We start from the raw sequence: 112,392 nt of genomic DNA, 5'->3' as shown, positions 1-112,392 counted from the left end.
AGCGCATCGCGAATCCTGGCCTCTTCCAGCAGATAGGCCTCCCTCCATTTGGCATTGGCGTCGGCAAGCCTGACCGCCAGATGCCGGACGCCCAAACCAAATGATTCATCCTGCTCCTGCTGCATGGAAACGCCCCTTGATATCGGCGCCGCTATCCTAGCATGTTGCCGGCGCGATGGCATCTGCCGGCGAAGGCCGATCAGTCGTGAAATGCCTCGACGAATTTCCGCTTGCCAAGCATGAAGGCATCGGCGACGTGACGCAGCGGTGCCAGATCGACATCCGACTTGCCGGCCTTGATGAGCTCGGCAAAACGGCGATAGAGCGCCGGATATTCGGCTTCCGGGGCGGAGAACTTCAGCTCGCCATCGACCGAAAGCTTCGAACCGCCTTCCGACAGAACCATCTGACCGGCAGCCGTTTCCGCGATGATGTCCCAGCTCTGCTTGCCCGTCTGGCGCCAATCGAATTCGGCATGGACGGGAACATAGTCGACATTGCGGAAATGCAGGTCGGCAGCAATCGGCGAGTCACGGTTCTCCGGGAATTCCAGCGTGCCGGCGCTGAGGAACATTGCCTTGGGCAGGATATGCGTGACGATCGAGAGCGCATTGATGCCAGGATCGAAAACGCCGAGGCCGCCTGCCTGCCAGATCCATTCCTGGTTCGGATGCCAGTGGCGCACGTCTTCCTTCCAGATCACGTGCACGCTCTTGATCTCGGTCGAGGCAAGGAAGGATTTTGCGGCTTCGACAGCGGCTGCGTAGCGCGAATGCCAGCTCGCAAACAGCGTCGCGCCCTGCTTGTTCGCGAGGTCTTCGAGGTCGGCCACTTCGCTCAGCGTCGCACCCGGCGGCTTTTCGAGGAAGACATGCTTGCCGGCGACCAGCGACTTGTAGGCGGCTTCATAGCGGTACTGCGGCGGCATGCAGAGCGAAACGGCGTCGATCGATGGTTCGGCTGCCAGCATGTCGTCGATCGAGGTATAGGCGATGACGCCGTCGACCGTGCCATGGCGGCTTGCCGTCGCTACCAGCTTGAAATCGGCATTGGCGGCGATGGAGGGGAGATGCTGGTCGCGGACGATCTTGCCGACGCCGACGATGGCGAGATTGATGGCTGACATGGTGTTTGCTCGCGTTCGGTGTTTCGCTAAAAGTATGACTTATTGTGCGCCGTTTTATCAGAAAGCGATCCGCGGGCAAGCCGCCCTTGTCAGAGCGAAGCCATTTCCACCGGTGCGGAGCTCTTTTTGAATTTCAGCGTCACTACCTTGTAACCCTCCGCCTCGAGTTTCGAAAGCAGTGTCGGCAACATCGTTGCGGTGCGTTTATGGATGTCGTGCATCCGGTCTCTCAGGCATGAAAAAGCCGGGCCTGCGAAAGGCCCGGCTGTCCGAAAGCACGGTCGATGGCGCCTCAACTCGCCATCGCTTCCTCATATTCGGCGGACAGTTCCAGCCATTGCTCTTCGGCGGCAGCGAGCTTGGCGGCGGCTTCACCGCGCTGCTTGGCCTTTTCGGCTGCTTTGGCGGGCGCCTTTTCGTAGAGCGCCGGGTCTGCAAGCTCCGCATCAAGAGCCTGAATCAATTTCTCCAGCTTGCCCGTCAAGGATTCGATTTCATTGATCTTTTTCTTGAGAGGGGCAAGCGAGGCGCGCTTGTCGGCATTCAGCTTGCGCTGGTCGGCTTTCGAGGACTGTTCTTCAGGCTGTCTCTGCTTTTCGTCGTCTTTTTTTTTGCCGGAAGCGACGATCAGGTCGCGATACTCTTCCATATCGCCTTCGAAACTCGTCACCGTGCCGTTGTTGACCAGCCAGAGGCGGTCGACGGTCGCTTCGATCAAGTGGCGGTCGTGCGAGATCAGGATGACCGCGCCGTCATAGTCGTTCAGCGCCTCGATCAGCGCGCGGCGGCTGTCGATGTCGAGATGGTTCGTCGGCTCGTCGAGGATCAGGAGGTTCGGCGCATGAAAGGCGGCAAGCCCCATCAGCAGGCGTGCCTTTTCACCGCCTGAAAGATCTTTCGCCGCCGTCGCCATCTTCTCGGTCGCAAGGCCCATCTGCGCCACGCGGGCGCGCACCTTGGCCTCCGGTTCGGTCGGCATCAACCGCCGCACATGCTCGACGGGCGTCTCGTTCGGCACGAGGTCGTCGAGCTGATGCTGCGCGAAGAAGCCGATCTTCAGGCTCGGCGCGAGACGCATTTCGCCGCTCTCCGGCGCCAGGCGGCCGGAGATGAATTTGGCAAAGGTCGATTTGCCGTTGCCGTTCGAGCCCAGCAACGCAATGCGATCGTCATTGTCGATGCGAAGGTTGAGCCCTCTAAGGATCGGCTTGCCGGGCTCATAGCCGACAGCTCCGCCGCTGATCGCGACAATCGGGGAGGCCGGCTGCTTCTCGGGCTCGGGGAAGGTGATCGGCTGGACGTGATCCTCGATCACGGCCGCGACCGTGCCCATACGTTCAAGCGCCTTGACGCGCGATTGGGCCTGTTTTGCCTTGGAGGCCTTGGCCTTGAAGCGGTCGATGAAGCTCTGTAGGTGCTTGCGCGCCGCATCGTTCTTGGCCTTGGCCTTCATCTGCAGTTCGTCGGCTTCCGCCTTCTGCCGCTCGAACTGGTCGTAGTTGCCGCGGTAGAAGGTGAGCTTCTTCTGGTCGAGATGCACGATGGAATTGACCGCGTTGTTGAGCAGATCGCGGTCGTGGCTGATGATGATGACCGTATGCGGATAACGGCGGATATAATCCTCCAGCCACATCGTGCCTTCGAGATCGAGATAGTTGGTCGGCTCGTCGAGCAGCAGCAGGTCCGGTTCGGTAAAGAGCACGGAGGCAAGCGCCACGCGCATGCGCCAGCCGCCCGAGAAGGAGGATGCGGGCTTTGCCTGCGCTTCCTGATCGAAACCGAGGCCCGAGAGGATGCTGGCGGCGCGCGCTTCCGCCGAATGCGCATCGATATCGACGAGGCGCATCTGGATTTCGGCTATACGGTGCGGATCGGTCGCCGTCTCCGCCTCGGCAAGCAGTGCCGCGCGCTCCTTGTCGGCGGAAAGCACGATCGTGATCAGCGAATCCTCGGTGCCCGGCGCTTCCTGCTTCACCTGGCCCATGCGCGCATTCTTGGGGATTGATATTGTCCCGCTTTCCGCTCCCAGATCGCCTGTTATGAGGCGGAAGAGGGTGGATTTGCCGGCGCCGTTACGTCCTACGAGCCCGGCCTTCGTGCCTGACGGCAGCGAGACGCTGGCATGGTCGAGGAGCAGGCGGCCGGCGATGCGGGCGGAAATGTCTGAAATCGTGATCATGCGCGCGGTTTTGGCCGAAAGCCGCCGCCAAGGCAAGATGGATCAGCGGCGTGTTTGCCACTGTTTGCCGTCAATAGCTCATAGCCGAACGCCTTACCGGCCGAAGGCTTGCACTGGCAGGCGCGGATTGGACTGGGCGGCAAGCAGCGCCACGCGGGCATTGGCCTGAAGCTGGCCTGATGTTGCCGCATCGCCGCTCAGCGCCACGCCGACCGATATCGTCAGGCCGCTCGCCTCCGACGTGTCGGATGCCGCAAAAACGAGGTTATCCTCGACGGAGCCGCGCAGCCGCTCGGCGATCGCCAGCGCATCCTGCATGCCGACATTGGCAAAGAGGAGAGCGAATTCGTCGGCCTCCAGGCGCGCAACGAAATCATTCTTCTTCACCGTCTTGCGGAAGAGGCCGGCAAGCTTCTTCAGAAGCCTGTTGCCGGTCTGCATGCCGTAGCGCGCGGTAAGTCCCTTGAAATCATCGATATCGATCATAATCAGCGCGCTGCCGGCCGCACCGTCCTCCTGACCATAGAGGTCGTCGAGCGCGCGGTTGAACCCGATACGGTTCGGCAGGCCGGTGATCTTGTCGGTGACAGCAGCAGTCTGCACCGCCGAAATGCCGCGCTCCAGCGTCGTCAGCCGTTCGATATCCTCTTCCAGCCTGGTGCCGATCGTCTGCTCTGCAGCAAGGACGGCCGAAAGTGAGGAGGCGAGATATTCGACCTCTGCCATGAAATCGGCAAGGCTCTGGTGGTCCTGCTGGCCCGAGACGGATTTGATGATGGTTTCGCAGGCCCGCGTGAAGGCCCGGTGATGCAGGCGCCCTTCAGCGAGCCGCTCCGCCGTTTCTTTGAGTATGCGGCTCGCCTCGATCCGCGAGTGGTCGCCCGCCAGCCCGTAGTGGCCGACGAGCCGGTAACGCAGGCCGAGTTCGTCCAGAGCCTCCTGCTGCGGATGCGGGCCAAGGGCCGCGATATCCTGTGCCAGCCCGGCGTTCAGGCCGATCAGCGCTTCGTAGAACAGTTCATAATTGCGCGGCAGGCCTGCCACATTGAGCCGCATCATGTGCTGAGCGACCGTCTGGATATCGCTCGCCAACGCCGGTCGGGCGGTCTCGCGTGCATTCAACGCATTTGCAGCGGCAGTCGGCATGACGATCCCCTCATTGCCATTGGTTCTCTTGGGCCATCGGCTCTTCTGCTTCCGCTATGCAGGCAAGCTTTTAAGAGACATTGAATTTTCAAACCTTCTCCGGCGGGAAGCCGCAAAACCGGTTAATACACCCTTGCTGCGTCCCGATCAGGAATGGCCGTATCCGTTTCAGCAGCAGCCGTGATGGCGCCATGAAAATTCCTGATTTGATCGCACCGGCTTTTGGGCGTGGAATGAACCAATTGCGATTGCGAAAGGACTGATATGACCAGAGCTCTCTATTCCCTGTGCGGTGCCGACGAGCGTCACTTCTTCTCGCCGCACTGCTGGAAGGCGGTGATGGCGCTCGCCCATAAGGGTCTCGATTTCGAAGAGGTTCCGACGACCTATGGCCGCATTGCCGATATCGGCGGCGGCTTTTCCAAGACCGTGCCGGTTCTGGATGACAACGGCCGGCTGATATCAGACAGTTTCGATATCGCCCTTTACCTGGAAGAGGCTTATCCCGACCGTCCGTCGCTCTTCAAGGGTGAGGGCGGCAAGGCCCTGTCGCGCATGGTCGAGGGCTATTCGCAGATGATCATCCATCCGGCGATCATGCGGATTGCGCTTCTCGATATTCACTCGATCCTCGATGAGGGTGACAAGGCCTATTTCCGGGTCAGCCGCGAAAGCCGCCTCGGCAAGCCGCTGGAGGAATTCGCCGCCGGCCGCGAGGCGGAGCGGGAGGCCTTTGCCGCCAAGCTGGAACCGATGCGCCATATGCTGCGGTTCCAGCCCTTCATCGGCGGTGAGAGCCCGCTCTTTGCCGACTACATCGTCTTCGGTGCGCTGCAGTGGCTGCGCATCGCCGCCGGCCTCGCCATGCTGGCCCCGGACGACCCCGTCATGACCTGGTTCGAACGCTGCCTCGATCTTCATGAAAGCCGGGGCCGGACTGTGACAGCGGCGTGAAATTGCCGGAGCCCCCTTGTTTTCGGGCGGTGAGGCGGGTAAAGACCGCCCACTTTTCCCTGAGTATGAGGACCCGAATTATGGCGATTGAACGCACCTTCTCGATGATCAAGCCGGACGCAACGAAGCGCAACCTGACGGGCGCTATCACCAAGATGCTCGAAGATGCCGGCCTGCGCGTCGTCGCCTCCAAGCGCGTCTGGATGAGCAAACGCGAAGCCGAAGGCTTCTACGCCGTTCACAAGGAACGTCCGTTTTTCGGCGAACTCGTCGAAGGCATGACCTCCGGCCCGACCGTCGTTCAGGTTCTGGAAGGCGAAGGCGCCATCCTGAAGAACCGCGAAATCATGGGCGCAACCAACCCGGCAAACGCTGCTGAAGGCACGATCCGCAAGGTTCATGCTCTCTCGATCGGCGAAAACTCGGTTCACGGTTCTGACGCTCCGGAAACGGCTGCCCAGGAAATCAAGTACTGGTTCTCCGACACCGAAATCGTCGGCTGATTCAGCGCCGGAGCATTCCCTGGGAATGCATTGAATTGACTCATGAAAGCCGGGTTCGTCCCGGCTTTTTTGTTAAGCTGGACACTTGTCCGTATTCGAAAAATCCGTCGTCCCATCCGGCTTGAAAACCTCGGGGTTCTTCTCGTATCCCGCGCCGAGCACCAGCGGCTTGCTCGGGAGCACGGTCTGGTCGAGATCGGATTTGAACTGCGCCTTCAGTTCCTGCAACAGCTTGCCATCCTTGTCGACAAGCTTGATCGTAACGGAATAGGGCCGGTCCTTAACCACGCAGTGCAGGTTTTCGCTCTGGACGGAAATCTTGTCATCCATCGGAAAAACCTTCTGATTCAAAACCAGCGGCGCGCCGCCCTGCGGGTTATCGAACTCCGCGACGATGGTGGATCCGTCGGGAATAGGCGCCGTCTTCTTCATCGTCAGAAGGTAGGTAGCGCTGGCGTTTCGATAGTTGAAGACGAAGAGATGGCCTGTCACTTCCAGCATGGTTTCGGCCTGACGCTGGCAGGCGGAAAGCATGAGCCCCGCTGCCGCAAGGGCCGTGATGATCGAACGCCGTTTCATGGCGTCTCCTCCTTCTTTTTCCTCTGGTAGTGCCTGCTTGCCTTGGCGCGGTTGCCGCAGACGGCCATGTCGCACCAGGCTCGGCTTTTGTTCTTGCTGCGGTCGATGAAAAGCCAGCCGCAATTGCCGCAGATCTTCATCCGCTCCGGTTCCGGCATGGCGAGCAGCCGCAAAACCGAATGGGCTGTTGCCGCATCAAGGCCCTTGTCGGTGGCGCCGCGCAGCGTCCTCGCCAGCGCCTCCAGCAGATCGGCGAGCAGCCGGTCGTCGTTCCCCTCGAGCACGCGCTGCCGGAAGTACCGGTCCGTCGCCTCGCGCAACTCGATGAAGTTTACTCTATTCTGCGCTCCAACCGGCGCTATGTCGCCAAAAAGTGCCCGTTCGGCGCAGAATTCCTTCGCCGCCTCGGGAAAACGCTCCATTTGCCCTTCAGCCTCGAAACGGTCGATACGGCGCGCCGTGTCGTGGCGAAGGATGACGCTGTTGGCGACATCAAGAGCCAGCGCGCCGCCGGAAAAGCGATGAAGGGTCCAGGAAAAGCTCATGGGAAAAATATAACTGGTAAAACACGTTTTGCCAGTTATTATTTCAAGCCGATCCGGAGTTTCGGGAATGGCCTATCTTCTGCAGCAACTGGCGAATGCGGTGCCGCTCGCAGCACTCTACGCTACACTTGCCTTCGGCTATTCGATTGCCTTCGGCGTCACCAAGCGAGCCGACATCACCTATGGGGCGATCATCGCCTTTGCCGGCCAGATGCTTCTGCTCTTCACGGACATGGCCTATAACCGGTTATGGCTGGTGCTGCCTGCGGCGATAGCGATCGGCGTCTGCGCTTCGCTGATCTATTCGGTGGGGGCAGGGGTCTGGATTGGCCGTTCCATCATGCAGCCGCTCGCCAGCAAATCGCCGAATACGGTCATGGTCGCAGCACTCGGCATGATGATCGTGCTGATGGAAACGGCACGTCTTGCCGCCAATACCCGCGCCATCTGGCTGCCACCGCTGCTGAACGACACCGTCACCTTCTGGAGCGACGGCAGCTTCCGGGTAACGCTCACTTATATCCAGCTTCTGGATACGGTCCTGATGTGTGCGATCATTGCGATCGGTGCGTTGATCCTGAAGCGCACAGTATGGGGCCGCCTGTGGCGGGCCGTCATCGACGATCCGCTCGCCGCCGAACTCTGCGGCACCAGCGCCCGCCGCGTCTTCCTGGTATCCTATGCAGCGGCGGCCCTCGTCGCCACCTGCTGCGGCATCCTTGCTACCTTCTACTATGGATCGATGGATTTCGGCGCGGGACTGATGTTCGGCCTCAAGGTGCTGATGATTGCGGCCGTCGGCGGCTATTCCGATCCGCTGCGCTCGGCGGGCGGCGCCGCCGGCCTGGCGCTTGTCGAAACGTTCTGGGGCGCCTACGGCTCCTTCATCTGGCGCGATCTCGCCATTTTCTCGCTGCTGGTTTTCCTGCTGGTGCTGAGCCGCCGCGAGCGCGTCGTGCTCTGACTATTTCCAGCGGTCGCGCGCCGTGTCGTCGGCGTCCTTTGCTGCGATCCAGTCGCCCGTATTTCCATCCTTGCCATGTTCCTTCTTCCAGAAGGGAGCCGAGGTTTTCAGGAAATCCATGACGAAGTTTGCGCCGTCGAAGGCCGCCTGCCGGTGCGGTGCCGCCGCGACGACCAGCACGATGTTCTCGCCGGCTGCAATCTTGCCGAAGCGGTGGATGGCCGTCAGGCCGTCGAGCCCGAAACGCGCGATCGCGAGTTCGCCGATGCGGGTCATCTCCGCTTCCGCCATGCCGGGATAATGTTCGAGCTCCAGCGCCGAGAGCGTGCCGCCCTCATCGCGGCAGAGGCCGGAAAAGGTAACGACCGCGCCGATGCCGGGCTTGCCCTTGGACAGCCTATCGACTTCCGCCTGCAGGTCGAAATCTTCGCGCTGGACGCGGATGGTGAGCGAAGTCGTCACTGCAAAATCCTTTGCTGCCTTGATGTCGTCGCGAGGAATGCGGTGATGGAGTGCCGTGCCCACCCCCCTCTGCCCTGCCGGGCATCTCCCCCACAAGGGGAGAGATCACAAGCGGCTTGACCCTCGGGCCTTCTACCGTTTTGCCGGGCCGCGACATTTCTTGTTTGGGGAAGCCGGCGCCCCCAGCCAATCTCCCTCCTTGTGGGGGAGATGCCCGGCAGGGCAGAGGGGGGTAGCGATGTGGCACGACCATCATCCCATCATTTGTACGGCTCTCGGCCAGGCTGCCGTTGGCTTCAGCCACCCGTCATCGGCGGAAAAATGCCGATCTCTTTTGCGCCTGTTATCGGCTCGTCATGCTCCACATGCTCCTGATCGACCGCCACGCGGATCACATCGGGATATTGAAGAGCCATCTCATATTCTTCGCCCAGGCCCTTCAAATGATTCAGAAGATCGGCAACGCTGACGACGGAGGCGGGGAGCTCGATTTCCTCTTCTCCCTTGCCGATGCGTTCGCGCACCCAGGCGAAATAGACAAGCCGTGTCATTCTTCGTCATCCACGATATGCTTCAGCCCGGCACGGAAATAGTCGTAGCCCGTATAGATCGTCAGCAGCGCTGCGATCCACAGAAGCGCGATGCCTGTCTGCGTCGTATAAGGGAAAATCTCGTCGCCGGCGGGGCCGGCCAACAGGAAGGCAATGGCGACAAGCTGCAGTGTCGTCTTCCACTTGGCGATACGCGTCACCGGCACGCTGACCTTCAGCGCCGCCAGATATTCCCGCAGGCCCGAAACCAGGATCTCGCGGCAGAGAATGGTGATCGCCGCCCAGATCGACCAGCCGGCGATGGTCTGGTCGGCCGCGACCAGGAGAAGGATCGAGGCGACCAGCAGCTTGTCGGCGATCGGGTCGAGCATGCGGCCGATATTTGACGTCTGGTTCCAGATGCGCGCGAGATAGCCGTCGAGGAAATCCGTGATCGAGGCGATGACGAAGATCCACAGCGCCACCCAACGCGCGGTGTTGCTGATCGACAGCTTGCCCTCGATGAAGAAGCAGAGAACGATCAGCGGCACAGCCAGGATGCGGCCGTAGGTCAGGAGATTGGGGATGTTATACGCACGCGATGCCATGGAGTGGTTCTCTGTGATGATGCGGCGGTAGATGACGGCTTTGGACCTCGACCGTCAACATTCTTTCTGCTTTTTCGCTGCCTTTGCGTGGAATTTGCGACCGGCCCCACTTATTTCGCGGCGTCGTCGTGAAAATGATTGTAGACCTGCTTGGCGACGGTCTCGGAAATCCCTTCCACGGCCATGAGATCGGAAAGGGCCGCGCGCGACACCGCCTTTGCCGTGCCGAAATGCTGCAGCAGCGCCCGCTTTCGGGATGGGCCGATGCCGCCGATCTCGTCGAGCGGGTTCTTGACCATCTCCTTCTTGCGCCGCGCGCGGTGGGAGCCGATCGCAAAACGGTGCGCCTCGTCGCGCATGCGCTGGATGAAATAGAGAACCGGATCGCGCGGCGGCAGCGTGAAGCCTCCTTTGCCCGGCGCAAAGAAACGCTCACGCCCGGCCTCGCGGTCCACACCCTTGGCAACGCCGATGGCGATCACGCTGTCGGTAATGCCGAGCTCTTCGAGGATCGCGCGCACCGCCGTCATCTGCCCCTGGCCGCCGTCGATGAGGATCACGTCCGGCCAGGCGGGGAAGGGCATGTCGGCCGCATCTGTGGCAGAGACCTGCGCGCTGCGATCCGGAATGCCTTCTTCCTTGAGCAGGCGGGAGAAACGTCGCGTCATCACCTCGCGCATCATGCCGAAGTCGTCGCCCGGCGTGATCTCGGTCGATTTGATGTTGAACTTGCGATACTGGTTCTTCACGAAGCCTTCCGGCCCTGCGACCACCATGCCGCCGACCGCATTCGTGCCCATGATATGCGAGTTGTCGTAGATCTCGACACGCTGCGGCACGTAGGGCAGGCCGAACGTGTCCTTGAAGCCTTCCAGCAACCGCGATTGCGATGCCGTCTCGGCAAGCTTGCGGCCATGCGCCTCGCGGGCATTGGCGATGACATGCTCGACAAGATCGCGCTTTTCGCCACGCTGCGGAACGAGGATCGAAACCTTGTGCCCGGCCTTTTCGCTGAGCGCTGCGGCGAGCAGCTCCAGTTCCTCCACCGTTTCCGACAGCATGATCTGCCGCGGCACCGGCTTGTCGTCATAGAATTGCGCTAGGAAGGCATTCAGCACTTCGGCGCCTGACAGTTGCGGATCGGCCTTCGGGAAATAGGCGCGGTTGCCCCAGTTCTGCCCGGTGCGGAAGAAGAAGACCTGGATACAGGAGATCCCGCCTTCGTGATGGATGGCGAAGACATCCGCCTCCTCGACGCCGGCCGGATTGATGCCCTGATGGCTCTGCACATGCGAAAGTGCGGCGAGGCGGTCGCGATAAATGGCCGCCCGCTCGAAATCGAGGTCCTCGGCGGCAGCATTCATCGCTTCCGCCATATGCTCTTTCACATTCTGGCTCTTGCCCGACAGAAAATCCTTGGCTTCACGAACCAGTTCCGCATAGCCCTCATCGCTGACTTCATGCGTGCACGGCCCGGAACAGCGCTTGATCTGATAGAGTAGGCAGGGCCGGGTGCGCGTCTCGAAAACGCTGTCGGTGCAGGTGCGGATCAGGAAGGCGCGCTGCAGCGAATTGATCGTGCGGCCGACCGCACCGGCAGACGCGAAGGGGCCGAAATAGTCGCCCTTGCGCGCGCGGGCGCCGCGATGCTTGAAAATGGCAGGCGCGCGGTGATCACCTGTTATCAGGATATAAGGAAACGACTTGTCGTCGCGCAGCAGCACGTTAAAGCGTGGCCGCAAGCGCTTGATCAGATTCGCTTCTAAGAGCAGCGCCTCGGTTTCCGTCCGCGTCGTGACGAATTCCATATTGGCGGTCTGGCGCACCATCTGGGCGATGCGGTTGGAATGCACACGACCAACCGCGTAATTGCCGACGCGCTTCTTCAGGCTGCGGGCCTTGCCGACATAGAGCACGTCGCCCGCCTCGTTGAACATGCGGTAGACGCCGGGGCTGTTCGGCAGACGCTTGACGAATTCGGCGATCAGATCGGCACCGACAAGGCCGGTTTCGTTGATGCTGCCGGCATTCCAGTCGATCGACGCCGAAATCGGCGAGGCGGAGGCATCGCCTTCCACCTCGATGATATCGTCGTCGTTTTCATCAGTCTCGTCGTAAAGAACACCGCCATCCGGCAGCTTCTTGGCATTCATTCCTTGATCTCCAGCACGTCAGGCGTCTGCCATGCGAGATGCTGGCCGCCGTCGAGTGCAATCATCTGACCCGTGATCGAAGGGGTCTCGAACAGAAAACGAATCGTTCGGCCGAATTCCTTGAGCTCAGGTCCTCGCTTCAAGATAAGGGCTGAAACCTGCGCTTGGAAGTCTTCTTGCAATTGCCGCTCGCTCGGAATCGACGGGCCGGGACCGATTGCGTTGACGCGGATGCGCGGCGCGAGCGCTTGCGCCATCGTCTGCGTCGCCGTCCACAGCGCCGATTTCGACAGGGTATAGGAATAGAAGCTCGGCCGCAGTGCCCAGACACGCTGGTCGATAATATTGACGATCAGCCCCGCGGCCGTTTCCGGCAACTGTTCGGCGAATTTGGCGGCGAGTATCGAAGGCGCGCGGACATGGACGGCGAAATGCTCGTCCCACACCTGCGCATCGAATTTGCGGAGCGAATCCTCGAGAAAAATCGACGCGTTGTTGACGAGAAGATCGATCGGGCCGAGCGCCTCGCACGCTTTCCCGACAAGGCCTTCGGTCTCATCGATTTTGGCGAGATCGGCCTTGATCGCAACCGCCCGATGCCCTTTCTGCCGCAATTCCGCCACAAAATCTTCGGCCTCGGCGAGCGAGGTGTTGGCGTGGATGGCGATCGAAAATCCATCAGCAACAAGGTCTTCGGCGATTGCCCGGCCTATTCTCTTGGCGGCACCCGTCACGAGCGCCGCGCGAAGTCTTTTCTGGGTCAAGATCCTGCCTTTTGGTCCTGAGAGTCTGGTTGCTGACTATATAAGTGCAGGTCCTGATTATATAAATAGGCCGAAAGCATTGCCTGTGAGGTCCGGATATTCTATGTATTATTTGCAATCGCGATTTATTAAAATAGGTAGTGTAAGTTTAACTGTTTATTATCCTTAATAAACGGTATGTTGCAACCAAGCAACATCGAATTTCTGCCGTCGCGGAGCCACAATGATATCACAATTTGGCTCTTTCAAATCCGCATTTGCATTCCAATTTCACTCTCGATCCGGAAGGGACATTTAGTAATCCCCCGTGAATGCTTCGCCGAAGTTTAATTGACGAGCGCGCGGGACTGAAAGGAGAAAAGTATGCGTATACTCTTTGCTGGCCTCATGGCTTCCGCTCTTGCCGTTGGCGGTTTCTCGGTAGCTCACGCAGCTGATGCCGTGGACCAGGTCCCGCAGGCGCCGGTCGCTGAGGAAACCCCGGCTCCGGTCAACAACTGGCAGGGCTTCTACCTCGGTGGCGCAGCGACCTACAATATGGGCAGCTTCGGTTCCGACCGTGACACCTATGATTGGGGCGGCCAGCTCTTCACCGGTTACAACTTCCAGCAGGGCCAGATCGTTTACGGCGCTGAAGCCGATCTCGGCTACGGCGATGCGGACGTCACTCAGGACGGCATCAAGAACAAGACCGGCTGGAACGGCTCCGTCCGCGGCCGCGTCGGTTACGACCTGAACCCCTTCCTGCTCTATGGTACGGCAGGTCTGGCGCTCGCCAACACCAAGGTTTCCGACGGCACGTCTTCCGACAGCAAGACCGCCTACGGCTACACGGTCGGCGCCGGTGTCGAAGCCTTCGTGACCAACAACATCACGACGCGTCTCGAATACCGCTACACCGACTACCAGGACAAGGACTACAACCTCGACTCCGGCAGCGTTTCGCGCGGCTTCGACGAAAACAGCGTCAAGGTCGGTATCGGCGTCAAGTTCTGATCCTGACTGTATCGAATACAAAAAGCCGGGCTTCGAGCCCGGCTTTTTTGTTGTCTGCATCGATCCCAGGTTTCACTAGTCCCGGGGCCTCACAGGTCCTGCAGGTCTCTCAGGTCTGCGGCTTCAGCTGCTCATAGCCGTCGAATTTCTTTTCGAATTCCCGCAGCCAGTCGATCAGCTCGGCATGGTCTTCTTCCCACTGGCCCTTGAAGCGTAGGTCGAGATAGCCAAGCGTCGCGGCCAGCGCGAAATGCCCGCCATGCAGCTTCTTGCCGAGCTTCGGCGTATTGGCGGCCAAATAGTTCAGTGCGGTCTCGACCTTCTTCCATTGCCGGTCGATCCAGGGCTGATGCACCTTTTCTTCGTCGCGGAAGCGGCGTTCGTAGACGATCGCCAGCAGGCAGTCGCAGACACCGTCGCAGAGCGCTTCCAGCACTTCGGCGTCCGTGCGCTTGCGCTTCTTCGAAGGATAGAGCGCGCCCTTCGTCATCCGGTCGAAATAATGCATGATGGCGATGCTGTCGAAGATGGAAACGCCGTCATCCGTCAGCAGCGTCGGGATCTTGCCGAGCGGATTGTTGTCCACGAGGATCGCTGGTCCCGCATTCGTATCGACCCGGATTTGCGCAATCTCGAGACCGAGATGGCGGGCGGCCATGCCCACCTTGCTGGAGAAAGGGGAGGTCGGGGAGCAGAGAAGCTTCATGGGGCACCTTTTGGAATGCGGATGGCACGGGACTATTCCCCCGCGTCGTAGATTCGGTCAATCGGCCTTGGCAGGCTTCGTCTCGCCGCGCAGCCAGAAGGCGCGCTGCGAGGCGAAACGGTCCTGCGCCAGATGGTCCTTCAGGGCCGGCAGCAACTGGTGCAGCTCATCCTTCAGCGTGAAGGGTGGGTTGACGACGATGAGTCCCGAGCCGGTCAGCCCCGTCGTCTCGCGGTCGCTGCGCACCGCAAGTTCGGCGCAGAGCATCTTCGGAATGTCCAGTGCCTGCAGCGCCTCGTGGAAGTCCTTGATCGGTGCGCCTTTCTTCAGCGGATACCAGAGGCAATAGGTACCGCCGGGAAAGCGCCGGTAAGCCTTGGCGAGGCCATCCACCAGCCGCTCATATTCGCCGTCCTCCTCGAAAGGCGGATCGACGAGCACGATGCCGCGTTTTTCCTTCGGCGGCAGATGCGCGCCGAGCGCCAGCCAGCCGTCGAGCTCGGTGATGCGCGCATGGTGATCGCCTTCGAAGACGCGGTGCAGCCGTGCGAAATCCTCCGGGTGGAGCTCCATCGCCGAAAGCCGGTCCTGCGGGCGAAACAGCATGCGCGCGAGCTTTGGGGAGCCGGGATAGAAGCGCAGGCCGCCCTGCGGGTTCAGTTCGCGGATCGCGGAGAGATAGGGTTCCAGAAGCTCGGAAACCTGCGGCCCGAGATCGGTCTCCAGGAGCTTGCCGATACCGCCTTGCCACTCGCCGGTCTTCTGCGCTTCCTCGGAGGAGAGATCGTAGAGGCCGATGCCGGCATGCGTGTCGAGCACCCGAAAGCCGGCGTCCTTCTTCTGCATGTAGCGGATCAGACGCGCCAGCACCGCGTGCTTCAGGACATCGGCGAAATTGCCTGCATGATAGATGTGGCGATAGTTCATTTTCGCTGATGCCTGCTATGAATTCGGATGACAGGGAGTTTTTGTGCCTTTTGGCCGCTTGAGCCTTGGCATATAGAAATCGCATGAACATTGCGACCCCCATCCACGCCAAATCCCGGATCGGTCATACGGCCTGTCCGCATGACTGTCCCTCCACCTGCGCGCTGGAGGTGGATATTACGGAAGACGGCCGTATCGGTCGCGTCCGCGGCGCGAACGACCATTCCTATACGTCAGGCGTCATCTGCGCCAAAGTCGCCCGTTATGCCGAGCGCCTCTATCATCCGGATCGTCTCATGCATCCGCTGCGCCGCGCCGGCGCTAAGGGGGCGGGGCAATGGCAGCAGATTTCCTGGGATGACGCGCTGGACGAGATTGCCGAAGCCTTCGTGAAGGCCGAGGCGAAGGACGGAAGCGAAGCCATCTGGCCTTATTTCTACGCCGGCACCATGGGCTGGGTGCAGCGCGACTCGATCGAGCGCCTGCGCCACGCCAAGCGCTATTCCGGCTTCTTTTCCTCGATCTGCACCAACCCCGCCTGGACCGGCTTCACCATGGCGACCGGCATGCTGCGCGGCCCGGATCCGCGCGAGATGGCGCGCACCGACTGCGTCGTCATCTGGGGCACCAATGCGGTTGCCACGCAGGTCAATGTGATGACCCACGCGATCAGGTCGCGCAAGGAGCGGGGCGCGAAGATCGTCGTCATCGACATCTACGACAATCCGACGATGAAGCAGGCCGACATGGCCCTCATCGTCAAGCCCGGCACCGATGCAGCACTTGCCTGCGCCGTCATGCACATCGCCTTCCGCGACGGTTATGCCGACCGCGACTACATGGCTAGATATGCCGACGATCCCTCGGGTCTCGAAGCGCATCTGAAGGCGAAGACGCCGGAATGGGCGGCGGCCGTCACCGGTCTGTCGGTCGAGGAGATCGAAGCCTTCGCCAAACTTGTCGGCACGACCAAAAAGACTTTCTTCCGTCTCGGCTACGGCTTTACCCGCCAGCGCAATGGCGCGGTCGCGATGCATGCCGCCGCCTCGGTCGCCACCGTGCTCGGCTCCTGGCAATATGAGGGCGGCGGCGCCTTCCATTCGAACAGCGATATCTTCCGCATGAACAATGCGGAACTGACCGGCAAGTCGATGAAGGATGCCGATATCCGCATGATCGACCAGTCGCAGATCGGCCGTGCGCTGACCGGCGATGCCGTGGCGCTCCGCCATCGCGGTCCTGTCACGGCCATGCTGATCCAGAATACAAATCCGGTGAACATCGCCCCGGAACAGCGACTGGTGAAGCGCGGCTTTGCCCGCGACGACCTCTTCGTCGCCGTGCACGAGCAGTTCATGACCGAGACGGCCGACATGGCCGATATCGTCATTCCCGCCACGATGTTCGTCGAGCATGACGACATCTACCGCGCCGGCGGCCAGAACCACATCCTGCTCGGCCAGAAGCTCGTCGAACCGCCGCCGACGGTGCGCAGCAACCTCTTCGTCATCGAGGAACTGGCAAAACGCCTCGGCGTCGCCGATCGCCCCGGCTTCGGCTTCACGGCGCGCGAGTTGGTCGACCGCGTGCTGGCCACGAGCAATCTGCCGGACTACGACTATTTCCTCGAACACAAATGGTTCGACCGCCAGCCCGCCTTCGAGGAAGCACATTATCTCGATGGTTTCGCCCATCCCGACGGCAAGTTCCATTTCCGGCCGGACTGGGTGAACGATCCCGCGCCGAACAAGCCGCCGGCTTCCGTCGGTACGCTCGGCCCCTATGCAGAGTTGCCGCCGTTCCCGGATCAGGTCGATGTCATCGAACTCGCCGATCCCAAGCATCCCTTCCGCCTGGCGACCTCGCCGGCGCGCAACTTCCTGAATTCGAGCTTCTCGGAAACCAAGACGTCGCGCCAGAAGGAAGGTCGCCCGGAAGTGATGATCAACCCCGTCGATGCGGAGGCGAACGGTGTCGGCAATGGCGACCTCGTCCGCATTGGCAATATGCGCGGCGACCTGCGCCTCCACGCCCGCGTGACGACCGAGGTCAAGCCAGGCGTTTTGATTGCAGAGGGCCTTTGGCCCAACAAGGCGCATGTCGATGGCGAAGGGATCAACGTTCTCACCGGCGCCGATCCCGTGGCGCCCTATGGCGGCGCTGCCGTCCATGACAACAAGGTCTGGCTTCGCAAGGACGTCATATGACGCAATCTAAGGCAAAAGTGGAAATCGTCGGCAAGGAAATCCTGTCCGAAGGCTGGACGAAGCTGGTCGGCTATGAGCTCGATTATACAGACCGGAAGGGCGAAACTCACCGCCTGCCTCGCGAGGTCTATCACCGCACGCCGGCCGCCTGCATCCTGCTTTACGATCCCAAGCGCGATGTGGTCGTGCTGGTGAAGCAGTTCCGGCTGCCGGCCTATCTGAACGCTGACCCCGCCTGGATGATCGAAGTTCCCGCCGGCCTGCTCGACGGTGACGAACCTGAAGCCGCCATACGCCGTGAGGCAATGGAGGAGACCGGTTATACGATTCGCGATGTCCGCTTCCTGTTCAGATCCTACACGGCACCTGGCTCCATCACGGAGATCGTGCATTTCTTTGCAGCGGCAATCGATACCGCAGACCGCACATCCGATGGCGGCGGTCTGGAGCACGAGCACGAAGATATCGAAGTGCTGGAAATCCAGCTGCCGCACGCCGTCGCGATGATCGAAAAGGGTGAGATCATAGATCTCAAGACGATCATGCTGCTGCAATGGGTGGTGGCGAACAAGGTCAGCCTGACCTAACCCGTAAGCCCGGCAATATTCTCGTTGTGAGCTGCTTTCTGCAGACGGACATCAGCGGTGGCGAGAGAAACGCGCTGTGCGACAGCCAATGACAGATAGGCGGCGTCGTAAGCTGAGAGTTGATACTTGCCGGCAAGCCGAATGATCGAAAGATGATCTTCGCTGGCGACAGTGCGAATTGGAAGACCGCTGAGCCGCATCAGACAGGCGAGTATATCGCCGCTATCGATGCGTTTGCGCCGTTCCGCCATGATGAGAATATTGCGCATTTCATGCCAGAAAAGGTCTGGCACCAACGCATCTTCGGTTTCGAGAAGCGACAGCGCCTGTTCGGCAATCTGGTTTTCCTCGTCCGGAAGCAGCCATGCGGCGGCAATCGAAGCGTCGACAACGAAGGGCATCAGCGCTGGCCTTCGCGACGCCAGTCCTGAATTTCGGCCGCTGTGGCTGTCGCACGCTCCATCCGCTCTGCTCGCAATGCGCGGATAGTTTCCAGCCGCTCGCGACGGTCATCAATCTTGACGATGCGCGCCACCACGTGATTGCCGCGTGAGATGACCACATCCTCGCCCGCCTCTACCTTCGTCAGGAGTTCGGAAAGATGGGTTTTCGCTTCTGCTACTTTAACCTTGATTGTCATGGAGCGTACCCTTTTACTTCTCCAATTTAAGGTAGTCGAAGAACTTGGTCAACTTGTTGACCAAGTGGAGGCTCTCGGATCGAAAATCGAGTCCTCGAAATTCGGAGCCCTTCATGCAATTGTCACGAAGTGGGACTATGCGCTGCCCTTCAACAATCATCGGATACGGCCAGGAGAAAGCCCATGTGGCTCAGCAATTTCACCCTCGTTCTCCCAGACGAGGTGGTGAGTGAAGGTTCCGTGCGGATTGAAGACGGCGTGATTGCCGAAATCAGGCCGGAGCCGGTCGCCAATGCCGTCATCGACGGCGGCGGGCGCCTGCTGATGCCTGGTTTCGTCGATCTCCATGGCGACATGATCGAGCGCGAGATCGCGCCGCGACCGAACGCGCACATGCCGATCGATTTCGGTATCCACGAACTCGACAAGAAGCTCGCCGCTGCCGGCGTGACCACGGCTTTTGCCGCCGTCTCCTTCGCGACGGAAAGCGTCTACGGCCATGTCCGTTCGCTGGAAACGACCTCGGCCGTCATCGAGGGCATCAACACGCTGCGCGATAACCTGCTGATCGATCACCGTGTCCATGCCCGCTACGAGATCACCAACATCGGTGCGGCACCGGCGTTGGAGCGCCTGCTGGAAGCCGGCCATATCGACATGGTCTCGCTGACCGACCACACGCCGGGGCAGGGCCAGTACAACGACATCAAGAGCTATATCCTGAGCATTTCCGAGCGCCGCGCCATATCGGAGGAAATGGCCGCCGAGGTCGTCGCCAAGCGCATCGCTATGCGTGACAACCCGGAAATCGACGCCAAGCTGAAGGATATCGTCGCGCTCGCGAAGAAGCACGGTCTCTCGCTCGCCTCGCATGACGATGACAGCGTCGAAAAGGTCATCGAAATGTTCGATCTCGGCGTCACGATCAGCGAATTCCCGGTCACGCTGCCGGCCGCTGAAGAAGCCCGCCGCCGCGGCCTCTGGACACTGATGGGCGCACCGAATGCACTGCGCGGCAAATCCATGTCCGGCAATCTGAGCGCGCTCGATGCCGCAAAGGCCGGCCTGCTGACGGTGATCGCTGCCGATTACCATCCGGCTGCCTTCGTGCCCGGCATCTTTAAGCTGGCGGAAATGGTTGAGGGTGGTCTTCCCGGCGCCGTCGCCATGGCGACGGCGAATGCCGCCCGTTCCGCCGGCCTGATGGACCGCGGCGAGATCGCCGTTGGCCAGCGCGCCGATCTCGTTGTCATCGAGCCGGGCGATGTCCATCGCGTCCGCGCCACCTTCCGTGGCGGCCAGTTCGTCTATAGCGACGGCACGCTGCACCCGCTTCAGGCCCTTGCGGCCTGAGGTCAGGGTTTAGAGCAATTCCAGCAAAAGTGTGCAGCGGTTTTGCGTAAAAACAAGCAGATAGAGCGCTTTCGTGATTCGAAGAAAAACGAAAGTGCTCTAGTCGCCGATCAGCGAAATAAGCTGGGATTTGGTGGCGGCAGTGGAAGCTGCCGCCCCGACCGCCTTGCCGCCTTCCATCTTCACCTTGCCTTCGGCAAAGAGCTTGAGCGCCTGCGGATAGAGCTGATGCTCGATGGTCAGTATGCGTCCTGCCAGCGCTTCCGCCGTATCGCCCGCAAGTACAGGCACGGCGGCTTGGCCGATGGCCGGGCCTTCATCCATGCCTTCGGTGACGAAATGCACGGTGCAGCCGGCAATCCGCATGCCGGCGTCGATCGCCCGCTGATGCGTGTGGAGCCCCGGAAAGAGCGGCAGAAGGGAAGGGTGGATATTGAGGATCCGGCCTTCATGGCGCTGGATGAAGGCGGCTGAGAGGAGCCGCATATAGCCGGCAAGGCAGATGATATCAGGCGAAAGCTCATCGAGAGCGGCAAAGATTGCCGCCTCATGCTCGTCCTTGCTCGCATAGTCCTTGCGCACGAAGGCGAAGGTCGGAATGCCCTCCGCCGCCGCTTTGGCAAGCCCGCCCGCGTCCGCCTTGTCGGAGATCACGCCGACGATTTCGGCGGGGTAATCGGCCGATTTTGCCGCCTGCACCAGGGCCATCATGTTGGAGCCGCTGCCGGAAATGAAGACGACGGTGCGTTTGCGCGGCGAGCTCATAGGGCGAGCGTGCCCTTATAGATCGTGCCGGCAGCGCCTTCGGCGCGGGCGACCATGCGGCCGAGCGCCACCACCTTTTCGCCTTCCGCTTCGAGCACCTGGGAGACTGCGGCAACATTCTCTTGCGCGACGACGACGATCATGCCGATGCCGCAGTTGAAGGTGCGCAGCATTTCCGTGGCTTCGACGCCGCCCGTCCTGGCCAGCCACGAGAAGACTGGCGGAGCTTCGACGGCGGAGAGATCAATCTCGGCAGCGAGATGCTTCGGCAGCACGCGCGGAATATTCTCCGGGAAACCGCCGCCGGTAATGTGGGCGAGCGCCTTCAGCGCACCCGTCTCGCGGATCGCTTTCAGCAGCGGCTTCACATAAATGCGGGTCGGCGTCAGCAATGCTTCGCCGAGCTTCTTGCCTTCGGCAAACGGGGCCGGCGCATCCCAGCCGAGGCCGGAAAGCGAAACGATCTTGCGCACCAGCGAAAAACCGTTGGAGTGGACGCCGGAGGAGGAAAGGCCGATGATAACATCACCTTCTGCGATATCGCCCGACGGCAGCAGCTTGCCGCGCTCGGCGGCACCCACCGCAAAACCGGCGAGATCATAATCGCCGGAGGAATACATGCCCGGCATTTCGGCCGTTTCGCCGCCGATCAGCGCACAACCCGCCTCGCGGCAGCCGGCAGCGATCCCGCCGACGATGGCTGCACCCTGATCCGGATCAAGCTTGCCGGTCGCGAAATAGTCGAGGAAGAAGAGCGGCTCCGCACCCTGCACGACGAGATCGTTGACGCACATGGCAACGAGGTCGATGCCGACGGTGTCGTGATAGTCAGCGTCGATGGCGATCTTCAGTTTCGTGCCGACGCCGTCATTGGCGGCGACCAGAACCGGATCGGTGAAACCGGCCGCCTTCAGATCGAAGAGGCCGCCGAAGCCGCCGATCTCGCCATCCGCGCCTGGACGGCGCGTGGAACGCACGGCTGGCTTGATCTTCTCCACCATCAGGTTGCCGGCATCGATGTCGACGCCTGCATCGCTGTAGGTCAGACCGTTTTTTCCAGACTGGCTCATGATGATCTCCAGAGGATTTGAAGCTGCGGATAAAAGACCGCGTCACATGCCGGTCGCAATTGCATGAGAGTGCGCTTTATGCAAGCGTTGCAAGGGAAAAGCCCCCATTTTCCAGCTAATCCCTGTGCGCTTTCCGGATTTGGTGCAACGGGGTTGACCATCTTTGCGCCTCCATCCTATGTGCTGGATGGGCACGGGCAAGGCGTGCGGTCAGCGGGGAAGCGATGCCACAACAGGTCAGCGGAACGATACTGAAGCGCCAGGTCATCTTCTGGGTGGCGGTTCTGCTCATCTTCATCGCCTTCCTCTATATTTTCAGCTCGATCCTGCTGCCCTTTATCGCCGGCATGTCGATCGCTTATTTCCTCGATCCCATAGCAGACAGGCTGGAACGCCTCGGCTTGAGCCGTCTGATGGCCACCATCGTCATCCTGGTGGCCTTCGTCATCGTCTTTGCGCTGGCGCTGGTGATCCTGATCCCTGTGCTTATCAATCAGTTCAACGATTTTGCTCAGCGCGTGCCGGGCTATATCAGCCAGTTGCAGGAATTCATCGCCGACTACCAGGATTCCGTGCTGCCCGGCTGGATCAAGAGCCAGCTCGGCACCATCAAGAACAATTTCTCAACCATCCTGTCGGAAGGAATGGGCTTCCTGACCGGCCTCTTCTCGCAGATCTGGAATTCCGGCAAGGCGATCGTCGACGTCATCTCGCTGCTCGTCGTCACACCGGTCGTCGCCTTCTATATCCTGCTCGATTGGGACCGCATGGTTGCCAAGGTCGATCAATGGGTGCCGCGCGATTACGTGAGCGATGTGCGCCAGATCGCAAGAGAGATGGATCAGGCGATTGCCGGCTTTATCAGAGGGCAGGGTTCGCTCTGCTTGATCCTCGGCATCTATTATGCGGCGGGCCTTTCGATCGTCGGCCTGAATTTCGGCCTGCTCATCGGCCTTTTTGCGGGCATGATCAGCTTCATTCCCTATGTCGGTTCGCTCGTGGGTCTCGTGCTCGCGATCGGCGTGGCGATCGTCCAGTTCTGGCCTGATTATATCTGGATTATCGCCGTTCTCGCGGTCTTCTTCTCTGGCCAGTTCCTTGAAGGCAATATCCTGCAGCCGAAGCTCGTCGGCTCCAGCGTCGGCCTGCACCCCGTCTGGCTGATGTTTGCGCTCTTTGCCTTCGGTGCGCTCTTCGGTTTCGTCGGTCTGCTGGTCGCGGTGCCGGCTGCTGCAGCCGTCGGCGTCCTTGTCCGCTTTGCGCTTTCGCGCTACCTTCAAAGCGATCTCTACTATGGCAGGTCGCCGGGCGGCCGTGCCGGGAAGACGAAATCTGTTTCCGATGAATGACGTGAAGAACGCTGATCCGAAGCGCAAGGCCGGAGAGCAGCTTCCCTTGGCCTTTTCGCATGACGCTGCAACCGGCCGCGATGATCTCCTGATCTCGGAGCGTCTCGCTGCCGCGGTCTCGATCGTCGATGCCTGGCCGAACTGGCCGTCGGCAGTCGTCATCCTTGCCGGTCCTGTCGGCTCCGGCAAATCGCATCTCGCCGGCATCTGGAAGGAATTGAGCGGGGCGGAAATCATCCATCCTCAGGCCGGTTCCGATGCTGCGGTCGTGGCCGCAAACGGCCCCGTCCTTTTCGAGGATGTCGACCGCGTCGGCTTCGACGACAACGCCCTCTTCCACGTCATCAACAGCGTGCGGGAAAACGGCACCAGCTTCCTGATGACGAGCCGCCTCTGGCCCATGTCCTGGCCGGTCACGCTGCCCGATCTGCGCTCGCGTCTGAAGGCTGCGACTGTCGTCGAAATCGGCGAGCCCGATGAGGAATTGCTCTCGCAGGTCATCGTCAAGCTCTTTGCCGACCGGCAGCTTTATATAGATGACAAACTCGTCCTTTATATCGTCAATCGCATGGAGCGGTCGCTCAACGCCGCCCAGACAATTGTCGAAAGGCTCGATCGGCTGGCGCTTTCCAGAGGCACGGGGATTACCCGCACTCTCGCTGCCGAAGTATTGAATGAATTAGGCAATTCCGGCTCGGGCGATTGACTGTCACAGTTCCGTCGTGAAACTGATATATTCGCCAAAGCGATTGAAAGCGGGGTGAGTGGATCATGGACAGCGCATACCAGGAACATCAGGAACTCGCCCCGGATAACAGCGCAGACCAGCTGCCTCTGGACCAGCTTCTCTCCAGCCCCGAGCGCTTCATCAACCGCGAATTCTCCTGGCTGCAGTTCAACCGCCGCGTCCTCGAAGAGACGCTGAACACCGAGCATCCGCTCCTGGAGCGCGTGCGTTTCCTGTCGATCTCGGCTGCCAACCTCGACGAATTCTTCATGGTGCGCGTTGCCGGCCTCGAAGGCCAGGTGCGCCAGAGCATCGTGATCAAGAGTCCGGATGGCCGCACGCCCGCCGAGCAGCTGGACTCGATCCTCAGCGAGATCGATCATCTGCAGATGGAACAGCAGGCCTCGCTTGCCGTCCTGCAGCAATATCTCGCCAAGGAAGACATCCTGATCGTGCGCCCCGGCGCGCTGAGCGATTCCGACCGTCAGTGGCTGGCAAACGAGTTCGAGCAGTCGATCTTCCCGGTGCTGACGCCGCTGTCCATCGATCCTGCCCATCCGTTCCCATTCATTCCGAACCTCGGCTTCTCGATCGGCCTGCAGCTTGTCAGCCGCAATGGCCGCGAGCCGATGACGGCGCTGCTGCGCCTGCCGCCGGCACTCGACCGTTTCATCCGCCTGCCTGATGACCGCAGCACGATCCGCTACATCACGCTGGAGGATGTCGCCAACATCTTCATCCACCGGCTTTATCCGGGTTACGAGGTGCAGGGCTCGGGTACGTTCCGCGTCATCAGAGACAGCGATATCGAGGTCGAGGAAGAGGCTGAAGATCTCGTCCGCTTCTTCGAGACCGCGCTGAAGCGCCGCCGCCGCGGCAAGGTCATCCGCATCGAGACGGATTCCGAGATGCCGGCTTCGCTGCGCCAGTTCGTGGTCCAGGCACTCAGCATTCCGGATAACCGCGTTGCCGTTTTGCCCGGCCTTCTGGCGCTGAACACACTCTCGGAAATCACCAAGGCGCCGCGCGACGACCTGCGCTTTCCGCCCTACAACGCGCGATTTCCAGAACGTGTCCGTGAACACGCCGGTGATTGCTTTGCCGCTATCCGCGAAAAGGACATGGTGGTCCATCATCCCTACGAGTCTTTCGACGTGGTGGTCCAGTTCCTTCTCCAGGCTGCGCGCGATCCTGACGTTCTGGCGATAAAGCAGACGCTCTACCGTACCTCCAATGACAGCCCGATCGTGCGCGCTCTCGTCGACGCCGCCGAGGCCGGCAAGTCGGTGACGGCGCTGGTGGAGCTCAAGGCCCGCTTCGACGAAGAAGCCAATATCCGCTGGGCGCGCGACCTGGAGCGCGCCGGCGTGCAGGTCGTCTTCGGTTTCATCGAGCTCAAGACCCACGCCAAGATGTCGCTGGTCGTGCGCCGCGAAGAGGGCAAGCTGCGCACCTACTGCCATCTCGGCACCGGCAACTATCATCCGATCACCGCGAAGATCTATACCGACCTGTCCTTCTTCACGTGCAATCCTGTGATCGCCCACGATATGGCCAACATCTTCAACTTCATCACCGGTTACGGTGAGCCGGAAGAAGGGATGAAGCTTGCCGTTTCGCCCTACACGCTGCGCCCGCGCATCCTTCGCCACATCAACGAAGAGATCGAGCACGCCCGCAGCGGTCGTCCGGCAGCCATCTGGATGAAGATGAATTCGCTTGTTGACCCTGACATCATCGACGCGCTCTATACGGCGAGCCGTGCCGGCGTTGAGATCGATCTCGTCGTTCGCGGCATCTGCTGCCTGCGTCCGCAGGTGCCGGGCCTCTCCGATAAGATCCGCGTCAAATCGATCGTCGGCCGCTTCCTAGAGCACAGCCGCATCTTCTGCTTCGGCAATGGATACGGCCTGCCGTCCGACAAGGCTCTGGTCTATATCGGCTCGGCCGACATGATGCCGAGAAACCTCGATCGTCGTGTCGAAACCCTCGTTCCGCTGACAAATCCGACCGTTCACGAGCAGGTTTTGTCACAGATTATGCTCGGCAACGTGATTGACAACCAACAAAGCTACGAGATATTGCCCGACGGTACGTCACGGCGCATGGAAGTGCGCAAGGGCGAAGAACCGTTTAACGCGCAGCAATATTTCATGACCAATCCCAGCCTGTCCGGCCGCGGTGAAGCTCTGAAATCGAGTGCGCCGAAGCTGATCGCCGGTCTGCTCGAAGGCCGAAACAACAAGTAAACTGGACCTAATGGTTGAATCTGAAGCCCAGGGGCGACTTCCGGGTATCGCCCCGGTCTCCGTTGTCGATATCGGATCGAACTCCATCCGTCTGGTCGTCTACGAAGGTCTGTCGCGTTCGCCCACCATCCTCTTCAACGAAAAGGTCCTTTGTGGCCTCGGCAAGGGCATAGCTCTCACCGGCAAGATGGATGAAGAAAGCGTTGCACGGGCGCTTCAGGCCCTTCATCGCTTCAAGGCCCTCTCCGATCAGGCGCGCGCCGCCACCATGTATGTGCTGGCGACGGCTGCGGCGCGCGAGGCGAGCAACGGCCCCAATTTCATCCATCAGGCAGAGACGATCCTGCAGCGGCACGTCCGTATACTCTCAGGTGAGGAAGAGGCGCGCTTTGCGTCGCTCGGCATCATCAGCGGCTTTTACAATCCCGATGGCATAGCCGGCGATCTCGGCGGCGGCTCTCTGGAACTGATCGATATCAGGGGAAAGGATGTCAGCGGCGGTATTACCCTGCCGCTCGGCGGTCTGCGTCTGTCCGAATATGCCGGCGGCTCGCTTTCTAAAGCGCGCGCTTTTGCCCGCAAGCAGGTCAAGACCGCCAGGCTTCTCTCCAAGGGGGAGGGGCGCACTTTCTACGCCGTCGGCGGCACCTGGCGAAACATCGCCAAGCTGCACATGGAGATCACCCGCTATCCGCTGCACATGATGCAGGGCTACGAGGTTTCCCTCGAAGGCATGACGCAGTTCCTGGATCAGGTCGTCACCGCCAAGGATTCCAAGGAGCCTGCACTTCAGGCGGTTTCCAAGCATCGCCGTTCGCTGCTGCCCTTCGGCGCCATCGCCATGAAGGAAGTGCTGAACGCCATGAAGCCTTCGGTGATTTCCTTTTCCGCGCAGGGTGTGCGCGAAGGTTATCTCTACTCGCTGCTGTCAGAATCCGAGCGCCGGTCGGACCCGCTGCTTGCCGCTGCCGGCGAGCTTGCCATCCTGCGTGCCCGTTCGCCGGAACATGCCCGCGAGCTTGCCGATTGGACCGGTCGCATGATGCCTTTCTTCGGCGTGCAGGAAACGGAAGAGGAAAGCCGTTATCGCCAGGCCGCCTGCCTGCTTGCCGATATCAGCTGGCGTGCTCACCCGGATTATCGCGGTGCCCAGGCGCTGAACGTCATCGCCCACTCGTCCTTCGTCGGCATCAGCCATCCCGGCCGCGCCTTTATCGCGCTGACGAATTATTATCGCTTCGAAGGTCTTCACGACGACGGCTCGACGGCGCCGCTCGCCTCTATCGCCGGCCCGCAATTCATCGAGCGCGCCAAGCTGCTCGGCGGCATGCTGCGCGTCGTCTACCTCTTCTCGGCCTCCATGCCGGGCATCGTACGCGACCTGACCTTCCGCAAGTCCGCGTCCCCCGATCTCGATCTGGAGTTTGTGGTCCCGCACGAATATCGCGATTTCGCCGGAGAGCGGTTGGATGGCCGCCTGCAGCAATTGTCGCGGCTGACGAACAAGCGGCTGGCATTCCGGTTCGAATAGGCCGATCCGACCAGGGCTGCCTTGCGGCCAAAAAAAAGGGCGGCACTTTCGCGCCGCCCTCTCAATCACTTCAAACACGAATTACTTCGCGTTCAGGAACTCGCCAACTTCGAGGATGCTGAACTCGTTGTTGTCAGCCTTGTCGACGGCGCGGCCGGCCGAGAAGGGCAGGTTGTTGTCGTTGCCGATGATGATGTGCGTGGCGTCGACCCGGTCGACGTTTTCGATCGTCACGAACGGCATGTTGTAGACGCCGGCGATGTCTCCGGCCTTCTTCTTGTTGTCCGGATCCTGGATGTTCAGCAGGTCGATATAGCCGATCTTGCGAACGGCCTTGCCGGCGTTGGCGTCATTGAACTCGATCTTGTAGACGCGCTTCAGCTCCGCCGGAGCTTCGAAGCAATCCGGCTTCGGCTGCTTGGGATCGGCGCAGGCCTTGTCCTTCGTGCCGGCGCCATTGTCGCGTTCGATAACGAGAGCGGTGGACTCGTCGAGCATGTTGAAGTCGCCGATCGAGGCGCCCTTGTCTTCGAACGGATAGAGCCAGCTGCGGCCGGTCCACTTCTTGGAAGCGACGTCGAATTCGATGACGCGGATGGCGGTGTGGCCGTCAACCGATTCCATCTTGCCGTCATCCTGATAGATGGCGCCTTCGAGCAGGCCGTAGAGCTTGGAGCCGTCCTTCGACATGGCCAGGCCTTCGAAGCCGCCGGAGCGCTTCAGGTTGAAGACCGGGTTCTTGGCGGCCGGGTTGCCCGGCAGCTGGATCAGCGGATTGTCGGGGGACAGGACCGGCTTGCCGTCGAGCGTGGTGGGGATGACGTCCGTCAGGCGGCCTTCGGTGTCGATCTTCAGGAGGAACGGGCCGAACTCGTCGCCGAGCCAGAAGCCGTCGGCAACCGGCTGAACGGATTCGATGTCGAAATCGGCGCCGGTGAGGTAGCGCGTATCGGAGGCTTCCGTGACGATCGGGAATGGAGCGATCTTGTTCGGGTCGGACAGGAAGACGTTCTTGACGACATCAACCTTGTTGGCGTTCCAGTCGAACTTCAGCTGATGCAGGAACAGCATGGAATCGGACGAGGTAAACTTCGAACCGAAGCCGTTGTCCGAGAGCGTCCAGAAGGTGCCGTCGGGCATGGTCTTGATGCCGGAGAAGCCCTGGATCGGCTGACCGTCGAGCGGCAGCTTGACGTCGGTGACGCGGGCGCCGTCCTTGCCGGCAATCGTGCCGAGCTTTTCGGTGCGCTTGCGGTCCGGCGTCGTGAACTTGCCGGAGGTCTTCAGGAAGGCCGGTGCATCGGCCGGGGCCGGGGTCAGCGTGTTGGCAGGCAGGATGGCCTGGCCGGCGAGCTTCGCCGGGAAATGCTGCTGGTCGGCGGAGGCGGAGCCTGCGACGAGCATGAAAAGTGATACGGAAGCAAAAAGAACGTTCTTCATGATGTCCCCATAGAACGGAGTGCAAAAGCGCCATCCGCTTAGCAGGGCATTCATGTCGGCACATTGACGGTTGGGTGAAGCTTTGGTGACGTGTGGATAAAGCCCCGGCTCAACCGCGCCGCAGGGTTGCCGGCTGATTGAGAACGGTCACGGCGCGCGAAGAAAGGGCGACGACATCGAGCCCCTGGCCGCGTCCGCGCACCGCGTGATTGCCGAGGTTTTCGCCGACGATATCCTCGGGAAGCGTCATACGTTGGGCAAGCTCTGCGGAAATCAGCACCGGCCGGTTCAGCGTCCGGCAAAGCGACTCCAGCCGCGCCGTGGTGTTCACGGTATCGCCGAAGAAGCTGATCTTGTGATGATCGACGCCGACTTCGGCGGTAATGACACTGCCGCCGTGAAGAGCGGCCCTGAGCTTCGGCACATGACCGTAGCTCTTCTTCCAGCTTGCGGCATTAGCTTCGATATCGGCGAGGATATCGAAAAGGCATCGCACGCAACGAGCATTCTTGGTGCCGCGCGCTAAGGGCCAGGTGATGATCGCCGCATCGCCCACATAGTCGTTGATCATGCCCTTGTGGCGCCGCACCGGCTCTGCGAAGGCCGCAAACAGCGAACTCAGAAGCTGTTGCGCGCGCAGGTCCCCATGCTTTTCGGCAAAGGCGGTGGACTCGGCGAGATCGATGAACAGGAAGACGCGCTCTTCCTTCGCCGGATTGCGGTAGCGGCTGACCAGCATGCTGACGAAGACTTCGCGCCCCAGCAATTCGCGCACCCTGAGCAGGAAGATCAGCATCGTGCAGACAGCAAGCGCATAGAGAAAGATATCGAACGGCATGATCAGCACGTCGATCATCTTCGGTGGCTTCAGAGCGCCCAGCAGAGTGAGAAGGAAACCGGCAGCCGCAAAGCCGATGCTCATCAGGATTTCATAGATGACGAGCTCGGTGATGATGAAGAGCAGTGTCGGAAATCTCTGAATGCGCCGGTAGAGGCCGCGCAAGAATACCCTGCGCTCGAAGGCGAGGATCGGCATGCCGATGAAGAGCGCGAAGATCGCTCCGATGATGGGCGTCTGGCCGCTATAGTAGTAAAGATCGTAGACCACGCCGCTGAGTGCCAGGACGAGCGCGATCAGGATCCAGTTCTGCGTCGGGGATATCTCTCTCATGCCGCCCTTTCGCCGAAGCACGTCATTCGGCTATTGTTTCCCGCGCAGTGCTATGGTCAAGACATTTCGAATTTAAGGCAGGTCGCGAAAAACTGTGCAGTTGTTTTGCGACAACGACATGCGTAACAACGATTTGAAGTGCGGTCGGCGAACCTGAAGGTTTGAAACTGCTTAAGCCGGCAGCGCGACGGTCTCGACCTTGCGACCGGCGAAGCGCAGGGCGATCTCGCCGCGGATGAGCTGTAGCGCCGGCTCGCCGAAAAGATCGCGCCGCCAGCCATGCATCGCGCCCACATCGGCCGTTTCGCCCTCAGCCGCGATCCTGTCGAGGTCGTCGCTGTTGGCAATCACCTTGGGCGCCACGCCATGCTTTTCGGAGATCAGCTTGAGCAGCACTTTGAGAAGCTCGACCGCCGCTGCAGCACCTTCCGGCGGCTGTGCCTGGCGCGGTACATGCGGCATTTCGGACCGTGGCAGTGCAAGCGCGGTGTTGACGGCTTCGAGCACCGCCCCTCCGGTAGCCGAGCGCTCCCAGCCCTTCGGAATTGTCCGCAGGCGGCCCAATGCTTCGGCATCCTTCGGCTGCTGCTGGGCGATCTCGTAGATCGCGTCGTCCTTCAGCACGCGCGAACGCGGCACGTTGCGGGAGCGGGCCTCGCGCTCGCGCCAGGCGGCGACATATTTCAGGATCGCCAGTTCCTGCGGTTTGCGCAGGCGCAGCTTCAGGCGCTGCCAGGCATCGTCAGGATGGATGTCGTAGGTCTCGCGCGATTCCAGAATGTCCATTTCCTCGCGCAGCCAGGAAGCGCGGCCTTCGCGCTCCAGTTCCGCCTTGAGATAGAGATAGGCGTCGCGCAGATGGGTGACGTCGGCCAGCGCATATTCGAGCTGCTTGTCGGAGAGCGGCCGGCGGCTCCAGTCCGTGAAGCGCGAAGACTTGTCGATATGGACGTTCTTCGTGCGGCTGATGAGCTGGTCGTAGGAGACGCTGTCGCCGAAGCCGCAGACCATGGCGGCGACCTGCGTATCGAAGATCGGGTGAGGGATGAGGTTGCCGCGATTGAAGATGATTTCAATATCCTGCCGCGCTGCATGAAACACCTTCAGCACATCAGGATTGGCCATCAGCTCGAAGAAGGGTGAAAGATCGATATCCCTCGCCAGCGGATCGACCAGTACTTCCACCGTCGGGCTCGCCATCTGGATCAGGCACAGTTCCGGCCAGAAGGTCGTTTCACGCAGGAATTCAGTATCGATGGTAATGAAATCGGACTTGGCCAGCTCTTTGCAGGCGGCCGCCAGATCGGCGGTGGTTTCGATCATATCAGTTCATTCGCAAGGAAGAGGTCGGTTAAACCTTCCTTCCCCTTTCGAAGAGATATGTCAATACGGTGAGCGGGCTTCACCTTCGCGAAGTCTTATTCGCCGGGATGCAGGCGATGTTTTCTGCGGTTGCTGCGTTCGTTCGCGAGCACGGCAACCCACCCGCCGATGGCGACCATCGCCGGCAGGATAATAAAGGCGAAGATTTCGATGCCGCTCATTAGGGGCAGACCTTTAAGTGCGCGTCTTCCTGCCAAATGTAATGCAACCGCGGCCGAAAGCCAACAGAAGGCACCGATCACGAACGTGAAGGTTGAAGCAATAGTCCCTGTTGCGGAATAAAGCGCCGCGGCGATCGGGGCGAAAACCCCAACCGTCAGACAGGACGTTGATGCCCTGTCGGTCGCATTTGCCAGATATTTGGTTCCGAAAGCGTCATCATATCAAACCACGCGAACGTAGCTCGTCATGCCGGTCTTCTGGTGCTCGATGATATGGCAATGCAGCACCCAGTCGCCGGGATTGTCGGCGACGAAAGCGAGTTGCACCTTCTCATCCGGTTGTACGAGGTAGGTATCGGACATCAGCGGCATGACTTGGCGCGTCGAGGACGAGATGACAGTGAAGCTCATGCCGTGCAGATGGATCGGGTGGGTGTGCGGCGTGACATTTTCCAGATTGAAGATGTAGCTCTTGCCGAGCTTCAGCTCGGCGAGCGGCGCAGTCGGATCGGACGTGTCGCCCGGCCACGGCACCTTGTTGATGGCCCAGAAGCTGTAGCCGAGCGTGCCGCAAATGCTGTCGACGGCCGCGTTCTCTGCGGTAGCGGACAGCACCAGCGGGATTGTTTCCGCAGACGAGAGATCGGCCTTCGGCACCGGATTTTCCGCGAGCGCGCCGAGATCGCCGATATCGCGTTTCAGCGACTGGCCGATGGCGCGCAGGCTCGCGATCACCTTCGGCGTCGTACCACGGATATCTTCGAGCGTCGCGACCGCACCCTCGCTGTCGGGCATGCGAACGGCAAGATCGAGCCGCTGCCCCGGACCGATCTGCAGGAGGTCGAGCGGGAAGCGCTTCGGCACCGGATTGCCGTCGATGGCAATGACCGTCGCATCGGCACCTTCCATTTTAAGCTGGAAGATGCGGGTCACATCGGTGGCGGCGATGCGCAGGCGGATCAGCCCACCCGCAGGTGCGTCATATGCCGGCTCCTGATGCCAGTTTGCGGTACGTATCGTGCCATATGTACCGGCCTTGGCCGCATCGCGCGGACGAAACGGCGCGATGAACTGTCCATCGCCGCCGAGCCGCCAGTCGCGCAGATTGAGCACGACCTCCGCATCGAAGATGGGATCCGATGGATCTTCCACGACAAGTACGCCCGTCATTCCATGACCCATCTGGGTCAGCGTGTTGCAGTGCGGGTGATACCAGAAGGTGCCGGCATCCGGTGGCGTGAAGAGATAATCGAAGCTGTCGCCGGTATAGACATAGGGCTGCGTCATGAAGGGCACGCCGTCCATCTTGTTGTCGATGCGCAGCCCGTGCCAATGGATCGTCGTCGGCTCTTCGAGGCTGTTGCTCAGCCGCGCCGCATAGGGTTTTCCCCGCGGCATCCTCAGCACCGGCGGCAGGCCTTCGTCTCCCCATGTCATGATATCCTTGGTTGCGGCTGCATCGACGATCTGTGCTTCCGTCCTGCGTGCCGTCAGCACACGCGGCTCGGGTGCGGCTTCCGCCAGCCCGAACCGTCCCGCAATGGCCATGCCCGCACCATAGGCGCCGGCGACAGCGGAAGCCTTGATGAGGTTGCGGCGTGTGAGCAGGGGCATCGGAAACTCCGTCTTTGAAGATGCCTCCTTTTAAAGTTGACTGCCGTCTTCATCAATATGCTGGCTTCTGCCAAACTGCCGCAGCGCGAGCACCGCAACTCCCTCGGAAACGCTGACGCAAACGGCCCGTCGGCCGCGCCAAGTCTTGACAAATCAAAGCGTCCATGCGCTTGTCCGCCCGATTTTCTTGTCGGCGCTGCAGGTCTGCGGACCATGCCGCCGTCTTAAGCCAAATACCAGGAATTGAGATCATGCACCGCTACCGCAGCCACACATGCGCCGCTCTTCGCAAATCGGACGTCGGCTCGACTGTCCGTATTTCCGGCTGGGTCCATCGTGTCCGAGATCATGGCGGCGTGCTGTTCATCGACCTTCGCGACCATTACGGCACGACGCAGATCGTTGCCGACCCGGATTCGCCGGCTTTCAAGCAGGCAGAAACCGTTCGCGGCGAATGGGTCATCCGCGTCGACGGCCTCGTCAAGGCCCGTACCGAAGATACCGTCAACAAGAACATGCCGACCGGCGAGATTGAGCTCTACGCGCAGGAGATCGAAGTTCTCTCTGCTGCCAAGGAACTGCCGCTGCCGGTCTTCGGTGAGCCGGACTATCCGGAAGAGGTTCGCCTCAAATACCGCTTCCTCGATCTCCGCCGCGAAACGCTGCACCGGAACATCGTCAAGCGCACGCAGGTGATCTCCGCCATGCGCCGCGAAATGGGCAATGTCGGTTTCACCGAATATACGACGCCGATCCTGACGGCATCCTCCCCGGAAGGCGCACGCGACTTCCTAGTGCCGAGCCGCATCCATCCCGGCACTTTCTACGCACTGCCGCAGGCTCCGCAGCAGTACAAGCAGCTGCTGATGGTTGCCGGTTTCGACCGCTACTTCCAGATCGCGCCGTGCTTCCGTGACGAAGATCCGCGCGCCGACCGCCTGCCGGGCGAATTCTACCAGCTCGACCTCGAAATGAGCTTCGTGACCCAGGAAGACGTCTGGAACACGATGGGTCCGCTGATGACCGGCATTTTCGAAGAGTTTGCCGAAGGCAAGCCGGTCACCAAGGAATGGCCGCGCATCCCTTATGACGAAGCGATCCGCAAATATGGCACCGACAAGCCGGACCTGCGTAACCCGATCGTCATGGAAGCCGTGACCGACCATTTCGCCGGCTCCGGCTTCAAGGTCTTCGCTAACATGATCGCCTCCAACCCCAAGGTTCAGGTCTGGGCGATCCCGGCCAAGACTGGTGGTTCGCGCGCTTTCTGCGACCGCATGAACGCCTGGGCGCAGAGCCAGGGCCAGCCCGGCCTCGGCTATATCTTCTGGCGCAAGGAAGGCGAAAAGCTTGAGGGTGCCGGCCCGCTCGCCAAGAATATCGGCGAAGAGCGCACCGATGCTATCCGCACGCAGCTCGGCCTCGGTGATGGCGATGCCTGCTTCTTCGTCGCCGGCGAGCCGGAAAAGTTCTACAAGTTCGCAGGCGAAGCGCGTACCCGCGCGGGCGACGAGCTGAACCTCATCGACCGCGACCGTTTCGAACTGTGCTGGATCGTCGACTTCCCGTTCTTCGAATGGAACGAAGAAGAGAAGAAGGTCGACTTCGCACACAACCCGTTCTCGATGCCGCAGGGCGGCCTCGATGCGCTGCAGAACCAGGATCCGCTTGGCATCAAGGCCTTCCAGTACGACGCGGTCTGCAACGGCTTCGAAATCGCCTCGGGCTCGATCCGTAACCAGTCGCCGGAAACCATGGTCGCCGCCTTCGAAAAGGTGGGTCTCACCCAGCAGGACGTCGAAGATCGTTTCGGCGGCCTCTATCGCGCCTTCCAGTACGGCGCACCGCCGCACGGCGGTGCGGCCTTCGGTATCGACCGCATCGTCATGCTGCTCGTCGGCGCCAAGAACCTGCGCGAAATCTCGCTCTTCCCGATGAACCAGCAGGCTCAGGACCTCTTGATGGGTGCGCCGACCCCGGCAACGCCCACCCAGCTTCGCGAACTGGCGATCCGCCCGATCCCGCCAGTGAAGAAAGACTGAGGCGCAAGCTCCTCAACAAAAAGAGCCCGGCGAGTTCATCATCGCCGGGCTTTTTTGGATCCAGAACAGGCTCAATCGTTGGCCGAAACCTTCACGCCGAGCATCTGCGGCACCGTGTTGGGTGCACCCATGGCAGCACCGACAATCATCGGGAAGGCGACTGGCTTGTCCGGCGTGGCCTTGACGGTCAAGCTCTTCGGATTGTCCAGGAAGGTGCTGACGGCAGCCGAAATCGCATTCTGCAGTTCCGGAATATTGAGCTGCGCCAGCATGATCGGCGTCATGGCCTTCAGCGAATCCGCCATCTGCTGGCCCGAGACGTTCTGCTTCGAACCGGCATAGTCGAGTGCGCGCTTGGTGATCGAGGCATCTTCGAAGCGGATCTGAGCGGAATCGAAGGTCAACTGCTGGGCAAGGCCGAGCATGGCGAGGCCGAGCGCCTGCTGTGCTTCTTCCTTGTTCGGATTGGCTTCCGACTGCTTGACCGCGTCCTGCATCGCCTTGATGAAGGCCATCGTGTAGCCGGAGATCTTGAGGCCAAAGTTCAGCTTGCCGACGTTGGTGATGTCGAGGGAAATTTCCGAAAGATCGACCGTGCCCGGCTCGAGATCCCAGGTACCCTTCATGGCGATGTCACCCTGGACGTGCTGAAGCGCCAGTTTCTCGATCGCTTCCTTGCTGTCCGGAGTATCCCCCGCCTGACTGAGATCGGCCTTGATGCTCTTGAAAGTGCCGTCGAAATCGAAGCCGGATTCGTCTTCGCGCAGCGTCGCGTTTGCTTCGCTCTCAAGCACCGAGAAGACCTCGACGCCATCCTTGACGATCGTCATCGCGCCGGTATGGCCGCTTTCGGCGATGAGCATGGAATCGATGGTGTCGCCGGGCTGAGCGGGAACGGAAATGCCGCCGAGGCTCATCTCCTGGACTTTGACGGTGACGCCATCCTTGGACGAGTTGATATCGGGAAAGGCCGCCTCTTCGATATAGTAGCTGCCGTCATCCTGTTCTTCCACGCCGGAAAGAGTGACCTCGCCGATCGAAAGCGGCTCGCTGCCGGCTGGCTTGACGCTGACATTCTTGAGCGTGACGGTCGTGCCCTCGATATCGACGCCATCCGCGGCGACAATCATCCCGCCCTGCTGGCTGTAGGCAGCATTGATCTTCTTCAGGAGATCCTGGCCGTCGAGCGCGAATGCTGAACCGGCGAACGAAAGAATGGCTGCGCTCGACAGCATCAGCCGCGTTGTGCGGTAAAAGGTCATGAGAAAGTCCCCTGGATGGCAAGTGCCGTTGAATATTACAAAGAAGCGACTGCGGAACGGTCCGCCTTTATATTTGCAGACCCCTAAATTTCTGTTGAGAGGATCGGCAAACGAAGTCCAAATTCAGGTGATACTTTTTTCCGTCTTTCGTGTCAGCACGAAGACGTCATCCACAGCCGGAATGCCCGGATTCCTTGCCCCACAGGCACTTCTGAGCTAGTCAGGATTCCATGGGACAAGAGATTTTACCGCCTTCTGGCGGAGACGGCGACAATATTCATCCGGTCGACCTGAAGGCGGCGCTCGAAGAGCGCTATCTTCGCTATGCGCTGTCGACCATCATGCACCGTGCGCTGCCTGACGTGCGCGATGGCCTGAAGCCGGTCCATCGCCGCATCGTCTATGCGATGAACGACATGGGCCTGCGGCCGAATGCGGCCTTCAGGAAATGCGCCAAGATCGTCGGCGAAGTGATGGGTAACTATCACCCGCATGGCGACCAGTCGATCTATGACGCGCTGGCACGCCTCGCACAGGATTTCTCGCAGCGCTACACGCTGGTGAACGGGCAGGGCAACTTCGGCAATATCGACGGCGACAGTCCTGCCGCCATGCGATACACCGAATCGAAGATGACCGCGGTCTCCGAACTGCTGCTCGAGGGCATCGATCAGGACGCCGTCGATTTCCGTGACACCTACGACGAATCCAATTCCGAGCCGGTCGTTCTCCCCGGCGCCTTCCCGAACCTTCTGGCGAACGGTTCCTCGGGTATTGCGGTCGGCATGGCGACATCAATTCCTTCGCACAACGTGCATGAGGTCTGCGACGCGGCACTGCATCTGATCAAGCATCCCGATGCCACGGTCGAGAAGCTCGTCGAATTCATCCCCGGCCCGGATTTCCCGACCGGCGGCATCATCATCGACAACAAGGAAAGCATCATCGAGAGCTACCGCACCGGCCGCGGCGGCTTTCGCGTGCGTGCGAAATGGGAAACGGAAGATCTCGGCCGCGGCGGCTACCAGATCATCGTCACCGAGATTCCCTTCCAGGTGCAAAAGTCGCGCCTGATCGAAAAGATCGCCGAGCTTTTGATTGCCCGCAAGCTGCCGCTGCTGGAAGACATCAGGGATGAATCGGCCGAGGACATCCGCATTGTCCTGGTGCCGAAGAGCCGCACCGTCGATCCGACCATCCTCATGGAATCCATGTTCAAGCTGACGGAGCTGGAAAGCCGTTTCCCGCTGAACATGAACGTGCTCTCGATGGGCGTGATCCCGCGCGTCATGGCGCTGAATGAAGTGCTGAAGGAGTGGCTGGAGCATCGCCGCGAGGTCCTGCAGCGCCGCTCGCGCTTCCGCCTTGCCGCGATCGACAGGCGCCTCGAAATCCTCGGTGGTTTGCTTGTCGCTTACCTCAACATCGATGAGGTGATCCGCATCATCCGCGAAGAGGATGAGCCGAAGCCCGTCATGATGGCGCGCTGGGATCTGACCGATGTTCAGGTCGAAGCGATCCTCAACATGCGGCTGCGCGCCCTGCGCAAGCTCGAAGAATTCGAGATCCGCAAGGAGCACGACGAACTCACCAAGGAAAAGGCTGATATCGAAGCGCTGCTCGCTTCCGATGAAAAGCAATGGCAGACGGTTTCCTGGGAAATCGGCGAGGTGAAGAAGAAATTCGCCAAGGCCACCGAGATCGGCCGTCGTCGCACGCAGTTTGCCGAAGCGCCTGAGGCCGACGAAGAAGCCATCCAGCATGCAATGATCGAGAAGGAGCCGATCACGGTCGTCGTTTCCGAAAAGGGCTGGATCCGCGCTCTGAAGGGCCACATTTCCGATACCTCGGCGCTGACCTTCAAGGAAGGCGACGGCCTGAGAGTGGCCTTCCCGGCGCAGACGACCGACAAGATCCTGATCGTCACCACAGGCGGCAAGGTCTTCACGCTCGGTGGTGACAAGCTGCCCGGTGGCCGTGGCCACGGTGAGCCTCTGCGCATCATGATCGACATGGACAACGATCAGGACGTGCTGACCGCCTTCGTCCACGACCCGGCGCGCAAGATGCTGCTCGTCTCGACTGCCGGCAATGGTTTCGTGGTGCCGGAAGCGGAAATGGTCGCCAATACCCGTAAGGGCAAGCAGATCATGAACGTCTCCATGCCCGACGAGACGAAGCTTCTCGTTCCCGTGAACGGCGATCACGTCGCCGTCGTCGGCGAAAATCGCAAGATGCTGGTCTTCCCGCTGAGCCAAGTGCCGGAGATGACACGCGGCAAGGGCGTGCGCCTGCAGCGCTACAAGGATGGCGGCATTTCCGACATTCGCTGCTTTGCGATCGCCGATGGCCTGAACTGGGAAGACAGCGCCGGCCGCACCTTTACGAAGAACAAGGACGAGCTTGCCGAATGGCTGGCCGACCGCGCTACCGCCGGCCGTACCGTACCGAAGGGCTTCCCGCGCAGCGGCAAATTCGCCGGCTGATCCCGGAATTTTGAGGCTCCGCCCTTGGCAGGCGGGGCAACTCCTCTATCTCAGTCCTGTCACCAAAAGAAGGGCCTAAAAAGAAGGGCAACGTCGTTCCGTGGGCGGGCGGGATGGCCGTGAACCGTGCGCTGAAAGCGTGCGAACAATGGAGGACCGTCGATGCCTGCCGCCAATACCATCAAACTGCATGTCGCCCACAGCTACAGGGCGCCGCCCGCTACGGTTTATGATGCCTGGCTCAATCCCGAAATCGCCCGCCGCTTTTTATTTGCAACCGACGACGGCCATGTCATCCGCGCCGATATCGATCCGCGCGTCGGCGGCCGCTTCATCATCGTCGACCGCCGCCCGACCGGCGATGCCTTTCATCACGGCGTGTTTCTGGAATTGAAACGCCCGAAGCGCATTGTCTTCTGCTTTTCGGTCGAGGAGCACGACCATAATTGCGATCGCGTCGAAATCGATATCGAACCGCTCGGCAGCGGCAGTCGCCTGACCCTCACGCATGAAATGTGTGCGGAATGGGCGGAATACGAGGAAAAGACCCGTCAGGGCTGGACGCATATCGTCGAAGGGCTGGATCGGGAACTGGAGCTTTCCGCAGGTTCGAAACGATCGAATCCCGAAGCCGGCCAGTCTGCAGGCGCTACGGCGTGAGCGGGATCGTGTGATCGCGCAGGAAGCGCGTCGCGCCGTCCTCGTCGATTTCGCCTGCTGCCACACCTATGACAAAAGTGTACAGATGGGCGTCGGTCGTCTCTATCGAATAGCCGTGCTGCAATAGAAAGACACCGCAACTGACAATGGCGATCCGTTTGTTTCCGTCAAGAAACGCGTGATTGCGCGCCAAACCGAAAAGATATGCGGCGGCAAGCTCAATGATGTCATCGCATCCGTAGTTTGCCTTGTTGATGGGGCGCCCCAAAGCGGATTCCAGCGAACCTTCATCGCGAAGGCCGGCGAGGCCGCCAAACCGTTCGATCTGCATCGCGTGCATCTGCTCGACCAGCCGTCTGCTTAGAAACTTGAATGTCATTATTCGGCAAGCTTCTTGAGCGCGACCTTATACTTCTCCATGAAGAGACGGGCTGCATTAAGCTCTTCGGAGATATCCTCATCAACAGGCTGCATGTAAAAGCGACCGTCCTCGGCCTGAAGCTCCAGAATATCTCCCGCCTTCAACCCAAAACGGTCCAGCACTTCCTTCGGAATAATCACGCCTTCCGAATTGCCGATCTTACGAATGGTGACGTTCATTGTCGCCTCCTGTTGCAACAAGGTTATAACAGAAAGATAGGCGACAACCAGCCGCCAATCAAGCGCGCCGTTGAAGACGATTCAGCTGGGATGAGTGATCGAGAGTCCTGAAGGCGGACGAGCGGGGATGTCCATGGAAAGCGCCAGTCCGCCGACTGCCGTCAGCAACAGGCCCTTCCGGTGATCGGAAAGGTGGCAGGAAGCATCAGTCCTGCGGGTCGTCCTGGAGGGAAGAGGGGTCGAAGCGTTCCCAGCCGCGCGGCGTCAGATGTTCCTGCGGCTGGAAGCGCGTCTTGTAATCCATCTTCCGCGATCCTTGAACCCAGTAGCCGAGATAGACATGCGGCAGGCCGAGCGCTTTCGTGCGGCGCACATGATCGAGGATCATGAAAGTGCCGAGCGAGCGCCGGTCGAGATCAGGATTGAAGTAGGAATAGACCATCGAAAGACCGTCGCTCATCGTGTCGGTGAGCGCGGCGGCAAGCAACTCGCCCTTCGGCCGCGTTTCCAGTCCCGAGCCTTCCTCGCGCCGGCGGTATTCGATGATCTTGGTGTTCACATGCGTGTCCTCCACCATGATCGCATAGTCGAGCACGGTCATGTCGGACATGCCGCCCTGCTGGTGTCGATAGTCGAGGTAACGGCGGAACAGGGAATATTGCTCGCTCGACGGTTGGGCCGCAAATTCCGTGGAAATGACATCGGAATTGGCCGCCAGCACCCGCTTCATCGATTTCGTGGGCTCGAACTCCTGCGCGAGGATGCGCACGGACACGCAGGCGCGACAGGCTTCACAGGCGGGGCGATAGGCGATGTTCTGCGAACGGCGGAAACCGCCCTGGGTCAGGATATCGTTCATCTCCGCCGCCCGGGGGCCGACGAGATGGGTGAAGACCTTGCGCTCCATCTCATGCGGCAGATACGGACACGTTGCCGGAGCCGTCAGATAAAACTGAGGGGATGGCGTGGTCTGCGTATTCATCTCTTGCGGAGATTTCCTTTCGGGGCGCTATCAATCCAGACAGCATGACGTAAGAATAGAAAACGTCAACTGCGCAGCATACAGTGCCGCGCAATCGAATATTCCATTTCTTGGATATGGCGCTCTTTTGTGGCCGTCAAAGGGCCGGCGGAGACTTTATTTCGTCCCCACCGGATGAGGCTCAGTGGGTGCGGACGGTCGCTGTTCCCACGAGGAAATCGTGCATCAGGCGCGAGCGCTCCGTGAACAGGCCGACCAGCAGAATGAGCGGCGTCAGGACCGAGTTCAGGATCCAGAAGAGCGCCAGATGAGCAATGGCCAGGATGAAGTCCATCGGCCGTCCATCAACGCGCACGATGGCGATACCCATCGCACGCATGCCAAGCGAAGCTTGCGACGGACCGCCGACAGTCATGCCAAAGTACAGGCCTGCAACGATGACGAACAGGGCCGGATAAAGAATGAAGCCGAGCCCCAGCGTGACGATTCCCAGGAAGAACACAATAATCGCCGCCGGAATGCAGAGCAGGGCCACGATGATATAGTCGAGGATGAATGCGAAGACGCGACGGCTGAGCACACCACTATAGGCGCGCCAGTCCTCCGGTGCGGCATAAAGCGGATTGGGGTTGTAGCTCATCCATATCTCCCTTCGAAAGACGATGCCGCTGATATGGTATCGTCAGGGGGAAATACAATAATTCGCCCGAAAATCACCTTTTTGCCAGGATTTTCGCCACTTCCGGCGCAAAATACGTGAGGATGCCGTCGCAGCCGGCGCGCTTGAAGGCCAGTAGCGTCTCCATCATGATCCGCTCGCCGTCGATCCAGCCGTTCATCGCCGCAGCCTTGATCTGCGAATATTCGCCCGAGACCTGATAGGCGAAGGTCGGCAGGCCGAAGGCTTCCTTTACGCGCCAGCAGATGTCGAGATAGGCGAGCCCCGGCTTGACCATCAGCATGTCGGCGCCTTCCTCGACATCGAGGGCGGCATCGCGGATCGCCTCTGTGCCGTTTGCCGGATTGATGTAATAGCTGTTCTTGTCGCCCTTCAGCAGACCCTTGGTGTTGATCGCCTCGCGATAGGGGCCGTAGAAGCCGGAAGAGAACTTCGTGGCATAGGACATGATGCCGACGCTCTGGTGTCCCGCGGCATCGAGCCCGCGGCGGATCGCGCCGATGCGTCCGTCCATCATTTCCGAGGGGGCGATGATATCGGCGCCGGCATCGGCCTGCAGGATTGCCGCCTTGACGACCTGGTCGACCGTTTCGTCATTGACGATCTCGCCGTCGCGCAGGATGCCGTCATGTCCATGGCTGGTGAATGGGTCGAGCGCCACATCGGTAATAATGCCGATATTGGGCACTGCCTTTTTGATGGCTGCCGTCGTCTGATTGATGAGGTTATTGGCGACGAGGCTGTTCGAGCCTGTCTCATCGCGCAATTCCATCTCGATATCGGGGAAGGTAGCGATGGCGGGGATGCCGAGATCGGCCGCTTCTTTTGCTGCCTCGACCGCCTTGTCGACGCTCATGCGGTTCACGCCGGGCATGGCAGCGATCGGATCGACGATGCCGGTTCCCGGAACGATGAAGATCGGCCAGATCAGATCGTCAACCGTCAGTCGGTTTTCCTGTACCAGCCGGCGCGTCCAGTCGGCCTTGCGGTTGCGCCGCATGCGACGGTGACCGGTGATTTCATCGACGAGATGCGTCTTGTCCTGCATGATATCTGTCCCTGGGCCATTCCATTTATCGGAGCGGTCATTATCATGCGCGCCGGGAAATCCAAACCGGACGATTGGCCGCGGCGGATGAAACCCGGAAAATTGAAGCAGCGATCCGAACGTGAGGTCTCGCCATGGAAACCGATTCTCCGACGATACCGAAACGCACGCTGACGGATATCCTCTTCATCTTCTTTCTGCGGCTCGTTGCCGTTTCCTGCTTTTGGTTCGGCCTGCAATATTGGGCGATGCTCGTCGGCTACTCGCTGGTCGGCGCCGGCCGCTTCGATCTCTTGAGCCTGCCGTGGAAGGTCGCAAGCACGTCCCTTGCCGTTCTGTTCCCGGTCGCCTCGCTCGGCCTCTGGCTCACCGTTTCATGGGGACCGGTCATCTGGGTGCTTGCCGCCGGCGGCCAGATCCTCATGTACGGCCTGCTTCCGCAGATCTTCGGACCCAACCGGCTGATCATCCTGCTCCACGTGATCGTCGCCGTCATCTATTGGATTTTCAGGCTTTCCCTGTGGCTGGAGCGGCGCCGGCAGCGTCGCCAGGTAAGTGTTGATTTACCCTGATACATCAAGGGCTTTTCGTAAGCCTCTGTTAAGCCTGCGGTTTAAGTCGAATTTTATATGTATTCGATAGGGTCTCACTCAAGGCGGGAAGAAAACGACACCGCCAAACAAAACAGTGAGGCAGTCAAATGAACACGAAGATCAAGCCGCAGGCGGCATCGACTTTCCATGCACACGAACAGGGCATCCGTGATCTTTACATGGAATCCCTTCATCTTGTTGAACGCCTTCATCGTCGTCTTCTCGACGTCATCAAGGACGAGTTCGACCGTCAGGGCCGCAGCGATGTCAACGCCATCCAGGCGCTGCTCCTCTTCAACATCGGCAATTCCGAGCTGACCGCCGGCGAGCTGCGCTCCCGCGGCTACTATCTCGGCTCGAACGTTTCCTACAACGTCAAGAAGCTGGTCGACCTCGGCTTCATCAACCACCAGCGCTCCCGCATCGACCGCCGCTCGGTCCGTATCAGCCTGACCGAAACCGGCCAGGACATCGCCGAAACGGTTGCCCGGCTCTACGAACGCCACATCGCCTCGATCGACAAGGTCGGCGGCATCGGCACGGATGAGTTTACGCAGATGAACAAGCTCCTGCAGCGGTTGGATCGTTTCTGGAACGATCAGATTTTGTATCGTTTGTAATAACTTGGCTCCGTGTCACTGCTTGCATATTAGGGCACGCTAACGCTTACGGCAGTGCACGAAATGGCATTGAATTGCACCAGGTGGCACAGGGTTACGTGCCACTTCCGTGCCACCGGAAAGCCGATCTCCAACGGCGATCAAGGGCGCTTCACGGCTTTCCCTCCGTGGGCGCCTTTGCCGTGTATGACGGATAGCAATCTTCAGTTGATAACTTCGCGTGCGTGAATCAGGTCTGGCGCGAATCACGTACATTCCGGATGTCTAATGGAGAACCGGAATGAGCGCTGGGAAAATTAGAATTGGTGATGATCTGGAAGTTGAGGTCGTTGATCCTAACAACATCCAGCCCGTCTACGCTGATTTAGTGACAGAGTTGCGCGTCAATGACGGCGTGCTCTACATCTCGCTTGCGAACGTCATTGTAGACGGCGAGAGCCATGCACTCTCACGTAAAGCGCAGGTGTGCGCACGTCTCAGGATCGCTGGTCGTACGGCGGAGTTTATCAAATCCGTACTTAGTCAGCCCGAGCCAGAGCAGGCGCCTACTGGCCAGAAGCTGAATTAGGTTTCACAGCCATTCACGAGACTAGCGGGCACCCTGATTTCTGCTCATCCTGCGCCCGCAAGGCGCGGGTGGGCGGGGCCTAAGGCCGGGTGCGGTTAATCTGATAGTCGATACCAGTAGTTGTTCAACAATTCATTGGCAGCCACTGGCGAAAGCTCCATGCCGGTTACAAGCCATCCACTATCGGCGTCAGTCAAGGTGGCCCTTATACGGTGATCGGCTTCGGCCTTATTCGGGTTAGACATTTGAAGGACTGTCCCGAGTACGTCCTTGCGCGGCCCATCTCGGCCGGTTCTCATGAGGTCCATGTTCATCTTCCCGAATGAGAACCCGAGGAATATGACCCTTTCCGCTTCGCTCAAGTAATCCCGCATGGCTGACAGCATGTCATCGTCGTCCACGCGCTCGCTAAAAGTGCGGATTTGCGATGAGATCTGGCGAATATTGTATTCAGTCGGTGGCTCCCCGAACCTAACTCCAGACCCGCTCGTGGTCTGCCATGGGAGAAGGCCGACTTGGCCATAGGGATGAAAAATCGGGAGCTTTCTGCAGATTTCGGCGGCCTCCCCGTACGGAATCCTCATATACTTGATAAGCCACGTCAGCAGGTAATGCTCGATACAGCGGTCATAGTTGAAAGTGATAATGGCGACATTCTCGAAGACGGTTTCCAGATCTCCAAGGCGAACGTTTTCCGTAAGCATTTTGCAAAACGTATTGTGCCAGGAGTCCGGAATGTTAGCGAAGTCCATGTTGTAGGCTGCATCGTATTCGTGCACGTGCTGTTAGCCTCTGCATCCAAGATGCACGCCGTAATCCCGAATTTTCCCATAATCACGACATCCGCATCATGCGAATGGGTGTTGAGATAGTTGTCGATTGAGATCGCCAAGGGCATAGCGCCCCGAATTGCTTGCGCCGCGCCGACCAGTCGATTTACAGCGCCACCGAATGAACTCGTTTCCTTCGCTGCAGACGCCATGGCTCGGACGATGGCAGGGTTTCCTTCGAACGACCCTGACGCTCGTACATCAAGCTTTTCAGCAATTCGGGTTTTGAGCGTGCTACCGACTGGCAAGCCAACCTCGAAACTTCCGCCTGCGCCGACCACAAAAACCGTCTTTTTCGCAAACATGCGCCGCCTCGAAACAGTGACGAAGTTGTACCACCGGCCGTGTCAAGCGAGGAGATCGCCGCAGCGAAACCCACAAAGAAAAGGCCCCGGTGCGTATAAACGAACCGGGGTGGTCGACCGCCAACTTGGGGAGGAGGGCAAGCGGCGGAAAGCCGGGCCGACCTTTCGCGCGGCCCGGCACCTCAAGTATGCCGAACATGTCCCGCTCACCTCTGCGTGGCATCTTTGCAACGCACACCAGCCAAGCGCAAAACCCGGTATTCAAGCCGTTTTTTAGTCGTTATTAACCGCCACGGTTTACCCGTCATATGGTTCGTTGCATGCGGTCGCCGGCAACCGGCAGTCTGTCTTGCTGTCCGGAAACACGAATTGGCCATATTGATGTGACAGCGGAATATTCGACAGCCGGCGTCCTCGATGGACCATTGGCACCATCCAGGTTGCTCGCAATCTTGTGATGGGACTGGCGGAATTTCCAGGTGCGCCGGAAGAACGAACGGATAGGGATCTGCGTTAAGGCGCAGGATATCGCAAAGGGCCGCGGCTTCCTCCGCCGTGGCATTGAGTGGTTGGGACGAATGTCTAAAAAGAACGGAATTGAAGCTCTCTCGCGCCGCGCCTTCCTGGCGTCGGCGGCAACGGTTGGTGCCGGCGCGCTTGCCGCACCCGCATTCGCGCAATCGGCGCTCGATGGGCTGCTGAATGCCCCGAGACGCGGCAACTGGGACGACCAGTTCGACGCCAAGGCTGCCTCGCGCACGGCGACGGCCGTCCTTTCCAATACCCCGATCCTCAGCCCCCAGTCGGTGCCGAGCACGCAGCAGGCGATCATGCAGTACCAGCAGATCGCGTCCGCCGGCGGTTGGCCCGAGGTCAATCCGGGCGATCAGCGCCTGCAGCTCGGTGTCAGTTCCCCCGCCGTCCAGGCGCTGCGCCAGCGTCTGGCGATCACCGGCGATCTGCCGCGTGAGGCCGGCCTTTCCAATGCCTTCGATTCCTATGTCGACGGCGCCGTCAAGCGTTTCCAGGCCCGTCACGGCCTGCCGGCCGATGGCGTGATCGGCGAATTCACGCTGAAGGCGATGAACATTCCGGCCGATGTCCGCCTGCAGCAATTGAACACCAACCTCATCCGCCTGCAGACCTTTCCGGAAGACATGGGCCGCCGCCATCTGATGGTCAACATCCCGGCGGCTTACGTGGAAGCGGTTGAAGACGGCAGCGTCGCGACGCGCCATACCGCTGTTGTCGGCCGTCTGAGCCGCCCGACGCATATCGTCAATTCGAAGGTCTACGAAGTCATCCTCAACCCGTACTGGACGGCACCGCGTTCGATCGTCGAGAAGGACATCATGCCGCTGATGCGCAAGGATCCGACCTATCTCGAAAAGAACGCCATCCGCCTGATCGACGGCAAGGGCAATGAAGTCGCACCTGAGACCGTCGACTGGAACGGCGAGGCGCCGAACCTGATGTTCCGTCAGGACCCCGGCAAGATCAACGCCATGGCGTCCACGAAGATCAATTTCTACAACAAGAACGGCGAGTACATGCACGACACGCCGCAGCAGGGCCTGTTCAACAAGCTCATGCGCTTCGAATCCTCGGGCTGCGTGCGCGTCCAGAACGTCCGCGACCTCACGACCTGGCTGCTGCGCGAAACGCCCGGCTGGAACCGCCAGCAGATGGAGCAGGTGATCGCAAGCGGCATCAATACGCCGATCAAGCTCGCGACCGAAGTTCCCGTTTATTTCGTGTACATCTCGGCCTGGGGCATGCCCGACGGCGTCGTCCAGTTCCGCGACGACATTTACGAGATGGACGGCAATGCCGAACTGGCGCTCGACACCACTTCAGGCATGGAACAGCCGGTTCAGTAATCCGAACATCAAACGATCCTCAGAAGCCGCGCCATTTGCGCGGCTTTTTCGTTCCAGCGGGGCCGTAGCCAGCGCAAACTGCTCACCCCGCGCGCTTAGCCCAGCAAATGTCGTTCTTCGTATTGCCCTCGCATCTGCGGAAGGTTAATACCTTGCCGCATTCCACCGTAGGAGCCAGCCAATGACCAATGCTTCCACCGAATCCTTCTTCAATCGCTCGCTTGCGGACGTCGATCCGGAAATCTTCGGCGCGATCGGAAAAGAGCTCGGTCGTCAACGGCATGAGATCGAACTGATCGCATCCGAGAACATCGTTTCCCGTGCCGTTCTGGAAGCCCAGGGCTCCATCATGACCAACAAATATGCCGAGGGTTATCCGGGCAAGCGCTATTACGGCGGCTGCCAGTTCGTCGATATCGCCGAGGAACTGGCGATCGAGCGTGCCAAGAAGCTCTTCGGCGTCAATTTCGCCAACGTTCAGCCGAATTCCGGTTCGCAGATGAACCAGGCCGTGTTCCTGGCGCTGCTGCAGCCGGGCGACACCTTCATGGGCCTCGATCTCAACTCCGGCGGTCACCTGACGCATGGTTCGCCGGTCAATATGTCCGGCAAATGGTTCAACGTCGTTTCCTACGGCGTTCGCGACGGCGACAACCTGCTCGATATGGACGACGTCGAGCGCAAGGCTAGAGAACACAAACCGAAGCTGATCATCGCCGGCGGCACGGCCTATTCCCGTATTTGGGACTGGAAGCGCTTCCGGGAGATCGCGGACTCGGTTGGCGCCTACCTGATGGTCGACATGGCCCACATCGCCGGTCTCGTTGCCGGTGGCGTGCATCCGTCGCCGTTCCCGCACTGCCATGTTGCGACCACCACCACCCACAAATCGCTCCGCGGCCCGCGCGGCGGCGTCATCCTGACGAATGACGAGGATCTGGCGAAGAAGTTCAACTCCGCCGTTTTCCCCGGTCTTCAGGGCGGCCCGCTGATGCACATCATCGCCGCCAAGGCCGTCGCCTTCGGCGAAGCCCTGCAGCCGTCGTTCAAGGAATATGCCGCCCAGGTCGTCAAGAACGCCAAGGCGCTCGCCGAAACGCTTGTTGCCGGCGGCCTCGATGTCGTCTCGGGTGGCACCGACAACCACCTGATGCTGGTTGACCTGCGCAAGAAGAACGCCACCGGCAAGCGCGCAGAAGCCGCACTCGGCCGCGCCTACATCACCTGCAACAAGAACGGCATTCCCTTCGATCCCGAAAAGCCCTTCGTCACCTCGGGTGTTCGCCTCGGCGCCCCGGCCGGCACGACGCGCGGCTTCAAGGAAGCCGAATTCCGCGAGATCGGTAACCTCATCGTCGAGGTTCTCGATGGTCTGAAGGTCGCCAATTCCGACGAAGGCAATGCCGCCGTCGAAGCTGCGGTCCGCGGCAAAGTGGTGAATCTGACCGATCGCTTCCCCATGTATGACTACATGGGCTAGAGCGCCGTGCGCCCGTTCGGGCGCACAAAGGTCGCTCTAATTCTTTGAATCTACGCATCAGGCTTTCCGAAAATCGGTTCCGATTTTCGGGCCGATGCTCAAGGAGAAGGCATGCGCTGCCCCTATTGCGGTTCGGAAGACACTCAGGTCAAGGATTCCCGCCCGGCGGAGGATAACACTTCTATCCGCCGGCGCCGCATCTGTCCGGATTGCGGCGGCCGCTTCACGACCTTCGAGCGCGTGCAGCTTCGCGAGCTGATGGTCACCAAGAAGACCGGCCGCAAGGTTCCCTTCGATCGTGACAAGCTCGTCCGGTCCTTCGATGTGGCATTGCGCAAGCGCCCGGTCGATCGCGATCGCATCGAGCGCGCTGTCTCCGGCATCGTGCGCCGGCTGGAAAGCTCGGGCGAGACGGAAATCTCTTCCGAGCAGATCGGCCTGCAGGTTCTGGAAGCGATGAAGAGCCTCGATGATGTCGGCTTCGTGCGCTACGCCTCGGTCTATCGAGACTTCTCGCATGCCGAGGATTTCGAAAAGCTGATCGCCGAGCTCAACGCCAAGATCGCCCGCGATCCACTGGACGGCTGACCATGGGCGAGGGGATCGTGCAGCCTGAGGACGAACGCTTCATGGCAGCTGCGATCCGCCTGTCGCGATGGCACACGGGCCAGACTTCCACCAATCCATCCGTCGGCTGCGTCATCGTTCGCGATGGTGCAATCGTCGGCCGCGCCGTGACAGCACTCGGCGGCCGCCCGCATGCTGAGCCGCAGGCGCTCGCCGAAGCCGGTGAACTTGCCCGTGGTGCGACGGCCTATGTCACGCTCGAACCCTGCTCCCATCACGGCAAGACGCCGCCCTGCGCCGAGGCTCTGATTGCCCATGGCGTCGGCCGTATCGTCATCAGCGTCACCGATCCTGATGTCAGAGTGTCCGGTCGCGGTATTGCGATGCTGCAAGCTGCCGGCATCGAGGTGACCTCGGGCGTGCTGGAGGAAGAGGGCCGGCAATCGCTTGCCGGCTATCTCACCCGCCAGACGAAGAACCGCCCCTATGTGACTCTCAAACTTGCTGTTTCTGCAGATGGCATGATCGGTCGAGCAGGGGTAGGGCAGGTGGCGATAACTGGCTCGGAAGCCCGCGCTCAGGTGCAGGCGCTGCGGGCCGAAACCGATGCCATCCTTGTCGGCATCGGCACGGCGATTGCTGACGATCCGCTGCTGACGGTGCGGACACCGGGTCTTGAAGCGCAATCGCCTGTTCGCATCGTGCTCGATCCCGCTTTGGCATTGCCGCTGACGAGCAAGCTCGTCGAGACGGCGCGGGATGTGCCCGTTATTGTGGTGGCGAGTGAAGAGATATCGCCGTTAGGGTCTGAGGAAGGGGCACCCCCCTCTGTCCTGCCGGACATCTCCCCCACAAGGGGGGAGATCGACAAGGGGCCTGCTCCCAGTTCCCCAGCTTCCGATGATGATGTTTCCGCCTCGAGGCCAGATGCGGGGCAGGGGGCTAGCACCCAGCGAATCTCCCCCCTTGTGGGGGGTGAGGTGCGTTCCGGCGAAGCCGGAGCGATCGATCCAGTGAATCGATCGCAGCTCCGAACGTCCGGCAGGACAGAGGGGGGTACCGCACCCACGGATGCCACCGACATGGACTCCCGCCGCACCGCACTCGAAGCCGCCGGCGTCGAGATCCTTTACTGCAATCCCTATCACCCGGAGGTCCTGCTGCCGGCGCTCGCCACACGCGGCATCTCCTCGCTTCTGGTCGAAGGCGGCGCAAAGACTGCGAAGCTTTTCCTCGAAGCCGGTTTCGTCGATCGCATCCAGCTCTATCAGGCGCCTCTCGTCATCGGTGAGGGGGGGATTGAATCCCCATTGCAGGCAACCGACATACCATCCGGCTTTGCCCACAGGGGCACATATATATTCGGCGCGGATCGCCTGGACGAATACGAAAGAGAGACTTGATGTTCACCGGAATTATCACTGATATCGGCACGATCGAATCCGTTTCGGCCCTCAAAGAGGGCATCAAGCTCCGTGTCGCGACAAATTACGATCCGGCGACCATCGATATGGGCGCTTCCATCTCCCATTCCGGCATCTGCCTCACCGTGACCGGCCTGCCGCAGGCGGGCAGCAACGGCCGCTGGTTCGAGGTGGAGGCGTGGGAAGAGGCGCTGCGCCTCACCACCGTTTCCGCCTGGCAGGCTGGCAGCCATATCAATCTCGAACGGTCGCTGAAGATCGGTGATGAGCTGGGCGGCCACATCGTCTCCGGCCATGTCGACGGCAAGGCCGAGATCTTGTCGGTGACGGAGGAAGGCGATGCGACGCGCTACCGCCTGCGCGCGCCGGCCCATCTCGCGAAATTCGTGGCGCCCAAGGGCTCGATTGCCCTCGACGGCACGTCGCTGACCGTCAATGCCGTCGATGGTACGGATTTCGACGTACTCTTGATCCGCCACACGCTCGAGGTCACGACTTGGGGTGAACGCAAGGCTGGCGACTTCGTCAATTTCGAGGTCGATACGATGGCGCGTTACGCTGCCCGCCTCGCTGAGTTCCCTAACGCGAAAACTGAATGATCGGGCCGTTATAGTCCGTCCGCGCCGTTTCCCTGAAACCGAGCTTTTCGGCAACCCTGAGCGACGGTATGTTGTCTGGGCTGATGATGCAGGTCATCACCCGCCCCGGAAACTGTGTCTCGCCCCAGCCGATGATCGCCGTCAGCGCCTCGGTGGCATAACCCTTGCCATGCGCAGATGGCATCAGCGCCCAGCCCACCTCCATCGTGCCTTCGATCGAAGGCTGCATGTCCCGCTTGGCTTCGAGAAAACCGGCTTCGCCGATGAAGCGGCCGCTTTCCTTTTCTTCGATAGCGAAGAAACCGAAGCCCATGTGATGCCACATGCCGGCAATACGCAGCAGCCGTGACCAGCTCTGCTCGCGGCTGGAGGGTACGCCGCTGATGAAACGCACGACGTCTTCGTCGCGCCAGAGCTCGAAATGTGCGTCGAAGTCGTCACGCCGATGCGCGCGCAGAACAAGCCGTCCGGTTTCCAGTGTCGGGATATCGATCATGAAAATGCTCTGAAACGATTTGCGATGAAGGCGCTGATATCAGAAGCCGGGCTCGCCGTCCCAGTAGTCGAGGGCGTTCTCGCCCCGGCCGATGTGATCGAAGGATCTGCCGTCGCGATTGGTCTTGGCGAGAAATTTACCGGAATCGGGATATTCGCAAATCTCGGTCTTCGCTTTGGTCGATAGGCCCAGATAGATCAGCGGCGTCGATCCGGTATTGATGATCTGATGCGCCGTTTCCGGCCCGCCCGCCGGCGCCCCCAGCACATCACCCTTCTTGATCGGATAGCGCTGCTCGCCGAATCGATATTCGCCCGTGCCCTCGATGATGTAGAAGAGCTCGTCTTCCACATGGTGATTGTGGAAAGGGCAGCCGGATTTGCCTGATGGCACTTCATTGTAGCTGATGCCGAGATTGGTGAGCCCGAGCTGGTTTCCGAAAGACGTGTCGCGGCTCTCGAAAAACCTTCCCTTCGTCCAGTGTTCGAGGGAGAGATCGGCCGTGTTGATGACCGGTTTTGCATTCGTCGCCATGGGGTCCTCCGCTTTGGCGAGAAAACAATCCTATCCGGCGGAAAATGCAACAGCGATTTCGATAAAAGGCGAGTATGGGCGGTGAGGAGATCAGCCGCCCATGCTCGCCTTCCAAGTTGGCAGCCTCAGCGAACGTAGAACGTAATGCTGCCGTCGGCTGCCTGTTCGGCGTTCACGACATTGCGGATAGCGATGCCATCATTGTTGAGCTTGTGTGCCAGCGACCTGTTGGCGTCGATGGAAGCCTGGATGGCGTGGATAGCGCTTTCCGAGCGCTGGGGGGCGGAGCGCGGGCCGGTGGTTTCGTCGTCGAGATTGTGCCAGTCGTAGACCGGCTGGATGTCGAAGTCGCCTTGGAAGGTGCGAAGCGTCTGCTCGATACCTTGGGCGGTATTCATGCCGAGGCTTTCAGCCCGGCTGACGCCGGCAAATGCAAGGGAGGAGAAAGCGGCGGCGATGGCGATTTTAGCAACGCGGTTCATGATGGTATCCTTTCGTCTGCTGTGACGGTCGGCTGTCGTTGCAGGGGATCGTCGGTGTTGCGACTGGGATTTGGCACTGCAGCATTGTCGTTTCAATGGCGTAAGTAACTGAAAATAAATTAAAAATTGTTCATGAAATCCGCCTTGGATTTGCCGTTTTTGCGCCACCCGGCTAGGCATGTTTTTCACGTCGTTGCGCCCGACAGTGGCGAGCTCCGCTATCCCATTGCAGATATTTTGTCTTTCCTTTTGGAGCGCCACCCGAATTTGCTTGCCATTCGCTCGAAGGCATGTTTTGACCGCGGCCTGCCCGAGTGGAAAATGCCCCTCCAACCGAAGGTGAACCATGCCGAAAGAGACCGCTCCCCATATTTTGATCGTCGAAGCACGCTTCTATGACGACATGGCCGATGCTCTTCTCGAAGGCGCGACCTTCGCGCTGGAAGAAGCCGGCGCCACGTTTGACGTCGTCACCGTGCCCGGCGCGCTGGAAATTCCGGCGGCGATTGCCATGGCGCTCGATGGCGCGGATAATGACGGCACGCAGTATGACGGTTTCGTTGCACTCGGCATGGTCATCCGCGGCGAAACCTATCATTTCGACATCGTGTCGAACGAGTCTTCGCGCGCGCTCATGGATCTCGCCGTCAGCGAGTCCCTTGCCATCGGCAACGGCATCCTGACCGTCGAGAACGATGAACAGGCCTGGGTGCGTGTACGCCGCTCGGAAAAGGACAAGGGCGGTTTTGCCGCCCGTGCAGCTCTCACCATGATCGAGCTGAAGAAGAAGTTGGGTGCATAAAGAATGACTGACGAAAATACCGAACGACCGGTCAAGGCTGCCAACCAGCGGGGTGCTGCGCGTCTTGCGGCTGTGCAGGCGCTTTATCAGATGGATATCGGCGGCACCGGCGTTCTGGAAATCGTGGCGGAATACGAGGCCCACCGCCTCGGCCAGGAACTTGACGGCGAAACCTATCTGAAGGCCGATGCCGGCTGGTTTCGCTCGATCGTCTCAGGCGTCGTGCGCGACCAACTCCGTCTTGACCCGCTGATCGCCTCCGCCCTGCAGGACGATTGGGCGCTGTCGCGTCTGGACAGCACCGTCCGCGCCATCCTGCGCGCCGGTGTCTTCGAACTCGTCGACCGCAAGGACGTTCCGATCGCCGTCATCGTCACCGAATATGTCGAGATCGCTCGCGCCTTCTTCGACGATGATGAGCCGAAGCTCGTCAATGCCGTTCTGGACCGCATCGCCAAGCAGGTGCGCGGCGAGCAGAAGAAATAGGCACTTAGCCGCCAAACGATCCCTCCCGTTCTTTCTGCGGAACTGCAAGGCTTTTGAGGTTTTGCAGTCTTGACGCGACGTTATCGACCACGCAATCTCCACTCGCCTGCTGGGCGTTTCTGTGGAGAGGAGTCGATTCAGCAGCGTTCGTCGCCGGAGAAGGAGTGAGCTCCGGCTTATGGGAGGAAAGAGCGAATGACCATTCTTTTATTGGTAATCGCATGTGGCCTGCTCTCGGTGGTCTACGCCATCTGGGCAACCCGGTCGGTGCTTGCTGCCGATCAGGGCAACAGCCGCATGCAGGAGATCGCGGGCTATATCCGCGAGGGCGCACAGGCCTATCTGACGCGTCAGTACAGAACCATTGCCATCGTCGGCATTGTTGTTTTCATTGCAGCATGGCTGCTCCTTTCCGCCACGGCCGCGATCGGGTTCCTGATCGGCGCCGTCCTCTCGGGTGCTGCCGGCTTCATCGGCATGCACGTCTCCGTCCGCGCCAACGTGCGCACCGCCCAGGCAGCGTCCACGAGCCTCAAGGCCGGCCTCGACATCGCCTTCAAGTCCGGTGCGATCACCGGCCTTCTGGTTGCCGGCCTCGCGCTGCTCGGCGTCTCCATCTATTATTATGTACTGACGATCGTACTCGGCCATGAGGCAGGCTCGCGCGAAGTCATCGACGCCCTCGTGGCGCTCGGCTTCGGCGCTTCGTTGATCTCGATCTTCGCCCGTCTGGGCGGCGGCATCTTCACCAAGGGCGCCGATGTCGGCGGCGACCTCGTCGGCAAGGTCGAGGCCGGAATCCCTGAAGACGATCCGCGTAACCCGGCAACCATTGCCGATAACGTCGGCGACAATGTCGGCGATTGCGCAGGCATGGCGGCCGACCTTTTCGAAACCTATGCGGTGTCCGTCGTCGCGACCATGGTTCTGGCAGCAATCTTCTTTGCCGGTGCACCCATCCTCCAGTTGGCCATGATCTACCCGCTGGCAATCTGCGGCACCTGCATCATCACCTCGATCATCGGCACCTTCTTCGTCAAGCTCGGCCCGAACGGCTCGATCATGGGCGCCCTCTACAAGGGCCTTATCGTGACCGGCCTTCTGTCGATCATCGGCCTTGGTGCCGCGACCTCGCTGACGGTCGGCTGGGGTTCGCTCAGTCAGGTCGCCGGCTTCGACGTTACCGGCACGAAGCTCTTCTTCTGCGGTCTCGTCGGCCTCGTCGTCACAGCGCTGATCGTCGTCATCACCGAATATTATACCGGCACCGGCAAGCGCCCGGTCGTATCGATCGCCCAGGCATCGGTCACCGGCCACGGCACCAACGTCATCCAGGGCCTCGCGGTATCCCTGGAATCGACGGCGTTGCCGGCACTCGTCATCGTCGGCGGCATTCTTGCCACCTATCAGTTCGGCGGCCTGTTCGGCACCGGCATCGCGGTCACCGCCATGCTCGGCCTTGCCGGCATGATCGTGGCGCTCGATGCCTTCGGCCCGGTCACGGACAATGCCGGCGGCATTGCCGAAATGTCCCATCTGCCACCCGAAGTGCGCAAATCCACGGATGCGCTCGATGCCGTCGGCAACACGACGAAGGCCGTCACCAAGGGTTACGCGATCGGTTCGGCCGGTCTCGGCGCGCTGGTGCTCTTTGCGGCCTATGCGAACGACCTGCAATATTTTGCCGCGCATCCCGACCAGTATCCTTATTTCCAGAATATCGGCACGATTTCATTCGATCTGTCGAACCCTTACGTGGTTGCCGGTCTGCTGTTCGGGGGCCTGATTCCCTATCTCTTCGGTGGCATCGCCATGACCGCCGTCGGCCGTGCCGCCGGCGCGATCGTCGAGGAAGTGCGCAAGCAGTTCCGCGAAAAGCCCGGCATCATGCAGGGTACGGAGAAGCCTGATTATGGCAAGGCAGTCGATCTGTTGACCAAGGCGGCGATCCGCGAAATGATCATACCGTCGCTGCTGCCGGTGCTGGCGCCTGTCGTCGTCTATTTCGGCGTGCTGATCATCTCCGGCTCCAAGGCGTCGGCCTTTGCAGCACTTGGCGCATCGCTGCTTGGCGTCATCATCAACGGTCTCTTCGTCGCGATCTCGATGACCTCGGGCGGCGGCGCCTGGGACAATGCCAAGAAGAGCTTTGAGGACGGCTTCGTCGACAAGGACGGCGTGCGCCACATGAAGGGCTCGGACGCCCACAAGGCGTCAGTGACGGGTGATACCGTCGGCGATCCCTACAAGGATACGGCAGGTCCCGCCGTCAACCCGGCGATCAAGATCACCAATATCGTAGCCTTGCTGCTGCTGGCGGTTCTCGCAAGCTAAGACGCTTCAAGCGAATGAAACAAAACCCGCCGGATCGCTCCGGCGGGTTTTGCATATGGGAAACCGCTTGCTTTAGCGCAGGCTGGACGGGTTCTGCGGCGTGCCGCCGGCGCCGCCACCGAAGAGGCTCTTGGCCGCATTCGCCGCGCTGCCGCCGGACAGCATCTGCTGCAGGAAGGTGAGTTCCCGACCGCCGGTCGGCGTGACGCGAGCAATCGTGTCGAACACCTTGCCGTCCTGCAGGGTGTAGTTGGCGCGGCGGGTAACGACGCCGTCCTTGTCGAAATAGATGGCGAGAATGCTCTGGGCGGTGACGCGCAGCTTCTGGAATGCCATCGAGCGCTGGCGGCGCTGCGAGATGTAATAGAAGACCTCCCCGTCGAAGGTTGCCGTGGTCGAGGGCGTGCCGAGCGACAGCAGCACCTGCTCACGACTGGAACCTTCAGGCACCAGCGCCAACGACTGCTCGTCGACGATATAGCCGCCGTTCAGCACGGTGCTCGTCTGGCATCCTGAGAGTGTGGTGGCGGAGGCGATTATGATGGCAATGGCCGCATTGCTGAAGAATTTCATGTCTGACTTGAAATACCGTTTCTTCAACGACATCTACTCCCTTGAGTATCGATAGCAGCCATTCCAAACACTGCGTGCTTCCTCCTGCAAAACCATTGTGGCCATTCCGGGGTCGAATTCTCCCGATCTGCCTCGTTGTGCACCGGAGCGCACCTGTCTCGAAACCGGCCACGAACGGCATTGCAATTCGCGCCTGCTTCGGTAAACCAGCTTTCGAAATCATGCAACAAGGCCCGGTGCCGCTCGGCGCCAAGAATGCGGTATTTCCGGAAAAAACAAATGATCTTCGGGCTCTTCGGTAAGAGAAACAGCAACCAGACCATCGTCGACCGGCAATACGCCGCGCTGACGGCCGCCGCTCGCATGCCGGAGCTCTATGAGCGCCTTGACGTGCCCGATACCGTCATGGGCCGCTTCGAGATGCTGTCGATCGCCATGATCCTGTTTTTCCGCCGCACCCGGACCTCCGGGACGAGCGGCCAGGAGATCGCCCAGGAAATCGTCGATGCTTTTTTTCAGGATATCGACTATTCGATCCGCGAACTCGGAATCGGCGACAACAGCGTGCCGAAGCGCATGAAGAAGCTCGCAGGCATGTTTTATGGACGGCTGGAAGCCTATTCGAAGGCCATGGATGCCGGCGATGCTGCCGCACTTTCCGTGGCCCTCCAGCGCAATATTTATCCCGAAGCAGCCGAGCCCGCCGACATGAGCGGGCTGGCGCAATGGATGGTGGCGGCTGAAGCCCACCTGTCGGCCATTCCCGAAGAGGCGATCGCCACCGGTTCGGCGACGATCCCTGGGGTCGCCTGAGGAGTAGAATCATGAAGAAAGATCTGAGCGAGATTCCTTTTTCCTATCCGGTCAAGGTCGGCCACATTTCCGCCAATCCGGTCGAGGTCCGCGTGAGCGCCGACAAGGACGAGCTGAAGGCGCTGGCCGAAAGCTGGAACGTCTTGTCGGTGGACGATCTCCATGCCGACCTGCAGATCAACAGGTGGAAGCGCGACGGCATCCGCGTCAAGGGACGCGTGCAGGCGAAGATCGTCCAGTCCTGCATCGTCACGCTCGAGCCGGTCGAATCTGCAATCGATGAGACCTTCGAGCAGATCTTCGTGCCGGAAAATTCCAAGCTTGCCCGCCATCCCGCCAATGATACCGGGGAAATGGTGCTGGATCCCGACGGTCCGGACCTGCCTGAAGTCTTTACCGGCGATACGATCGATGCCGGCGAGATCGTCGCGGAATTCGCAGCACTCGCCATCGATCCCTATCCGCGCAAGGAAGGCGTGGAGTTCGAGGCCCATATCGAGGATACGGGGGAAAATGACCGGAAGCCCTCTGCATTTGCCGCGCTCAAGGACTGGAAAAAGGACTGAAGCAACACCGGCATTTGCCATAATTCAGTTGTAAGCGACGCCAAAACCGGTATTTTGGCCGAAATTTCGCCCCTGAGGCGAAAGAGAAGGATCAGGGACGCGTGATCAGAATATCTCTCGACCTCATGGGTGGCGACTTTGGTCCCCAGGTTGTCATCCCCGGTGCTGCCAAGGCGCTGGACAGGCACCCGGATATTTCCTTCGTCTTTTACGGCATCAAGGAACAGTGCGACCCGGTTCTGGCGAAGTTTCCCAAGCTCAGGGAAAAGTCGACCTTTCACGATTGCGAACTTGCCGTCAGCATGGAAGAGAAGCCGAGCCAGGCGCTGCGCCGCGGCCGCTATGTCTCCACCATGTGGCGCACCATCGAAGCGGTGAAGTCGGGCGAGGCCGATGTCGCCGTTTCCGCCGGCAATACCGGCGCGCTCATGGCAATGGCCAAGTTTTGTCTGCGCACGATGGCCAATATCGAACGCCCGGCGATCGCCGCCATCTGGCCGACGATGAAGGGCGAAAGCATCGTACTCGATGTCGGCGCCACGATCGGCGCCGATTCGCAGCAATTGATGGATTTCGCGCTCATGGGCGGCGCCATGGCGCGCGCGCTCTTCGAGGTTGAGCGTCCGACCGTCGGCTTGCTGAATGTCGGCGTCGAGGAAATCAAAGGTCAGGAAGAAGTCAAGGAAGCTGGCCGCCTGCTGCGGGAAGCCAATCTCGATTCGCTCGAATATTCCGGCTTCGTCGAAGGTGACGATCTCGGCAAGGGTACCGTCGATGTCGTGGTTGTCGAAGGCTTTTCCGGGAATATCGCGCTGAAGGCTGCGGAAGGTACGGCCCGGCAGATCGCCGGCTATCTTCGCGCTGCCATGTCGCGCACGCTGCTTGCCCGCATCGGCTATCTCTTCGCCAAGAGCGCCTTCGACATGCTGCGTGAGAAGCTCGATCCGAGCAAGGTCAATGGTGGCGTGTTTCTCGGCCTGAACGGCATCGTCATCAAGAGCCACGGTGGGGCGAATGCCGAAGGCATCGCCGCGGCCATCGAAGTCGGTTATGACATGGCCAAGAATGGCCTGACCCAGAAAATAGAAAACGATCTCAAAAAATACCATGCCAAGCGGCTGCCCCCGATGGGGCCGGAAGCCGCGTGAGCAACGAGGTTCAAGCAATATGATCCGATCTGTGGTTCGCGGCTTCGGGGCTGCACTGCCGAAACGCGTAATGACCAACCGGGAAATGGAAGGTATCGTCGACACGTCGGACGAGTGGATCGTCCAGCGGACCGGCATCCGCCAGCGCTACATTGCCGGTGATGACGAAACCACGGCATCGCTCGGCGAGGCGGCAGCACGTGCGGCGCTCGCAAATGGCGGCCTGACGCCTGACGATATCGACGTGATCATCTGCGCGACCTCGACGCCTGACAACACCTTCCCGGCGACGGCGGTCAATATCCAGAACCGTCTCGGCATGGCGCATGGCTTTGCCTTCGACGTCCAGGCCGTCTGCACGGGGTTCGTCTATGCGGTCACGACGGCTGACGCCTATATCCGTGGCGGTCTTGCCAAGCGCGTGCTCGTCATCGGCGCTGAGACCTTCTCCCGCATCCTCGACTGGAATGACCGCACCACCTGCGTGCTTTTCGGTGACGGCGCCGGCGCGATCGTGCTGGAAGCAGCCGAGGGCGAGGGAACGGCGGCAGACCGCGGCGTGCTGACCGCGCATCTGCGCTCCGATGGTTCGCACAAGGACAAGCTCTATGTCGACGGTGGTCCGTCCTCGACCGGTACGGTCGGCAAGCTGCGCATGGAAGGCCGCGAGGTCTTCAAATATGCCGTGGGCATGATTACCGACGTCATCCAGGCCGCTTTCGATTCGACCGGTACGACATCAGAGGATCTCGACTGGCTGGTCCCTCACCAGGCCAATCGCCGCATCATCGATGGTTCGGCCAAGAAGCTGAACATTGCCCCGGAAAAGGTCGTCATAACAGTCGATCTGCATGGCAATACGTCTGCTGCCTCCATTCCGCTGGCTCTTGCGACGGCTGCCGGCGACGGACGCATCAAGAAGGGCGATCTCGTGATGCTGGAAGCGATGGGCGGCGGCTTCACCTGGGGCGCGGCTTTGCTGCGCTGGTAGGCACGAATCCTAAAAAACTGGCGGCGAACAAGAGCTTGACCGTGAGGCACAAGACAAATAATCTTCGTCCACTTTCACAAAATATTTTCTATTGGGCGGGGAAACCATGACCGGAAAGACAGTTACGCGAGCAGACCTGGCGGAATCCGTTTTTCGGAAGGTCGGTCTCTCCCGGACGGAATCTGCTGAGCTCGTCGAAACGGTCATCGACGAGATTTGCAACGCCATCGTACGCGGCGAGACCGTCAAGCTCTCCTCTTTCGCAACCTTCCAGGTGCGCGACAAGAACGAGCGCATCGGCCGCAACCCGAAGACCGGCGAGGAAGTTCCGATTTCACCCCGTCGCGTCATGACCTTCAAGGCCTCGAATGTGCTCAAGACGCGCATTCTCAAGTCCCATGTTGCCCGGAAGGGCAAAACCAAGCCGCAAAACCCGGCTGCCTGATCATCTTTTTTCCCGCTGAACGGAAACTTTTGCCGCGTCGCTCCTCCGGCTGTGCGCAACGCGAAGACGTGACTTGAATTCGCGGCTCCAAACCGTTGAAATATGATGAGTCGCCGTTTTGGATGGATCCGCGAGGTCGCGTAGCAGTATGACGTTGGACAAGAGCCCGGATGCCTTTCGCACCATCAGCGAAGTTGCTGATGATCTTGACCTGCCGCAGCATGTGCTGCGCTTTTGGGAAACCCGTTTTCCGCAGATAAAGCCGATGAAGCGTGGCGGTGGCCGGCGTTATTACCGGCCGGAGGATGTCGATCTCCTGAAAGGCATCCGCCATCTGCTCTATGATCATGGTTATACGATCAAGGGCGTGCAGAAGCTCTTGAAGACCAACGGCAACAAGTTTGTCGTCGCGGTTGGTCACGGCGATCTTGCAAGCGTCGAGGCACTCTCGGCCAACGTGGGCGATATTGTCGCAGGTGAACCGCGCGTTGCTATGGCGGAAGAGGACCAGATCGTCGGCCGCGCCAAGCCGCCGATTACGCGCCGCTTCTTCAATTTCGTCAGCGGCGAGGACGATCAGCCGGAAATCTCGGTCGGCAAGTCGAGTGTCGGCAAGGAGGACCGCGCGCTTCTCCAGGAAGCGCTTTACGATCTCCTGGAATGCAAGCGCCTGCTCGATCAGGTGCGCTAAAGCACGTCGCGCAGCGGTTTTGCCGTGACGACACGCGTGAGGCAGGAACCTGAGGCGTTACCGGCGAATCAGAAAGATCGCGATTCGCTTCAGGTCTGCATGCCCTTGAGCGCTTTTTCGAGATCGGAGAGCTGGAACGGTTTTCTGAGGACAGGCAAGCTTGAACTGCTGCCTTCGGGCGCGCTGCCATATCCCGTCGCAAAGACATAGGGCTTGCCGAGTGTCTCAAGCAGTTTCGCGACCGGCAGCGAACTCTTTCCAGCCAGCGATACATCAAGGATAGCTGCGTCGAATTCCTTGTTCTGGGCCGCATCGAGCGCCTGCTCCAGATCCGCAACACTGGCGGTCACGCGATAGCCGAGATCCCCAAGCATCTCCTCAAGCAGCATGGCGATCAGCGCATCGTCTTCGACGATGAGTATGTCTTTCATGGTCCCGTCCGCCCTTGCGCAGCTCGTGCCTGGCCCTTTGCTGGGTGTCACGGCTTATGTGTCCTAAGCCGGCTGCTCGTCAAGGCTGCGGAGCCAGCCATCGGAGAGAACGCCAGCCATGCTTCATGGTTGCCCGCCGACGCGGCGCACTGGCCGACATCAAGAGCATCCTCATCCCAAGGTCAACCATGCGAGCCGAGGTTGACGCAGCTCCCGCGCTCGGTTAGTCGCGGAGGCTTGACGCCTCCGCTTCGCAAGGAACCTCCTGTGTCCGCTTCCCATCGCGTTCTCGACAAGACCTACGATGCCTTCCTCTTCGATATGGACGGCACGGTGCTGAACTCCATCGCCGTCGTCGAGCGCGTCTGGAGCGATTGGGCTGTCCGCCACGGCTTCGAGCCGGAAGTCCTGCTCAAGACCATCCACGGCGTTCGTGCATCCGATGCTATCAGGCAGCTCGGTCTTCCCGGCGTCGATCCGGTCGCCGAAGCCAAGCTCCTTCTGAAGGAGGAGATGGAGGATTTCGAAGGTATCATCGAGATTCCGGGTTCCATCCGCTTCCTGAATGCGCTGCCCGCCGATCGCTGGGGCATCGTCACCTCCGCGCCCATCGAACTCGCCCGTCGCCGTATGGCGGCAGCGGGCATTCCCATGCCGAAAATGATCGTCAGTGGTGAAGAAGTATCGGCAGGCAAGCCGAGCCCGGAATGTTATCTGCTTGGCGCAAGCCGTCTCGGCGTCGATCCCGCCCGCTGCCTGGTCTTCGAGGACGCGGTTGCCGGCATTCTCGCCGGCGAGGCCGCCGGCGCAGATGTCACCGTCATCGCCGAAACCCATGCGACGCCCTTCGAGACGCCGCACTTCACGATTTACAACTATGCCTCTTGGCAGCCGCGCATGACGGCGGACGGCAGGCTCACATTGTCCGCACTATGAGTGGCGGGCGAAGGGTTTCAGAATTTGTGCCCACGCCGGGCTCAGAGCTTGACGCGATTGCCCTTGTTGTCGATCATCTGCAGCACCTTGCCATCCGTCTTGATCGAGACGCAGTCGGTCTGCTTGTTGGGAAAAAGAACGCAGATCTGACCGTCTGAAATCTTGTAGCCGTTCTTATTGCCTTGGCGGTATTCATAGCCGTTCGAGGCCTTCCGCAGGTCGCTGGCGCCGTTCAGAAGCTGTCGGATTTCATTTTCCTTGGCGTTCCGGAACTGGACGTTTTCTGCCAATGCGATATGCGAGGAGGCCAGCGTTACGATCACGCCGATGAGAAGTGAGCGGCTTGGCAGCATGTGGTAAACTCCAGGCAATGGTCTGCGGCAGATTGAAGAGAGTGAAATGATCAGGGTCGTTCTTACCTTAGCTTTAGCAATGCTTGCCAGTAATGCAATGGCTGTCGATCCGACGAATCCGCGCGTCGACCGCCAAAACCGCGAGGATTGCCGCCGTTTTCCGGAGCGCTGCGCCGGCGACGACCGCAACCGCAACCGCCGTGACTATTATCGCGACAATACGCGCCAGGGCTCCGGACAATATATCTATCGCGGCCAGCGCCGCATATGGACCGATGAATCGCGCTAAGCACCTCGTTTTGCTCTTCGACCGGGATCTTCCGGTCGACCCTCGGCAGTGTAAGAATGGCAACCAAACCACGCCCCTCGATGTCGTAAGACCTTGGTCCATGTCGAAAGCTCCGTGATCGTGGTATTCGGCCGCGTAGGAGTGGTGACGAACCAAGGGGAGAGAGATGCAGATATCGATCATCGCGGAACTGCAGACGGCTCGAAGCAATCTTGCCACGCTTGGGGCGACCGACCGCCGTGTAATCGTGGCGCGCATCCACAGCTATCTCCAGGAATACCGGGACGATATTCTCGGACACGTGCCTGCGGACCGACGCACGTGGATCGAACGATTGATCGCATCCCTTTCGACCAAGACTTCCGCAGATCGCCTTGTTGGACAACGAGGAATTCCGTTCCGTGCTTGCCGAATTCGAAAAACTCCTCGTCCTGCTCGAAGACCTGACGTCCTCCTGGGACGGCTTACCCCACACCATTCACTGAGGCATTCGCTGGCTCGTCGCGCCCTCACGCCGGAGAGCGACGTGTCATTCGGCGGAGCAAGGATGAAGAGCGATCGGCTTCACGCCACAGGATCGTGGTCAGACGCAGGAGGCGATGTCTGGGAATTTCCGGGACTGATCGCGCGCTACGCTCCGCCGTCCGGTTGGCCGCGAAGTCAACCGGCTGTTTTAGACTGAGATTTCAAGGGATTAAATGGTCGGGGCGACTGGACTCGAACCAGCGACCCCTTGACCCCCAGTCAAGTGCGCTACCGGGCTGCGCTACGCCCCGACCTGCCGAAACGGCTTGCTCCTGTTAGACTTTTCGGTTTTTGGACGCAAGGGAAAAATGCCGCCGCGATCATAAAACGGAACTTGTTCAATGGAATGTCTGCCGGGCAGCTTTTACTCTGCCTCTCCGGTGCTGCCTGGAATCCTCAAAACCGGCTGATGACTGCCGAAAAAAGTCTGCGCAAAGCGTCAAAAGTCCTTGCATACGCCGAGGCGGCATGGAAATTCTTTCGCTGGTGAGCAATGTGGCGTTAAGCTGGAGACGGCATCTTGCCGAAATAATGTAGATTTCCGGTTGCAGTTTCTAAGCTGATAAATTTCCGGTAAAATATTTCCTTAATATTTTGACTCGATATTCCTGCTTAATGAAGGAGATTTATTATATATTCAGTGAAGTCTACCTTTGGCTGAAGCCAAGCGTCTGCGACATTTCCAATTTTTGACGTCTGAAACTGAAATTTATTCGCAATTTTGTTGCTGAACGTGTAAGCAAGGGAAATCGTAGGAAAGCGTAGTTTCGGGCGTATGACGATCGACAGTAACAGGCAGGATTGCCGGCAGACCCTTGCCGCTGCGTTTAAGGCCCTCTCCGAGGAGGCCGTGAAAGCCGGCTGGCCGGAAGGGGATGTTGCCCTTGCGCTTGCGGAGCTTGCCGAAGAATATGTGGCCGAGGTCGGCGCCAAGGCGATCGTCGAAGGCTTTAACCAGTTGCAGCTCTATGCAGCGAGCGGCCGGCTGAAATTCTGAGCCGAATCTTCAATTCTTACACCAATAGTTCAGCGGTTCCGGCAGCCTCCACGAAGGGAGGTCTGTGCTGCGCTTTTCAGCCGGTCCACCACATAGAGGCAGTGCTGGAGCGCTATGTGATACTCGCGGCCGCTTGGCCAGTCAGCGTTTGAGGTATTCGAAGGCTTCCCAGGCGATTGCGACAATGAAGCCGCTGCTTGGAGATTTGACACTCACGGGCAAACGGAAGCGTTTTCGTTCACGGCTCCTCATTCCATATGCATTCCAAACGGACCATAACGCACGAGGCACGAGATTGTTCCCGACGATTTAATTGCGCGGTTGCTAAAATTTCGGGCTACGCGCATAATGAGAAAGAGGCTGACAGGGAGGGCGTCGGCTGCGCAACATGACGATGCGTTGTGCCCTCTAAGGGAAATGTGGCGCGATGTTGAAATCGTCAGTTCACCCCCAGGATTTACCGCTCTTCTCGGAAGATATCGACCTGCTGTCGCGGGTTTTGAGCCAGGTTTGCGATGACAGCGGCATCACTCCCCGCACGCCGGAAGCCGACCGGATCGGTGCAGCCCTCATCCAGCTTTACAGGCAGGGCGTGAAGGACAGCGGCAAGCTGACCATTCTGGCCAAGACCTATCTCTAAAGCTCAGGTCTGCTCGATCGAGACACTGTTCTTGCCGATGCTCATCTCGATGCCTTCGGGTTTGCGCGCTTCGTGGAAGATATGACGTCTGAGACGGCGCCTGGTTCCGTCAATCGTCGTTGGCAGCGTTGAGGTTTTCCGGCCTGATGCCGTCATCGTTGGAGCTGCGGGCGCGCAGGCGTATGCCAGGGCCGCCTTCATCCTGGTTGCCGCTGGCGATGAAGATGATGCCGTGGGCTTCCAGCGTGTTGCGCACGTCGATCGCGGCGCGCGTCTCACCCACCCATTCGCCGTTTTCCAGCGCCTGGACTGTTTCGACGGAGTGTCCTGCATGAGCTGCGAGATCCTCGATGCTCATGCCGATCATGGCGCGTGCGCCGCGTATCTGTGTCCCTGTAATCATGCCGGAAATTTAGCGCTTTTGCCGAACTTCTCAAGTGTCTGTGAGCGGCTCGAGCGCTTGTGGCGAACTTCCAGCGCAGCACAACCCCAGACGATGCCGAACAACAGGTAGACGTGCCGCCAGTGGTCGATATCGATCACGTTGCCGATCGCCGCATGGCCGAGAACGGAAATCCACGCGACCATGAGAAAAGGCTGCCACGGCCGGTCGAGCAATATGTTGCGGAAGCCGAGATACAGCGTCCAGCACAACATGCCGACATAGCTGACGAAGCCCAGCCAGCCATAGGTGGTCAGCGATTTCAACCAGATATTGTGTTCGTCTTCCGGAAACATGGTGCCGAAGACCAGCGGTCCTATGCCGAGCGGCCGTTCCATCATCATCTGGAAGCCGATGCGATGGCGATCGAAACGGCCGAGGTGTTCACCGTCATATTGCTGCACGAGCTGGGCGCGGGCGGAGAAAAGCTCGCTGACCTTGGGAACCTGCAGCGCGACCAGCAGCGAGGCCACCATCAGGATGATCGCGCCGAGCGACAGGATCAGCACACGCAGCCGGAAGGCGCCACTGCGTTCTTTCAGCAGCATCACGAAAATCAGCACGATCACGACAAAGGCGAAAAGGCCCCAGGCTGCACGCGAGAAGGAGAGGAAGATGCCGAGCGCCAGGATGAGCAGCGCTCCCGCTTTGATCGGTAACGTCTTGAGATTTCCGGCGAGAATGCCGTGGACGAGGTAAAGCCCCGGCGGCACGAGGAAAGGGCCGAAGACATTCGGGTCCTGGAAGGCGCCCTTGGCGCGGTCGTAAAGCGTGAAGACTTCCAAGCCCGGAAAGGCGTGGAAATAGCCGAGGATGCCGAGCAGGGACGTGATAACAGCCGCAAAGCTCCAGGCATTGAAGATCAGCGGCAGCCGCTTGTGGCTGTCCTCGATGATCGCGGCGTAGAAGATGGATGTCAGTGCCAGGAAGGTGGAGACGGCAATATACATCGGGCCGGTCGCCAGGTCCCGCATCTGGGTGAGCGACAGCATGCCGCCGATATTGAAGGTCAGAAGCAGCGCCAGCAGCGGTGCGGTGGTGCGGGATATCTTCAGGCCGAGGATGAACCAGAGGCCGATCAGCCCTGCCATCCACAGTTCATAAGGCGCCGGCTCGTCGATGACGAAGCCGGAAAGAAAGACCCCGAAAGCGACCGCCGCCGAGCCGATGAGGCGCAGCGTCAGCCGTTGCGGCTGGGCCACGCGCACATGGGAGGCGTCGATCGCGCTCAATAGGCGTTTTCCGTGTTGAGCAGCCGGATCGGCGTCAGGAACAGGATCTTGAGATCGAACCAGAGCGACCAGTTCTCGATATAATAGAGATCGTAGGCCGTGCGGAACTTGATCTTCTCTTCATTGTCCACTTCGCCGCGCCAGCCGTTGATCTGCGCCCAGCCGGTGACACCGGGCTTGACGCGGTGGCGGGCGAAATAACCGTCGACGATATCGGCGAAAGCGCGTTCGCGCGCCTGCGCGAGCACGGCGTGCGGACGCGGGCCGACCAGCGAAAGTTCGCCCTTCAGCACGTTGAAGAGCTGCGGCAGCTCATCGATCGAGGACTTGCGGATGAAGCGGCCGACAGGGGTGACACGGGGATCGCCCTTGGTGACGGCAGCCCTTGCCGTCGGATCGCCCATGCTGGCGTACATGGAGCGGAACTTGAAGACGTTGATGATCTCGTTGTTGAAGCCATGGCGCTTCTGCATGAAGAAGACCGGCCCTTCCGAAGTCGCCTTCACGGCGATCGCTGTCGCCAGCATGACAGGCCAGAGCAGGCAGAGCGCGATGATGGCGAAGAAGATATCGAAAGCGCGCTTGGCAACGGAATCCCAGTCGCGGATCGGCTTCTTGAAAATGTCGAGCATCGGCACCGCGCCCACGTGCGAATAGGCGCGAGGCCGGAAACGCAGGCGATTGGCGTGTGCGGCAAGGCGGATATCGACCGGCAGCACCCAGAGCTTCTTCAGAAGTTCGAAGATGCGTGCTTCGGCAGACAGCGGCAGCGCGATGATCAGCATGTCGATGCGTGTCATCCGCACGAATTCCACGAGTTCGCTCACCGTGCCGAGCTTCGGATAGCCTGCGACCATGATCGGCGAGCGCTTCTCGCCGCGGTCGTCGAAGATGCCGCAGATACGGATGTCGTTATCCGCCTGCTGCTCCAGCATGCGGATCAGTTCCTTGGCCGGTTCGCCGCCACCGACGATGACGGCGCGGCGCTCCATGATGCCGTTGCGCGCCCAACTGCGCACGCCCTGCGCCACGAGGAAGCGCTCGATAACCAGGAAGAGCGCACCGGCAATAAACCAGATACCGTAGGATTCCGCAGTCGCTGCGCTGAGACCGCGCAAGAGCGAGAAGCTGCCTGTTGTCAGCACGAAGACGATGGCGAATGCTGCGAACGCACGCGGCAGATACCGCACGCGGGCTCTAAGAGCCGGAATGGAATAGGCATCGGCAAGTTGAAGCGCCACCACGATCAATGCTGAAACGACAGCCGCCATGACAGCCCGCATCGCGATACTGTCGCTGCCATCGCCGGGTGCGAAATAGAAGATGACAAGGCCGATGACGAACTGCGTCAGGAATTCCAGCAGCCGCAACTGGCCGATAATGATGACAGGCGAGTAGGTCCCGTCACGGAATTGCTCGGCAATCCGACGGGCATAGGGATTGATGGGAGGCGTCTCGCCGGCGGCATGCGTAGAGGCGTCGCCGCGCGTCTCTGTATCAGAGACCTGCTTGCGCAGGGCTTCCACGTCGAACTGTCCGCTCTTTTCCAGCTTGTTCATGGGGCTTCATCGCTCGTTGATGTGAGCGGGATAACAGAAAGCCCCTAAGAAACTTTTACGAGGCGGCCGGGATTGCCTGTGCCGTAGCGGGATTGACGAGCTCGCCGTAGAGTTTCAGCACTTCGCGGGCCATGACTGGGGCGGAAAAGACCGACTTGACCGCGTCGGGAGAAGGCATGACCTTGTCGTGCCAGCCGGGCACTGTCAGTGCTTCAGCCATCACCCGCGCCAAGTCGTCGGAGTCCCCCGGTGTCACCAGTGCGGGACTGTCTGTTCCAAGCACCTCGGGAATGCCGCCGACACGCGAGGCGATGACCGTCTTGCCGGCGCCGAGCCCTTCCAGAACGATGTAAGGCATGGCTTCGGCGCGGGAGGGAACGACGAGATTCTGCGCCATGGAGAACGCCTCCCTCACGCGCATGGCCGGCAGCATGCCGATGCGCTTGCCGAGGCCGCGCTCGACCATCATCTCGCGATAACGGTCGCGTTCCGGCCCGTCGCCGATCATCAGCGCCGAAAGCGGCCGGCCGAGCAGGCGCTCGGTCTTGGCGAAGGCGTCGATGAAAAGATCCGGGCCTTTGAGATCGCGCAGCATGCCGACATAGATGAAATGTACGGCGTCGGAGCGGGTCGGAATATCGGAAAAATCCCGTGCGCCGATGCCGTTATAGATCAGCCGGTTCATGACCCGGGGCCGGCCCACCTTGGTCGCATAGGTTTGTCGCTCGTACTCGCAGATGAAGACCAGCGCATCGGTAAAATATTCCTGCAGCCGCTCCATGCGCAGCACGAACTGGCCGAGCATGGAGGCGCGGGAGTAATGCAGGCTTCCGCCATGCGCAGTATAGAGGCGGGCTACGCGATACCTGTTGACCCGCAGGGCTGAGCCGGCAAGCCGCGCGAGCACGCCGCCCTTGGCGCCATGCCCATGCAGCACATCCGGCCGCAAGCTCCTGATTTCCTTGAATGTATTCCAGAGAACCGCTGCATCCGACGGGCTGATGGAGCGCCGTATCGGAATGCGCATCAGACCGAGCGAAAGATAGGGGCGGATATCGTCGAAGAGACTGTCCTCATATTCGCCGCCAGTCGAACTGTCGCAGATGATGCCGATATCATGGCCCGCCCGGCTGTGTTCCTCCACGAGATCGCGGACATGACGGAAAATTCCACCAACCGGCGAGCGGAAGCAGTGAAGAATGCGGAGGGGCCTCTGCTCTATCATCGGCTAGAAAAGCCGTTCGCGGACATAGATCGTGTCGCCGGCGATGATCGGGCCGGAAATATTGACGCGGCCCGTCAGCACCTGTCCGTTGATCTTGCGCGTGACGTCGACCATGCTCTGGTTGGCACGGCTGGTGAAGCCGCCGGCAACTGCGATGGCGTTCTGCACCGTCATGCCGGGTACATAGGCATATTGGCCGGGCTGGCCGACTTCGCCCATGATGAAGACGGAACGATACCGGTCGACATCGATGGTGACATCAGGATCGCGAAGATAACCCTGCTGCAGCTTCTGGGCGATCTGGCCCGAGAGTTGCTGCAGGGTGCGGCCGCGAGCAGGGACCTGGCCGATAAGGGGGAATGCGATATAGCCGGCCTGATCCACCGTATAGGTATTGGTCAGCGTTGCCTGATCGAAGACGGTGATGCGCAGGCGGTCGCCGCTGTCGAGCGAATAGGGCTGGATCGTCGCCTGGTTGAAGGCCTTCGGCGCCGGCCGATAGGTAGTGCAGCCCGCCAGTGCAGCCATCATGGCGACAAGGCTCATAGCCATCAGGATCTTGGGCTGGACGAAGGGCATCCGCTTGCTCACAGGAAGATAATTCGGTCGGGCCGTTATCGATCTATTAGGGTTAATGCCCGGTAAAAAAACCGCCGATTTCCTCAAATCCTTTATCAGGAGCATCGTATTTGCGAGGGAGTTGCCATTAACCGTTGAGTTACCATGGTCGTTTACGCTTGGGGCAGTTCGTATTGGAGTAATGAGTATGTCCCGCGTAGCGAGTGATCAGGATGTGGACATCGACCTCGGCCAGCTTGTGCGCGCGGTCTGGGCACGTCGTCTGAGAATATTGACGATCACCGCATTGGGTGCGGCCGTCGCTTTTGCCGGCGCCAAGATGGTTTCGCCGCAATATCGCAGCGAGACACGCGTCCTCATCGAACCGCGCGCTCCGGCCTTTGCCAATACGCAGACGAGTGACGCCAATGCCGGACCGCTGCTCGACGAGCTGAATATCGCCAGCCAGGTGCAGCTTCTGCAATCGGCCGACCTTATCAAGCAGGTCATCAACAATCTGAAGCTCTACAATCTGCCGGAATTCGATGCTGCCGCGAACGGCTCCGCGCTCACCGATATCCTCGTGGCGCTGCACCTGAAGAAGAACCCGCTGGAAAATCCGCCGGAAGAGCGTGTCATCGACGCCTTCACCCAGCGCCTGCAGGTCTATCAGGTGCCGGGCTCGCGCGTCATCGGCATTACCTTCACCTCGAAGGATCCGAAGCTCGCCGCGAGCATTCCGAACGCCATGGCGCAGGTCTACCTGGCGATCCAGAGCGGCGCCAAGCTCGCCTCCAACTCGGAAGCGACGCGCTGGCTCGAACCGGAGATCGACAGCCTGCGCCAGAAGGTGAGCGAGGCCGAGAAAAAGGTCGCCGATTACCGCACGACCCACGGCCTGTTGCAGACCAATGGCACGACGACCTTCACTGCGCAGCAGCTCAACGACATCTCCGTCGAACTGACCCGCGTGCGCACCGACAAGGCGAATGCCGAGGCGAGGGCACAAGCCGTGCGCAATGCGCTGTCATCGGGCGAAGCCTCCGACACGCTTGGGGATATCATGTCGTCGCAGTCGATCCAGCGGCTGAAGGCGACGGAATCCGGGCTGCAGTCGCAGATATCAGACCTGCAGACGAGCCTGCTCAACAATCATCCGCGGCTGAAGAGCCTGCGTGCCCAACTTGCCGATATCCGCACGCAGATCCGCCAGGAAACGCAGAAGATCCTTGCCAGCATCGAAAACGAGACGAAGGTTGCCGATCTGCGCGCCAAGGAACTGGAGCAGCAGTCCGATAGGCTGCAGGCCAACAGCGCCAGGGCGGGCGAGGACGCAGTGGGTCTTAACGCACTGGAGCGGGAGGCGAACGCCCAGCGCCAGCTTCTCGAAACCTACCTCGTCCGCTACCGCGAAGCCGCTTCGCGTGCCGACCGGAATTCCAGCCCGGCGGACGCCCGTATCGTTTCGAAAGCGATCGAGCAGGTCGATCCTTATTTCCCGAAAGTCGTGCCGATCGTCATCGTTGCTGCGGTCGCAACCCTCATCATGAGTGCGATCGTCATCATGCTCTCCGAACTCTTCAGTGGCCGCGCGCTTCGCCCGGTCGAGCCTCTGGATGTCGAATCCCGCACCATCGAAGACAGCGTCGAGGACGAAGAGCAGGGCGGAGCAGCACCCCTTGCTGCGGGAACGGCTCCCGTTTCCGCAGCAAGGCTTGCCAAGCCCAGCATGCTGACGGCAGCGGTCGACGACGAGGAGCCGCAAGCCGAGCCGGTCGAGGAAGCGCCTGCCGACGAGAACGAGTTCTCCGTCTCTTCCGTCGCAAGCTATCTCGCCGACTGCCGTGCACCGCTCGCCGTTTCCATATCCCCAACCGGTGATAATGGTTCTGCCGCAACAGTTGCCTTGGCACGCCTGCTGGCCGATGACGGACGCCGGGTGATCCTGATCGACATGACCGGCTCCGGCTATCCGACCGAGTTCATGGCCGAAAACCCCGAGGCACCGGGCGTTACCGATCTTCTCTGCGGCGAGGCTGCCTTCGGCGAGACGATCCACGGCGACCGGTTTTCCGATGCGCATCTGATCCCGCAGGGTGTGAGTGATGTACGTCGCGCCATGCGAGGCGCCGATCGGCTGTCGCTGCTGCTCGATGCTCTGTCATCGGCCTACGATATCGTCATCGTGGAATGCGGCGCGGCCGATGTCGCCGGCGTGTCAAGACTGACGCGCAGCAAGGAGATCGAGATCATCCTGTCTCTGCCTGAGATCGAAGAAGCTGCCTTCGTCGGCCTGATGCAGGATTTCCAAGGTGCCGGCTACGAGCGTGTGGTACTGATGTCGGGTGGCGAAGAGGCCGCGATGCGCAGCCCCGCACGCCATGCTGCCTGATCTTCAGCCAATCTTGGCCCGGATGTTCTGGGCAAATTTATAGAGACCGGGGCGGGCCTTGATGAAGGCCTTGCCGCGGGTGATCGCCCGGTGCGCCGTGCCGGCTGCGATGCCGATGCCGGAGATCGGCAGAACCACATCGTAGTGGTCCGTTTCGACCGGCGCCCAGGAGCGCTTGTAGGTCTGGTCGCCGAGGCCGAAATCGAAGAGTGCCACTCCCTTGCCGTGCAGGCCCGATATCATCTGCCAGAAGAGGAATTCGCCGGGGCTTGCATCCGCAACCAGATCCTCGTCGATCGCGCCGAACTGGCAGATGACGTGGTCGCCCTTGCGGGAAATCCCCGACAGCGCGGCGATGCGTCCCTCATACTCGCCCTTTAGGCGCAGGGCGCGCATCTGCAGGCCGAAATTGTCGCCGATCCGTTTGTCGATCAGGCCGTGCAGGAAGGCCTTGGTCTCCGAATCCGCAAAGACATCGGGCAGGCCGAGCGAGGCGAAGCGGGCGCTTTTCAGGCGGAAGAACATGTCGAGCAGTTCGTGCTGCTCCGCAGACGCTTCCGGCGCGATATAGTCGAAGCCGCCGACCGCCTCCAGCCGCCGGCTCTGCGTGCGGAACTTCTTGCGCCTGCTCTTGACGTTCAGCTGCTGCAGCGTCTTCTCGAACGTATCGAGGAACGGCAGCTGATAGGCGTGGTTCTGGTTCTGCACCATGGGCAGGCCGGCAAGCATGTTGCGACGGCTGCGCCATTCCAGCGGAATATTCTGCAAAAGAAGCAGATCGGCCTTGCCGGCGAGTGCGGCGCGAAGGCGGGCGGCAAGGCGATGGCTGTTCACCGTATCGCCATCTTCGGCAAAGGCTTGCGAAAACAGGCCGGTATTGATGTTGCTGTGGTCGGCGCCGATGAATTTGGCGATCCGCACGCCGCGCGCGGCGACGATTTCCACCGGCAGGATGAAGGCGGTGTGGTTGCCACTCCTGCCGCGCAGGATGGCGAGCGGACGGTGGAAGGCTGCCACCCAGGCCGCGCACCAATCGTAGCTCTGGTGCAGCGAGGAAAGGTTGTCGCGCTCCAGCGCGCGCCATTCCTCTTCAAGGGGCTCCATCCTGTCGAAAAGCTGGATATCGAGTTCGCCCATGGCGAGTTTCACGCTGAGTTGTCGCAGCCGGGAAATGCCGGTTTCGGCTTGCGCTGCAGCGTCAAGCTTTTGTTCAAGGACATCGAGCCTCTGCGTCTGCACGGGTCTTTCTCCGGTCAAGAGATGTGTTGCAGAGGAAGGTAGAGTGCCGAGACGTATATTTGGTTTAACCGCTGCGCCTGGCTGCAGTTTTCCACTGACAGGGTTATTCCGCCGTTAATCGGCCCCTACTGCTGTCTCGGGCCGGCCATCCACTTGATGATGACCATCGCCGGCAGCACCCAGAGCAGTCCGGTGAGCGCGAAGTAAAGCAGATGTCCCCACCACGGCGCATTGCCGAGTGTGGCGACCGCGATCGTATTCGCCACAATCGCATAGAAAAGCACGAGGATGATGATCAGGATCGTGCCGATGAATTTGCGAAGGCGGACGGGCATCGTATAACTTTCGAACGGATGGGATTGAACCGGCGCGACGGCATGCCGCAAAGGTTCGGGGCTTGTTTTGCATCAGCCGCTGGGGCAAATCAACTGCCGGATAAAAGGAGAGATCATGGCCGTCGCAAACCTGAGCCCGGAGCAGGCGATCCGCACCGAAGTGCGCAGGCAGGACAATAACCGCCGCGCCGTGCGCATCTGGTTGGGCTTCGTGCTTCTGGCGCTCTTCTGTCTGGTGCTCGTGGGCGGCGCCACGCGGCTGACCAATTCCGGCCTGTCCATCACCGAATGGAAGCCGATCCATGGTGTTGTTCCGCCGCTGAATGCCGCCGAGTGGGAAGAGGAGTTCAAGCTCTATCAGCGCATCCCCGAATTCCAGCAGCTGAACAGCGACATGACGGTCGATGAGTTCAAGAGCATCTTCTGGTGGGAATGGGCGCATCGGCTGATCGCGCGCGGCATCGGCGTCATCTTCGCGCTGCCGCTGGTCTTCTTCTGGGCGACCGGCCGGATCGAGAGGCGCCTGCGCTGGCCGCTTGCCGGCATCCTGGCGCTCGGTGGCCTGCAGGGTTTCATCGGCTGGTGGATGGTCTCCTCCGGCCTGTCTGCGCGCACGGATGTCAGCCAGTACCGGCTTGCCACCCATCTCGTCATGGCCTGTCTGATCTTCGCTTCCTGCATGTGGATCATGCGCGGGCTCTCGCCGCATTCGGACGATCCGGCGCCGACCAGAAATTCCCACCGTTGGGCAGCGGCCATCGCCATCTTCTCGCTTTTCCAGATCTATCTCGGCGCACTGGTCGCCGGCCTCGATGCCGGCTTCACCTATAATACCTGGCCGCTGATGGACGGCGCCGTCGTGCCCGGCGATCTCTTCATCCAGCAGCCTTTCTGGATCAACCTCTTCGAGAACCCGAAGACGGTGCAGTTCATCCATCGTCTCGGTGCCTACACGCTCTTTGCGGTCGCGTTCATCAACATGGTGATTGCACTGCGAGCCGCATCTTGGAGCACCCATGCGCGCCGGGCCGTGCTGCTCTTCGCGCTCATCACGATCCAGGCAGCAATCGGCATCACCACGCTGCTGCTTGAGGTGCCGCTGCACTGGGGCCTGCTGCATCAGGCAGGTGCGTTGGTGGTATTCGGTTTCGCCGTCGCCAACTGGCGCGGCTACTACGGCGAATATCCCCGCGCAACTGTTATCGCCGAGCGCGACTGAGCAGGGATAGAGACGTCCTATCCCCTGGCTCGCGGAAGAGTGAATGGGATCAATGCGATGCTCCTCGCATGGATTTGCCGTGACATGCTAGATTGTCGGCTTGACGCATGGGCGATCCTATGAGGGGGGATGTTCACATGAACAGATTGCGCACATTCGTACTGGCGGGCGCTCTGATCACGCTTTCCGCAATCGCGTCGAGCTGCACCTCAACGGGGAGCTACGACTTTGGCGAGGATACATCCCTGAATCCGGCCTGTGCCGGCGGTTTCCGTCCCAGCGATAATCGGCCCTGCTCTTATTGAGCCGACGGGCTTACCAGGTTCCCATAAAGGCCGAGGCTGCCAGCAATAGCCCGGTCAGGATATTTGCCAGGAACAGGCGGTAATTCACTTCCGGCCTTGCAAGGTCGATCCGCCGGGTTTGCCAGGCAAGGTGCGCGGCGATGACGAGCATTCCAAACCCATAGAGCAGGGACATGCCCGACAGCCAGCCTCCGGCCGACCATGCGGCGACCGTCACGGCATAAAACAGGCCAATCATGGGCTTGCCATGCCGGCCGAACAGGATGGCAGTTGATTTCAGGCCGAGGCTTCTGTCGTCTTTCACGTCGACATAGGCATAGACGGTATCGTAGCCGATCTGCCAGGCGATGGCTCCCGCCCACATGAGGACGGCGCCGACAGGAATATCACCGGCAATTTCGGCCCAGGCCATGAGCATGCCCCAGTTGAACGCCGCGCCCAGCACGGCCTGTGGCCAATGGGTGAAGCGTTTGCAGAGCGGATAGACGAAGACAAGCGGCAAGACGCATAAGGCGACCAGCCGCGTATAGGGTGTCAGAAACAACAGAAGAGACGCCGCCAGGGCGAGTTCGATGGCCAGAAAGGTCAACGCCTGACTGACTCCGATCTGCCCGCTCGCCAGTGGCCGAAAACGGGTTCGCTCGACATGGCCGTCAAATTTCCGGTCCGCGATATCGTTGATCGTGGAGCCGGCGCTTCGCATCAGCAGAGCACCGAGCGTGAAGACGGCCAGCTGCCGGATATCGGGCAGCCCATGGGCCGCCTGAAACAACGCCGCCCAGCATGGAAACAGCGTCAGCCATATTCCGACTGGACGATCGAGCCTCGCGAGCCTCGTGTAAGGTCGCCATGTGCCCGGCAACAGCCGGTCCACCCAGTCACCTTGATGAATATCGCTCAAGTCCGGGCGGTTTAATGTATTCATGGTATGATCTGGCTATCTTCGAAAATTCTCAATGAAAGCAGTTATTTCGTGTCTCGCACGGCTGTCGCAGAATAGAGGCTTTCGCAAGCATTGCAATGATCCTCCCTGCGTCTGACGGAGCCGATTAGCCTGCGTGAGAGAGGATATTCAGCAGCTTGCCGGTGGGGTCGCGAATATAGAAACGACGAACGCCCCAGGGCTCGTCGGCCGGCCCGTAGACGATCTGATGTCCACCTGTCACCGCACGCTGATGGACCTCGTCCACATCATCGACCTCGATCGAAACGTCAGGCACTGCGGTTCCCGATCCGCCTTCCGTCGCGATGCCGATCTGGGTGAGTGCTCGCTTGTCGGATGCAAGAGTGACGATCCAGCCATGATCCATCACGATGTCGAGATCGAACAGCTCGGAATAGAAGTTGCGCACCTCTTCGATGGAGGCGGCGGCGATATTCGGTACGATGCGCAGCACTGTCATGGTGTTCCTTCCTCCAGTCGAAGAGAAATAGCACTTGGTCGATCTGCGGAACAGTTCAGGACCTGTCTGCCGAACGGTTCCGCATGTCGGCTCATCGGACCTCAGATGCTCGCCTGCAGCCCATAGAGATTGGCATAGATGCCGCCGCTCTCCATCAGCTTGTCGTGATTGCCTTCTTCGACGATACCGTCGCCTGTTAGCACCAGAATACGGTCGGCGTGGCGGATCGTCGAAAGGCGATGAGCGATCACGAGCGTCGTGCGCCCCTTTGCAAGCGTCAGGAAGGCCTGCTGCACGGCCCGCTCGCTTTCATTGTCGAGCGCGCTCGTCGCCTCATCGAAGATGAGGATGGCAGGGTTCTTGAGGAAAGCGCGAGCGATCGTCAGCCGCTGGCGCTGGCCGCCCGAGAGTTTCACGCCGCGTTGGCCGATATCAGTCTGATAGCCCTGCGGCAATGCCATGATGAACTCATGCGCATGGGCGGCGCGGGCTGCGGCCTCCACCTCTTCGTCTGTCGCGTCCGGTCTGCCGTAGCGCAGATTGTCCGCCACGGTGCCGGCGAAGAGATAGACATCCTGCTGCACGACGCCGAGGTGGCTGCGCAGCGAGGCAAGTGTCACATCGCGGATATCGGTGCCATCGATTTCGATCGAACCGCCAGTGACATCATAGAAGCGGGGAAGCAGCGCGCAGAGCGTGCTTTTCCCCACACCCGACGGGCCGACGAGCGCCACGAATTCACCAGGCCGGATGGTCAGCGAAAGGTTGCTGAGCACCTCCGCCCCGTCGTCATAGCTGAAATCGACGTTCGAGAGCCGGATCTCACCCTTCGGTGTATGCAACGCGCGGGCCGAGGGACGATCTACGACGTCAGGATCGATCTCCAGGATCTCCATCGCCCGCACGAACCCCGTATAACCCTCCTGCCAGAGCCGGGCGAGATTGGCCATCCGCTTGACCGGATCGACGAGGACGCCGACGCAGAGCAGGAAGGTCAGGAGATCGGCAATGGTGAGTTCCGCCGCAAGGATGCGCAATCCGCCGAGGATGACGACCAGAAGCGTGATGATCTGGGCGAAGGTTTCGGCGCCGGCGGAAAACCAGGCTTCGCTGCGGTAGCCATCGGAGCGGCTTTCGAGGAAGCGCCTGTTCAGGGCGGCAAAACGTTTCCGCTCCAGATCCTCGTTGGCGAAGGACTGGACGACGCGGATGCCGGCGAGCGCATCCTCGACCCTTTCGTTGACGGCAGCGATCTCCTGCTTGCTTGCCTCAAGGGCGCGATTCATGCGCCTGTTGAAATGCAGCGCATAAGCCACAGCAAAAGGCGTCAGCAGGAGGATCAGAAACGCAAGCTGCGGATCGATGAAGAACAGGACCGTCATGGCCCCGCCATACTTCAGAATGGCGATCAGCAGGTCTTCAGGCCCGTGATGGAAAAGTTCGCCCAGCCAGAAGGAGTCGCCGACGATGCGGCTCATCAATTGGCCGGTGCGGTGCCGGTCATAGAAGCCGAAGGAGAGCTTCTGGCAGTGATCGAACAGTTCCTGGCGGATATTCGCCTCGATATGCGCACCCATCATGTGGCCGCGATAATCGACAAAGAAGATGGCGGCTGTCTCTATTGCCACAATGGCCAGCATGACGCCGCCCATGCCGAGAATCTGCCAATAGGCCGAAGAAGTATCGTTGAGCGCGATGAGATAGCCCATGACGATGTTGGCGCAGAGCGGCAATGCTACTGCGGCGGCAGCGACGACGACGGCGCAGGCAATATCGGCCATAAGCAGCGGAAGATGCGGCCGGAAGTAGGACAGGAACTTGCGCAGGCGCAGCTGGCGCCTGTTGTGGATGTGCGTTGCGGTGGAGAGGCTGTGGTTAGGACGCCGCGGGTTTTTCCTCGCGCGTGAAAGCAAGCTGGACATGAAGACGGATATCCTGAGTGTTGATCTTGTTTTTCTGGTTGCTCAGGATCGTTTTCATGAGGGCCTCCCATCGGCGTGAAACAGGGGCCGCGCGCCTTTCAAGCATCGCAGCCTTGCTGACAGCGTGCCGCTTTTACCGCAAAACGCCGCAAAAGGCGACTGTCTTTTGCTGTGGCGCATGACGGCGATAGGTTTGGGCGAGGTGTGCGGAGCATTTCCGCTCACGGATCAGGCCCGCCGATCTCTTCCTGCAATCGCTCGAAAGCTGTTGGAAACAGCGTGGCGGGTGGGCTGTAAGGATTAGAGAAGGCGTAGATGAAGAAGGATGATGCCGGTAAAGACGCCGAAGATAGACAGGAGCAGCAGGTTGCGGCCGTCGGGCGCGTAGGGGTAATAGCCGATGGCGGTGAAGATCACGCCCGAAACCGCCGCAAACCAGAAGATCAGGCTGATGGAGTCGGTGCCGCTGTTTTCCCGCCGGTCGCGGGATTCCGAGATTGTATGGATTTCATCGAGCATGTGGCCGCGCAGGCTCTGCTGCTTGGCATTGACGGGAGCCAACTCGAGAATCCTGAGATAGGCGTTGTTCCATTGATCCCAGGCCGCCGATGAGAGTTCGCCGGTCCGTCCGAGTTCGGTCCATTCCTCCTCGATGACGATACGGACATAGTCTTTCAGCGCCTTCTGGATCGGTGCCTGCGCCTCCGGGCCATAGCGCTCGGCATCATAGAAGACATCGCCGACTGCATTGCTTTCCACTGCGCTTTCCGTCCGCAGAGCCTGGTATTCGATCATTTCCTGCGCGAAAACGAGGGCAAGGATGAGTGCGTGCAAGCTGGCAATGCGGGTGATGACTGAACTGGCCAGCTCTCTGTCACGTCCGCCCGGGTCGCCGCCCATGACCAGATGCATAATGTAATAGGCCGCAAGCACGGTTGCGGTCGTGCCTCCAATGATGGCGATGCCGATCAGAACCGACGCCATTGAGCTCCCCTCACATGGGAGAGTGTAAGGCTTTCATATCAGGCGGGCAATCGTATCAGCTACTACCGAAGCAGACCGTCGAACGCAAATGCCGCAACCGCCTGATAATAGGCATTGCCGGGCGTTATACGCCCAGCATCAAATCCATGTTCTGCACGGCGGCACCCGAAGCGCCCTTGCCGAGGTTGTCATAGACGGCGACGAGCAGCGCCTGCGCGATATCGTCATTGGCAAAGACGTGCAGGCGCATGCGGTTGGTGTTGTTATAGATTTCCGGGTTGAGCTCCGGCGTGCGTTCCGACGCCTCCAAGGGGGCGACCTCCACGAAACCCGTGATGCCGGCATAATAGTCGGCGATGGCGGCATGCAGGTCAGCACCCTTCGGCACCTTGGGCAGATGCGAGAGCTGCAGCGGCACGGTCACGACCATGCCCTGTGCGAAATTGCCGACGACCGGCTGGAAGAAGGGCACGCGTCCAAGCCTGGCGTAGCGCTGCAGCTCCGGCAGATGCTTGTGCTTGAAGTTCAGGCCGTAGGGCATGTATTCCGGAGCATCCTCGCCCTTGGCGACGTAATCCTCGATCATGGTGCGGCCGCCGCCGGTATAACCGGAAATGCCGTTGACCGTGACCGGGAAATCGGCCGGTACCAGGCCGGCCACGATCAGCGGGCGCAGCATGGCGATCGGGCCTTGCGGCCAGCAGCCGGGATTGGCGACCCGCTTGGCCGAGGCGATGACGCCGGCCTGCTCCTTGCTCATTTCCGGAAAGCCATACGCCCAGCCTTCGGCGACGCGATGCGCCGTCGAGGCGTCGATTACCTTTGTACGGTCATTCTCGATCAGGCTGACGCTTTCCTTGGCGGCATCGTCAGGCAGGCAGAGGATGGCGATATCGGCCTCGTTGAGCAATGCGGCACGCACCGCCTTGTCCTTGCGGCTCTCGGTCGGGATCGACAGCAGCTCAAGATCGCGGCGCTCCGCCAGACGCTCGCGGATCTGCAGACCCGTCGTTCCAGCCTCGCCATCGATGAAGATCTTTGCTGCCATGATTATCCTGCACTTTCAGTGGGTTCGGATTGTTTCCGGAATCAGTTTGCCATGAAGTTGAATCAATTTGATAACAGCAGTCATCCTGCCGTTGCGCGCCGTTCGGCGTGAAGACCCAGCATATACATCGCGACTGTCGCCCCCGCAATGGCGGTGATATCGGCGTGATCGTAGGGCGGGGAGACTTCGACGACGTCTGCGCCTCTGACATCGAGCTGCTTCAGGCGCTGCAGCACGGAGAGGATCTTCGCGCTGGACGGGCCGCCGGAAACCGGCGTGCCGGTGCCGGGCGCAAAGGCCGGATCGAGGCAATCGATGTCGAAGGTCAGGTAGACGGGCGAGCCCTTCGTATGCGTGATGATTGCGGAAGCGATTTCGGTCGCGCTCATATCCTCGACCTGATGGCCGTAGAGAAGATGGATGCCGAAATCCTCTGGCGCGTGCGTGCGGATGCCGATCTGGATCGAGCGGTCAGGATCGATGAGGCCGGCGCGCACCGCACGGGCCACGAAGGAGCCGTGGTCTATACGGCGCTCGTCGTCCAACCACGTGTCCTGATGCGCGTCGAATTGCACGAGCGCCAGCGGGCCGTGGCGATCGACATGCGCCTTCAGCAGCGGCCAGGTGACATAGTGATCGCCGCCGAGGGTGAGCAGGAAGGCGCCGCTGTCGAGAATGGCGCTCGCCTGCCGCTCTATGGCTGCAGGCGTATCCTGATGATTGCCGTAGTCGAGCAGGCAGTCGCCGTAGTCGATGACGGCCATCTCGGCGAAGAGATCGCGCTGGAACGGATATTGCGGATCATTGTCGAAGATCGCCGAAGCCCGGCGGATCGCCTGCGGCCCGAAGCGTGTACCTGGCCGGTTGGAGGTCGCCGCATCGAAGGGAATGCCCCAGACGACGGCATCGGCTCCTGTCAGATCCTTGGTGAAGCGGCGGCGCATGAAGGAAAGCGCGCCGGCAAAGGTCGGGTCGGAGGCGGCCGATGTAAGGCTCTGTGCCGTGAAGGCATGGTCGATGGTCTTATTCACCATGGGAGGCTCCTTCCTCTGCGATAAATTCGTAAGCGCGCTCTACCCGCGCAATGCGAACCTTATATTGCTTGTACCAGCGCTCACGGCCGAGGCGCTGGGCGGCAAGATGGTTTGCCACCTGCTTCCACGCCTTCAGGCTTTCCTCATCCGCCCAGTAGGAGTTGGTGATGCCGAAGCCATCGGCATCCCTCGCGCTTTCAGCCCCGAGACAGCCCGGCTGCTGCAGCGCCAGGTCCGTCATCCGGTCGGCCATGGCGCCGTAGCCATTGTCGCCCTCGGTACGGAGGGAGGAGAAGGTAACGACGTAATAGGGCGGTTCGGGCGTGGTGGCGAAGGGTGAGGGCTGGTCGGTCGACATATCAAGATTCCTTGTCTCTCCAGCATGGGGTAGGCGAGCGGCAGGTCGATTGCAAGCAGATGCGGCTTTGGCTTGCCCATGCGTTGACTTCGCAAATCGCTTCCAAGAAGCTGCTGCAAGCAAATCACCAGGGAGCCACAGGCAATGTTCGATCACGTTTCAATCGGGGTCAAAAGCCTCGAAAGGTCACGCCAGTTCTATGATGCGGCACTGGCGCCGCTCGGTTACGAGCGGCTGTCGAATTTCGAGGGAACGATGGGGTACGGCGCCGAGAGGCCTGCCTTCTGGGTGAGCGAAGTGGAGCGCCCGGTGCCGGCGGATCGCGGCTCGGGACTGCATTTCTGCTTCGTTGCGACGAGTGAGGAAGCCGTCAACGCCTTCTACGCTGCCGCATTGGCCAATGGCGGCGAGGACAACGGTGCGCCGGGCATCCGTCCGGATTACGGCCAGTTCTATTATGCCGCCTTCATCATCGATCCGGACGGCTATCGGCTTGAGGCTTTCTTCAACAAGCCGGAGTGAGGCATCGTTTTACTAGGCTGCATCCTGATCGGACGAGATGGAAATCTTCAAGCCGAGCGCCTTGATCACGCCGAAGAAAGTCGAAAGCCGGGGGTCTCCCGTTTCGCTGAGTGATTTGTAGAGCGTTTCGCGAGTGACGCTGGCCCCCTTGGCGACGGAGGTCATCCCTACCGCACGGGCAACATCGCCGAGCGCATGGGCGACGAGGGAGGGGTCGCCGTCCTCGAATGCAGCCTCGAGATAAAGGATGCGTTCTTCTGGCGTTTTCAGGTGATCTTGAATGTCGAAGCGGGTGGTTTCGAAAGGCATCTCAAATCTCCTTTGCCAGTTGCCTCGCCAGGGCGATGTCGCGGTTCTGCGAGGATTTGTCTCCACCGCAGAGAAGAATGACGATCGTATCGCCTGTCCGTACAAAATAGATGCGATAGCCGGGGCCATAGGTGATGCGCATTTCGCTGATGCCTTCACCGACTGGCTTCACGTCACCGGGATTTCCCAATTCCAGACGGCGAATCCGCGTGACAATGCGCATCCGGGCGTTTCCGTCCCGAAGCTCGCCAAGCCATTTGGTGAATAAGGCGGTCTGACGAACTTCGATCATGTGTGAATTATAATTCACAGTGGGAATTTGTCAAAAGATTACAGCACAAACGAAAAGGCCGGGCGAAAACCCGGCCTTTCCATGAAAGCATATCCAGAAAGCGATCAGCGCTTCGAGAACTGGAACGAACGGCGGGCCTTGGCCTTGCCGTACTTCTTACGCTCGACGACGCGGCTGTCGCGGGTCAGGAAGCCGCCCTTCTTCAGGACCGAGCGCAGGCCCGGTTCGAAGTAGGTGAGGGCCTTGGACAGACCGTGGCGAACAGCACCGGCCTGTCCGGAGAGACCGCCGCCGGCAACCGTGGCGATGATGTCGAACTGGCCGTCGCGGGCAGCAGCGACGATCGGCTGGCGCAGGATCATCTGCAGAACCGGACGTGCGAAATATTCCGCGAATTCCTTGCCGTTGACGATGATCTTGCCGGAGCCCGGCTTGACCCAAACGCGGGCAACGGCGTTCTTGCGCTTGCCGGTCGCGTAGGAACGGCCAAGCGAGTCGACCTTGCGGACGTGGGCCGGAGCAGCAGCTGCTACTTCAGACGACGTGCCGAGATCCTTCAGGGAGGAAAGGTCAGCCATTTATCAGGCGCTCCTTACGTTCTTCTTGTTCAGCGAGGCCACGTCGAGGACGGACGGCTGCTGGGCTTCATGGGGATGGTTCGGGCCGGCGTAAACACGCAGGTTCTTCATCTGGCGACGGCCGAGCGGGCCGCGGGGAACCATCCGCTCAACAGCCTTCTCGAGGACGCGCTCCGGGAAGCGGCCTTCGATGATCTGACGAGCCGTACGCTCCTTGATACCGCCGGCATAGCCGGTGTGCCAGTAGTAAACCTTGTCGGAATACTTCTTGCCGGTGAAAACGACCTTGTCAGCGTTGATAACGATAACGTTGTCGCCGTCGTCAACGTGAGGCGTGAAAGTTGCCTTGTGCTTGCCACGCAGACGCATAGCGATGACGGAAGCGAGACGGCCAACGACGAGCCCTTCGGCGTCGATGACGACCCACTTCTTCTCCACCTCTGCAGGCTTCTGGGAGAAGGTTACCATAATTGTCACTCTCTCTTGGATCCCCATGCCCGAAGGCGAAGGGGCGTTTCTTGTTGCTTGGCTTGGCTGATCGAAAGACAGACCAAAAAAGAAAACAGCCCCGAAAGGCTGCATTTCCGGCGCGGCTTATAGCGGCAAACCCCTATCGGGTCAATATGAGCGCTTCTGGTGATCGGAAAAATAGATATTTGAAAACAATGACTTAAGTGTGAGGTATTTGAATACCTCACTTTAATGCGCCTGAAAGCAGGAGGTTTTGCCCTTTAGGAGGCCCTGCAATGCCGTATTCGGCTCGAAATCGCCGCACCCTTGTGGCACAAGGACGGGATAGAGACAGCGACAGGAACATGCCATGGCCGAAATCGTATCCTTCCGCAAGGACAACAGCAATTCGGGCGAAGGCGCCCTTGTGCTCCGTCAGCTTTCCGGTGGCATATTGCGCCTGACGCTCAACAATCCGCCGGCCAATGCCCTGTCGATATCGACAATGGAAACGCTGATGGGCGAGCTGCAGGGCGCGGCCGACGACGAGGACGTGCGCATCGTCGTCATCGCATCGACCGGCAATGTCTTTTCCGCCGGACACGACCTCAAGGAACTGACGGCCCACCGCGCCGACGAGGATGATGGCATCGCCTTCTTCGAAGAAACCTTCGCGCTGGCCGCCGACCTGATGCTGGAGATCAGCCGCCTTCCGAAGCCCGTCATCGCCGAGATCGACGGGCTCGCGACGGCGGCAGGCTGCCAGCTCGTCGCAAGCTGCGATCTTGCGATCTGCACGGATACGTCCACCTTCTGCACGCCGGGCGTCAATATCGGCCTTTTCTGCGCGACGCCGGCTGTCGCCGTCTCCCGCGCCGCCCACCGCAAGCAGGCGATGGAAATGCTTTTGACGGGCGAGACGATCGATGCCTCGACTGCCAAGGATTTCGGTCTGGTCAACCGCATCGTGCCGAAGCAATATCTCACGCAGGTCGTCAGCAAATACGCTTCCGTCATCGCCTCGAAGTCGCCGCAGGCGCTGAGGATCGGCAAGGAGGCCTTCTACCGGCAATTGGAGATGCCCATTCAGGAAGCCTATGATTATGCCGCCAGCGTTATGGTCGACAGCATGCTGACCGGCGATGCGCAAGAAGGCATCGGGGCCTTCCTCGGCAAGCGTACGCCCGAGTGGAAGGACGATTGATCAGGCAAGCTTCAGGATCAGCCCGCCGAGCGCGATGATGATGCCGGCAAGATAGCGCCAGACGCTGGCCTTTTCCTTCAGCACCAGAACCGAGATGGCAAGCGCAAACAGGATGGCGGTTTCGCGTAGCGCCGCCACGGTCGCAACTGGCGCCTTCGTCATCGCCCAGAGTGCCAGCCCGTAGGACGCGATCGAGCCCGCCCCGCCGATCAGCCCACGCCACCAGTTGCGCCTGACGTGCTTGCCGACAGTCGCCAGACCGCGTTGGGAGACCGCCCAGGTAAGGAGCAGAACCGGCGGCAGAAGCGACATCCACAGCGTGTAGGAAACCGCATTGCCGGAAAGCCGGGCGCCGATACCGTCCACATAGGTATAGGTTGCGATGACGCAGGCGTTGACGAGGGCCAGCATGATCGCGTGGCGGCTGCCGTGGCGCGCTTCGAAGGCGAGTGTGAGGATGCCGGCGCAGATCGTCATGGTACCGGCAAGCGCTCGACCCGTCAGGTTCTCCCCCAGGATGAAGCCGCTGGTAGCGACGATGAGCAGTGGCGCTGCCCCGCGCATCAGCGGATAGACGAGGCCGATATCGCCCGCCCTGTAGGCGGCGGCGACCAGTTGGAAATAGGCAAATTGCAGGATGGCGGAGGCGCCGATGAAAGGCCAGGCCTGCGGCTGCGGCAGGGGAAGCAGCAGCAGGAAAGGCAGCGAGGCGACCGCGCCGCCTGCAGAGATCAGCGCCGCATCGAGCGACTTGTCGGTACCCGCTTTGATGATGGCATTCCATGTTGCATGCAGAAGAGCACCGAAAAGGACGAGAAGAACGACGTCGAGGGGCAAGGTGGCTGGTCCGGGAGCAGTGCAACAAAATATAGGAAAGTATCACAACTTTTCCGTTTGGTCATGCCTTATGGCGGCAACCTGTATTTGCGCGATTTAATCTGAAGGTGTATTCCGCATGTTCAGAATTTGAATAACATGGATTGGTTAGGTGAACAATTGCTCACCGTTGTAGCAATTTCTGCGTGCGCTCGAAATACGTCAATTATACTCACCTTATTCAACTATGAGATGTTTCTAATGAACGTGTGAACATATCATGATCAAATTATGCATGAAAGGTGAAGTTCTTGTGGAGAAAGAGAATGTCGAGAATCCTATGATGCTGAAATATAGACATTATTCTATAACTTTGAAATAATTGTAAATTTACAACCGAAAGCGATTTTTTTGAGATTTTTGTATCCTTGGATTGAACATCAATCCTTTCGCGCATGCGAAAGGATCGATAATATTCACATTTCCGAATAAATGCTGAATTAGAGGCTGTAGTGTGGAATGAAGAACGTCCCGTCCAGGTTGTCTATATTCTGGCAGTTCAGCACCCGGCATCTGGGATTGTCCTTGGAGGGAATGCTCGTCCATTCCGCATAATCGGTCGCGTCGCAGTAGTTGCTGTTGCGGACATAGCGGTCGTAGAGCGGAAGGCCGCGCGGCGAGGTGTAGCGAAAGATGACGGCGCCTTCGTTATGGATCGCCGCCCGCACGCTCTGGCAGCTCATGGCAAGCGGATTGTAGCGTGAGATCGCAAGCGTCGGCGAGGCAGCTAATACGAGCGCGAGCGCAAGGATTACCTTTTTCATGGCACAATTTCTCCCTGATATTTCCGGCACCTATATATACGTTGAAACAGGCCGCCCGGTTTCAATGATCAGCGACTGTCAAATCCGCCTCCTGAAGACACCAGACTGGAGACACCAGATATGAACCATGATGCCTATGCCGACGACTATCTCTCCGGCATTCTGAAATCCGTGAAAACCATCGCGCTGACGGGGGCTTCGCCCAATCGGGCCCGGCCGAGCAATGGTGTCATGGGCTATCTCCTGTCGCGCGGCTACAGGGTCATTCCCGTCAATCCGGGGCAGGCGGGCAAGCAGATCCACGGCCAGACCGTCTATGCCCGCCTTGCCGACATTCCCGAGCCGGTCGACATGGTCGATGTCTTCCGCGCATCCGAATATCTTGACGGGGTGGTGGATGAGGCGCTGGCGCTAGAGCCCCGCCCGCAGGTCGTATGGGCGCAGCTCGGTGTAAGCGACAACGCGGCCGCCGCCAAAGCCGAAGCCGGTGGCATCAAAGTCGTGATGAACCGCTGCCCGGCGATCGAATATCCGCGTCTTTTCGGCTGACGCTGTGAGTATCCAGGCCTTCTCGGCTGACGCCGTCGGGCAGAACGGATTTTCCTCGGAAGGCGCCGCGGTTGAAAAAGATCGCGGTTAACTTTCACATTCGAGTGGTTATGATCGCGCCCGTCAACAACAATACGGGAGGACGACATGGCCAAAAACGATCCGGGATTCAACACGCTGGCGATCCATGCGGGTGCACAGCCCGATCCGGCGACCGGCGCGCGGATAACACCGATCTACCAGACGACGGCCTTCGTCTTCAACGATTCCGACCATGCCGCGGCACTGTTCGGCCTGCAGCAGTTCGGCAATATCTACACCCGCATCATGAACCCCACACAGGCGGTTCTGGAGGAACGTGTCGCGGCCCTTGAAGGCGGCACGGCAGCTCTTGCCGTTGCCTCCGGCCATGCGGCGCAGATGATCGTCTTCCATACGCTGATGCGCCCCGGCGAGAATTTCGTCGCCGCCCGCCGTCTCTACGGCGGCTCGATCAACCAGTTCGGCCATGCCTTCGAGAATTTCGGCTGGCAGGTACGCTGGGCCGATCCAGATAATCCCGATGATTTCGAGAGCAAGATCGATGACAAGACGCGGGCGATCTTCATCGAAAGCCTTGCCAATCCCGGCGGCACCTTCGTCGATATTGCGGCCATCGCCGAAATAGCGCATCGTCACGATCTGCCGCTGATCGTCGACAACACAATGGCCACACCCTATCTCATCCGGCCGATCGAACATGGCGCCGATATCGTCGTGCACTCGCTGACCAAATTCCTCGGCGGTCATGGCAACTCCATGGGCGGCATCATCGTCGATGGCGGCACTTTCGACTGGTCGAAGACCGGCAACTACCCGATGCTGTCAAGCCCGCGCCCGGAATATAACGGCGTCGTCCTGCATCAGACCTTCGGCAATTTCGCCTTCGCGATCGCCTGCCGCGTGCTCGGCCTGCGCGACCTTGGCCCGGCGATCTCGCCCTTCAACGCTTTCCTGATCCTGACCGGCATCGAGACGCTGCCGCTGCGCATGCAGCGCCATTGCGACAACGCGCTTGATGTCGCCAAATGGCTGAAGGCCCATTCGAAGATCGCCTGGGTAAATTATGCCGGTCTGGAGGACGACCCGAACCACGCTCTGCAGCAGCGTTACTCGCCGAAAGGCCCAGGTTCCGTCTTCACCTTTGGCGTCAGGGGCGGTTACGAGGCCGGCAAGGCGCTGGTCGAGGGCTTGGAGCTTTTCTCGCATCTCGCCAATATCGGCGATACGCGCTCCCTCGTGATCCATCCGGCCTCCACCACGCACCGGCAGTTGACCGACGAGCAGAAGATCGCCGCCGGCGCCGGGCCGGACGTTGTGCGCCTCTCGGTCGGCATCGAGGATGTGAAGGACATCATCGCCGATCTCGAACAGTCGTTGTCGAAGATTTGATGTTGTTCATCACAAACGTCTGATTTTTTCGCACATACCTCTGACACATTTCAACCGTCGATGGTAGGTGTAACCTAAGGAAAACAAACGGAAATCCCCTGTATGTGAAATTTTCGGCAGGGGATTTCACATGTTCGTCCGAGCGTTTGACGCATTGCGATCTGCACGCTTTTGGGCCGCCCAGCGAAGTCCCTGGCCGTTGTGGCAGTTAGAAGGACGTCTCTCCCTGGGAATTCGCTAACCGCTCTTCGAACCCAATACGCTGGCCGATTATCCGGTTGGGACGTTTTTTGGGTCGGCTTCTCGCAAAGGGACGAGAAATCGTGCCGGTCAAAAAGTATCCAAATAGACACGTGGACGGCGGTCTGAAGCCCGACGGGCGAGGGAAACCGCATCAAAATCGACATTTCTGAAAATATTTTCGATGCTGCTTTTTCTATCTTGATCTTCGGAGAATCACCGAAAACAGCAGTTTGCATTTTCGCGTGGCGAGAGTACGATTTCGCCTGCGGCGGGATGGAAATAGGAGACTCCACGCCCCACATTCCGTGGCCCCAATAAATATGGAACTCGCCCAGTCGAAATATAGGCAACGCTGATACCCGAACGCGTTGCCTCTTGCCATTTCCAAGTACTCAACGGCCGAATGACGTTCACAGATTATCGCTATTCGAAGACTTGAGAGTCCTGATTTCGGAATCATCAATTAGGGCGTATCCCCGGAAAATCCGTGGGTATTGCGTTGCTGTCGAGGCGAGCCAGACCGTGGCTGGGGTTCGGCTACAAACTTCGCCCGGGCGGGGTTCCTCATCTGGCTGCCAGATCGGCATGCCGATTCCTTAGCTGATCACCCAAAAATTGTGGAACTCGATATTGAAGGCAGAAGAGGCCGGCGAAGCGTGTCTTCTTGTGTCGGTTTTCGCGAATTGAAGACGCCAATTGGGAAGGGCAACCTTTGGTGCGGTGGAGATCGTCGCGAGCGGACAAAGCGCGCCCCGCATCTTCTTTAAGCACTCTTTAAGGGCTCCCCACGACGCTCACTGAAATTCAACGGCACACTAGCTGCAGAGAAGGCAGATATCACCAGGGGAAGGGAGCCGGACCTCTAGCACAGGTCCGGCTCGTGCTTCCCAACCAGAGAGGTAATACAACCAACTAAGCTCGCGACAAGCAGCATTGTTGGGAAGCTGCAAGCATTATGATTCAGAGAGGTTAACAATGTACCGGCGCGAACCTGCGGGGCGCGGAGGCTGGCACTTTTGTGTCAACTCCCGGAAACCGCTTGACATTTTCACAGTGTTCCCTATTTGTTCATCTGCTCGAATGGCTCCTTGGGCCATTCCAACCGCCTTCCGAGGGGAAAGCCGATGCCGCAACAGAGGATATGCCTGGTCCGAATATAACGCCCGTGAGACTGGGCTAGACCACGCATGGAACGTCCGCTGCATCTGCATCTTCGCTACGGGGCCGCCAATGAGACCTCCCTTCGTACCTGCATTCCGAATAGGGCGCTGAGCGCCTTAGCCGATCTATTCCATTGTTCGTTTTGGAACCGGACCGCTATGCGCGCTCCGGGCAGGAGAAGTGTATCTTGTTGATCCGTCTAAATCCCCAGCTGCCGCCGCGTCCAGTTCCGATTGGACACCTTGAAACGTTTGGTGTTCCAGCCAGCACCGTTGCGTCGCTAATGGCCTTGCTGAACCCCGTCAGAACGTAACCTCAATCAACCCTTCCGCCCCGTGACACCGCCGAGCGCGGTGACGGCGGAGCTATGCCGAAAGGAACGTCGAATGATTTCCGATTACCCGCCCGGTTTCGAACCGGGTCAGTTGCCCCGCTACGAGGTCCCCAGCCGCAAGAAGGGAGGTACGACCCCGCTCCATGTGCCAACGAAAAAGTCGGTTCGCGGACGCAATATCAGAGCCGCGCACCCGCTGATGGCTCACTTCCTTATGCATCTGGAGACCGACCCGAACGTTCGGAAAATTTCACCGTATCCGATCGAGATCGAATACCAGCGTACTGGTCCGTCGGGAGATGACACGACGGTCTCTCACATTCCCGATCTCGGTATTCTCCACCGCGACGGAAGCATCGTGTTCTGCGACATCGTGCCGGAAGCGATTTTGGCGGAACAGCGTTACCGAACCAGGCGGGCGGACGACCTAAGGCAAGCGTACGCTGATCAGCTTGGTGCGGCCTACTCGATCATCACCGAGTTGGATGTCTACGTCGAACCAAGGATGACCAACATCCGCACCCTGTGGAGGCATCGCGACTGCGACGATCCCGAGGCGCTCCGAAAAGTGATCGGGGTCCTCGATCGTATGACGTTCCCGACAACCATTGCCGAAATTGTTGAGCAAGCCGACCTGCCGCATCTCATCTGGGAAGCCGAATGCGACGGCGTGATCGAACGGCAGGTACTCACCGATGTAGCCCGCGCCTTCTCCTGCATCCTCCAACTGGCATGTGAGGGCCGCCTGAGCGTGGACCTCGGCAATCCAATCTCACCCGCGTCTCGTCTCGAGCGCGTGTTCTGATCAGCAAAAGGACCAATAAATGTCATTCCACCGACATAACGACTTCCTGCTCCGCGAAAACACGCAGGTTGCAATCGATATCAAACAGCTCGAGATTCCCCCCGACCCCGAGAATGGTGAAAGCGTACAGGCATACGGGTTCGCTGCCGGCGCACGGTTCGACATCTTCAACCGCGACCTGACGAAGCGCGGCCCGTTTGTCGTGATCTCGTATAATAACTACGACGGGTTGGGCGGTCTGTTTCAGGTTCAGAACATCGCCAGCCAGCAGATGGCCCACCTCTCACATTGGCAGATTTCCCAGCTCGAGCGCCAAGGTCGGTTCATCCCCCAGGAGTACGAGAGGGCAGGGAAGACGATTGAAAGTGTCTCGACCCTCGATGCCGACGCTGAGGCAGTGGCGAAGCGCAAGCTAGGCTACGTGATGGCGGCCCTCAAACTTCAGGGCAAGGGAACGGTGATGCCACCACGGGCCATCATCCGTCGCGCGATCGCCTTGCACGCCGAAAAGCTAGGCGAGAAACCTTACTCCTACGGCACAATCCGGCCTGCCATCAGGGCTTATCTCGACGCGCCTTTCAACAGACTGCTCGCCTTGGCACCGGGGAAGACGCGCGGCAATTGCGTCAAAGCGTTTTCGCAGCGGTTAGAAGAAGTCCTGCGCCAAGCCGTTGAACACGCGTGGCGCATGCCAAAGGGAACAGCAATCACAGCAACTCGGCGGTTTGATCGCCTTCTGTTCCTTCCCGAGAACAGCGATGTCCGTGAAGAGGCATGCGACAGCGAGAACAACATCGTCGCCCCCTCGCAGGCGACTATCGAAAGGCGGTTCTACGGCGTCGACCATTTCACGCGAATGCTACTCAGACATGGTCCCGAAGCCGCAATGCGCATCCACGACATTCGCATTCCCCAGGCGGTTCCGAAAGCTGCTCTCGACGTCGTCGAGGTGGATTACACAACGCTCGACTGCAACGTCTTCGATGACAAGTACGCGTTCATTTACGGGCGTCCGAGCGTCATCCTGTTCCGGGACAGAATGAGCGCGGCAATCACCGGACACGCGATCTTCTTTGGCAAACCGAGTTTCGAAGCCTTTGTTCACGGCTTAAAACAGGCCATCTATCCGAAAGACATGTCAGCATATCCTGGGCTTTCCTCGCCATTCTACGGTAAGCCCTCCGTGATTGTTGTCGATGCCGACCCTCATCTCGTCGGTGAGGACATGCATAACTTATGCGACGAACTGGGAATTATCCTTCAGGAGCTCCGCCCGGGGGAACCCAATTCAAAGGGCGGGCTTGAACGAACCATCCGCACTCTCAACGACTCGCTTATTCACAATCTTCCCGGAACCACGCATTCGAACCCGACGCGAAAGAAGGAGTTCGACGACGAAAAGGAACTGGGACTTCCGCAGATTACGCTGGGTGAGCTGGAACGGCACATGACGGCCTGGGTCTGCGAGTACAACTATTCCAGCCATCGAGGACTCGGTTTCCTGCGCACATTTAAGGGTGTTCCGGCAGAACGGTGGTTTGAAACCATCGGTCAGGCGGGGCAGCGTAGACCAATCGACCCCCAGGTGTTCGCTCGGGCATCGGGCCACGTTCACCATGCGGCAATCGAGAACGGCTGCATCGTATGGGACCATATCGTCTACAGCGATCCGAAACTTGTCGTCCTCGCGACCTCCCCAACCAGCACTGCTCCTTCCAAAGCCAAAGCGAGGAAGTCCCGGAAGCCCACGACATTGTACCGTTGCACCCGAGACCCCTCCGACCTCGGAGGTATTTGGGTCGACGTTCCGGAAACCGGGACGGCCATCTACGTGCCCGCGGCGGAAACCTACAAGAGCTATGCCAGCGGCTTGCGCCTATTCCAGCACCGGAAAGCAGTCGGACACCACAACAAGCACTCCCGTCGTCCGCTTTCCAACGTCAAGGACCTGGAAACCGCGCTGGCGGCCCATGGTCAAGACCTGAAGGACCTGTACGAGCAGCGGAAAACCCAGAAGACGGCCGACAAACTGGCGGCGTTCTTCCGCGGCGTGGCGACCAAAGTGAGACGAAGCAGAATCGTGGAGGCGGTCACGAGCACAAGCGAAAGCGCAAAGCGCATCGACTACGCCAACCCGACAACACCACGCGGCGTTCGCCGGAAATCACAGGCCGCGCGAGACTATGACGTGCGCGATACCCCAGCCGCGGTTCATGTGCGCAACGAGGAGGGCAGGTTGGAGCCGGGCGATCCTCTGATCAACATGAAACCACATCACACCAAGCCGGAAAAACCGACGGTCCGCGCCGGGAAGCCTGTCGAGACCGGGGCGTTGGCTGGGTACGAGGACCCTGACGATATCGAGGAAATCATCAAGCGTCGGCGCGCCGAGAGGAGGAAGAAATGAGGGAGTTTCCCAAATTTCACACGAAGCCCTTCGAGACGGACGACGAGCGGAGAAGGGCCGCGAGCCTCCCCAACGCCACCCGCCAGGAAATGGTCACGAATCTGCTCGTGATGGACGAGCAGTTCGACCAGGTCATGGACTTCATCGCAAATCGGTTCCACCGGCCGGTCGACGGAGGAAGGCACGCCAGCGGATGGATCGGCGGAATCATCGGCGAATCCCGGACCGGGAAATCGTGGATGGCACAGTACTATGCTTCCCAACACCCACACGTGCTTGGGGACCACGGCTATTCCTGTCCGGTCATTTACGTCGAAGCACGCGAGGACTGGGATCGGATCGAGTTCTCAAAGCAAATCTTCCTTGAGACGGGAGCCTCTGCCGTTCCGAGGCTTACTCTCGCATCCATGAATACAACGGTGACACGTCGTCTGACCCAAGTACACGGCCAGCTTCTCATCGTCGACGACTCCCAGTTTCTGTTCGAGACGACCCCCGCGAAAGCGGCGACAAACCGTTCTCTCATCCATCACGTCGCGAACCAGAGACAGTGCAACATCCTTTTGATTGGGACCGAGGGCGTCGAGTTCGCGATCAGATCGAACGATCATCTTCGAAACCGAGGCGACTTCCCGGCTCCCATTCGCCTTACGAGTTTCGATCCGAAGACCCCAGATGGCAGGGAGGCTGCTCGGACCTTCCTGTACGAAGTGGAGGCCTTGCTTCCCTTCGCAGTTCCCTCGCTGTTGCATCGCAAGGAGTACGTCGATGACTTCCTCCAGGCGTCGGGAGGCTCACGGGGGCGCATGATGAATTTCATCGTGCCCGCAGGCTGCATGGCGATCAATGAGGGCAGCCCCTGCATCCAGGCACGTCACCTCCGTATCGCATGTGCGGACCGGAACCCCTACGGAAAGGATCGAGTCCCGTTCTCTCAGTTCGAAGACGGGGAAAACTGATGGTGTTACCGTTTTCCCGTTGGGACTTCGCCCCCGAAATCGACGAACCCGCGCACGGTTACGCTCGCCGACTGGTTGGCGCGCACGGCCTCAACACCGTCGTGACCTTCAATGTCTGGAACCAGATTGACAGCGACTACGTAAATCCGAAGGCGTCTCTGGAACTGCTGCTCAAACATCCTCTACCCGCGGAATGGGTGGATAGGCTCAAGCACGCGACGCCTATTAAGGGTGAGGATGCAATCGTTTTGGCAGGCAATAGCGTCCGGCACTCGCACATCAGTCGGCATCCGAGGCGCTGGTGTCCTGGATGCCTCCATCAAAGCCCGCACCACCGGGTCTGGTGGGAATTCACCTTCCTCAACAGATGCCCTGTTCATGACATCGAGTTCGTTTCCGTGGAACCCGATGGAAGGTCGGCGTCGTGGACGTGGACGGACTTTGCCAACGCCCGATCCGGCGAGCCTCTCGGATACTACGTTGCGCCAGTACGGCCGTCTGGGTTAGGAGGATATGTACTCGGACGGCTTGGATTTCTTCCCCGTGCGCCCAATGTGATCCTCGACGCCGCTACGTTGGGAGCTGCCGTCGACCTCTGCAAACTGGTCGGCAAGTTCCTGACAAACCAGCGGCATCACGAAGTTCCGGAAGGAGAAGAAAGGATCGACATCGGCTACCAGGCTGTCGCCATGGGGGTGGCCTCGTTCGCGTCTTCTATTCTGGATTGGCTGTCGGCATATCCTCGACATATCGACTGCAATGGCTCGTTGCGGTCGGTTTTCGGATGGATCGTCTCCAGCCTCTGGATGATCGACGACACCAATCTCCGCGCCGTTGTGAGGCGGACGCTTTCGGATGCGAGGGGCCTCGACATCAGACGGCACGACGGACCGGTTCGAAACTACCACCTGACCGGACAGGAAATCTCATTCCAAGGGATGGCGAACAGGCTTGGCATGTCGGCCCGTGGAGTTCAGATCATTGCTGACGAATTGACACTCCGCGATCCCACCCGGTTCCGTATACAGATCGATCTGCGAGACGAAGCTGCGATTTCGCAGTTCGCCGCCGAACTGCTAACGCCAACGCAGGCAGCTGCTAAACTAGGAGTCCATCAAGATGCTCTCAGACACCTGACCCATTGCGGCTATCTCAAGGTCTTCAAAGGAACCGAGGTCGGCAACAGGCCTGGCGCAAGGTTTGATCCACGACGCATCGAAAAAATCACCTCCCGGGTCGATTCCCTGCCAACGAAGGACCAAGGAGCCGGCGTTACGATCAATGCCTATCGTAAACGATACGGTCTCAGCCGCGGCCAGATCGCGGTCGGCATCCTCGAAGGCGCAATCGCAATCGCCGAAAGGATCGCAGATCGCGTGGGATTCAATAGCCTCCGCATCGCGGTACCCCTTGAAGAATGGCATGGTTCAACAAGCGTCAAATCGTCTTCGGTCACGCTCGCCCAAGCGCAAGCAATCCTGAACCTGTCAGGATTTACCGTGAGGAGCCTTGCAGAGGCTGGCTATCTTGGCCCCGTGGGCAGAAATGGTGCTACGAAAGTGTTGCATCGATCTCACGTCAGGAGATTTGCGTCTGAATATGCGAAGGTGGCCGATTTTGCGCACGGTCTCGAAGCCGAACCCTCCGCCTTTCATTCTGCCCTGATGGAACACGGTGTTCAGCCCTTGGCGTGGCCAAAGAAGGGCGGCAAGCAGAGAGCTGAATGCGTTGTTCGTCGTTCGGACGTCCAGGAGGCTCTTGGAGGCGCGCCTGATCCATCGGTCATTCATGACGAGGTATTCACATCGTTTTGGAAAGACCTCGTCGGAAAGCTCGAAGTCGCCTGCCGACACCTTCATCTGCCGGAGAACCTTCCAGCTGGAGGTCAAAGAATTTGGCAGAATACGGTGTTTTCGCTTTATCTGAGATATGATGCCGCTCAAGGGGTACTGACAGGAGAATTGGTGCCTTCGAAAGCCGCCCGGGAGGCCGTCTCGATCGATTTGCTCAGCGCCGAGAAGGCAACGCAGGTGGAGAGTTTCGTCAAAAGGCTGCGGATTTCGATCAACGCCGCCAGACTTCAGCAACGACGCTTGAAAAAGGCCCCAGACGCCGACCAACTCTAGCGACCGTTTGACTGCCTTCCACACGTTTTCCTTGAATTCTCATCGGGATGTGCTCAAACAGCGTCGGGTCTGTAATTCGAGGGGGATTCGATGGTCGATGTCGTTGTTCAGGTTGCCGTTCACGACTTGCGGCGAAAGGGCACGAGCGACTTCGAGACGATACTCGGAAAAGCGCAACTCAAAGTATCGAAGACGGTCGAACGGGTCGTGACCGAGCTTCATTCGCTTTATGCCAGCAGGGCCGCCAAGGCCCACGGAAAGTTCTCGGAAAACGCCACCGACTATCCCGCACAGACGTTCATAAGCGATTTTCACGAAGGCGGATATGCAGACTTCGCCGAGTTGACGAAGAAGCTCATGACGACGCTTGCCGTCCAGGCGAAGCAGAAGGCCGGCGCTACCGGGGGCCATGTCCTCTTTGCGCACATCGAGAAGGATAGCCAAGTCTACCTGATGGTTGCGATCATCAACAACAAGCTTGGCGCTGCCCTTACGAAAGACCTTGATCTCGCGGATATCGAGCATCTTGACCTGGACGGCTTCAGATTTGCCGGCCGCGTGAACATAAGCGCGTGGTTGGAGAAGGCGGACCGCTATGTTGGCTTCCTGAAAGGAAAGGGCGACGTCGCCGAATACTTCAAAGAGTTCCTCGGCTGCACGACCGCCGTCCAGGACACTGAAGACACCAAAAAGCTGATCCGAATCCTGGAAGACTTCGCCGATCCCGCCAAAGGGATCGTGAAGGACAAGCAAGTATTCCTTCGCAAAGCCTTCGAAATATGCGAGCGCCACGTACGTGAAGGCGTCCCGCTCGACTTCGATTCGTTCTCAAACGAGCTTTTCCCGGACAACCCTGGTGACCTCGCTAAGGCCTTGGGACAGGACCTCGCGCTCGGAGACGGCTTCGTCCCGAACAGACGATCCCTGCGAGCCCTTGTCAGGTTCAAAGCAAAGACGCCACAATGGTCCGTGGAGTTCGAGCGCAGCGCCCTGGCCGAGGGAAAGATTGTCTACGACCACGACAAGAAAACCATCACGTTCAACGAACTGCCAGCCGACTTAATTGAGGAACTCGATCGCGAACGGGAATGAGATGCCGAAGGTCACGTTCGATCAGCTGATTCCGATCTACAGGAATACTGCCTTCGCCCCCGGTGCGGACAACGGGCGCATTAGTGTCGCCGATTCTTCGATGCTCGCGACATTGAAATTCATAGACAGCGACGAGTCGGCATTTGAGGACTCCGCCATCCGCATCGACGGCGACACCCAGAACCTGCAGGTCGGTGACAGTATAGATGCCGACATCTCGACGCCAAGACTGGGACTAGGATTGTTGGCGAAGGACATGGACGGCGTCATCGCCGCTCCTGGTCACCGCATAGCCGCGCCCGCGCGCTTCTACGTGATCAGCGAACGGTTCGCGTACAACGACGCAACGATTCCGGCTTCAGTTGCTCGCTATCGCACTGCTCTCAGATTGGTGAAATCGCTTTCCGAGGCGGCAGCTTTCGTCGATCCGCATCAGGCGGAAGCTACCTTTCTCGGTCCTGGCCGCCTGCGTGTTCCGATACTCTACAAAACCGCCGATCTCGTTGGGATCACGGAGGCGGTCGTCGATGAACTCGAGGACTTCGTTTTCGAGAAAATCCACAAGGACCAGAAGGCTGCCATCCTCGCCTCGAATGTCATCGAACTGTGTCGTCATCAGCCAGAAAACGAGCGCTTCAGGTTTCTGCTGACACATCTGAGGGAGCTCGTTTCGAAAACCCAGGATGGGTACAAGCTGTTTGCCTCCGAGTTCTCATACGAGAAGATAAAGACCAAGACCGAAGAAGCGATCAACGATTACACGAACAAAATCCACAAAACCTTCCACGATATCCAGAATCAGGTAATGGGCGTTCCCGTCGCAACGGTTATCGTCGCGACCCAGTTTAAGGCTGCGACTGCATGTGGCGTCGAGTTCTGGGCAAATCTGGCGATTTCAATCGGCGCGACCCTTTTTGTCCTGCTTCTTTCCGTGGCCGTCTACAATCAGCTATTGACGTTGAACACCATTGAGGATGACCTCGGACGGCAAAAGGAGAAGCTTGGCAGGGACTACGCCAGCATTGCCGCCCAATTCTTGCCGCTCTATGGAAAACTTGGCACGCGCATCTGCGCGCACAGATGGCTCCTCAGAGCAATCATGATCGCGTGCTGGGCGGGTGTGATCCTAACATGGTATATCTTTAATCGACTTACGACGGTCCAGGTTTGGTCTTGCCTTTGACAGGCTGGGGAAGCGCATGGAAGAGCGGGCCACTGACGTTGGTCCAATCGCTGTATGTCAACGCCGCCGACGCTTCCGCTCGTTTGCTGCGAACTCCTCCAGGACCTCAAGACACCGAGCCAACGTTTTCTCGTCCCTGCAGTAGTCCACGGGCTTGATCCAGCCGAGTTCCTTGCACTGCGCTGTCAGCCAGAGGTCGGCGACGTCCCGGCGCAAGTTGCGGCTGTAGACCCGGTCACAGAGTTTGTCGACCATGGCCCTACGGGCGCGTTCGGCCCGTTCTGCCGTCACCTTGTCGTCCCGAATTCTCCAGAGGATGGCCTGAACCTGTTTCAGGCCATCTGAGCTTTCTGCCGCCAACTCTCCGGGTGTCTTGCCTCCATGCTCAGGGAGTGGTGTCTTCATAAATACGGCGACGTCGTCCACGTCGAATAATGCGGCCTCCTCGGCCTTCTGGACCCGGTCAGCCGCCTCTTGCTCCAAGCGGGCGGCTCTTTCGATCACTTCGCGCTCGCGACGGGCTGCCAGTTCGGCTTCCGCGCGCTCCTCGGCTTCCAAGCGGGCAAGCCCGAGGCGGTTGATCAGGCGGCCCATCGGCAAGCCGGCCATCTCGTCGGGCGGATCGACGTCCTTGAGACGCTGCATGTCCTCGATCATCGTCCTGACCGCGATGACCTGATCCAGCAATTCTTCGTAGTCTCCATCCTCGTCTGCGAGGAGTTCCTCTACTGAAAGGTCGAAGTATTCCGCCCGGCTTTGGAGCCACACATCGTAGTCGGGAAGACCGCCGTCCTCGGGAAGCATGAGAGAACCAACACCGTGGAAGGCGACGCGCAGTTGCTTGCTCTGGCGCTCGGGCAACGTGCGCTTCTGGATCGCGGTGTCGATCACCGCTTGGATATCATGCCCCATGACAAACCGTTTGACAGGAACTTCATACACGGCCCCTGCTCGGCGTAGACGCCTGAGGTACGCAAAGACTTCTTCGTAGGGTGACTTGAAGTCTTCGTCGACGTTCGCGGCGATCCAACGTGAATAGTCAGATTTCGTGTAAGCGATGTCCTTCTTCGGCCAGTCGCCTTTTGAGAAACTCGAGATGAAGTCCATCGCTCCGAGGGCCGATTTCGTCTTGGACAGCCGGTCGAAGATGGCTGCCTGCCACTGACGGCGGTAGACGACAAACGCCGAAGGCCGGTCGTCGTCCAGGTCAAGGAACTCCGAGAGATCGAGCTGGACCAGGTCGTCGACGAGCTTCTGCGCTTTTTTGTGGTTCCAGATTTCAGGGTCGCGATAGACGGCCACCAAACGCTTCGCTTCCGCGATCTTCTCACTCTCTTGCCGCTGTCTCTCCTCGGCAATTTTCGCCGCCATCGCCTTCACCTCCGCGCTGTGGATCAGCTTGCGCGGGGCGATATCCAGAATAATGTCGTCGAGTTCGTCGAGCGGATGACTTTGGTAGCTCGAAACGGTGATCTCCAGAACTTCCACGCCCATGGCATCCAGCTTCTCGATTTTTTCGGGAGGGCACGGATGGGTGTTCGCGATTTCGATGAACAGTCGCCGTCCGTCGGGCATGGTGGCGATGACGTCCGGGATGACTTCTCCCGCCGCCGTCTCCAGGTGAACGTCCGTGAGTTGGATGGAGCGCTCCGGAGAGACCTCGATTGGTTTGCCATCTAGGCCCGGTGTGGATGTGGTTGGCAGTGTTATTCTGCAATGCTTGGCGATGATTTCCTTCGCGCGGATATGGAGGGCCGTTTCACCGGAGGACACGCAGTCTACGACGTTGTCCTCCGGGCGGTGAGCGAAGGAATACGCTCGGACGGTGGGATCGCCGCCGTTTCTGGCGATCAACCGCCTGTCGCACCCGAAGCAGACGCATCCGCAATTCCCACCGTTGGCGACCTCGGTGATACGGCGTGGCGATCCGTCGCTCACGTATTTGGCGACGAGGATCATGCCCTCGTCGTCTGGAAACAGGTCGGCAATGGTGGCTTTTGTTGCCATGTGGGCCTTGAATCGCTGCGGTGCGCGAGAGGCTAGCCCGGGCTGACGGTTTCCGGAAGCTTTCTATGGCCATGACGATCGACGACAGGCAACACCGTTTCCGCGATTAGCGATGCATATCGCGTGAGATAGGGAGTCCGAAGCCCCAGACTCCATGATGTGTCAATTTGTGTGTCGTCTCTTTTCGACCAGAAAGTCGATAAGTGCCCTGATCTTGGCAGCCATTTGGTCACGCGTAGGTAGATAGAGGTCGAAGCCGTCGAACGGCTGACACCATGTCTCCAACACCCTGACCAAAGTGCCGCGGGCAACATGATCACGGACGGCGAAATCCATGTGCATGATAAGTCCGACGCCTTGGATCGCGGCGCTCAGCATGATGTCGTCACCGTTGGTCACGAACGAACCTGTCGGCTCAAATGTGAACTCCCGCCCATCGCTTGGATCGGTAAACTCCCAGGCCGACACAATATTGCTATTGCCATGACGAAGACCGAGGCAATTGTGACGTTCGAGGTCAAATGGCGTCTCTGGGGGAGGGTAGGTGGCGAGGTAAGCCGGGGAGGCTACGACTGCCATCCTAATCGGAGGGCTAATAGGCACGGCAATCATGCTGTCCACCACGCTTTCGCGCAGGCGAACTCCTCCATCGCATCCCTCTCGGACGATGTCTCCGAACCCATCATCGACGACAATCTCAAGCTTCACCAGCGGGTAGCGGCGCGCGAATTCTCCTAGATGTGGCTCCAGAAAATGGCTGGCGGCCAGCCGCGAGCTATTGATGCGAATTTCGCCTGCAGGACGGTCCTTTGCATCCTGGACTAAGGCGACCGCATGCTCGATCATCGCCAATCCGGGATTGATATCCGCCAGCAGTTTTCGTCCTTCTTCGGTTACGGACACGGACCGCGTCGACCTGTTCAGTAGCCTAACCGAGAGCCTTTCCTCCAGAACGCGCAACGTCTGTGACAACGCCGACGGCGAGACCGCGAGCTTCGATGCCGCACGAGTGAAACTACCTTCGCGCGCGACTTCCGCGAAAGCGGCAATTGCTGGTAAGAGATTTCGATCCATGGCGTCCAATTGTGAAGGCTGACTTCAAACTGATTGAAGTTTGCCCCGGTTTTTCACAATCGTCCACGGCTTTATCTTCTGACCATACACAAAGGCTCGGTGTCAGGAGAGAAAGAATGAAGAGGATATTGGTTCTCGGAGCAGGCGGTCAAATCGCCCGCCAGGCGATCAAAATGCTGGCCGACCGCGACGATGTTGCGATGACGCTCTTTCTGCGCAATGCCAGCAAACTAGATGGTCCAGCACCGACGAATGCACGAACGATCGAGGCCGACGTCGTTGACGCAGCAAAGCTGAGAGAGGCCCTGGTCAATCAGGACATCGTCTATGCCAACTTGGCTGGCGACGTTGACGTGCAAGCTGCAGCCATTGTTGCGGCCATGAAAGACGTTGGTGTCCTGAAGCTGATCTTCGTCACCTCGCTCGGAATCTACGACGAAGTTCCAGGCAAGTTCGGAGAATGGAACCGCAACGAGATCGGCTCTTACCTCCCGCCGTACCGTCGGGCCGCGGACCTCATAGAGGCTTCCGGACTGGACTATGCCATCCTGAGGCCCGCCTGGCTCACCGATGACGACGAGGTGGACTACGAAACCACGAGAAGCGACGAGCCGTTCAAGGGGACCGAGGTGTCGCGCAAGAGCGTTGCAGCCTTGATCGTGGAACTCATCGGGGTTCGGGGGGACTTTGATGGCCGTCGCAACCTTGGCGTCAACAAGCCCAATACCGACGGCGACCGTCCAGCGTTTCTTTGACTTCGTAACGGGTGTCGCACCGTCACAGACCACGCAACACAAATTGAAACAAGGAGATATGCAGATGAAGACCGTCGCGATCAGAAACAAGGACATGTATTGGGATATCGCCGCCGATATTCACTATCCGCCGAATTTCGACGAAAACACGAAGTATCCCACCATCATCAGTGCGCATCCGATCGGAAGCTGTAAAGAACAGACATCGGGGAATGTCTATGGCGTGAAGTTGGCCGATCAAGGCTTCGTCGTCATTGCCTTCGACGCCAGCTTCCAGGGTGCGAGCGGCGGCGAACCACGATCCATTGAAGACCCGACCCTTCGTGTCGAGGATTTCCGTCATGTCGTCGACTACCTCGTCACGCTCCCCTATGTCGACGAAAAGCGGATCGGCGTCCTCGGCATTTGCGGTGGCGGCGGCTACTCGATCAATGCCGCGATGACCGAACGCCGTATCAAAGCTGTTGGCACCATCACGGGCGCAAACTACGGCCGGCTCATGCGGGAAGGCTTTAGCGGCTACAATCCCATTGCCGCGCTTGAAGCTATGGCCAAGCAACGCACCGCAGAAGCCCGAGGCGAGCCGCTGCACGTAGACGACCTTCTGCCGCCTTCTCCAGAAGAGGCCAGACGCCTCGGCGCGACGGAGCGCGACGTTTATGAGGCGACCGAGTACTACCGTACGCCACGCGGACAGAGTGCAAACGGCCTCAACCGCTCACTTCTTTCTCATCAGGCGGCCGCCGTCGGCTGGGATGCGTTCTATCTTGCCGAGGTGCTTCTGACCCAGCCTCTCATGGTTGTCGTCGGTGACAAGGTGGGGGCCTTCGGCGCATATCGAGACGGATGCGAGATTATCGGCCGCGCGCGATCCGAGAAGAAGGAATTGGTCGTGGTCGACGGCTGGTCGCACTATGATCTCTATGACAAGCCGGAGCCCGTTGCCAGAGCACTGGAAAAGCTGATCCCGTTCTATCAGGAAAACCTTTGATCGCGGCTAAAGCCCGTTCGCCTGGTTTCATTCGCAACCGATCCGGAGACCTGTGTGAGGCGGAGAGTTCCGCCTCCATATTCGGCCTGTTGCGTTCGACAGAGCGCCCCTGAACTTTCACAGAAGTAACCATGATGGACTTAAACAAACTGTTCATGCCCTTTGAATTTGCAAAGGGCATCACTCTACGCAACCGGGTCGCTATGGCCCCGATGACCACTTGGTCGGGCAATGCGGACGGCACGGTCTCGGACGAGGAGATCGCCTACTATCGTCGGCGGGTTACTGGCGTCGGTTTGGTCATCACCGGGTGCACTCATGTCCAACCGAATGGCATCGGTTTCACTGATGAGTTCGCTTCCTATGACGACAAGTTCATACCGAGCTTGAAGCGCTTGGCAGACGCCGCAAAAAGTGGCGGCGCGGCAGCGGTATTGCAGATATTCCATGCCGGAAACAAAGCTATTCCCTCTCAGGTTCCCCATGGTGATGTCATCAGCGCCAGTCCCGTGGCCACAGAAGCGAGTTCCTTCGCTCCCTCCATCGTACCGCGTGAAATGTCTGAGGCCGAAATCCTGGCTGTCGTCAAAGCGTTCGGTGACGCGACATTGCGGGCTATCAGAGCGGGTTTCGACGGCGTTGAACTACACGGCGCTCATGGTTTCCTGCTTCAGAATTTCCTGTCGCCGTTCTTCAATCGAAGGATGGATCGTTGGGGTGGTTCCTTGGAAAACCGAATGCGCTTCCCATTGGCCGTCGTGGCAGAAGTCAAACGCGTCGTTGACACCCACGCCGAACGGCCGTTCGTTGTGGGGTATCGGATTTCGCCTGAGGAGTCGTTAGACGGCGGCCTCCGTATCACCGACGCACTCGAGTTAGTCGATTGCCTGGTTGAGGCCGGGATCAACTACATCCACGCTTCCGTTTACAACGTACTGAATGCGAGGCCGCTTGACGGTAGCGACGGCCCGTTGACCACGAGCATGTTCATCGACCGTGTCGCTGAACGTGTTCCGCTTATTGCTGCCGGACAGCTTCGCACACCGAAGCAGGCCGTCGAAGCCCTGTCCATGGGCCTCTCCCTCGTTGCCGTTGGGAAAGGATTAGTGATGAACCCCGGTTGGGTGGAGGACGGCTCGGAGGGGCGAGATGATAAAATCGACACTACCCTTGACCTCCAAAATCTGTCTCACCTCCTGCTTCCGCCGAAGTTGGTTCGCATCATCGAGGCTATGCCCGGTTGGTTTCCCGTAGAGGGGATGCGGGAGACGACCTAGTCTGCGCTGTACGGAGACTGACGGATCGACGGCTTCTTTTCGGCCCGGTTGCGGCTTTGACTAATCCAGTCAAAGGTCAGCAAGGGAAAGGGGAGGTTTCGAGCGGGACGTCCGGCAGCCCAGAGCAAACTGGACGCGTTTACCGGGAGAAAAACGCGGGGGCCCGGTTGACTACCGGAAAATGTTCTTTATTTGTTCTGTCCATGATCACAACGAGCCGGCTCAGACGAATACGTTGATCTCCCGTCGCGATGACCGCGACGGCGAACAACCATGTTTGCGTATGAGGTTGTCATGGGTACGGGCAGGCAGTCGGCGTCAATTCAGGCGGCCGTGAATTCCACATCGATCCGCGGTTTCTATCCTTCGGCGACCGTTCGCTGCGATGGGGGCAAGGTCTTCCGTTCACAGGCGGCTCGAGACGTCGGGTGCCTGCTCGACGTCGATCCTTCTGTCGTCTCGTGGCGGTGCATGCCAACTCCATTTGGAGACCCCGCTCACTCGGTCGATTTCGAGGTCATCCATGATGATGGCAGGGTGATCCTCCTGGACGCCCATGATCGCGAAATTCGGTGTGATGTCGCCGCCTACGAAGAAGCTGCCCGACGTCGAAGCGCGGAATACCGCTCCCTGTCGCGCGAAGACGTCCATGGCGGCTTCCGCCTCAGGAATGCCAAAGACCTTCTGCGCTACGGCAACTACACAGTTCCGCTTGGCGATCGCCTGCGTCTGCTGGGTGCTCTCGACGAGAACGGATCGATGCCCATCGCCGAATGCCTGAACGCATTCCAGGAAACGAGGCCCGTCGCTGGCCTCGCCGCCATGATCCTCAATCGCTATCTCGAAGTCGATCTGGACGACGCTCCGTTAGGGCCGGAAACGATGGTCAGGCGCATAGCGCGGTGAACGGAAGTCGCCGCCCCATGCCCAGATCACGAAAGAGTCACCAGATGTCTTCCAGTTCCTACACGCTGTCCAGACGCCAGTCCCCACCCAGCCTTGCCGTCGCGGCAGCCCGTTGCGCCGTTCGACGTGTTCTCAGACCCTTCCTGCGACGCCAGAACACTGCCTTCATCGCGATTCTGCACGTCGCTGAAGGAACGAGTGATTACTATCGACGCGCCGCCTCGTCGCTAATCCGTGACCCCGTTCCTGTGGACGAGGACTGCAATGAAACGGCCATCGTCATGACGGTGTCCGAAGGGGCGACCGATCTCCGCGTAATCTACGACCGCTTTCGCCACGGCCGGCAGATTGTCATCGTCACCGAGCGGATGGAAAACATCCCCTTGGAACTCAAGGCGGCCGCCGATGTCATCGCCGAAATTGCCCCGCCATCCGCCGACCACTACATGGCGGCATCTCGGGTCGCCAAAGTGCGAGGGATGACGCCGGAAATCGCGGAGTTGCTGACGGAGTTCTCCTTTGACGCCATCGCGTCAAGCGTCCGTGGTACGAGGCCGTTACTGAGCGCGGTCCGCCAACTGAAGAAGTCGCTCGTCGAGGCCGCGAAGCCCTCGCCCGCGCCAGTGAAGCCCAAGGGACCGCGCCTTGAGGAAATGGCCGGCTATGGTGCAGCGAAAACCTGGGGCCTTCAGCTTGCCGATGACCTGCGCGCGTGGAAGGCAGGGGAGATCGCATGGGAAGACGTTGATCGCGGTGCGCTCTTGCACGGCCCTCCCGGTTGCGGGAAGACGACTTATGCCCAGGCGCTGGCGAACTCGTGTGAGGTCGATCTCGTGATCGCCTCCGCCGCGCGCTGGCAGGCGGCCGGCCATCTGGGCGACTACCTCAAGGCTATGCGCGCCGCCTTCGCGCAAGCCGCGAAGCAGTCGCCCTGCCTTCTCTTCGTGGACGAGTTCGATAGCTTCGGGGACAGGGAAGGGGACGACGACCATGCAAGAGATTATCGACGTCAGGTAATCAATGGGATGCTCGAATGTCTCGATCCTGCCGACGGACGGGAAGGCGTCGTCGTCGTTGGTGCCACCAACAACCCGTCAGTCATTGACCGCGCCCTGCTTCGACCGGGAAGGCTTGAGACGCTGATCGAAATCCCATTGCCTGATGGGGACGCTAGGATCGCGATCCTCCGACATCATCTGCGTGATCAGGAGTTCGGTGGCGACCTCGCCCGTTTTGTCCAGGCGACGAGGGGTTGGTCTGGAGCTGACATCGAGAAGCTCGCTCGCGACGCCAGGCGGCTCTCGAGGCGGCGGAAAGTTGCCTTCTCGGAAGACCTCCTCTTCGAAGCAATGCCCAAGCGCTATGTCCTGAGCGAGAGCGAGCTGCGCCACACGGCGGTCCATGAATCTGGTCACGCCATCATCGCGGTCCTCCTGGCGTGCGACGTGCTCAAGCACGTTCACATCGATCGGGATGCGGCCGTCGGGGTCGGCGCTCAGTCGGTCGGAATGACCGTCTTCGAACCCGAGGTCGGTCGGGTGAAGACGGTAAGCTACTACGACGATAGGATCGCCATGCTCCTGGGCGGCATCGCGGCCGAGACGGTGGTCTACGGCTGCCATGCAGACGGGGCAGGCGGTGCTCCGTCGTCGGACCTTGTTGTGGCAAGCGATATCGCAACGAGGCTTGAGCGTCACTTCGGGTTTGGCGAGGTGCTGTCTGTCGAACTTGGCACGGGTAGTCGCCCTCTCGAATATCTCCGTGATCAGGACCCGGACCTGCGAAGTCTCGTCGATGCAAGGCTGAAGGCCCAGTTAGACCGAGCGAAGGTGCTTCTTGCGGAGCGTCGCGAGGAACTCGATCAACTTACCCAAGCACTGGTCGACAAGGGCCACGTCATCGGCGACGACGTTCGGGCGCTCGTCGCCGTGACGTCGGGGAAAACGAATCCGCATCCGTCTGGACGTGACGGCTAGCGGTCAGGCTCCGCTCCTCGCTCGAGAGAGGAGCGGAGCCGCAGTTTTAAACGGAGAGGGGAGTGTCCGGTACTACGTTGTCGGCGGACCCGGTGGCCATATGTCGGAAAAAACCTTCACAGACTTCGGCAAAGCCGCAGACTTTGCACGACGTCAACTATCCGCCTGACTCATTTGCGCGAAGCGCAGAGGGAACCACTTTACCTTCGGCCATTCGATGTTGTCCGGGTGGTCTGGATTCAAAAGGGCCCCTGCACCCAACTCGGCCTCCTTGTCGATAGCGACTATCACTCTAAGGAGTAGCTTCGCAAACTCCCGCACAGTGGCCTCGTCGCCTCGTTCCGTGATGTCAAATCCAGAACCTTTTAAGTGCGCGCGCATAGTGCGGTAGTCACCGCGGCTTTCGCAGTTCTGCATGGCCGCGAGCAACCCTGGTACAAATTCAGCCCTCATCCGGCTCTCCATCTGTTAAGCACCTTTTCACAGTCCTTCTCCCGTACGACCGGCGCAACCCGCATCGTCGTCGGAAACGAAAAACTCCCCAGAGCTTCAGAGAAAATTCCTCGAAGGCAATTGGCGCACATCATTGCGCGCGTGAATGCATCGCAGGCATTCGTGTGGAAGTGCCGCCAACAGGGGCATCATCCCAACGTTCCTGCAAACCGTTCGGGCAACTTCTCACGTTGAAAAGCCTCGCTGATGAAATCAATAAACACGCGAGTTTTTGCGGGTAGCAAGGTCCGGTTCGCGTAGTAGATCGAAATCGGCCCAGCGTCCGCGTACCATGCAGGTATCAACCGGACCAGTTCGCCCTTCTCCAGGTACGGTAGTGCGTCAGGTTTGGCGATCATGGCGAGGCCAAGCCCGAGAACCGCGGCGGACCGCATCGCGGCCGGATCGTTGACAACAATCCTTTCCTTCAACACCGCTGGCAGTTCGTCGCCCGCGACGTTCCTCATCTGCCATTGTCGAATTCGCCCTGTGCGCATCGACCGCATCACGATGCCGTCCAATTCAATGAGGCCCGACGGGTCGTGAGGGGGAACCCGGTCCTGCATGTATGACGGCGAGGCGACAGCGATGATGTGGGCCGAGGCCAACGTCTTCGCGATGATGCCCGGCGTCAGCTCGAACCCTCCACCGATTGCCGCATCGTACCCCTCGGCGATCAGGTCAACCTGACGGTTTTCAAACATCCATTCAGGTCTGACCAAAGGGTATCGACGCATGAATTCTGGCAAAGTCGGAAGAATGTATTCAACTCCAAATGTCGGGCTCATGCTGAGCCTCAGCACGCCCGCTGGTTGGGCTTGATCGTTGGATGCCTCGGAAATGGCACCTTGGAGGCTCTCCAAGTGGTCACGGACCGAATGAAGGAAGCGCTCGCCAGCCTCTGTGAGCGTCAGACTCCGCGTGCTGCGCTGGAAGAGCCTGACCTTGAGGTTGGACTCGAGCATGGCGACGTTCCTGCTGACCGCTGCTGGGGTCAACCCCATCCTACGGGCTGCGGAAGAGAAGCTGCCAAGCTCGGCGCTGCGAACGAAGGACTCCAGATTTGCCAGTGTTTCCATTCGTCATCTTTCAACAATCGTTTGAAATTAATAACAGTCAATACCGTCTAATCATAGAGGAATAAGAAGGCAATATTCACTCCATCGAAACCAAGCAATGGAGTGACCACAATGACCAACACCTCTCTGAAACTCTCCGACAAGACCGCTCTCGTTACGGGCGGTTCGCGCTCTATCGGTGCAGCCGTCGCAAAGCGCCTTGCGGCAGACGGAGCCGCAGTCGCCATCACCTACAGCGCATCGCCCGAAAAGGCAGCCGATGTCGTGAAGGAAATCGAAAACGCAGGCGGTCGTGCCATCGCCATACATGCCGACTCCGGAAATCCTGACTCCGTGCGGGCCGCGGTGGCCAAGACCGAGGAAACGTTCGGTTCGATCGACATCCTCGTCAACAATGCAGGTATCGCGCTCGGCGGTCCGATCGAGGACATCAAGTTCGAAGACTACGAGCGCATGATCGCGGTCAACGTGACGGGTGTGTTCGTCGGCACGCAGGAGGCTGCACGCCGCATGAAATCGGGCGGCCGCATCATCCATATCGGCTCTTCCATGGTCCGCTACGCAGCCTTTCCGACGGCCTCGCTCTACACGCTGACCAAGGGCGCTGTCGCCGGCTTCAACCGTAGCCTCGTGCGAGACCTCGGTCCCAAGGGCATCACTGTGAACACCGTACACCCCGGCCCGACCGACACTGACATGAATCCCGATGGGGGCCCTGTTTCGAAGATTGTCGGCCCCGGCATGGCAAT

General features: G+C 59.7%; 111 protein-coding genes, 1 tRNA gene and 2 pseudogenes (2 of these 114 cut by a window edge). 53 read left to right on the top strand and 61 right to left on the bottom strand.

Annotation, left to right across the window (positions count from 1 at the left end; translation table 11 throughout):
• The 5 genes and pseudogenes from FHT82_RS12695 to FHT82_RS12675 form a co-directional block, all read right to left on the bottom strand.
• Nucleotides 1-125 carry the 5' end (the start) of a GrpB family protein gene (locus FHT82_RS12695; protein ID WP_183730605.1) on the bottom strand. 427 nt of this gene lie to the left of the window's left edge, so only the first 125 of its 552 coding nucleotides appear in the window; the start codon lies at nt 123-125; its stop codon lies off the left edge, out of view.
• Nucleotides 126-199: 74 nt separating this feature from the next.
• Entirely contained in the window at nt 200-1,126 is a 927-nt protein-coding gene (locus FHT82_RS12690; RefSeq protein WP_183730602.1) for a Gfo/Idh/MocA family oxidoreductase, read from the bottom strand.
• A gap of 89 nt (nt 1,127-1,215) precedes the next feature.
• A pseudogene (locus FHT82_RS12685) lies at nt 1,216-1,347 on the bottom strand (polysaccharide deacetylase family protein); the annotation flags it as partial.
• Nucleotides 1,348-1,418: 71 nt separating this feature from the next.
• On the bottom strand, nt 1,419-3,305 hold the full coding sequence (abc-f, locus tag FHT82_RS12680) for a ribosomal protection-like ABC-F family protein (protein ID WP_183730599.1): 1,887 nt from the start codon (nt 3,303-3,305) through the stop codon (nt 1,419-1,421).
• A gap of 93 nt (nt 3,306-3,398) precedes the next feature.
• Nucleotides 3,399-4,451, bottom strand: coding sequence for a GGDEF domain-containing protein (locus FHT82_RS12675; protein ID WP_183730597.1), 1,053 nt, complete (start codon nt 4,449-4,451; stop codon nt 3,399-3,401).
• 264 nt (nt 4,452-4,715) lie between these two features.
• Here FHT82_RS12675 and FHT82_RS12670 point away from each other — a divergent pair, with 264 nt between their 5' ends.
• Both FHT82_RS12670 and ndk read left to right on the top strand, forming a co-directional pair.
• Entirely contained in the window at nt 4,716-5,405 is a 690-nt protein-coding gene (locus tag FHT82_RS12670) for a glutathione S-transferase family protein (RefSeq protein WP_183730594.1), read from the top strand.
• An 80-nt stretch (nt 5,406-5,485) separates the two neighbouring features.
• On the top strand, nt 5,486-5,908 hold the full coding sequence (gene ndk, locus FHT82_RS12665) for a nucleoside-diphosphate kinase (RefSeq protein ID WP_183730591.1): 423 nt from the start codon (nt 5,486-5,488) through the stop codon (nt 5,906-5,908).
• A gap of 72 nt (nt 5,909-5,980) precedes the next feature.
• Here the strand turns inward: ndk and FHT82_RS12660 are convergent, their stop codons facing one another.
• Both FHT82_RS12660 and FHT82_RS12655 read right to left on the bottom strand, forming a co-directional pair.
• A complete protein-coding gene (locus FHT82_RS12660; protein ID WP_183730589.1) occupies nt 5,981-6,487 on the bottom strand; it encodes a hypothetical protein in 507 nt (168 codons plus the stop codon).
• Complete coding sequence (locus FHT82_RS12655) at nt 6,484-7,032, bottom strand: CGNR zinc finger domain-containing protein (protein WP_183730586.1); 549 nt, start codon at nt 7,030-7,032, stop codon at nt 6,484-6,486. Before FHT82_RS12655 ends, FHT82_RS12660 begins: the two co-directional genes overlap by 4 nt.
• A gap of 67 nt (nt 7,033-7,099) precedes the next feature.
• Here FHT82_RS12655 and FHT82_RS12650 point away from each other — a divergent pair, with 67 nt between their 5' ends.
• A complete protein-coding gene (locus tag FHT82_RS12650) occupies nt 7,100-7,996 on the top strand; it encodes a branched-chain amino acid ABC transporter permease (protein ID WP_183730582.1) in 897 nt (298 codons plus the stop codon).
• Here the strand turns inward: FHT82_RS12650 and FHT82_RS12645 are convergent, their stop codons facing one another.
• From FHT82_RS12645 to FHT82_RS12625, 5 genes are all read right to left on the bottom strand, one after another.
• Nucleotides 7,997-8,458 carry a molybdenum cofactor biosynthesis protein MoaE gene (locus FHT82_RS12645; RefSeq protein WP_183731019.1) on the bottom strand — a complete coding sequence of 154 codons (462 nt, stop codon included), beginning with the start codon at nt 8,456-8,458 and terminating at the stop codon, nt 7,997-7,999.
• Nucleotides 8,459-8,754: 296 nt separating this feature from the next.
• Nucleotides 8,755-9,009, bottom strand: coding sequence for a molybdopterin converting factor subunit 1 (moaD, locus tag FHT82_RS12640; protein WP_183730580.1), 255 nt, complete (start codon nt 9,007-9,009; stop codon nt 8,755-8,757).
• Nucleotides 9,006-9,596 carry a CDP-diacylglycerol--glycerol-3-phosphate 3-phosphatidyltransferase gene (gene pgsA, locus FHT82_RS12635; RefSeq protein WP_183730576.1) on the bottom strand — a complete coding sequence of 197 codons (591 nt, stop codon included), beginning with the start codon at nt 9,594-9,596 and terminating at the stop codon, nt 9,006-9,008. The genes moaD and pgsA overlap by 4 nt, the downstream gene beginning before the upstream one ends.
• Before the next feature lie 110 nt (nt 9,597-9,706).
• The gene (gene uvrC / locus FHT82_RS12630) at nt 9,707-11,749 is read right to left on the bottom strand and encodes an excinuclease ABC subunit UvrC (RefSeq protein WP_183730573.1); all 2,043 of its coding nucleotides are present in this window, start codon (nt 11,747-11,749) and stop codon (nt 9,707-9,709) included.
• Nucleotides 11,746-12,513, bottom strand: coding sequence for an SDR family oxidoreductase (locus FHT82_RS12625; protein WP_183730570.1), 768 nt, complete (start codon nt 12,511-12,513; stop codon nt 11,746-11,748). Before FHT82_RS12625 ends, uvrC begins: the two co-directional genes overlap by 4 nt.
• A 363-nt stretch (nt 12,514-12,876) precedes the next feature.
• On the opposite strand from FHT82_RS12625, the gene FHT82_RS12620 reads away from it, so the two are divergent.
• Complete coding sequence (locus tag FHT82_RS12620; RefSeq protein WP_183730567.1) at nt 12,877-13,509, top strand: outer membrane protein; 633 nt, start codon at nt 12,877-12,879, stop codon at nt 13,507-13,509.
• Nucleotides 13,510-13,618: 109 nt separating this feature from the next.
• Here FHT82_RS12620 and FHT82_RS12615 read toward each other — a convergent pair whose 3' ends face one another.
• The gene (locus tag FHT82_RS12615) at nt 13,619-14,215 is read right to left on the bottom strand and encodes a glutathione S-transferase (protein WP_183730564.1); all 597 of its coding nucleotides are present in this window, start codon (nt 14,213-14,215) and stop codon (nt 13,619-13,621) included.
• A gap of 57 nt (nt 14,216-14,272) precedes the next feature.
• Entirely contained in the window at nt 14,273-15,142 is an 870-nt protein-coding gene (locus FHT82_RS12610; RefSeq protein WP_183730561.1) for a 23S rRNA (adenine(2030)-N(6))-methyltransferase RlmJ, read from the bottom strand.
• A gap of 83 nt (nt 15,143-15,225) precedes the next feature.
• On the opposite strand from FHT82_RS12610, the gene FHT82_RS12605 reads away from it, so the two are divergent.
• Nucleotides 15,226-17,349, top strand: coding sequence for a molybdopterin oxidoreductase family protein (locus FHT82_RS12605; protein ID WP_183730558.1), 2,124 nt, complete (start codon nt 15,226-15,228; stop codon nt 17,347-17,349).
• The gene (locus FHT82_RS12600) at nt 17,346-17,936 is read left to right on the top strand and encodes an NUDIX domain-containing protein (RefSeq protein WP_183730556.1); all 591 of its coding nucleotides are present in this window, start codon (nt 17,346-17,348) and stop codon (nt 17,934-17,936) included. Before FHT82_RS12605 ends, FHT82_RS12600 begins: the two co-directional genes overlap by 4 nt.
• Here the strand turns inward: FHT82_RS12600 and FHT82_RS12595 are convergent.
• Together FHT82_RS12595 and FHT82_RS12590 are read right to left on the bottom strand one after the other, a co-directional pair.
• Nucleotides 17,933-18,337 (bottom strand): type II toxin-antitoxin system VapC family toxin, encoded by a 405-nt coding sequence (locus FHT82_RS12595; protein ID WP_183730553.1) that lies wholly within the window; start codon nt 18,335-18,337, stop codon nt 17,933-17,935. The genes FHT82_RS12600 and FHT82_RS12595 overlap by 4 nt on opposite strands.
• Complete coding sequence (locus tag FHT82_RS12590) at nt 18,337-18,576, bottom strand: type II toxin-antitoxin system prevent-host-death family antitoxin (protein WP_183730550.1); 240 nt, start codon at nt 18,574-18,576, stop codon at nt 18,337-18,339. The genes FHT82_RS12595 and FHT82_RS12590 overlap by 1 nt, the downstream gene beginning before the upstream one ends.
• Before the next feature lie 183 nt (nt 18,577-18,759).
• Between FHT82_RS12590 and FHT82_RS12585 the strand changes: the two genes are divergently transcribed.
• On the top strand, nt 18,760-19,929 hold the full coding sequence (locus tag FHT82_RS12585) for an alpha-D-ribose 1-methylphosphonate 5-triphosphate diphosphatase (RefSeq protein ID WP_183730545.1): 1,170 nt from the start codon (nt 18,760-18,762) through the stop codon (nt 19,927-19,929).
• Nucleotides 19,930-20,028: 99 nt separating this feature from the next.
• Here the strand turns inward: FHT82_RS12585 and purN are convergent, their stop codons facing one another.
• Nucleotides 20,029-20,694, bottom strand: a complete 666-nt coding sequence (gene purN, locus FHT82_RS12580; RefSeq protein ID WP_183730543.1) for a phosphoribosylglycinamide formyltransferase — start codon at nt 20,692-20,694, stop codon at nt 20,029-20,031.
• Complete coding sequence (gene purM / locus FHT82_RS12575; protein WP_183730540.1) at nt 20,691-21,764, bottom strand: phosphoribosylformylglycinamidine cyclo-ligase; 1,074 nt, start codon at nt 21,762-21,764, stop codon at nt 20,691-20,693. The genes purN and purM overlap by 4 nt, the downstream gene beginning before the upstream one ends.
• A 224-nt stretch (nt 21,765-21,988) precedes the next feature.
• Here purM and FHT82_RS12570 point away from each other — a divergent pair, with 224 nt between their 5' ends.
• From FHT82_RS12570 to ppx, 4 genes are all read left to right on the top strand, one after another.
• Entirely contained in the window at nt 21,989-23,113 is a 1,125-nt protein-coding gene (locus tag FHT82_RS12570) for an AI-2E family transporter (protein ID WP_183730536.1), read from the top strand.
• Nucleotides 23,106-23,819 (top strand): DnaA regulatory inactivator HdaA, encoded by a 714-nt coding sequence (hdaA, locus tag FHT82_RS12565; protein WP_183730533.1) that lies wholly within the window; start codon nt 23,106-23,108, stop codon nt 23,817-23,819. The genes FHT82_RS12570 and hdaA overlap by 8 nt, the downstream gene beginning before the upstream one ends.
• Nucleotides 23,820-23,884: 65 nt before the next feature.
• Complete coding sequence (locus FHT82_RS12560) at nt 23,885-26,089, top strand: RNA degradosome polyphosphate kinase (RefSeq protein ID WP_183730530.1); 2,205 nt, start codon at nt 23,885-23,887, stop codon at nt 26,087-26,089.
• A 10-nt stretch (nt 26,090-26,099) separates the two neighbouring features.
• The gene (gene ppx, locus FHT82_RS12555) at nt 26,100-27,620 is read left to right on the top strand and encodes an exopolyphosphatase (protein ID WP_183730527.1); all 1,521 of its coding nucleotides are present in this window, start codon (nt 26,100-26,102) and stop codon (nt 27,618-27,620) included.
• Nucleotides 27,621-27,701: 81 nt separating this feature from the next.
• Here the strand turns inward: ppx and FHT82_RS12550 are convergent, their stop codons facing one another.
• From FHT82_RS12550 to FHT82_RS12535, 5 genes are all read right to left on the bottom strand, one after another.
• On the bottom strand, nt 27,702-29,060 hold the full coding sequence (locus FHT82_RS12550; RefSeq protein WP_183730524.1) for an esterase-like activity of phytase family protein: 1,359 nt from the start codon (nt 29,058-29,060) through the stop codon (nt 27,702-27,704).
• A 109-nt stretch (nt 29,061-29,169) separates the two neighbouring features.
• Nucleotides 29,170-30,231: an adenylate/guanylate cyclase domain-containing protein gene (locus tag FHT82_RS12545; RefSeq protein WP_183730522.1), complete on the bottom strand. Its 1,062-nt coding sequence runs from the start codon at nt 30,229-30,231 to the stop codon at nt 29,170-29,172.
• 171 nt (nt 30,232-30,402) lie between these two features.
• On the bottom strand, nt 30,403-31,554 hold the full coding sequence (rnd, locus tag FHT82_RS12540; protein WP_183730520.1) for a ribonuclease D: 1,152 nt from the start codon (nt 31,552-31,554) through the stop codon (nt 30,403-30,405).
• A 95-nt stretch (nt 31,555-31,649) separates the two neighbouring features.
• Nucleotides 31,650-31,775: a hypothetical protein gene (locus FHT82_RS30550; RefSeq protein ID WP_281411234.1), complete on the bottom strand. Its 126-nt coding sequence runs from the start codon at nt 31,773-31,775 to the stop codon at nt 31,650-31,652.
• Between the two features lie 222 nt (nt 31,776-31,997).
• On the bottom strand, nt 31,998-33,389 hold the full coding sequence (locus FHT82_RS12535; RefSeq protein WP_183730517.1) for a multicopper oxidase family protein: 1,392 nt from the start codon (nt 33,387-33,389) through the stop codon (nt 31,998-32,000).
• A gap of 251 nt (nt 33,390-33,640) precedes the next feature.
• Here FHT82_RS12535 and aspS point away from each other — a divergent pair, with 251 nt between their 5' ends.
• Complete coding sequence (gene aspS / locus FHT82_RS12530) at nt 33,641-35,431, top strand: aspartate--tRNA ligase (protein ID WP_183730514.1); 1,791 nt, start codon at nt 33,641-33,643, stop codon at nt 35,429-35,431.
• A gap of 71 nt (nt 35,432-35,502) precedes the next feature.
• Here aspS and FHT82_RS12525 read toward each other — a convergent pair whose 3' ends face one another.
• Nucleotides 35,503-36,693, bottom strand: coding sequence for a hypothetical protein (locus FHT82_RS12525; RefSeq protein ID WP_183730511.1), 1,191 nt, complete (start codon nt 36,691-36,693; stop codon nt 35,503-35,505).
• 230 nt (nt 36,694-36,923) lie between these two features.
• On the opposite strand from FHT82_RS12525, the gene parC reads away from it, so the two are divergent.
• Together parC and FHT82_RS12515 are read left to right on the top strand one after the other, a co-directional pair.
• The gene (parC, locus tag FHT82_RS12520) at nt 36,924-39,179 is read left to right on the top strand and encodes a DNA topoisomerase IV subunit A (protein WP_183730508.1); all 2,256 of its coding nucleotides are present in this window, start codon (nt 36,924-36,926) and stop codon (nt 39,177-39,179) included.
• 162 nt (nt 39,180-39,341) lie between these two features.
• Nucleotides 39,342-39,839, top strand: a complete 498-nt coding sequence (locus FHT82_RS12515) for an SRPBCC domain-containing protein (RefSeq protein ID WP_183730506.1) — start codon at nt 39,342-39,344, stop codon at nt 39,837-39,839.
• On the opposite strand, the gene FHT82_RS12510 is transcribed toward FHT82_RS12515, so the two are convergent.
• The 5 genes from FHT82_RS12510 to hemB all read right to left on the bottom strand — a co-directional run bounded on the left by FHT82_RS12510 (nt 39,829) and on the right by hemB (nt 43,148).
• A complete protein-coding gene (locus tag FHT82_RS12510; protein WP_183730504.1) occupies nt 39,829-40,218 on the bottom strand; it encodes a type II toxin-antitoxin system death-on-curing family toxin in 390 nt (129 codons plus the stop codon). The two genes, FHT82_RS12515 and FHT82_RS12510, sit on opposite strands and share 11 nt — an antisense overlap.
• Entirely contained in the window at nt 40,218-40,439 is a 222-nt protein-coding gene (locus tag FHT82_RS12505) for an AbrB/MazE/SpoVT family DNA-binding domain-containing protein (protein WP_132651098.1), read from the bottom strand. The genes FHT82_RS12510 and FHT82_RS12505 overlap by 1 nt, the downstream gene beginning before the upstream one ends.
• A 205-nt stretch (nt 40,440-40,644) precedes the next feature.
• Complete coding sequence (locus FHT82_RS12500; RefSeq protein ID WP_183730502.1) at nt 40,645-41,421, bottom strand: arginyltransferase; 777 nt, start codon at nt 41,419-41,421, stop codon at nt 40,645-40,647.
• Between the two features lie 181 nt (nt 41,422-41,602).
• Entirely contained in the window at nt 41,603-42,061 is a 459-nt protein-coding gene (locus tag FHT82_RS12495) for an RDD family protein (protein ID WP_183730500.1), read from the bottom strand.
• A 73-nt stretch (nt 42,062-42,134) separates the two neighbouring features.
• The gene (gene hemB, locus FHT82_RS12490; protein ID WP_183730498.1) at nt 42,135-43,148 is read right to left on the bottom strand and encodes a porphobilinogen synthase; all 1,014 of its coding nucleotides are present in this window, start codon (nt 43,146-43,148) and stop codon (nt 42,135-42,137) included.
• Nucleotides 43,149-43,282: 134 nt separating this feature from the next.
• Here hemB and FHT82_RS12485 point away from each other — a divergent pair, with 134 nt between their 5' ends.
• The 3 genes from FHT82_RS12485 (at nt 43,283) to FHT82_RS12475 (ending at nt 44,929) form a co-directional block, all read left to right on the top strand.
• A complete protein-coding gene (locus tag FHT82_RS12485) occupies nt 43,283-43,720 on the top strand; it encodes a DUF6163 family protein (protein WP_007819997.1) in 438 nt (145 codons plus the stop codon).
• Between the two features lie 128 nt (nt 43,721-43,848).
• Complete coding sequence (locus FHT82_RS12480) at nt 43,849-44,361, top strand: MarR family winged helix-turn-helix transcriptional regulator (RefSeq protein WP_112544669.1); 513 nt, start codon at nt 43,849-43,851, stop codon at nt 44,359-44,361.
• 280 nt (nt 44,362-44,641) lie between these two features.
• A complete protein-coding gene (locus FHT82_RS12475; RefSeq protein WP_183730497.1) occupies nt 44,642-44,929 on the top strand; it encodes a hypothetical protein in 288 nt (95 codons plus the stop codon).
• A 95-nt stretch (nt 44,930-45,024) separates the two neighbouring features.
• On the opposite strand, the gene FHT82_RS12470 is transcribed toward FHT82_RS12475, so the two are convergent.
• Entirely contained in the window at nt 45,025-45,708 is a 684-nt protein-coding gene (locus tag FHT82_RS12470) for a hypothetical protein (RefSeq protein WP_183730495.1), read from the bottom strand.
• A 934-nt stretch (nt 45,709-46,642) separates the two neighbouring features.
• On the opposite strand from FHT82_RS12470, the gene FHT82_RS12465 reads away from it, so the two are divergent.
• The 5 genes from FHT82_RS12465 to FHT82_RS12445 all read left to right on the top strand — a co-directional run bounded on the left by FHT82_RS12465 (nt 46,643) and on the right by FHT82_RS12445 (nt 52,014).
• Nucleotides 46,643-47,944, top strand: a complete 1,302-nt coding sequence (locus FHT82_RS12465; RefSeq protein WP_183730493.1) for a L,D-transpeptidase family protein — start codon at nt 46,643-46,645, stop codon at nt 47,942-47,944.
• Between the two features lie 181 nt (nt 47,945-48,125).
• Nucleotides 48,126-49,424, top strand: a complete 1,299-nt coding sequence (gene glyA, locus FHT82_RS12460; RefSeq protein ID WP_183730491.1) for a serine hydroxymethyltransferase — start codon at nt 48,126-48,128, stop codon at nt 49,422-49,424.
• Nucleotides 49,425-49,535: 111 nt separating this feature from the next.
• Nucleotides 49,536-50,012 carry a transcriptional regulator NrdR gene (gene nrdR, locus FHT82_RS12455; RefSeq protein ID WP_183730489.1) on the top strand — a complete coding sequence of 159 codons (477 nt, stop codon included), beginning with the start codon at nt 49,536-49,538 and terminating at the stop codon, nt 50,010-50,012.
• Between the two features lie 2 nt (nt 50,013-50,014).
• Nucleotides 50,015-51,394, top strand: coding sequence for a bifunctional diaminohydroxyphosphoribosylaminopyrimidine deaminase/5-amino-6-(5-phosphoribosylamino)uracil reductase RibD (gene ribD, locus FHT82_RS12450; protein ID WP_183730487.1), 1,380 nt, complete (start codon nt 50,015-50,017; stop codon nt 51,392-51,394).
• A complete protein-coding gene (locus FHT82_RS12445; RefSeq protein ID WP_183730485.1) occupies nt 51,394-52,014 on the top strand; it encodes a riboflavin synthase in 621 nt (206 codons plus the stop codon). The genes ribD and FHT82_RS12445 overlap by 1 nt, the downstream gene beginning before the upstream one ends.
• Here FHT82_RS12445 and FHT82_RS12440 read toward each other — a convergent pair.
• From FHT82_RS12440 to FHT82_RS12430, 3 genes are all read right to left on the bottom strand, one after another.
• Complete coding sequence (locus FHT82_RS12440; protein ID WP_183730483.1) at nt 51,995-52,510, bottom strand: GNAT family N-acetyltransferase; 516 nt, start codon at nt 52,508-52,510, stop codon at nt 51,995-51,997. The two genes, FHT82_RS12445 and FHT82_RS12440, sit on opposite strands and share 20 nt — an antisense overlap.
• A gap of 39 nt (nt 52,511-52,549) precedes the next feature.
• Nucleotides 52,550-53,044 (bottom strand): cupin domain-containing protein, encoded by a 495-nt coding sequence (locus FHT82_RS12435; RefSeq protein ID WP_183730481.1) that lies wholly within the window; start codon nt 53,042-53,044, stop codon nt 52,550-52,552.
• A 125-nt stretch (nt 53,045-53,169) separates the two neighbouring features.
• Nucleotides 53,170-53,526: a hypothetical protein gene (locus FHT82_RS12430; protein ID WP_183730479.1), complete on the bottom strand. Its 357-nt coding sequence runs from the start codon at nt 53,524-53,526 to the stop codon at nt 53,170-53,172.
• 346 nt (nt 53,527-53,872) lie between these two features.
• On the opposite strand from FHT82_RS12430, the gene ribH reads away from it, so the two are divergent.
• The 3 genes from ribH to FHT82_RS12415 all read left to right on the top strand — a co-directional run bounded on the left by ribH (nt 53,873) and on the right by FHT82_RS12415 (nt 57,148).
• Entirely contained in the window at nt 53,873-54,328 is a 456-nt protein-coding gene (gene ribH, locus FHT82_RS12425; protein WP_183730477.1) for a 6,7-dimethyl-8-ribityllumazine synthase, read from the top strand.
• 3 nt (nt 54,329-54,331) lie between these two features.
• Nucleotides 54,332-54,814 carry a transcription antitermination factor NusB gene (gene nusB, locus FHT82_RS12420; protein ID WP_183730475.1) on the top strand — a complete coding sequence of 161 codons (483 nt, stop codon included), beginning with the start codon at nt 54,332-54,334 and terminating at the stop codon, nt 54,812-54,814.
• A gap of 195 nt (nt 54,815-55,009) precedes the next feature.
• A complete protein-coding gene (locus tag FHT82_RS12415; RefSeq protein WP_183730473.1) occupies nt 55,010-57,148 on the top strand; it encodes a sodium-translocating pyrophosphatase in 2,139 nt (712 codons plus the stop codon).
• A 72-nt stretch (nt 57,149-57,220) separates the two neighbouring features.
• Here the strand turns inward: FHT82_RS12415 and FHT82_RS12410 are convergent, their stop codons facing one another.
• On the bottom strand, nt 57,221-57,754 hold the full coding sequence (locus FHT82_RS12410) for an outer membrane protein assembly factor BamE (protein WP_183730471.1): 534 nt from the start codon (nt 57,752-57,754) through the stop codon (nt 57,221-57,223).
• A gap of 188 nt (nt 57,755-57,942) precedes the next feature.
• On the opposite strand from FHT82_RS12410, the pseudogene FHT82_RS12405 reads away from it, so the two are divergent.
• The 6 genes and pseudogenes from FHT82_RS12405 to FHT82_RS12380 all read left to right on the top strand — a co-directional run bounded on the left by FHT82_RS12405 (nt 57,943) and on the right by FHT82_RS12380 (nt 62,375).
• Nucleotides 57,943-58,534 (top strand): annotated as a pseudogene (locus tag FHT82_RS12405) (ubiquinol-cytochrome C chaperone family protein).
• 11 nt (nt 58,535-58,545) lie between these two features.
• Nucleotides 58,546-59,100, top strand: coding sequence for a DUF177 domain-containing protein (locus tag FHT82_RS12400; protein WP_183730467.1), 555 nt, complete (start codon nt 58,546-58,548; stop codon nt 59,098-59,100).
• Between the two features lie 101 nt (nt 59,101-59,201).
• A complete protein-coding gene (plsX, locus tag FHT82_RS12395; protein ID WP_183730465.1) occupies nt 59,202-60,248 on the top strand; it encodes a phosphate acyltransferase PlsX in 1,047 nt (348 codons plus the stop codon).
• 19 nt (nt 60,249-60,267) lie between these two features.
• Complete coding sequence (locus tag FHT82_RS12390) at nt 60,268-61,239, top strand: beta-ketoacyl-ACP synthase III (RefSeq protein WP_183730464.1); 972 nt, start codon at nt 60,268-60,270, stop codon at nt 61,237-61,239.
• 106 nt (nt 61,240-61,345) lie between these two features.
• The gene (locus tag FHT82_RS12385; protein WP_007819963.1) at nt 61,346-61,684 is read left to right on the top strand and encodes an integration host factor subunit alpha; all 339 of its coding nucleotides are present in this window, start codon (nt 61,346-61,348) and stop codon (nt 61,682-61,684) included.
• 148 nt (nt 61,685-61,832) lie between these two features.
• Nucleotides 61,833-62,375, top strand: a complete 543-nt coding sequence (locus tag FHT82_RS12380; protein WP_183730462.1) for a MerR family transcriptional regulator — start codon at nt 61,833-61,835, stop codon at nt 62,373-62,375.
• 89 nt (nt 62,376-62,464) lie between these two features.
• Here the strand turns inward: FHT82_RS12380 and FHT82_RS12375 are convergent, their stop codons facing one another.
• Nucleotides 62,465-62,806 carry a response regulator gene (locus FHT82_RS12375; RefSeq protein WP_183730460.1) on the bottom strand — a complete coding sequence of 114 codons (342 nt, stop codon included), beginning with the start codon at nt 62,804-62,806 and terminating at the stop codon, nt 62,465-62,467.
• A gap of 267 nt (nt 62,807-63,073) precedes the next feature.
• On the opposite strand from FHT82_RS12375, the gene FHT82_RS12370 reads away from it, so the two are divergent.
• The gene (locus tag FHT82_RS12370) at nt 63,074-63,742 is read left to right on the top strand and encodes an HAD family hydrolase (RefSeq protein ID WP_183730457.1); all 669 of its coding nucleotides are present in this window, start codon (nt 63,074-63,076) and stop codon (nt 63,740-63,742) included.
• A 41-nt stretch (nt 63,743-63,783) separates the two neighbouring features.
• Here the strand turns inward: FHT82_RS12370 and FHT82_RS12365 are convergent, their stop codons facing one another.
• A complete protein-coding gene (locus tag FHT82_RS12365) occupies nt 63,784-64,095 on the bottom strand; it encodes a hypothetical protein (protein ID WP_183730454.1) in 312 nt (103 codons plus the stop codon).
• Nucleotides 64,096-64,174: 79 nt separating this feature from the next.
• On the opposite strand from FHT82_RS12365, the gene FHT82_RS12360 reads away from it, so the two are divergent.
• A complete protein-coding gene (locus tag FHT82_RS12360; RefSeq protein WP_183730451.1) occupies nt 64,175-64,384 on the top strand; it encodes a hypothetical protein in 210 nt (69 codons plus the stop codon).
• A 699-nt stretch (nt 64,385-65,083) separates the two neighbouring features.
• On the opposite strand, the gene FHT82_RS12355 is transcribed toward FHT82_RS12360, so the two are convergent.
• Nucleotides 65,084-65,160 (bottom strand) — tRNA-Pro (locus tag FHT82_RS12355).
• A gap of 524 nt (nt 65,161-65,684) precedes the next feature.
• On the opposite strand from FHT82_RS12355, the gene FHT82_RS12350 reads away from it, so the two are divergent.
• Together FHT82_RS12350 and FHT82_RS12345 are read left to right on the top strand one after the other, a co-directional pair.
• The gene (locus tag FHT82_RS12350) at nt 65,685-65,906 is read left to right on the top strand and encodes a hypothetical protein (RefSeq protein WP_183730448.1); all 222 of its coding nucleotides are present in this window, start codon (nt 65,685-65,687) and stop codon (nt 65,904-65,906) included.
• A gap of 427 nt (nt 65,907-66,333) precedes the next feature.
• The gene (locus tag FHT82_RS12345) at nt 66,334-66,546 is read left to right on the top strand and encodes a hypothetical protein (RefSeq protein WP_183730446.1); all 213 of its coding nucleotides are present in this window, start codon (nt 66,334-66,336) and stop codon (nt 66,544-66,546) included.
• A gap of 109 nt (nt 66,547-66,655) precedes the next feature.
• Here FHT82_RS12345 and FHT82_RS12340 read toward each other — a convergent pair whose 3' ends face one another.
• From FHT82_RS12340 to FHT82_RS12320, 5 genes are read right to left on the bottom strand one after another with little or no spacing between them, the layout of a single operon-like run.
• Nucleotides 66,656-66,949, bottom strand: a complete 294-nt coding sequence (locus FHT82_RS12340) for a DNA-binding protein (RefSeq protein WP_183730444.1) — start codon at nt 66,947-66,949, stop codon at nt 66,656-66,658.
• Nucleotides 66,946-68,220 (bottom strand): O-antigen ligase family protein, encoded by a 1,275-nt coding sequence (locus tag FHT82_RS12335; RefSeq protein WP_183730441.1) that lies wholly within the window; start codon nt 68,218-68,220, stop codon nt 66,946-66,948. Before FHT82_RS12335 ends, FHT82_RS12340 begins: the two co-directional genes overlap by 4 nt.
• Entirely contained in the window at nt 68,217-69,779 is a 1,563-nt protein-coding gene (locus tag FHT82_RS12330; RefSeq protein WP_183730438.1) for an undecaprenyl-phosphate glucose phosphotransferase, read from the bottom strand. Before FHT82_RS12330 ends, FHT82_RS12335 begins: the two co-directional genes overlap by 4 nt.
• Nucleotides 69,780-69,834: 55 nt before the next feature.
• Nucleotides 69,835-71,004, bottom strand: coding sequence for a glycosyltransferase family 4 protein (locus tag FHT82_RS12325; protein WP_183730436.1), 1,170 nt, complete (start codon nt 71,002-71,004; stop codon nt 69,835-69,837).
• A 3-nt stretch (nt 71,005-71,007) separates the two neighbouring features.
• Nucleotides 71,008-71,583 carry a polysaccharide biosynthesis/export family protein gene (locus tag FHT82_RS12320; RefSeq protein ID WP_183730433.1) on the bottom strand — a complete coding sequence of 192 codons (576 nt, stop codon included), beginning with the start codon at nt 71,581-71,583 and terminating at the stop codon, nt 71,008-71,010.
• A 187-nt stretch (nt 71,584-71,770) separates the two neighbouring features.
• Here FHT82_RS12320 and FHT82_RS12315 point away from each other — a divergent pair, with 187 nt between their 5' ends.
• On the top strand, nt 71,771-73,954 hold the full coding sequence (locus tag FHT82_RS12315; RefSeq protein ID WP_183730430.1) for a Wzz/FepE/Etk N-terminal domain-containing protein: 2,184 nt from the start codon (nt 71,771-71,773) through the stop codon (nt 73,952-73,954).
• A 3-nt stretch (nt 73,955-73,957) separates the two neighbouring features.
• Here the strand turns inward: FHT82_RS12315 and FHT82_RS12310 are convergent, their stop codons facing one another.
• Entirely contained in the window at nt 73,958-75,193 is a 1,236-nt protein-coding gene (locus tag FHT82_RS12310; protein WP_183730427.1) for a GNAT family N-acetyltransferase, read from the bottom strand.
• A 125-nt stretch (nt 75,194-75,318) separates the two neighbouring features.
• Entirely contained in the window at nt 75,319-75,528 is a 210-nt protein-coding gene (locus tag FHT82_RS12305; RefSeq protein WP_037096587.1) for a DUF2842 domain-containing protein, read from the bottom strand.
• 115 nt (nt 75,529-75,643) lie between these two features.
• On the opposite strand from FHT82_RS12305, the gene FHT82_RS12300 reads away from it, so the two are divergent.
• Entirely contained in the window at nt 75,644-76,747 is a 1,104-nt protein-coding gene (locus FHT82_RS12300; RefSeq protein WP_183730425.1) for a COX15/CtaA family protein, read from the top strand.
• Nucleotides 76,748-77,062: 315 nt separating this feature from the next.
• Here the strand turns inward: FHT82_RS12300 and ubiA are convergent, their stop codons facing one another.
• The 7 genes from ubiA to FHT82_RS12265 form a co-directional block, all read right to left on the bottom strand.
• Nucleotides 77,063-77,977 carry a 4-hydroxybenzoate octaprenyltransferase gene (ubiA, locus tag FHT82_RS12295; RefSeq protein ID WP_183730422.1) on the bottom strand — a complete coding sequence of 305 codons (915 nt, stop codon included), beginning with the start codon at nt 77,975-77,977 and terminating at the stop codon, nt 77,063-77,065.
• Nucleotides 77,978-78,101: 124 nt separating this feature from the next.
• Complete coding sequence (locus FHT82_RS12290; RefSeq protein WP_183730419.1) at nt 78,102-78,455, bottom strand: VOC family protein; 354 nt, start codon at nt 78,453-78,455, stop codon at nt 78,102-78,104.
• A 101-nt stretch (nt 78,456-78,556) separates the two neighbouring features.
• Complete coding sequence (locus tag FHT82_RS12285) at nt 78,557-80,377, bottom strand: ABC transporter ATP-binding protein (RefSeq protein ID WP_183730416.1); 1,821 nt, start codon at nt 80,375-80,377, stop codon at nt 78,557-78,559.
• A gap of 300 nt (nt 80,378-80,677) precedes the next feature.
• A complete protein-coding gene (locus FHT82_RS12280; protein WP_246698117.1) occupies nt 80,678-81,361 on the bottom strand; it encodes a hypothetical protein in 684 nt (227 codons plus the stop codon).
• A 124-nt stretch (nt 81,362-81,485) separates the two neighbouring features.
• Nucleotides 81,486-82,409, bottom strand: a complete 924-nt coding sequence (argC, locus tag FHT82_RS12275; RefSeq protein ID WP_183730413.1) for an N-acetyl-gamma-glutamyl-phosphate reductase — start codon at nt 82,407-82,409, stop codon at nt 81,486-81,488.
• Between the two features lie 80 nt (nt 82,410-82,489).
• Nucleotides 82,490-83,443, bottom strand: coding sequence for an agmatinase (gene speB / locus FHT82_RS12270; RefSeq protein ID WP_183730410.1), 954 nt, complete (start codon nt 83,441-83,443; stop codon nt 82,490-82,492).
• Nucleotides 83,433-83,801 carry an antibiotic biosynthesis monooxygenase gene (locus FHT82_RS12265; protein ID WP_183730406.1) on the bottom strand — a complete coding sequence of 123 codons (369 nt, stop codon included), beginning with the start codon at nt 83,799-83,801 and terminating at the stop codon, nt 83,433-83,435. The genes speB and FHT82_RS12265 overlap by 11 nt, the downstream gene beginning before the upstream one ends.
• A 144-nt stretch (nt 83,802-83,945) precedes the next feature.
• On the opposite strand from FHT82_RS12265, the gene FHT82_RS12260 reads away from it, so the two are divergent.
• Nucleotides 83,946-84,323 carry a VOC family protein gene (locus tag FHT82_RS12260; RefSeq protein ID WP_183730403.1) on the top strand — a complete coding sequence of 126 codons (378 nt, stop codon included), beginning with the start codon at nt 83,946-83,948 and terminating at the stop codon, nt 84,321-84,323.
• Nucleotides 84,324-84,335: 12 nt separating this feature from the next.
• Here the strand turns inward: FHT82_RS12260 and FHT82_RS12255 are convergent, their stop codons facing one another.
• The 4 genes from FHT82_RS12255 to rplM form a co-directional block, all read right to left on the bottom strand.
• The gene (locus FHT82_RS12255; RefSeq protein WP_183730400.1) at nt 84,336-84,632 is read right to left on the bottom strand and encodes an addiction module antidote protein; all 297 of its coding nucleotides are present in this window, start codon (nt 84,630-84,632) and stop codon (nt 84,336-84,338) included.
• A 1-nt stretch (nt 84,633) separates the two neighbouring features.
• Nucleotides 84,634-84,924, bottom strand: coding sequence for a type II toxin-antitoxin system RelE/ParE family toxin (locus tag FHT82_RS12250; RefSeq protein WP_183730397.1), 291 nt, complete (start codon nt 84,922-84,924; stop codon nt 84,634-84,636).
• A gap of 104 nt (nt 84,925-85,028) precedes the next feature.
• Nucleotides 85,029-85,502, bottom strand: coding sequence for a 30S ribosomal protein S9 (gene rpsI, locus FHT82_RS12245; protein WP_183730395.1), 474 nt, complete (start codon nt 85,500-85,502; stop codon nt 85,029-85,031).
• Between the two features lie 3 nt (nt 85,503-85,505).
• Complete coding sequence (rplM, locus tag FHT82_RS12240) at nt 85,506-85,970, bottom strand: 50S ribosomal protein L13 (protein WP_183730392.1); 465 nt, start codon at nt 85,968-85,970, stop codon at nt 85,506-85,508.
• Nucleotides 85,971-86,322: 352 nt separating this feature from the next.
• Here rplM and FHT82_RS12235 point away from each other — a divergent pair, with 352 nt between their 5' ends.
• Complete coding sequence (locus tag FHT82_RS12235) at nt 86,323-87,156, top strand: enoyl-CoA hydratase (protein ID WP_183730389.1); 834 nt, start codon at nt 86,323-86,325, stop codon at nt 87,154-87,156.
• Here the strand turns inward: FHT82_RS12235 and FHT82_RS12230 are convergent, their stop codons facing one another.
• Together FHT82_RS12230 and FHT82_RS12225 are read right to left on the bottom strand one after the other, a co-directional pair.
• Nucleotides 87,157-87,993: an EamA family transporter gene (locus tag FHT82_RS12230; RefSeq protein ID WP_183730386.1), complete on the bottom strand. Its 837-nt coding sequence runs from the start codon at nt 87,991-87,993 to the stop codon at nt 87,157-87,159.
• Between the two features lie 479 nt (nt 87,994-88,472).
• Nucleotides 88,473-88,796, bottom strand: coding sequence for a hypothetical protein (locus FHT82_RS12225; protein WP_183730384.1), 324 nt, complete (start codon nt 88,794-88,796; stop codon nt 88,473-88,475).
• Nucleotides 88,797-88,916: 120 nt separating this feature from the next.
• Between FHT82_RS12225 and FHT82_RS12220 the strand changes: the two genes are divergently transcribed.
• From FHT82_RS12220 to FHT82_RS12185, 8 genes are all read left to right on the top strand, one after another.
• Complete coding sequence (locus FHT82_RS12220) at nt 88,917-89,345, top strand: CoA-binding protein (protein WP_183730381.1); 429 nt, start codon at nt 88,917-88,919, stop codon at nt 89,343-89,345.
• A 147-nt stretch (nt 89,346-89,492) separates the two neighbouring features.
• Entirely contained in the window at nt 89,493-90,776 is a 1,284-nt protein-coding gene (locus FHT82_RS12215; RefSeq protein ID WP_183730378.1) for an O-acetylhomoserine aminocarboxypropyltransferase, read from the top strand.
• Nucleotides 90,777-92,566: 1,790 nt separating this feature from the next.
• Nucleotides 92,567-93,319, top strand: a complete 753-nt coding sequence (locus FHT82_RS12210; RefSeq protein ID WP_183730375.1) for a hypothetical protein — start codon at nt 92,567-92,569, stop codon at nt 93,317-93,319.
• Nucleotides 93,320-93,338: 19 nt separating this feature from the next.
• Nucleotides 93,339-95,726, top strand: coding sequence for a DDE-type integrase/transposase/recombinase (locus FHT82_RS12205; protein ID WP_183730372.1), 2,388 nt, complete (start codon nt 93,339-93,341; stop codon nt 95,724-95,726).
• Complete coding sequence (locus FHT82_RS12200) at nt 95,723-96,685, top strand: ATP-binding protein (RefSeq protein WP_183730369.1); 963 nt, start codon at nt 95,723-95,725, stop codon at nt 96,683-96,685. The genes FHT82_RS12205 and FHT82_RS12200 overlap by 4 nt, the downstream gene beginning before the upstream one ends.
• Entirely contained in the window at nt 96,685-98,811 is a 2,127-nt protein-coding gene (locus tag FHT82_RS12195; protein ID WP_183730366.1) for a TniQ family protein, read from the top strand. Before FHT82_RS12200 ends, FHT82_RS12195 begins: the two co-directional genes overlap by 1 nt.
• 90 nt (nt 98,812-98,901) lie before the next feature.
• Nucleotides 98,902-99,903 (top strand): nucleoid-associated protein, encoded by a 1,002-nt coding sequence (locus FHT82_RS12190; RefSeq protein WP_183730363.1) that lies wholly within the window; start codon nt 98,902-98,904, stop codon nt 99,901-99,903.
• A 1-nt stretch (nt 99,904) separates the two neighbouring features.
• Complete coding sequence (locus tag FHT82_RS12185; protein WP_183730360.1) at nt 99,905-101,086, top strand: hypothetical protein; 1,182 nt, start codon at nt 99,905-99,907, stop codon at nt 101,084-101,086.
• A gap of 57 nt (nt 101,087-101,143) precedes the next feature.
• On the opposite strand, the gene FHT82_RS12180 is transcribed toward FHT82_RS12185, so the two are convergent.
• Nucleotides 101,144-103,093, bottom strand: coding sequence for an MbcA/ParS/Xre antitoxin family protein (locus FHT82_RS12180; protein WP_183730357.1), 1,950 nt, complete (start codon nt 103,091-103,093; stop codon nt 101,144-101,146).
• A 162-nt stretch (nt 103,094-103,255) separates the two neighbouring features.
• Nucleotides 103,256-104,167 carry a LysR family transcriptional regulator gene (locus tag FHT82_RS12175; RefSeq protein ID WP_183730354.1) on the bottom strand — a complete coding sequence of 304 codons (912 nt, stop codon included), beginning with the start codon at nt 104,165-104,167 and terminating at the stop codon, nt 103,256-103,258.
• Between the two features lie 116 nt (nt 104,168-104,283).
• Between FHT82_RS12175 and FHT82_RS12170 the strand changes: the two genes are divergently transcribed.
• From FHT82_RS12170 to FHT82_RS12150, 5 genes are all read left to right on the top strand, one after another.
• Complete coding sequence (locus FHT82_RS12170) at nt 104,284-104,922, top strand: SDR family oxidoreductase (protein WP_183730351.1); 639 nt, start codon at nt 104,284-104,286, stop codon at nt 104,920-104,922.
• A 64-nt stretch (nt 104,923-104,986) separates the two neighbouring features.
• Complete coding sequence (locus tag FHT82_RS12165; protein WP_183731016.1) at nt 104,987-105,913, top strand: alpha/beta hydrolase; 927 nt, start codon at nt 104,987-104,989, stop codon at nt 105,911-105,913.
• A 131-nt stretch (nt 105,914-106,044) separates the two neighbouring features.
• The gene (locus FHT82_RS12160) at nt 106,045-107,190 is read left to right on the top strand and encodes an NADH-dependent flavin oxidoreductase (protein WP_183730348.1); all 1,146 of its coding nucleotides are present in this window, start codon (nt 106,045-106,047) and stop codon (nt 107,188-107,190) included.
• A 273-nt stretch (nt 107,191-107,463) separates the two neighbouring features.
• The gene (locus FHT82_RS12155) at nt 107,464-108,096 is read left to right on the top strand and encodes a hypothetical protein (protein ID WP_246698116.1); all 633 of its coding nucleotides are present in this window, start codon (nt 107,464-107,466) and stop codon (nt 108,094-108,096) included.
• A gap of 44 nt (nt 108,097-108,140) precedes the next feature.
• Nucleotides 108,141-110,072: an AAA family ATPase gene (locus FHT82_RS12150; protein WP_246698115.1), complete on the top strand. Its 1,932-nt coding sequence runs from the start codon at nt 108,141-108,143 to the stop codon at nt 110,070-110,072.
• A 153-nt stretch (nt 110,073-110,225) separates the two neighbouring features.
• On the opposite strand, the gene FHT82_RS12145 is transcribed toward FHT82_RS12150, so the two are convergent.
• Nucleotides 110,226-110,525, bottom strand: coding sequence for a hypothetical protein (locus FHT82_RS12145; RefSeq protein WP_183730341.1), 300 nt, complete (start codon nt 110,523-110,525; stop codon nt 110,226-110,228).
• 188 nt (nt 110,526-110,713) lie between these two features.
• Nucleotides 110,714-111,643 (bottom strand): LysR family transcriptional regulator, encoded by a 930-nt coding sequence (locus FHT82_RS12140; RefSeq protein ID WP_183730338.1) that lies wholly within the window; start codon nt 111,641-111,643, stop codon nt 110,714-110,716.
• A 111-nt stretch (nt 111,644-111,754) separates the two neighbouring features.
• On the opposite strand from FHT82_RS12140, the gene FHT82_RS12135 reads away from it, so the two are divergent.
• Nucleotides 111,755-112,392, top strand: the 5' portion of a protein-coding gene (locus FHT82_RS12135) for a 3-oxoacyl-ACP reductase family protein (protein WP_183730335.1). Its footprint extends 115 nt past the window's final position; only the first 638 of its 753 coding nucleotides appear in the window; it begins with the start codon at nt 111,755-111,757; its stop codon lies beyond the right edge, outside the window.

This window comes from Rhizobium sp. BK275 (genome assembly GCF_014193555.1).
Taxonomy (GTDB): Bacteria; Pseudomonadota; Alphaproteobacteria; order Rhizobiales; family Rhizobiaceae; genus Rhizobium.
This window is presented reverse-complemented; position numbering and strand designations above follow the sequence as displayed.

Coding starts and splice junctions, on each gene's coding strand:
- FHT82_RS12690 (WP_183730602.1), bottom strand. CDS start 1,126: ATGTCAGCCATCAATCTCGCCATCGTCGGCGTCGGCAAGATCGTCCGC.
- abc-f (WP_183730599.1), bottom strand. CDS start 3,305: ATGATCACGATTTCAGACATTTCCGCCCGCATCGCCGGCCGCCTGCTC.
- FHT82_RS12675 (WP_183730597.1), bottom strand. CDS start 4,451: ATGCCGACTGCCGCTGCAAATGCGTTGAATGCACGCGAGACCGCCCGA.
- FHT82_RS12670 (WP_183730594.1), top strand. CDS start 4,716: ATGACCAGAGCTCTCTATTCCCTGTGCGGTGCCGACGAGCGTCACTTC.
- ndk (WP_183730591.1), top strand. CDS start 5,486: ATGGCGATTGAACGCACCTTCTCGATGATCAAGCCGGACGCAACGAAG.
- FHT82_RS12660 (WP_183730589.1), bottom strand. CDS start 6,487: ATGAAACGGCGTTCGATCATCACGGCCCTTGCGGCAGCGGGGCTCATG.
- FHT82_RS12655 (WP_183730586.1), bottom strand. CDS start 7,032: ATGAGCTTTTCCTGGACCCTTCATCGCTTTTCCGGCGGCGCGCTGGCT.
- FHT82_RS12650 (WP_183730582.1), top strand. CDS start 7,100: ATGGCCTATCTTCTGCAGCAACTGGCGAATGCGGTGCCGCTCGCAGCA.
- moaD (WP_183730580.1), bottom strand. CDS start 9,009: ATGACACGGCTTGTCTATTTCGCCTGGGTGCGCGAACGCATCGGCAAG.
- pgsA (WP_183730576.1), bottom strand. CDS start 9,596: ATGGCATCGCGTGCGTATAACATCCCCAATCTCCTGACCTACGGCCGC.
- uvrC (WP_183730573.1), bottom strand. CDS start 11,749: ATGAATGCCAAGAAGCTGCCGGATGGCGGTGTTCTTTACGACGAGACT.
- FHT82_RS12620 (WP_183730567.1), top strand. CDS start 12,877: ATGCGTATACTCTTTGCTGGCCTCATGGCTTCCGCTCTTGCCGTTGGC.
- FHT82_RS12615 (WP_183730564.1), bottom strand. CDS start 14,215: ATGAAGCTTCTCTGCTCCCCGACCTCCCCTTTCTCCAGCAAGGTGGGC.
- FHT82_RS12610 (WP_183730561.1), bottom strand. CDS start 15,142: ATGAACTATCGCCACATCTATCATGCAGGCAATTTCGCCGATGTCCTG.
- FHT82_RS12605 (WP_183730558.1), top strand. CDS start 15,226: ATGAACATTGCGACCCCCATCCACGCCAAATCCCGGATCGGTCATACG.
- FHT82_RS12600 (WP_183730556.1), top strand. CDS start 17,346: ATGACGCAATCTAAGGCAAAAGTGGAAATCGTCGGCAAGGAAATCCTG.
- FHT82_RS12595 (WP_183730553.1), bottom strand. CDS start 18,337: ATGCCCTTCGTTGTCGACGCTTCGATTGCCGCCGCATGGCTGCTTCCG.
- FHT82_RS12590 (WP_183730550.1), bottom strand. CDS start 18,576: ATGACAATCAAGGTTAAAGTAGCAGAAGCGAAAACCCATCTTTCCGAA.
- FHT82_RS12585 (WP_183730545.1), top strand. CDS start 18,760: ATGTGGCTCAGCAATTTCACCCTCGTTCTCCCAGACGAGGTGGTGAGT.
- purN (WP_183730543.1), bottom strand. CDS start 20,694: ATGAGCTCGCCGCGCAAACGCACCGTCGTCTTCATTTCCGGCAGCGGC.
- purM (WP_183730540.1), bottom strand. CDS start 21,764: ATGAGCCAGTCTGGAAAAAACGGTCTGACCTACAGCGATGCAGGCGTC.
- FHT82_RS12570 (WP_183730536.1), top strand. CDS start 21,989: ATGCCACAACAGGTCAGCGGAACGATACTGAAGCGCCAGGTCATCTTC.
- hdaA (WP_183730533.1), top strand. CDS start 23,106: ATGAATGACGTGAAGAACGCTGATCCGAAGCGCAAGGCCGGAGAGCAG.
- FHT82_RS12560 (WP_183730530.1), top strand. CDS start 23,885: ATGGACAGCGCATACCAGGAACATCAGGAACTCGCCCCGGATAACAGC.
- ppx (WP_183730527.1), top strand. CDS start 26,100: ATGGTTGAATCTGAAGCCCAGGGGCGACTTCCGGGTATCGCCCCGGTC.
- FHT82_RS12550 (WP_183730524.1), bottom strand. CDS start 29,060: ATGAAGAACGTTCTTTTTGCTTCCGTATCACTTTTCATGCTCGTCGCA.
- FHT82_RS12545 (WP_183730522.1), bottom strand. CDS start 30,231: ATGAGAGAGATATCCCCGACGCAGAACTGGATCCTGATCGCGCTCGTC.
- rnd (WP_183730520.1), bottom strand. CDS start 31,554: ATGATCGAAACCACCGCCGATCTGGCGGCCGCCTGCAAAGAGCTGGCC.
- FHT82_RS30550 (WP_281411234.1), bottom strand. CDS start 31,775: ATGAGCGGCATCGAAATCTTCGCCTTTATTATCCTGCCGGCGATGGTC.
- FHT82_RS12535 (WP_183730517.1), bottom strand. CDS start 33,389: ATGCCCCTGCTCACACGCCGCAACCTCATCAAGGCTTCCGCTGTCGCC.
- aspS (WP_183730514.1), top strand. CDS start 33,641: ATGCACCGCTACCGCAGCCACACATGCGCCGCTCTTCGCAAATCGGAC.
- FHT82_RS12525 (WP_183730511.1), bottom strand. CDS start 36,693: ATGACCTTTTACCGCACAACGCGGCTGATGCTGTCGAGCGCAGCCATT.
- parC (WP_183730508.1), top strand. CDS start 36,924: ATGGGACAAGAGATTTTACCGCCTTCTGGCGGAGACGGCGACAATATT.
- FHT82_RS12515 (WP_183730506.1), top strand. CDS start 39,342: ATGCCTGCCGCCAATACCATCAAACTGCATGTCGCCCACAGCTACAGG.
- FHT82_RS12510 (WP_183730504.1), bottom strand. CDS start 40,218: ATGACATTCAAGTTTCTAAGCAGACGGCTGGTCGAGCAGATGCACGCG.
- FHT82_RS12505 (WP_132651098.1), bottom strand. CDS start 40,439: ATGAACGTCACCATTCGTAAGATCGGCAATTCGGAAGGCGTGATTATT.
- FHT82_RS12500 (WP_183730502.1), bottom strand. CDS start 41,421: ATGAATACGCAGACCACGCCATCCCCTCAGTTTTATCTGACGGCTCCG.
- FHT82_RS12495 (WP_183730500.1), bottom strand. CDS start 42,061: ATGAGCTACAACCCCAATCCGCTTTATGCCGCACCGGAGGACTGGCGC.
- hemB (WP_183730498.1), bottom strand. CDS start 43,148: ATGCAGGACAAGACGCATCTCGTCGATGAAATCACCGGTCACCGTCGC.
- FHT82_RS12485 (WP_007819997.1), top strand. CDS start 43,283: ATGGAAACCGATTCTCCGACGATACCGAAACGCACGCTGACGGATATC.
- FHT82_RS12480 (WP_112544669.1), top strand. CDS start 43,849: ATGAACACGAAGATCAAGCCGCAGGCGGCATCGACTTTCCATGCACAC.
- FHT82_RS12475 (WP_183730497.1), top strand. CDS start 44,642: ATGAGCGCTGGGAAAATTAGAATTGGTGATGATCTGGAAGTTGAGGTC.
- FHT82_RS12465 (WP_183730493.1), top strand. CDS start 46,643: ATGTCTAAAAAGAACGGAATTGAAGCTCTCTCGCGCCGCGCCTTCCTG.
- glyA (WP_183730491.1), top strand. CDS start 48,126: ATGACCAATGCTTCCACCGAATCCTTCTTCAATCGCTCGCTTGCGGAC.
- nrdR (WP_183730489.1), top strand. CDS start 49,536: ATGCGCTGCCCCTATTGCGGTTCGGAAGACACTCAGGTCAAGGATTCC.
- ribD (WP_183730487.1), top strand. CDS start 50,015: ATGGGCGAGGGGATCGTGCAGCCTGAGGACGAACGCTTCATGGCAGCT.
- FHT82_RS12445 (WP_183730485.1), top strand. CDS start 51,394: ATGTTCACCGGAATTATCACTGATATCGGCACGATCGAATCCGTTTCG.
- FHT82_RS12440 (WP_183730483.1), bottom strand. CDS start 52,510: ATGATCGATATCCCGACACTGGAAACCGGACGGCTTGTTCTGCGCGCG.
- FHT82_RS12435 (WP_183730481.1), bottom strand. CDS start 53,044: ATGGCGACGAATGCAAAACCGGTCATCAACACGGCCGATCTCTCCCTC.
- FHT82_RS12430 (WP_183730479.1), bottom strand. CDS start 53,526: ATGAACCGCGTTGCTAAAATCGCCATCGCCGCCGCTTTCTCCTCCCTT.
- ribH (WP_183730477.1), top strand. CDS start 53,873: ATGCCGAAAGAGACCGCTCCCCATATTTTGATCGTCGAAGCACGCTTC.
- nusB (WP_183730475.1), top strand. CDS start 54,332: ATGACTGACGAAAATACCGAACGACCGGTCAAGGCTGCCAACCAGCGG.
- FHT82_RS12415 (WP_183730473.1), top strand. CDS start 55,010: ATGACCATTCTTTTATTGGTAATCGCATGTGGCCTGCTCTCGGTGGTC.
- FHT82_RS12410 (WP_183730471.1), bottom strand. CDS start 57,754: ATGTCGTTGAAGAAACGGTATTTCAAGTCAGACATGAAATTCTTCAGC.
- FHT82_RS12400 (WP_183730467.1), top strand. CDS start 58,546: ATGAAGAAAGATCTGAGCGAGATTCCTTTTTCCTATCCGGTCAAGGTC.
- FHT82_RS12390 (WP_183730464.1), top strand. CDS start 60,268: ATGATCCGATCTGTGGTTCGCGGCTTCGGGGCTGCACTGCCGAAACGC.
- FHT82_RS12385 (WP_007819963.1), top strand. CDS start 61,346: ATGACCGGAAAGACAGTTACGCGAGCAGACCTGGCGGAATCCGTTTTT.
- FHT82_RS12380 (WP_183730462.1), top strand. CDS start 61,833: ATGACGTTGGACAAGAGCCCGGATGCCTTTCGCACCATCAGCGAAGTT.
- FHT82_RS12375 (WP_183730460.1), bottom strand. CDS start 62,806: ATGAAAGACATACTCATCGTCGAAGACGATGCGCTGATCGCCATGCTG.
- FHT82_RS12365 (WP_183730454.1), bottom strand. CDS start 64,095: ATGCTGCCAAGCCGCTCACTTCTCATCGGCGTGATCGTAACGCTGGCC.
- FHT82_RS12360 (WP_183730451.1), top strand. CDS start 64,175: ATGCTTGCCAGTAATGCAATGGCTGTCGATCCGACGAATCCGCGCGTC.
- FHT82_RS12350 (WP_183730448.1), top strand. CDS start 65,685: ATGACGATCGACAGTAACAGGCAGGATTGCCGGCAGACCCTTGCCGCT.
- FHT82_RS12345 (WP_183730446.1), top strand. CDS start 66,334: ATGTTGAAATCGTCAGTTCACCCCCAGGATTTACCGCTCTTCTCGGAA.
- FHT82_RS12340 (WP_183730444.1), bottom strand. CDS start 66,949: ATGATTACAGGGACACAGATACGCGGCGCACGCGCCATGATCGGCATG.
- FHT82_RS12330 (WP_183730438.1), bottom strand. CDS start 69,779: ATGAACAAGCTGGAAAAGAGCGGACAGTTCGACGTGGAAGCCCTGCGC.
- FHT82_RS12325 (WP_183730436.1), bottom strand. CDS start 71,004: ATGATAGAGCAGAGGCCCCTCCGCATTCTTCACTGCTTCCGCTCGCCG.
- FHT82_RS12320 (WP_183730433.1), bottom strand. CDS start 71,583: ATGCCCTTCGTCCAGCCCAAGATCCTGATGGCTATGAGCCTTGTCGCC.
- FHT82_RS12315 (WP_183730430.1), top strand. CDS start 71,771: ATGTCCCGCGTAGCGAGTGATCAGGATGTGGACATCGACCTCGGCCAG.
- FHT82_RS12305 (WP_037096587.1), bottom strand. CDS start 75,528: ATGCCCGTCCGCCTTCGCAAATTCATCGGCACGATCCTGATCATCATC.
- FHT82_RS12300 (WP_183730425.1), top strand. CDS start 75,644: ATGGCCGTCGCAAACCTGAGCCCGGAGCAGGCGATCCGCACCGAAGTG.
- ubiA (WP_183730422.1), bottom strand. CDS start 77,977: ATGAATACATTAAACCGCCCGGACTTGAGCGATATTCATCAAGGTGAC.
- FHT82_RS12290 (WP_183730419.1), bottom strand. CDS start 78,455: ATGACAGTGCTGCGCATCGTACCGAATATCGCCGCCGCCTCCATCGAA.
- FHT82_RS12285 (WP_183730416.1), bottom strand. CDS start 80,377: ATGTCCAGCTTGCTTTCACGCGCGAGGAAAAACCCGCGGCGTCCTAAC.
- FHT82_RS12280 (WP_246698117.1), bottom strand. CDS start 81,361: ATGGCGTCGGTTCTGATCGGCATCGCCATCATTGGAGGCACGACCGCA.
- argC (WP_183730413.1), bottom strand. CDS start 82,409: ATGGCAGCAAAGATCTTCATCGATGGCGAGGCTGGAACGACGGGTCTG.
- speB (WP_183730410.1), bottom strand. CDS start 83,443: ATGGTGAATAAGACCATCGACCATGCCTTCACGGCACAGAGCCTTACA.
- FHT82_RS12265 (WP_183730406.1), bottom strand. CDS start 83,801: ATGTCGACCGACCAGCCCTCACCCTTCGCCACCACGCCCGAACCGCCC.
- FHT82_RS12260 (WP_183730403.1), top strand. CDS start 83,946: ATGTTCGATCACGTTTCAATCGGGGTCAAAAGCCTCGAAAGGTCACGC.
- FHT82_RS12255 (WP_183730400.1), bottom strand. CDS start 84,632: ATGCCTTTCGAAACCACCCGCTTCGACATTCAAGATCACCTGAAAACG.
- FHT82_RS12250 (WP_183730397.1), bottom strand. CDS start 84,924: ATGATCGAAGTTCGTCAGACCGCCTTATTCACCAAATGGCTTGGCGAG.
- rpsI (WP_183730395.1), bottom strand. CDS start 85,502: ATGGCTGACCTTTCCTCCCTGAAGGATCTCGGCACGTCGTCTGAAGTA.
- rplM (WP_183730392.1), bottom strand. CDS start 85,970: ATGGTAACCTTCTCCCAGAAGCCTGCAGAGGTGGAGAAGAAGTGGGTC.
- FHT82_RS12235 (WP_183730389.1), top strand. CDS start 86,323: ATGGCCGAAATCGTATCCTTCCGCAAGGACAACAGCAATTCGGGCGAA.
- FHT82_RS12225 (WP_183730384.1), bottom strand. CDS start 88,796: ATGAAAAAGGTAATCCTTGCGCTCGCGCTCGTATTAGCTGCCTCGCCG.
- FHT82_RS12220 (WP_183730381.1), top strand. CDS start 88,917: ATGAACCATGATGCCTATGCCGACGACTATCTCTCCGGCATTCTGAAA.
- FHT82_RS12215 (WP_183730378.1), top strand. CDS start 89,493: ATGGCCAAAAACGATCCGGGATTCAACACGCTGGCGATCCATGCGGGT.
- FHT82_RS12210 (WP_183730375.1), top strand. CDS start 92,567: ATGATTTCCGATTACCCGCCCGGTTTCGAACCGGGTCAGTTGCCCCGC.
- FHT82_RS12205 (WP_183730372.1), top strand. CDS start 93,339: ATGTCATTCCACCGACATAACGACTTCCTGCTCCGCGAAAACACGCAG.
- FHT82_RS12200 (WP_183730369.1), top strand. CDS start 95,723: ATGAGGGAGTTTCCCAAATTTCACACGAAGCCCTTCGAGACGGACGAC.
- FHT82_RS12195 (WP_183730366.1), top strand. CDS start 96,685: ATGGTGTTACCGTTTTCCCGTTGGGACTTCGCCCCCGAAATCGACGAA.
- FHT82_RS12190 (WP_183730363.1), top strand. CDS start 98,902: ATGGTCGATGTCGTTGTTCAGGTTGCCGTTCACGACTTGCGGCGAAAG.
- FHT82_RS12185 (WP_183730360.1), top strand. CDS start 99,905: ATGCCGAAGGTCACGTTCGATCAGCTGATTCCGATCTACAGGAATACT.
- FHT82_RS12180 (WP_183730357.1), bottom strand. CDS start 103,093: ATGGCAACAAAAGCCACCATTGCCGACCTGTTTCCAGACGACGAGGGC.
- FHT82_RS12175 (WP_183730354.1), bottom strand. CDS start 104,167: ATGGATCGAAATCTCTTACCAGCAATTGCCGCTTTCGCGGAAGTCGCG.
- FHT82_RS12170 (WP_183730351.1), top strand. CDS start 104,284: ATGAAGAGGATATTGGTTCTCGGAGCAGGCGGTCAAATCGCCCGCCAG.
- FHT82_RS12165 (WP_183731016.1), top strand. CDS start 104,987: ATGAAGACCGTCGCGATCAGAAACAAGGACATGTATTGGGATATCGCC.
- FHT82_RS12160 (WP_183730348.1), top strand. CDS start 106,045: ATGATGGACTTAAACAAACTGTTCATGCCCTTTGAATTTGCAAAGGGC.
- FHT82_RS12155 (WP_246698116.1), top strand. CDS start 107,464: ATGTTTGCGTATGAGGTTGTCATGGGTACGGGCAGGCAGTCGGCGTCA.
- FHT82_RS12150 (WP_246698115.1), top strand. CDS start 108,141: ATGTCTTCCAGTTCCTACACGCTGTCCAGACGCCAGTCCCCACCCAGC.
- FHT82_RS12145 (WP_183730341.1), bottom strand. CDS start 110,525: ATGAGGGCTGAATTTGTACCAGGGTTGCTCGCGGCCATGCAGAACTGC.
- FHT82_RS12140 (WP_183730338.1), bottom strand. CDS start 111,643: ATGGAAACACTGGCAAATCTGGAGTCCTTCGTTCGCAGCGCCGAGCTT.